Origin of the sequence: Avibacterium sp. 20-132 (assembly GCF_023611925.1) — a bacterium.
Taxonomy (GTDB): domain Bacteria; phylum Pseudomonadota; class Gammaproteobacteria; order Enterobacterales; family Pasteurellaceae; genus Avibacterium.
The window spans coordinates 2,395,072-2,510,414 of record NZ_CP091456.1 but is presented as its reverse complement, the minus strand read 5'-3'; the positions used below and the strand labels follow the sequence as shown (position 1 = coordinate 2,510,414).

Annotated in this window: 104 protein-coding genes, 2 tRNA genes, 3 rRNA genes, 6 pseudogenes and 2 riboswitches (2 of these 117 only partly in view); of the genes and pseudogenes, 66 read left to right on the top strand and 49 right to left on the bottom strand. The window is 41.0% G+C overall.

What is annotated here, in order from left to right; translation table 11 throughout:
- Window positions 1-1,684, top strand: the 3' portion of a protein-coding gene (uvrD, locus tag L4F93_RS12125) for a DNA helicase II (protein ID WP_250350473.1). 503 nt of this gene lie to the left of the window's left edge; 1,684 of the gene's 2,187 nt are visible here — the last part of the coding sequence; the start codon falls outside the window, past its left edge; it ends in the stop codon at window positions 1,682-1,684.
- Between the two features lie 65 nt (window positions 1,685-1,749).
- Here the strand turns inward: uvrD and L4F93_RS12120 are convergent.
- Window positions 1,750-2,409, bottom strand: a pseudogene (locus L4F93_RS12120) (IS1595 family transposase).
- Between the two features lie 133 nt (window positions 2,410-2,542).
- On the opposite strand from L4F93_RS12120, the gene L4F93_RS12115 reads away from it, so the two are divergent.
- Genes L4F93_RS12115 through L4F93_RS12105 form a run of 3 tightly spaced genes read left to right on the top strand, consistent with a single transcriptional unit; the run spans window position 2,543 to window position 4,531 of the window.
- The gene (locus tag L4F93_RS12115; protein WP_250350472.1) at window positions 2,543-3,472 is read left to right on the top strand and encodes a LysR family transcriptional regulator; all 930 of its coding nucleotides are present in this window, start codon (window positions 2,543-2,545) and stop codon (window positions 3,470-3,472) included.
- A gap of 10 nt (window positions 3,473-3,482) precedes the next feature.
- Window positions 3,483-4,205 (top strand): AzlC family ABC transporter permease, encoded by a 723-nt coding sequence (locus L4F93_RS12110; protein WP_250350471.1) that lies wholly within the window; start codon window positions 3,483-3,485, stop codon window positions 4,203-4,205.
- The gene (locus L4F93_RS12105; protein ID WP_250350470.1) at window positions 4,202-4,531 is read left to right on the top strand and encodes a branched-chain amino acid transporter permease; all 330 of its coding nucleotides are present in this window, start codon (window positions 4,202-4,204) and stop codon (window positions 4,529-4,531) included. The genes L4F93_RS12110 and L4F93_RS12105 overlap by 4 nt, the downstream gene beginning before the upstream one ends.
- Window positions 4,532-4,567: 36 nt before the next feature.
- Here L4F93_RS12105 and L4F93_RS12100 read toward each other — a convergent pair whose 3' ends face one another.
- Window positions 4,568-6,913: a TonB-dependent receptor gene (locus L4F93_RS12100; protein ID WP_250350469.1), complete on the bottom strand. Its 2,346-nt coding sequence runs from the start codon at window positions 6,911-6,913 to the stop codon at window positions 4,568-4,570.
- A gap of 165 nt (window positions 6,914-7,078) precedes the next feature.
- Between L4F93_RS12100 and L4F93_RS12095 the strand changes: the two genes are divergently transcribed.
- A complete protein-coding gene (locus tag L4F93_RS12095; protein WP_250350468.1) occupies window positions 7,079-7,501 on the top strand; it encodes a PPC domain-containing protein in 423 nt (140 codons plus the stop codon).
- 211 nt (window positions 7,502-7,712) lie between these two features.
- Here the strand turns inward: L4F93_RS12095 and L4F93_RS12090 are convergent, their stop codons facing one another.
- Entirely contained in the window at window positions 7,713-8,489 is a 777-nt protein-coding gene (locus tag L4F93_RS12090; protein ID WP_250350467.1) for a TOBE domain-containing protein, read from the bottom strand.
- A gap of 162 nt (window positions 8,490-8,651) precedes the next feature.
- Between L4F93_RS12090 and modA the strand changes: the two genes are divergently transcribed.
- The 3 genes and pseudogenes from modA to modC form a co-directional block, all read left to right on the top strand.
- On the top strand, window positions 8,652-9,416 hold the full coding sequence (modA, locus tag L4F93_RS12085; RefSeq protein WP_250350466.1) for a molybdate ABC transporter substrate-binding protein: 765 nt from the start codon (window positions 8,652-8,654) through the stop codon (window positions 9,414-9,416).
- A 15-nt stretch (window positions 9,417-9,431) separates the two neighbouring features.
- A complete protein-coding gene (gene modB / locus L4F93_RS12080; RefSeq protein ID WP_442778830.1) occupies window positions 9,432-10,154 on the top strand; it encodes a molybdate ABC transporter permease subunit in 723 nt (240 codons plus the stop codon).
- Window positions 10,141-10,818 (top strand): annotated as a pseudogene (gene modC, locus L4F93_RS12075) (molybdenum ABC transporter ATP-binding protein); the annotation flags it as partial. The gene modB and the pseudogene modC, both read left to right, overlap by 14 nt.
- Window positions 10,819-10,919: 101 nt before the next feature.
- Here modC and tehB read toward each other — a convergent pair.
- On the bottom strand, window positions 10,920-11,780 hold the full coding sequence (gene tehB, locus L4F93_RS12070) for an SAM-dependent methyltransferase TehB (protein ID WP_250350464.1): 861 nt from the start codon (window positions 11,778-11,780) through the stop codon (window positions 10,920-10,922).
- Between the two features lie 232 nt (window positions 11,781-12,012).
- Here tehB and nrdR point away from each other — a divergent pair, with 232 nt between their 5' ends.
- Genes nrdR through yfbR form a run of 4 tightly spaced genes read left to right on the top strand, consistent with a single transcriptional unit; the run spans window position 12,013 to window position 15,253 of the window.
- A complete protein-coding gene (nrdR, locus tag L4F93_RS12065) occupies window positions 12,013-12,462 on the top strand; it encodes a transcriptional regulator NrdR (RefSeq protein WP_250350463.1) in 450 nt (149 codons plus the stop codon).
- A gap of 1 nt (window position 12,463) precedes the next feature.
- Window positions 12,464-13,582, top strand: a complete 1,119-nt coding sequence (ribD, locus tag L4F93_RS12060) for a bifunctional diaminohydroxyphosphoribosylaminopyrimidine deaminase/5-amino-6-(5-phosphoribosylamino)uracil reductase RibD (protein WP_250350462.1) — start codon at window positions 12,464-12,466, stop codon at window positions 13,580-13,582.
- Window positions 13,583-13,633: 51 nt separating this feature from the next.
- The gene (gene degS, locus L4F93_RS12055; protein ID WP_250350461.1) at window positions 13,634-14,650 is read left to right on the top strand and encodes an outer membrane-stress sensor serine endopeptidase DegS; all 1,017 of its coding nucleotides are present in this window, start codon (window positions 13,634-13,636) and stop codon (window positions 14,648-14,650) included.
- Complete coding sequence (gene yfbR / locus L4F93_RS12050) at window positions 14,651-15,253, top strand: 5'-deoxynucleotidase (RefSeq protein ID WP_250350460.1); 603 nt, start codon at window positions 14,651-14,653, stop codon at window positions 15,251-15,253.
- Between the two features lie 61 nt (window positions 15,254-15,314).
- On the opposite strand, the gene L4F93_RS12045 is transcribed toward yfbR, so the two are convergent.
- The 5 genes from L4F93_RS12045 to L4F93_RS12025 form a co-directional block, all read right to left on the bottom strand.
- Entirely contained in the window at window positions 15,315-15,956 is a 642-nt protein-coding gene (locus tag L4F93_RS12045) for a DUF1919 domain-containing protein (protein ID WP_250350459.1), read from the bottom strand.
- A 9-nt stretch (window positions 15,957-15,965) separates the two neighbouring features.
- On the bottom strand, window positions 15,966-17,216 hold the full coding sequence (locus L4F93_RS12040) for a multifunctional CCA addition/repair protein (RefSeq protein ID WP_250350458.1): 1,251 nt from the start codon (window positions 17,214-17,216) through the stop codon (window positions 15,966-15,968).
- A gap of 18 nt (window positions 17,217-17,234) precedes the next feature.
- Window positions 17,235-17,837 (bottom strand): TIGR04211 family SH3 domain-containing protein, encoded by a 603-nt coding sequence (locus L4F93_RS12035; protein WP_250350457.1) that lies wholly within the window; start codon window positions 17,835-17,837, stop codon window positions 17,235-17,237.
- 113 nt (window positions 17,838-17,950) lie between these two features.
- The gene (locus L4F93_RS12030; protein WP_250350456.1) at window positions 17,951-19,213 is read right to left on the bottom strand and encodes an inorganic phosphate transporter; all 1,263 of its coding nucleotides are present in this window, start codon (window positions 19,211-19,213) and stop codon (window positions 17,951-17,953) included.
- A 27-nt stretch (window positions 19,214-19,240) separates the two neighbouring features.
- Window positions 19,241-19,921: a TIGR00153 family protein gene (locus L4F93_RS12025; RefSeq protein WP_250350455.1), complete on the bottom strand. Its 681-nt coding sequence runs from the start codon at window positions 19,919-19,921 to the stop codon at window positions 19,241-19,243.
- 158 nt (window positions 19,922-20,079) lie between these two features.
- On the opposite strand from L4F93_RS12025, the gene L4F93_RS12020 reads away from it, so the two are divergent.
- From L4F93_RS12020 to L4F93_RS12010, 3 genes are all read left to right on the top strand, one after another.
- Window positions 20,080-21,186 (top strand): CYTH domain-containing protein, encoded by a 1,107-nt coding sequence (locus tag L4F93_RS12020; RefSeq protein ID WP_250350454.1) that lies wholly within the window; start codon window positions 20,080-20,082, stop codon window positions 21,184-21,186.
- A complete protein-coding gene (gene radA / locus L4F93_RS12015; RefSeq protein ID WP_250350453.1) occupies window positions 21,179-22,555 on the top strand; it encodes a DNA repair protein RadA in 1,377 nt (458 codons plus the stop codon). The genes L4F93_RS12020 and radA overlap by 8 nt, the downstream gene beginning before the upstream one ends.
- A 150-nt stretch (window positions 22,556-22,705) precedes the next feature.
- A complete protein-coding gene (locus L4F93_RS12010; protein ID WP_250350452.1) occupies window positions 22,706-27,520 on the top strand; it encodes a S6 family peptidase in 4,815 nt (1,604 codons plus the stop codon).
- Between the two features lie 155 nt (window positions 27,521-27,675).
- Here the strand turns inward: L4F93_RS12010 and L4F93_RS12005 are convergent, their stop codons facing one another.
- The 4 genes from L4F93_RS12005 to thiM are packed head-to-tail and all read right to left on the bottom strand — an operon-like array spanning window position 27,676 to window position 31,196.
- Complete coding sequence (locus L4F93_RS12005; protein WP_250350451.1) at window positions 27,676-28,896, bottom strand: NRAMP family divalent metal transporter; 1,221 nt, start codon at window positions 28,894-28,896, stop codon at window positions 27,676-27,678.
- On the bottom strand, window positions 28,897-29,559 hold the full coding sequence (gene thiE / locus L4F93_RS12000) for a thiamine phosphate synthase (RefSeq protein WP_250350450.1): 663 nt from the start codon (window positions 29,557-29,559) through the stop codon (window positions 28,897-28,899). It abuts the gene before it with no gap.
- Complete coding sequence (gene thiD / locus L4F93_RS11995; RefSeq protein ID WP_250350449.1) at window positions 29,552-30,373, bottom strand: bifunctional hydroxymethylpyrimidine kinase/phosphomethylpyrimidine kinase; 822 nt, start codon at window positions 30,371-30,373, stop codon at window positions 29,552-29,554. Before thiD ends, thiE begins: the two co-directional genes overlap by 8 nt.
- Window positions 30,374-30,386: 13 nt before the next feature.
- Complete coding sequence (gene thiM, locus L4F93_RS11990) at window positions 30,387-31,196, bottom strand: hydroxyethylthiazole kinase (protein ID WP_442778821.1); 810 nt, start codon at window positions 31,194-31,196, stop codon at window positions 30,387-30,389.
- Window positions 31,197-31,331: 135 nt separating this feature from the next.
- A riboswitch (TPP riboswitch) is annotated at window positions 31,332-31,426 on the bottom strand.
- A gap of 183 nt (window positions 31,427-31,609) precedes the next feature.
- Between thiM and L4F93_RS11985 the strand changes: the two genes are divergently transcribed.
- From L4F93_RS11985 to L4F93_RS11940, 11 genes and pseudogenes are all read left to right on the top strand, one after another.
- A complete protein-coding gene (locus L4F93_RS11985) occupies window positions 31,610-34,063 on the top strand; it encodes a DNA internalization-related competence protein ComEC/Rec2 (RefSeq protein ID WP_250350448.1) in 2,454 nt (817 codons plus the stop codon).
- A 40-nt stretch (window positions 34,064-34,103) separates the two neighbouring features.
- On the top strand, window positions 34,104-35,852 hold the full coding sequence (gene msbA, locus L4F93_RS11980; protein WP_250350447.1) for a lipid A ABC transporter ATP-binding protein/permease MsbA: 1,749 nt from the start codon (window positions 34,104-34,106) through the stop codon (window positions 35,850-35,852).
- 60 nt (window positions 35,853-35,912) lie between these two features.
- Complete coding sequence (gene lpxK / locus L4F93_RS11975; protein ID WP_250350446.1) at window positions 35,913-36,923, top strand: tetraacyldisaccharide 4'-kinase; 1,011 nt, start codon at window positions 35,913-35,915, stop codon at window positions 36,921-36,923.
- 66 nt (window positions 36,924-36,989) lie between these two features.
- On the top strand, window positions 36,990-37,184 hold the full coding sequence (locus L4F93_RS11970; protein WP_250350445.1) for a Trm112 family protein: 195 nt from the start codon (window positions 36,990-36,992) through the stop codon (window positions 37,182-37,184).
- A complete protein-coding gene (gene kdsB, locus L4F93_RS11965) occupies window positions 37,184-37,957 on the top strand; it encodes a 3-deoxy-manno-octulosonate cytidylyltransferase (protein ID WP_250350444.1) in 774 nt (257 codons plus the stop codon). Before L4F93_RS11970 ends, kdsB begins: the two co-directional genes overlap by 1 nt.
- Window positions 37,958-37,994: 37 nt before the next feature.
- Window positions 37,995-38,603: a YidB family protein gene (locus L4F93_RS11960; protein ID WP_250350443.1), complete on the top strand. Its 609-nt coding sequence runs from the start codon at window positions 37,995-37,997 to the stop codon at window positions 38,601-38,603.
- A 47-nt stretch (window positions 38,604-38,650) separates the two neighbouring features.
- Window positions 38,651-40,483, top strand: a complete 1,833-nt coding sequence (uvrC, locus tag L4F93_RS11955; protein ID WP_250350442.1) for an excinuclease ABC subunit UvrC — start codon at window positions 38,651-38,653, stop codon at window positions 40,481-40,483.
- 244 nt (window positions 40,484-40,727) lie between these two features.
- A pseudogene (tnpA, locus tag L4F93_RS11950) lies at window positions 40,728-41,163 on the top strand (IS200/IS605 family transposase).
- 55 nt (window positions 41,164-41,218) lie between these two features.
- Window positions 41,219-41,422 carry a recombinase family protein gene (locus tag L4F93_RS11945; protein WP_250350441.1) on the top strand — a complete coding sequence of 68 codons (204 nt, stop codon included), beginning with the start codon at window positions 41,219-41,221 and terminating at the stop codon, window positions 41,420-41,422.
- A gap of 18 nt (window positions 41,423-41,440) precedes the next feature.
- On the top strand, window positions 41,441-41,569 hold the full coding sequence (locus L4F93_RS12485) for a DUF1492 domain-containing protein (protein ID WP_442780713.1): 129 nt from the start codon (window positions 41,441-41,443) through the stop codon (window positions 41,567-41,569).
- 90 nt (window positions 41,570-41,659) lie between these two features.
- Window positions 41,660-42,192: pseudogene (locus tag L4F93_RS11940) on the top strand (TraI domain-containing protein); the annotation flags it as partial.
- A gap of 19 nt (window positions 42,193-42,211) precedes the next feature.
- On the opposite strand, the gene L4F93_RS11935 reads toward L4F93_RS11940, so the two are convergent.
- The 3 genes from L4F93_RS11935 to L4F93_RS11925 all read right to left on the bottom strand — a co-directional run bounded on the left by L4F93_RS11935 (window position 42,212) and on the right by L4F93_RS11925 (window position 45,533).
- Window positions 42,212-42,850: an IS1595 family transposase gene (locus L4F93_RS11935; protein WP_250350440.1), complete on the bottom strand. Its 639-nt coding sequence runs from the start codon at window positions 42,848-42,850 to the stop codon at window positions 42,212-42,214.
- Between the two features lie 282 nt (window positions 42,851-43,132).
- Window positions 43,133-44,506 (bottom strand): Do family serine endopeptidase, encoded by a 1,374-nt coding sequence (locus tag L4F93_RS11930; protein ID WP_250350439.1) that lies wholly within the window; start codon window positions 44,504-44,506, stop codon window positions 43,133-43,135.
- 442 nt (window positions 44,507-44,948) lie between these two features.
- The gene (locus tag L4F93_RS11925; protein WP_250350438.1) at window positions 44,949-45,533 is read right to left on the bottom strand and encodes an FMN-dependent NADH-azoreductase; all 585 of its coding nucleotides are present in this window, start codon (window positions 45,531-45,533) and stop codon (window positions 44,949-44,951) included.
- A 181-nt stretch (window positions 45,534-45,714) separates the two neighbouring features.
- Here L4F93_RS11925 and sohB point away from each other — a divergent pair, with 181 nt between their 5' ends.
- A complete protein-coding gene (gene sohB / locus L4F93_RS11920; protein ID WP_250350437.1) occupies window positions 45,715-46,773 on the top strand; it encodes a protease SohB in 1,059 nt (352 codons plus the stop codon).
- A 187-nt stretch (window positions 46,774-46,960) separates the two neighbouring features.
- Window positions 46,961-47,779 carry an OmpA family protein gene (locus tag L4F93_RS11915; RefSeq protein WP_250350436.1) on the top strand — a complete coding sequence of 273 codons (819 nt, stop codon included), beginning with the start codon at window positions 46,961-46,963 and terminating at the stop codon, window positions 47,777-47,779.
- Window positions 47,780-47,856: 77 nt separating this feature from the next.
- Here L4F93_RS11915 and uspE read toward each other — a convergent pair whose 3' ends face one another.
- Together uspE and L4F93_RS11905 are read right to left on the bottom strand one after the other, a co-directional pair.
- Window positions 47,857-48,780, bottom strand: a complete 924-nt coding sequence (gene uspE, locus L4F93_RS11910; RefSeq protein WP_250350435.1) for a universal stress protein UspE — start codon at window positions 48,778-48,780, stop codon at window positions 47,857-47,859.
- Window positions 48,781-48,905: 125 nt separating this feature from the next.
- Entirely contained in the window at window positions 48,906-49,679 is a 774-nt protein-coding gene (locus L4F93_RS11905) for an FNR family transcription factor (protein ID WP_250350434.1), read from the bottom strand.
- 126 nt (window positions 49,680-49,805) lie between these two features.
- Here L4F93_RS11905 and L4F93_RS11900 point away from each other — a divergent pair, with 126 nt between their 5' ends.
- Entirely contained in the window at window positions 49,806-49,964 is a 159-nt protein-coding gene (locus L4F93_RS11900) for a hypothetical protein (RefSeq protein WP_250350433.1), read from the top strand.
- A gap of 18 nt (window positions 49,965-49,982) precedes the next feature.
- On the opposite strand, the gene ftnA (L4F93_RS11895) is transcribed toward L4F93_RS11900, so the two are convergent.
- The 3 genes from ftnA (L4F93_RS11895) to L4F93_RS11885 form a co-directional block, all read right to left on the bottom strand.
- Window positions 49,983-50,483, bottom strand: a complete 501-nt coding sequence (gene ftnA / locus L4F93_RS11895; protein ID WP_250350432.1) for a non-heme ferritin — start codon at window positions 50,481-50,483, stop codon at window positions 49,983-49,985.
- Between the two features lie 21 nt (window positions 50,484-50,504).
- A complete protein-coding gene (ftnA, locus tag L4F93_RS11890) occupies window positions 50,505-50,993 on the bottom strand; it encodes a non-heme ferritin (RefSeq protein WP_250350431.1) in 489 nt (162 codons plus the stop codon).
- 226 nt (window positions 50,994-51,219) lie between these two features.
- Window positions 51,220-52,131 carry a lysine exporter LysO family protein gene (locus L4F93_RS11885; protein ID WP_250350430.1) on the bottom strand — a complete coding sequence of 304 codons (912 nt, stop codon included), beginning with the start codon at window positions 52,129-52,131 and terminating at the stop codon, window positions 51,220-51,222.
- Between the two features lie 72 nt (window positions 52,132-52,203).
- Here L4F93_RS11885 and L4F93_RS11880 point away from each other — a divergent pair, with 72 nt between their 5' ends.
- Entirely contained in the window at window positions 52,204-53,757 is a 1,554-nt protein-coding gene (locus tag L4F93_RS11880) for a DUF2813 domain-containing protein (RefSeq protein ID WP_250351702.1), read from the top strand.
- 114 nt (window positions 53,758-53,871) lie between these two features.
- Here the strand turns inward: L4F93_RS11880 and moeB are convergent, their stop codons facing one another.
- Both moeB and moeA read right to left on the bottom strand, forming a co-directional pair.
- The gene (gene moeB / locus L4F93_RS11875; RefSeq protein ID WP_250350429.1) at window positions 53,872-54,603 is read right to left on the bottom strand and encodes a molybdopterin-synthase adenylyltransferase MoeB; all 732 of its coding nucleotides are present in this window, start codon (window positions 54,601-54,603) and stop codon (window positions 53,872-53,874) included.
- 2 nt (window positions 54,604-54,605) lie between these two features.
- Complete coding sequence (gene moeA / locus L4F93_RS11870; protein ID WP_250350428.1) at window positions 54,606-55,820, bottom strand: molybdopterin molybdotransferase MoeA; 1,215 nt, start codon at window positions 55,818-55,820, stop codon at window positions 54,606-54,608.
- A 133-nt stretch (window positions 55,821-55,953) separates the two neighbouring features.
- Here moeA and folE point away from each other — a divergent pair, with 133 nt between their 5' ends.
- On the top strand, window positions 55,954-56,610 hold the full coding sequence (folE, locus tag L4F93_RS11865) for a GTP cyclohydrolase I FolE (protein ID WP_250350427.1): 657 nt from the start codon (window positions 55,954-55,956) through the stop codon (window positions 56,608-56,610).
- Between the two features lie 53 nt (window positions 56,611-56,663).
- On the opposite strand, the gene L4F93_RS11860 is transcribed toward folE, so the two are convergent.
- On the bottom strand, window positions 56,664-57,596 hold the full coding sequence (locus L4F93_RS11860) for a gluconeogenesis factor YvcK family protein (protein WP_250350426.1): 933 nt from the start codon (window positions 57,594-57,596) through the stop codon (window positions 56,664-56,666).
- Between the two features lie 198 nt (window positions 57,597-57,794).
- Window positions 57,795-57,945, top strand: a riboswitch (molybdenum cofactor riboswitch).
- On the opposite strand from L4F93_RS11860, the gene moaA reads away from it, so the two are divergent.
- The 9 genes from moaA to rrf all read left to right on the top strand — a co-directional run bounded on the left by moaA (window position 57,934) and on the right by rrf (window position 65,690).
- The gene (gene moaA / locus L4F93_RS11855; protein WP_250350425.1) at window positions 57,934-58,947 is read left to right on the top strand and encodes a GTP 3',8-cyclase MoaA; all 1,014 of its coding nucleotides are present in this window, start codon (window positions 57,934-57,936) and stop codon (window positions 58,945-58,947) included. It overlaps the preceding riboswitch by 12 nt.
- Window positions 58,948-58,960: 13 nt before the next feature.
- A complete protein-coding gene (gene moaC, locus L4F93_RS11850; protein WP_250350424.1) occupies window positions 58,961-59,446 on the top strand; it encodes a cyclic pyranopterin monophosphate synthase MoaC in 486 nt (161 codons plus the stop codon).
- Entirely contained in the window at window positions 59,443-59,688 is a 246-nt protein-coding gene (gene moaD / locus L4F93_RS11845) for a molybdopterin synthase sulfur carrier subunit (protein WP_250350423.1), read from the top strand. The genes moaC and moaD overlap by 4 nt, the downstream gene beginning before the upstream one ends.
- 1 nt (window position 59,689) lies before the next feature.
- Window positions 59,690-60,142, top strand: a complete 453-nt coding sequence (moaE, locus tag L4F93_RS11840) for a molybdopterin synthase catalytic subunit MoaE (RefSeq protein WP_250350422.1) — start codon at window positions 59,690-59,692, stop codon at window positions 60,140-60,142.
- Window positions 60,143-60,453: 311 nt separating this feature from the next.
- Window positions 60,454-61,996 (top strand): 16S ribosomal RNA (locus L4F93_RS11835).
- An 80-nt stretch (window positions 61,997-62,076) separates the two neighbouring features.
- Window positions 62,077-62,153, top strand: a tRNA-Ile gene (locus tag L4F93_RS11830).
- A gap of 25 nt (window positions 62,154-62,178) precedes the next feature.
- Window positions 62,179-62,254: transfer RNA gene (locus L4F93_RS11825), tRNA-Ala, on the top strand.
- Between the two features lie 308 nt (window positions 62,255-62,562).
- A 23S ribosomal RNA gene (locus tag L4F93_RS11820) occupies window positions 62,563-65,461 on the top strand.
- A gap of 113 nt (window positions 65,462-65,574) precedes the next feature.
- Window positions 65,575-65,690: ribosomal RNA gene (gene rrf / locus L4F93_RS11815) — 5S ribosomal RNA — on the top strand.
- Together the 16S, 23S and 5S rRNA genes with 2 tRNA genes alongside form the textbook arrangement of a ribosomal RNA operon.
- Before the next feature lie 211 nt (window positions 65,691-65,901).
- Here the strand turns inward: rrf and L4F93_RS12480 are convergent.
- Both L4F93_RS12480 and L4F93_RS11810 read right to left on the bottom strand, forming a co-directional pair.
- A pseudogene (locus tag L4F93_RS12480) lies at window positions 65,902-66,157 on the bottom strand (lipopolysaccharide kinase InaA family protein).
- Between the two features lie 123 nt (window positions 66,158-66,280).
- A complete protein-coding gene (locus L4F93_RS11810) occupies window positions 66,281-66,469 on the bottom strand; it encodes a hypothetical protein (RefSeq protein WP_250349671.1) in 189 nt (62 codons plus the stop codon).
- Between the two features lie 101 nt (window positions 66,470-66,570).
- Here L4F93_RS11810 and L4F93_RS11805 point away from each other — a divergent pair, with 101 nt between their 5' ends.
- Window positions 66,571-67,449: a phage minor head protein gene (locus L4F93_RS11805; protein WP_250350421.1), complete on the top strand. Its 879-nt coding sequence runs from the start codon at window positions 66,571-66,573 to the stop codon at window positions 67,447-67,449.
- A 115-nt stretch (window positions 67,450-67,564) separates the two neighbouring features.
- Entirely contained in the window at window positions 67,565-68,050 is a 486-nt protein-coding gene (locus L4F93_RS11800) for a phage virion morphogenesis protein (RefSeq protein WP_250350420.1), read from the top strand.
- 397 nt (window positions 68,051-68,447) lie between these two features.
- Here L4F93_RS11800 and treC read toward each other — a convergent pair whose 3' ends face one another.
- The 6 genes from treC to dksA form a co-directional block, all read right to left on the bottom strand.
- On the bottom strand, window positions 68,448-70,127 hold the full coding sequence (treC, locus tag L4F93_RS11795) for an alpha,alpha-phosphotrehalase (protein ID WP_250350419.1): 1,680 nt from the start codon (window positions 70,125-70,127) through the stop codon (window positions 68,448-68,450).
- A gap of 13 nt (window positions 70,128-70,140) precedes the next feature.
- Window positions 70,141-71,559, bottom strand: coding sequence for a PTS trehalose transporter subunit IIBC (gene treB / locus L4F93_RS11790; protein WP_250350418.1), 1,419 nt, complete (start codon window positions 71,557-71,559; stop codon window positions 70,141-70,143).
- A 288-nt stretch (window positions 71,560-71,847) separates the two neighbouring features.
- Window positions 71,848-72,792: a trehalose operon repressor TreR gene (gene treR, locus L4F93_RS11785; RefSeq protein WP_250350417.1), complete on the bottom strand. Its 945-nt coding sequence runs from the start codon at window positions 72,790-72,792 to the stop codon at window positions 71,848-71,850.
- Window positions 72,793-72,824: 32 nt separating this feature from the next.
- Window positions 72,825-73,319, bottom strand: a complete 495-nt coding sequence (gene folK / locus L4F93_RS11780) for a 2-amino-4-hydroxy-6-hydroxymethyldihydropteridine diphosphokinase (protein WP_250350416.1) — start codon at window positions 73,317-73,319, stop codon at window positions 72,825-72,827.
- Window positions 73,319-74,815, bottom strand: coding sequence for a polynucleotide adenylyltransferase PcnB (pcnB, locus tag L4F93_RS11775; protein WP_268741079.1), 1,497 nt, complete (start codon window positions 74,813-74,815; stop codon window positions 73,319-73,321). Before pcnB ends, folK begins: the two co-directional genes overlap by 1 nt.
- 119 nt (window positions 74,816-74,934) lie before the next feature.
- Window positions 74,935-75,372 carry an RNA polymerase-binding protein DksA gene (gene dksA / locus L4F93_RS11770; RefSeq protein WP_250350415.1) on the bottom strand — a complete coding sequence of 146 codons (438 nt, stop codon included), beginning with the start codon at window positions 75,370-75,372 and terminating at the stop codon, window positions 74,935-74,937.
- Between the two features lie 377 nt (window positions 75,373-75,749).
- Here dksA and L4F93_RS11765 point away from each other — a divergent pair, with 377 nt between their 5' ends.
- A complete protein-coding gene (locus L4F93_RS11765; protein WP_250350414.1) occupies window positions 75,750-77,198 on the top strand; it encodes an NAD-dependent succinate-semialdehyde dehydrogenase in 1,449 nt (482 codons plus the stop codon).
- Window positions 77,199-77,240: 42 nt separating this feature from the next.
- Here L4F93_RS11765 and argA read toward each other — a convergent pair whose 3' ends face one another.
- On the bottom strand, window positions 77,241-78,554 hold the full coding sequence (gene argA, locus L4F93_RS11760; RefSeq protein ID WP_250350413.1) for an amino-acid N-acetyltransferase: 1,314 nt from the start codon (window positions 78,552-78,554) through the stop codon (window positions 77,241-77,243).
- A gap of 120 nt (window positions 78,555-78,674) precedes the next feature.
- Window positions 78,675-78,938 (bottom strand): GrxA family glutaredoxin, encoded by a 264-nt coding sequence (locus L4F93_RS11755; RefSeq protein WP_250350412.1) that lies wholly within the window; start codon window positions 78,936-78,938, stop codon window positions 78,675-78,677.
- Between the two features lie 199 nt (window positions 78,939-79,137).
- Here L4F93_RS11755 and L4F93_RS11750 point away from each other — a divergent pair, with 199 nt between their 5' ends.
- Together L4F93_RS11750 and ycfP are read left to right on the top strand one after the other, a co-directional pair.
- Window positions 79,138-80,055 carry an ATP-grasp domain-containing protein gene (locus L4F93_RS11750; RefSeq protein WP_250350411.1) on the top strand — a complete coding sequence of 306 codons (918 nt, stop codon included), beginning with the start codon at window positions 79,138-79,140 and terminating at the stop codon, window positions 80,053-80,055.
- A gap of 110 nt (window positions 80,056-80,165) precedes the next feature.
- Window positions 80,166-80,705: an alpha/beta hydrolase YcfP gene (gene ycfP / locus L4F93_RS11745; protein ID WP_250350410.1), complete on the top strand. Its 540-nt coding sequence runs from the start codon at window positions 80,166-80,168 to the stop codon at window positions 80,703-80,705.
- A 44-nt stretch (window positions 80,706-80,749) separates the two neighbouring features.
- On the opposite strand, the gene L4F93_RS11740 is transcribed toward ycfP, so the two are convergent.
- Genes L4F93_RS11740 through L4F93_RS11725 form a run of 4 tightly spaced genes read right to left on the bottom strand, consistent with a single transcriptional unit; the run spans window position 80,750 to window position 83,533 of the window.
- The gene (locus tag L4F93_RS11740; RefSeq protein WP_250350409.1) at window positions 80,750-81,358 is read right to left on the bottom strand and encodes a hypothetical protein; all 609 of its coding nucleotides are present in this window, start codon (window positions 81,356-81,358) and stop codon (window positions 80,750-80,752) included.
- A gap of 58 nt (window positions 81,359-81,416) precedes the next feature.
- Window positions 81,417-81,806 (bottom strand): SufE family protein, encoded by a 390-nt coding sequence (locus tag L4F93_RS11735; RefSeq protein WP_250350408.1) that lies wholly within the window; start codon window positions 81,804-81,806, stop codon window positions 81,417-81,419.
- Between the two features lie 4 nt (window positions 81,807-81,810).
- Entirely contained in the window at window positions 81,811-83,010 is a 1,200-nt protein-coding gene (locus tag L4F93_RS11730; protein ID WP_250350407.1) for an aminotransferase class V-fold PLP-dependent enzyme, read from the bottom strand.
- Entirely contained in the window at window positions 83,000-83,533 is a 534-nt protein-coding gene (locus L4F93_RS11725; protein WP_250350406.1) for a thermonuclease family protein, read from the bottom strand. Before L4F93_RS11725 ends, L4F93_RS11730 begins: the two co-directional genes overlap by 11 nt.
- Window positions 83,534-83,656: 123 nt before the next feature.
- Between L4F93_RS11725 and L4F93_RS11720 the strand changes: the two genes are divergently transcribed.
- The 3 genes from L4F93_RS11720 to L4F93_RS11710 are packed head-to-tail and all read left to right on the top strand — an operon-like array spanning window position 83,657 to window position 86,107.
- Complete coding sequence (locus L4F93_RS11720; RefSeq protein WP_250350405.1) at window positions 83,657-84,070, top strand: CidA/LrgA family protein; 414 nt, start codon at window positions 83,657-83,659, stop codon at window positions 84,068-84,070.
- Complete coding sequence (locus L4F93_RS11715; RefSeq protein WP_250350404.1) at window positions 84,067-84,753, top strand: CidB/LrgB family autolysis modulator; 687 nt, start codon at window positions 84,067-84,069, stop codon at window positions 84,751-84,753. Before L4F93_RS11720 ends, L4F93_RS11715 begins: the two co-directional genes overlap by 4 nt.
- Before the next feature lies 1 nt (window position 84,754).
- Window positions 84,755-86,107 (top strand): anti-phage deoxyguanosine triphosphatase, encoded by a 1,353-nt coding sequence (locus L4F93_RS11710; protein ID WP_250350403.1) that lies wholly within the window; start codon window positions 84,755-84,757, stop codon window positions 86,105-86,107.
- 14 nt (window positions 86,108-86,121) lie between these two features.
- On the opposite strand, the gene L4F93_RS11705 is transcribed toward L4F93_RS11710, so the two are convergent.
- Complete coding sequence (locus tag L4F93_RS11705) at window positions 86,122-86,457, bottom strand: hypothetical protein (RefSeq protein ID WP_250350402.1); 336 nt, start codon at window positions 86,455-86,457, stop codon at window positions 86,122-86,124.
- A gap of 236 nt (window positions 86,458-86,693) precedes the next feature.
- On the opposite strand from L4F93_RS11705, the gene lrp reads away from it, so the two are divergent.
- The 6 genes from lrp (at window position 86,694) to prfA (ending at window position 94,928) form a co-directional block, all read left to right on the top strand.
- A complete protein-coding gene (lrp, locus tag L4F93_RS11700; protein ID WP_103852795.1) occupies window positions 86,694-87,173 on the top strand; it encodes a leucine-responsive transcriptional regulator Lrp in 480 nt (159 codons plus the stop codon).
- A 1-nt stretch (window position 87,174) separates the two neighbouring features.
- On the top strand, window positions 87,175-90,069 hold the full coding sequence (locus L4F93_RS11695) for a DNA translocase FtsK (RefSeq protein WP_250350401.1): 2,895 nt from the start codon (window positions 87,175-87,177) through the stop codon (window positions 90,067-90,069).
- A 102-nt stretch (window positions 90,070-90,171) separates the two neighbouring features.
- A complete protein-coding gene (lolA, locus tag L4F93_RS11690) occupies window positions 90,172-90,792 on the top strand; it encodes an outer membrane lipoprotein chaperone LolA (protein WP_250350400.1) in 621 nt (206 codons plus the stop codon).
- A gap of 89 nt (window positions 90,793-90,881) precedes the next feature.
- A complete protein-coding gene (locus L4F93_RS11685; RefSeq protein WP_250350399.1) occupies window positions 90,882-92,231 on the top strand; it encodes a replication-associated recombination protein A in 1,350 nt (449 codons plus the stop codon).
- A 73-nt stretch (window positions 92,232-92,304) separates the two neighbouring features.
- The gene (serS, locus tag L4F93_RS11680) at window positions 92,305-93,594 is read left to right on the top strand and encodes a serine--tRNA ligase (RefSeq protein ID WP_250350398.1); all 1,290 of its coding nucleotides are present in this window, start codon (window positions 92,305-92,307) and stop codon (window positions 93,592-93,594) included.
- A 251-nt stretch (window positions 93,595-93,845) separates the two neighbouring features.
- Window positions 93,846-94,928, top strand: a complete 1,083-nt coding sequence (gene prfA, locus L4F93_RS11675; RefSeq protein ID WP_250350397.1) for a peptide chain release factor 1 — start codon at window positions 93,846-93,848, stop codon at window positions 94,926-94,928.
- Between the two features lie 75 nt (window positions 94,929-95,003).
- Here prfA and prmB read toward each other — a convergent pair whose 3' ends face one another.
- Window positions 95,004-95,942 (bottom strand): 50S ribosomal protein L3 N(5)-glutamine methyltransferase, encoded by a 939-nt coding sequence (gene prmB / locus L4F93_RS11670; protein WP_250350396.1) that lies wholly within the window; start codon window positions 95,940-95,942, stop codon window positions 95,004-95,006.
- A 179-nt stretch (window positions 95,943-96,121) separates the two neighbouring features.
- The gene (gene purE / locus L4F93_RS11665; protein WP_250350395.1) at window positions 96,122-96,619 is read right to left on the bottom strand and encodes a 5-(carboxyamino)imidazole ribonucleotide mutase; all 498 of its coding nucleotides are present in this window, start codon (window positions 96,617-96,619) and stop codon (window positions 96,122-96,124) included.
- Between the two features lie 252 nt (window positions 96,620-96,871).
- On the opposite strand from purE, the gene pepN reads away from it, so the two are divergent.
- From pepN to tyrA, 5 genes are all read left to right on the top strand, one after another.
- On the top strand, window positions 96,872-99,481 hold the full coding sequence (pepN, locus tag L4F93_RS11660) for an aminopeptidase N (RefSeq protein WP_250350394.1): 2,610 nt from the start codon (window positions 96,872-96,874) through the stop codon (window positions 99,479-99,481).
- 73 nt (window positions 99,482-99,554) lie between these two features.
- A complete protein-coding gene (gene pyrD / locus L4F93_RS11655; RefSeq protein ID WP_250351700.1) occupies window positions 99,555-100,571 on the top strand; it encodes a quinone-dependent dihydroorotate dehydrogenase in 1,017 nt (338 codons plus the stop codon).
- A 159-nt stretch (window positions 100,572-100,730) separates the two neighbouring features.
- Window positions 100,731-101,567, top strand: coding sequence for an RNase RNM (gene rnm, locus L4F93_RS11650; RefSeq protein WP_250350393.1), 837 nt, complete (start codon window positions 100,731-100,733; stop codon window positions 101,565-101,567).
- 104 nt (window positions 101,568-101,671) lie between these two features.
- Window positions 101,672-102,736: a 3-deoxy-7-phosphoheptulonate synthase gene (locus tag L4F93_RS11645; protein ID WP_250350392.1), complete on the top strand. Its 1,065-nt coding sequence runs from the start codon at window positions 101,672-101,674 to the stop codon at window positions 102,734-102,736.
- Window positions 102,737-102,765: 29 nt separating this feature from the next.
- Window positions 102,766-103,890, top strand: coding sequence for a bifunctional chorismate mutase/prephenate dehydrogenase (gene tyrA, locus L4F93_RS11640; RefSeq protein ID WP_250350391.1), 1,125 nt, complete (start codon window positions 102,766-102,768; stop codon window positions 103,888-103,890).
- Between the two features lie 217 nt (window positions 103,891-104,107).
- Here the strand turns inward: tyrA and rarD are convergent, their stop codons facing one another.
- The gene (gene rarD, locus L4F93_RS11635) at window positions 104,108-104,983 is read right to left on the bottom strand and encodes an EamA family transporter RarD (RefSeq protein WP_250350390.1); all 876 of its coding nucleotides are present in this window, start codon (window positions 104,981-104,983) and stop codon (window positions 104,108-104,110) included.
- A gap of 212 nt (window positions 104,984-105,195) precedes the next feature.
- Entirely contained in the window at window positions 105,196-106,737 is a 1,542-nt protein-coding gene (locus tag L4F93_RS11630) for a carboxylesterase/lipase family protein (protein ID WP_250350389.1), read from the bottom strand.
- Between the two features lie 139 nt (window positions 106,738-106,876).
- Here L4F93_RS11630 and L4F93_RS11625 point away from each other — a divergent pair, with 139 nt between their 5' ends.
- Window positions 106,877-107,743, top strand: coding sequence for a LysR family transcriptional regulator (locus tag L4F93_RS11625; RefSeq protein ID WP_250350388.1), 867 nt, complete (start codon window positions 106,877-106,879; stop codon window positions 107,741-107,743).
- Between the two features lie 97 nt (window positions 107,744-107,840).
- Here the strand turns inward: L4F93_RS11625 and L4F93_RS11620 are convergent, their stop codons facing one another.
- A complete protein-coding gene (locus L4F93_RS11620; RefSeq protein ID WP_250350387.1) occupies window positions 107,841-108,035 on the bottom strand; it encodes a hypothetical protein in 195 nt (64 codons plus the stop codon).
- A gap of 291 nt (window positions 108,036-108,326) precedes the next feature.
- Here L4F93_RS11620 and L4F93_RS11615 point away from each other — a divergent pair, with 291 nt between their 5' ends.
- The 5 genes from L4F93_RS11615 to L4F93_RS11590 all read left to right on the top strand — a co-directional run bounded on the left by L4F93_RS11615 (window position 108,327) and on the right by L4F93_RS11590 (window position 111,400).
- A complete protein-coding gene (locus tag L4F93_RS11615) occupies window positions 108,327-108,638 on the top strand; it encodes an ArsR/SmtB family transcription factor (protein WP_265762003.1) in 312 nt (103 codons plus the stop codon).
- Window positions 108,639-108,693: 55 nt separating this feature from the next.
- Window positions 108,694-109,152 (top strand): nuclear transport factor 2 family protein, encoded by a 459-nt coding sequence (locus L4F93_RS11610; protein ID WP_250350385.1) that lies wholly within the window; start codon window positions 108,694-108,696, stop codon window positions 109,150-109,152.
- Window positions 109,145-109,516 (top strand): nuclear transport factor 2 family protein, encoded by a 372-nt coding sequence (locus L4F93_RS11605; protein ID WP_250350384.1) that lies wholly within the window; start codon window positions 109,145-109,147, stop codon window positions 109,514-109,516. The genes L4F93_RS11610 and L4F93_RS11605 overlap by 8 nt, the downstream gene beginning before the upstream one ends.
- 109 nt (window positions 109,517-109,625) lie before the next feature.
- A complete protein-coding gene (locus L4F93_RS11600) occupies window positions 109,626-110,837 on the top strand; it encodes an NADH:flavin oxidoreductase/NADH oxidase family protein (RefSeq protein WP_250351699.1) in 1,212 nt (403 codons plus the stop codon).
- Window positions 110,838-111,238: 401 nt separating this feature from the next.
- Window positions 111,239-111,400 carry a hypothetical protein gene (locus L4F93_RS11590; protein ID WP_250351720.1) on the top strand — a complete coding sequence of 54 codons (162 nt, stop codon included), beginning with the start codon at window positions 111,239-111,241 and terminating at the stop codon, window positions 111,398-111,400.
- Window positions 111,401-111,449: 49 nt separating this feature from the next.
- Here the strand turns inward: L4F93_RS11590 and L4F93_RS11585 are convergent.
- The 3 genes and pseudogenes from L4F93_RS11585 to L4F93_RS11580 all read right to left on the bottom strand — a co-directional run.
- Window positions 111,450-111,731, bottom strand: a pseudogene (locus L4F93_RS11585) (carboxylesterase family protein); the annotation flags it as partial.
- 68 nt (window positions 111,732-111,799) lie between these two features.
- Entirely contained in the window at window positions 111,800-112,138 is a 339-nt protein-coding gene (locus tag L4F93_RS12475; RefSeq protein ID WP_442780718.1) for a transposase, read from the bottom strand.
- Between the two features lie 228 nt (window positions 112,139-112,366).
- Window positions 112,367-113,137, bottom strand: coding sequence for an AraC family transcriptional regulator (locus L4F93_RS11580; protein ID WP_250350383.1), 771 nt, complete (start codon window positions 113,135-113,137; stop codon window positions 112,367-112,369).
- A 168-nt stretch (window positions 113,138-113,305) separates the two neighbouring features.
- On the opposite strand from L4F93_RS11580, the gene L4F93_RS11575 reads away from it, so the two are divergent.
- Window positions 113,306-114,622 carry an MFS transporter gene (locus tag L4F93_RS11575; protein ID WP_250350382.1) on the top strand — a complete coding sequence of 439 codons (1,317 nt, stop codon included), beginning with the start codon at window positions 113,306-113,308 and terminating at the stop codon, window positions 114,620-114,622.
- A gap of 31 nt (window positions 114,623-114,653) precedes the next feature.
- Here the strand turns inward: L4F93_RS11575 and L4F93_RS11570 are convergent, their stop codons facing one another.
- Window positions 114,654-115,103, bottom strand: coding sequence for a hypothetical protein (locus L4F93_RS11570; protein ID WP_250350381.1), 450 nt, complete (start codon window positions 115,101-115,103; stop codon window positions 114,654-114,656).
- A 167-nt stretch (window positions 115,104-115,270) separates the two neighbouring features.
- A protein-coding gene (locus L4F93_RS11565) for an MBL fold metallo-hydrolase (protein WP_250350380.1) crosses the window boundary here: on the bottom strand, window positions 115,271-115,343 show its 3' end. It continues 785 nt past the right edge of the window; the window shows 73 of its 858 coding nt (coding positions 786-858); its start codon lies beyond the right edge, outside the window; the stop codon is at window positions 115,271-115,273.

Genomic DNA, 115,343 nt, shown 5'->3' with positions numbered 1-115,343 from the left:
TATTCAAGAACGCACTTGGATTAAAATTTATCAAATTTATCAAGATGCTTGTGATAGAGCGGGCTTGTTGGATTTTTCTGAATTATTGCTGCGAGCGTATGAATTGTGGCTGAAAAAACCATTAATTTTGCAACGTTATCAGCAGCGTTTTTCGCATATTTTGGTGGACGAGTTTCAAGATACCAATAAAATCCAATATGCGTGGATCAAATTATTGGTGGGAGAAACGGGTAAAATAATGATCGTAGGCGATGACGATCAGTCTATTTATGGCTGGCGTGGCGCACAAGTTGAAAATATTCACCGTTTCTTAGAAGATTTTCATAATGCACAAACCATTCGTCTTGAGCAAAATTATCGTTCTACGGGCAATATTCTCAACAGTGCCAACCATTTAATTGCGAATAATAGTAACCGTCTTGGTAAGGATTTATGGACGGAGGGGGAGCAAGGCGATCCTGTTGGGATTTATGCCGCCTTTAATGAAATTGACGAAGCTCAGTTTGTGGCAAGCCAAATCAAAATCTGGCTCGATGATGGCGGAAAATTAGATGATTGTGCTATTTTATATCGTAGTAATAGCCAATCTCGTGTTATTGAAGAAGCCTTAATTCGCGCCCAAATTCCTTATCGAATTTATGGCGGATTGCGTTTCTTTGAACGGCAAGAAATTAAAGATGCCTTAGCGTATTTACGTTTGATCGCCAATCGCTTTGATGATGCCGCCTTTGAGCGAGTGATCAACACACCAGCTCGAGGGATTGGCGATCGAACCTTAGATGTGTTACGTCAATTAACCCGTGAGCGACAAATTACCCTATGGCAAGCCATTCAAGTTGCCATTCAGGAAAATATGTTAGCAGGACGGGCAGCAACCGCTTTATTGCGTTTTACTGAATTAATTAATTCCTTACAACAAGATAGTGCAGAAATGCCACTATTTGCACAAACTGATTTTGTCATTAAACACTCAGGCTTGTATGAAATGTATAAGCAGGAGAAAGGTGAAAAAGGTGAAGTGCGGATCGAAAATTTAGAAGAACTGGTGAGTGCAACTCGAGAATTTATTAAACCAGATGAAGCGGAAGAAATGACAGATTTAATGGCATTTCTCACCCACGCCTCTTTAGAGGCTGGGGAAGAACAGGCCTCAGCCCATGAATCAAGTGTACAAATGATGACATTACATTCCGCCAAAGGGTTAGAATTTTCACGCGTCTTTATGGTTGGGGTGGAAGAAGGTTTATTTCCAAGCTTCCGTTCTTTTGAAGAACCAGGGCGTTTAGAAGAGGAACGCCGTCTGGCTTATGTTGGCATCACCCGAGCCAAGCAAAAACTCACCATTAGTTATGCGGAAAGCCGCCGATTATATGGCAAAGAAGAACGCCATATTCCCTCTCGTTTTATTGAAGAATTACCAAAGGATTGTATTCAAGAAGTGCGTTTACGAGGCACGGTGACGCGTGCGTATAATCGTGCTGCCGTCGGTTCGTTAAATAGTCATAAAGTTAGAAATGATAGGGAATGGCGAATGGGACAAAAAGTTAGACACGCTAAATTTGGTAATGGCACAATTATTAATGTGGAAGGTGAAGACAATAACACCCGACTACAAATCGCTTTCCAAGGAGAAGGAATTAAATGGCTGATTGCGGCATTGGCGAAGCTAGAGAAGTTATCCTAAACACAAATTAAAAATTCACTAAAAAGACACCGCATTTTTGTTTTTGAGGCTGTATTAGATTAGTCCTAAATTCCACACCAAAGTCGCGGTGTTTTTAGCTGTTCTTTTGGTGTCCCAAAGTTAAACTGAAATTCACATTCTTTCAAGAATAACGGAAAGGATTTCTTGTCAATTCCGTTATATTTTCTTAGTACTCGTTTAGCCTGATTCCAGAAATTTTCAATCTCATTAATGTGATTTTTTGCTTCTGCGAAATGAGTTGAATGATTAATTCTGACATGCTTAAATTCGCTTATATCTAGCACATCGTAGCGATGATAATAGTCGGTATAAACAACGCTATCAGGCATAATTTTCCTTTTAATTACATGGAGTAAGGTGTTAGTCTTAGTATTTTCAACAATAACCGTATAGACTTTTCCTTCTCGTTTCAGCATACCAAAAACCGCTGTTTTACCCTTAGCACCTCGTTCCCTTTTTCCTTTTCTTTTTCCACCAAAATAGCTTTCATCAAGCTCAATTTTACCAGCAAAAATCTCGTTGGTATCTTGGGCTAAATGGTCGCTAATCACCTCCCTGATTTTGCGATAAAAGAGGGCGGCTGAATTAGGGTTAATTTCCAGTAAATTTGCTGCTGAAACGGGCTGTTACTTCAAGTACAAAAAATTCTAGCAGTTTTTTCTGTATAGATTTCTGATTTTACAATGAGTTATCTTCGGTTTTATAGACTAACATAACTGCTAATCTAATACAGCTAATTCAAATAAAAACCACCGCACTTTATATTAATCATTAAAGTGCGGTGCTTTTTTGTTGTATAATTTTCATTATCTTGTTTTATATCTATGAATCCATTTAATGAAACCCACATTTTTAGAAATTCGACATCTTAAAACACTGATTGCATTAAAAGAAACGGGGAGTGTTTCTTTGGCGGCGAAGCGTATTTATTTAACGCAATCAGCCCTTTCTCATCAGATAAAGTTATTGGAAGATCAATATGGTCTTGCGCTATTTGAGCGAAAAAGTCAGCCTTTACGCTTTACGGCGGCTGGCGAGCGTTTGATTAAATTAGCAAATGAAGTGTTACCACAAATTATTGAGGCCGAGCGAGATCTTTCACGAGTGAAGCAAGGGGAAGCGGGGGAGCTGCGCATTGCGGTAGAATGTCATACTTGCTTTGACTGGTTAATGCCCGCAATGGATAGTTTTCGCCAACATTGGCCTTTAGTGGAGTTAGATATTGTTTCTGGCTTTCATACTGATCCTGTTGGGCTATTATTAACCCATCGTGCAGATTGGGCGGTGGTTTCGGAGGTTGAAGAGACTGTCGGTATTACCTATAAACCGTTATTTTCTTATGAGATGGTGGGATTATGTGCGAAGGATCATTCTCTTGCCAATAAAGCGGTTTGGCAGGCGGAGGATTTTCTTGATCAAACATTAATTACCTATCCTGTTCCTGATGATATGTTAGATTTGCTGAAAAAAGTGTTGCAGCCTGCGGGGATCAATCCTACTCGTAGAACAAGTGAATTGACCATTGCGATTATTCAGCTTGTAGCGAGTAAAAGAGGGGTGGCTGCATTACCTTTTTGGGCAGCAAAACCTTATTTAGATCGAGGCTATATTGTCGCGAGAAAGATCACTTCACAAGGGTTATATAGTAATCTTTATGGGGCATTTCGTGAAGCTGATACAGAGGTTGCCTTTGTTGAGGATTTTTATGAGACAGTGAAAGCCCAAAGTTTTTCAACCTTGCCCGGATTATCCATTTTAGAAGAGTAGCGAGATAAGTATGATTGCAACGCAAAATAAGATTTGGCAAAGCGCAAGAGCGGCATTCCCTTATTCTTTACCTATGTTGGTTGGTTTTTTATTTTTAGGGTTTGCATACGGGCTTTATATGAAAGGATTAGGTTTTAATGCTTGGTATCCTTTTTTAATGGCATTACTGATTTATGCAGGCTCTGTGGAGTTTATTGTTGCTGGGGCATTGATGGGGGTATTCACGCCCGTTTATGTTTTTTTATTAACCTTGATGGTGAGTTTACGTCAAATTTTTTATAGTATTTCTATGTTGGAGAAATATGGCAGTGGCGTAGGTAAAAAACGTTGGTATCTAATTAGTTCGCTGGTTGATGAGAGTTTTTCACTGAATTATGTTGCGACTATTCCTTCGCATTTAGATAAAGGATGGTATATGTTTTTTGTCAGCCTCTATCTTCATATTTATTGGGTGTTAGGCGCACTGTTAGGAAATGTTTTTGGCAATATTATTCCTTTTGATCTCAAAGGCATTGAGTTTGCAATGACCGCACTATTTTTAGTGATTTTTGCAGAAAATTGGCTTAAGGAAAAATCACATAAGAGTTCGTTATTAGGTATTGGTGTGGCATCATTGTGCTTGCTTGTTGTCGGTAAAAATTATTTTCTTCTTCCTACATTAGCGATTATTTGGTTAGTTTTAACTTTATGGCGAGCAAAATTGAATGTAACCTTAGAACAGGTGGAAAAATGACATTAACTCAACAAATTATTACGATTTCTCTTGCTGTGTTAGCCGTTCAATTAACAAGATGGTTACCTTTTTGGATCTTTCCTGCTGAGCGTCCTATTCCTGAATATATTCGTTATTTAGGTAAAGTATTACCGCCAGCAATGTTCGGTATGCTTGTCGTATATTGTTATAAAAATATTGATATGAATACTGCCTATGTTGGCGCACCTGATTTTATTGCAGGGGGAATTGTATTAGCGTTACATTTTTGGAAAAAGAATATGTTTCTTTCCATCATTGCAGGAACAGTGATTTATATGTTTTTAGTACAGATGGTATTTAAATAAAGAAACCACGCTGATTAGACGTGGTTTCTGTGAGTATTAAAATTTGATATTTAAACCTAAACTGGCATTTCTCCCTGCTAATGGAGCGAGAAATTTTAATGATGACGTATTAGAGCGCGCTTCTCTGTTCGTTATATTATTCACATTGAGGTAAAGCTCAATTTCTGTTTGTTTCCAAGGATAGGTATAGCTGATACCTAAATCAACAAGTGTGAAAGAAGGAACGGAAAGTTTTTCATCAATTTCATTGCTGACATTTTTTTGTGTTTTGTAATGAATAGCAGAAATAAATCCTTTCCATCGATCATATTCAATATTCAGATCAGCACCAAATCGAGATGATGGTAAATTAGGTAAATAGTTTCCTAGCCCAGTTAGACGATGAGGGAGCTTCTGTTTGACTTGATCATAAAAAGTATGCCAATACCAAGTACCGAAATGAGCAGTTTCCATCGTATAAGTTAAATCTAATTCCCATCCTGTTAAGGTAAATGGGGTTTGACGCCATTCTTTTACCATTAAACCATTTCGTGCGACACCGGTATAACCTAAATAAGTAAAATGATCGAATTTTGTTTGATACCAGTTTAGGCTAATATCGAAAGGATCAGGGCTATATCCGAGAGAAAATTCCCACGTTTTACTCTTTTCTTTCGCAAGCCGAGCATCACCATTTTCTTCGATTAATAACGCATAGTGGTTATTATTCGCATATAATTCATTCATTTCTAAGGCGCGTTCAGCAAAGGTGCGTTGGATTCTGAGGTAGCTATTGTCAGTTGGATTAAATTGCAGAGCAAGATGACTATTTTGCAAATAAAATTCACGATCTTTCGCATAATAGCCACCTATCCCTCTTGCCGTGCCAGCAACATTCTCACCTAATTTATACCGCACTTTTTCAATACGATGTCCTGCTTCTAGCATAAATGGAGAAAGATCAAGGGTTTCAATACCATATACACTATAAGATTTTCTTGTTAAATGAGGCAAATAAGCATCTTCTCCATTTGGTTGTACGTGTTGATGAGAAAAATCAGTACCAATTGTGCCGATCAGGCGTCCAAATAAAGGTTGGTGGCTTGCATAGAGGCGATAACTATAATTTTTTGACTGAAATCCATTAGAAAGTACATCACCAAGGTATTCATTATCTTTAGCTTGTTGATAATTTACTTGTAAATCAATGGCATCGATACCAGTAAATGGTGTTTTCCAATGTGTTCGCCAGTCTAAGCGATGAGTTTTATTTTTCACATTGACTGGCGCATAACCATCTATGGTTTGGGTATTTAAATAAGCAAACCCCGGTACGCCATAATCCGCATCATAATAATGCCAAGCGATACCCGAGTAACCAAAATCACTAATGTAACTCGTACCAAGCGTAAAGGTACGTGTTTGCGAGTGGCTATTCGGTATTTTTCCGTACGGATAAGAACGATATTCTTTCATTTCACCAAATTTCTCTGCATAGTAAGGGCTATTTGGTACATATAAAGGATTTGGTGGGTTTTGCACAAAAACATTACCACGGTTATTCGTATATTTATCTTCTTCAGTAAGACCTAAGCTCGTATCTTGATAATTATCTAAATAATATTGACTAATATATTTGAAATAGGCTGGATTAATTGTTGTTAATACAGGAATACTTACCTGACATTGACGCTGTAAATCTGTCCGAGATTGTAGATAGCTTTTATCATAGCAAACAGAAGATTTGGTTCGATGAGGTATTTTTACAGAAGAAATCTTACTGATACTTCCACTGATATGCCCTGCCCAATGTTCATCATTACTCAGATTGAGCTGAAATAGCCCTTGGTTTGGCGCATTAATTCCTTTATTTAGGGTTACTTGTCCGCTTATTTTTTGATGCGAAATTTTATTAGAGATTGAATTATCTAATACATTCACTGCACCACCAAGGCTACGTCCACCGTATAGAATACTGGCACTTCCTTTGTTGATTTCAATTTCTTTTGCATTCAATGGATCGACAGAAGTTGCAAGATTACCACTTACTATAGCTAAGTCATTGATCGGCATATTGTTTTGTAAAACAGTAACACGCTGACCTGATAATCCTCGAATAATAGGACGACTTGCATTTGGTCCAAAAGAACTGCTTTGTACACCTGAGGTTTTATCTACGACTGAACCAATGGTTGTCGAATAGTTCTGCTTTAATTGCTGTTCGGTGATTTTATGTTGCGTATGCAAATAATGATCGGGTACCGCGGTTGGAGAAATGGTGGTTTCAACTAAAATCGGCGCTAATTGTTGGCTATTTTCTCCATTTTGCTCCGCATTTGATGGCATTGTACTCGCTGCTGCGATTAAAAATAATGAAATTTTATGAAATTCAAAAGATTGCATTTATACACCTTATTTTTTAATGAAAAATAAGCGGAAATGCTAACATAAAATGGCTAAAAGTAAATGGAGATAAAGAAACTTTATTATTTTTACAAAATAAGTGATAACATAATAGACACACCATCCATTTTTATGGTGTGCTATTTTTATCTAACGAGAGAGGAAATGATGAAAACATTAAACAAAATTTACTGTGCATTTTTAGCTGTAGGTCTTGTCGGTTTATCAGGTTGCGAACAAGCCACAAAGACTGATACCGCTGCAACAAAAACAGATGTTGTTGAACAAGCTCAAGCTAAACAAGAGACTGAAAATACTCAGGCGTTTGTTCAACATTATGAAGGAAAAGTTACTGGCTATGATTTCCAAAGTTATCCTTTTGAAGGAAAAAAAGGGCAAACATTAATTGTTAAACTGGTTACCCAAGGGAATGTAGATGCTTTCTTATATGGATATGATGATTATTCTTATGGTGAAGCTTATACGCTACCAGAAACAGGGCAATATGAATTACGAGTAGGCCAGCCTCGAGCAGCCTCCTATAAAGATAAGACTTCTAGCTATGAGTTAACGATTGAATTGAAATAGTATCAGCGTTAAATTTTAACTTATTCTTTGATAAACCTATTTTATCGCCGTTTAAATTTGGAATGAAACGAGATGGCACGTTACAGGCAATGCAATAAAGCAAGCCTATAACGTGCCATCTTATTTCAAAATTTGAAAAAATATACCGAAAATCGCAAAATCAAAATGAGGCAGGGCAGTTAGCTAAATAGGCTATTTAGCTAACACAATGCTAGTAGAGGGTGAGTAAAACGATTTGTTCAGGATCAATATAGCAAAAGAGTTTATCACCTTGTTGGAAAGAGGAATGTTCGTCAAGGCTAGCACAGCATTCTAATTGCTCATTTAGGGTGAAAATTGCTTCATTAGTGTGATTTTGATGGTTGATATGGGATAAAAGTGCGGTGAAAATATTACAGGTTTTTTGCGGTTTTTTAGCGAATAATTTTACCCAAGGCGCTTTGATCATTAGCATTACTTCTTTACCTAAATGAAGCTGTAAACGTACCGCACTTTGTGCGGTGATAAAGGCAATAATAGGCTGATCGAAATGGGGAAGTTGGATTTCCACAGCGCAATGATTGTCTTCTTGTGTTAGGCTTTTCACTGTACCAAAAAACTGATTTCTGGCACTACTTTGCAAAGAAAAACGCGCCGTAGCAGTCAATAAACTATCAAGGGGAATTTGTTCATCTTGTAGAATTTGAAAGGCTTTTTGTTGTGTTTCTTGCAATAGATCGTAGAGTTTTAACAATCGCTTGGCATAATTTGTCAGTGTTGTACCGCCACCATTTTTTCCACCTGTATTACGTTCTAGTAAAGGCATCTGGCTGAGGCTATTCATTGCTTCAAGATGATCCCAAGCACTTTTATAACTCACGTTGGCGTTTTTTGCTGCTTGGCTGATAGAGCCAGATTCGGCAATTTCACGTAATAAACGCATTCGTTTTGGATCAACAAAAAGCTGTTGTTGTAATTTTATACTGAGCAATACTTCACTATTTAACATTATTCCCCTCAAATTCCCAATAGAGTTTGTGCTAGCGCTGTTTATTTTGATACCGTTGAAATCAAGTAAAACTATTTTACGAGAAGTTCTCTTTTTTATGTAGCTTTTATTTTTTAAATCGTTATATAATTTATTTTATATTGATAACTAAGGAGTATCCCAATGCTAAAACTTAAAACATTTCTTTGTTCAACTTTATTGGCTTGTTCATTATTTTCACTTTCTGCGCAAGCGAAGCTGACTATTTTTGCCGCTGCTTCTATGACAAATGTATTAGAAGAGGTGAAAACGCAGTATTTAGCAACTCACCCTAAAGAAGAAATTGATTTTTCTTTTGCCTCTTCTTCTGTATTGGCGAGACAAATTTCACAGGGTGCGCCAGCGGATATTTTTATTTCTGCCAACCAAAAATGGATGGATTTTTTAGCGGAAAAAAATGTGATTGAGCCAAAAAGTCGCGTGAATTTAGTGCAGAATAGTTTGGTTATGATTGCCCCGAAAAACAGCCGATTAGCGCAGATTGATGTACAAAATGCTCAGTGGCAAGGTGAATTAAAAGGTAGCTATTTGGCAGTGGGGGATCCATCACACGTTCCTGCTGGGAAATATGCACAAGAAGCCTTAACAAGCTTAAATCAATGGCAAGCGGTTGAAAATAAACTTGCCAGAGCCAATAATGTGCGTGCTGCATTAGCCTTAGTTGAACAAGGTGAAGCCCCTCTTGGGATTGTATATGGCACAGATGCAGCGGCAAGCCAAAAAGTGAAAGTGGTGGCGGTTTTCCCTGAAAATTCTCACGCGGCGATTGAATATCCTGCGGCAATTGTGGTTGGGCATAGCAATCAGGAAAGTGTTGATTTTCTTGCCTATTTGCAATCAGAAGAGGCGAAAAAGATCTTCCTGAAAGCTGGATTCGTAGTCAAATAAAAGGGTACGATGCAAATGGATTGGCAGGCCTTTTTTCATTTTTCCTCAGCTGAGTTGAATGCCATTGCATTAAGTGTCAAAGTGGCATTGGTGTCAGTGTTGGCTGGATTGCCTTGCGCAATTTTGGTGGCTTGGTTGCTAGCGCGCAAAGATTTCTGGGGAAAATCCTTGCTCAATGGCATTATTCATTTGCCTTTAGTTTTACCTCCTGTGGTGGTTGGTTATTTATTATTAATCGCAATGGGGCGAAATGGCATTATCGGGCGATATTTATTGCAATGGTTTGATTTTAGCTTTGGCTTTAGTTGGTATGGCGCCGCATTAGCTTCTGCCATTGTCTCTTTCCCACTAGTGGTACGCTCGATTCGTCTAGCTATTGAAAATGTGGATTTCAAACTTGAGCAAGCAGCACGCACTTTGGGATCATCAGCCTTGAAAACATTTTTTACGATCACCCTACCACTTGCTCTGCCGGGGATATTGGCAGGGATTGTGCTTGGTTTTGCTCGCTCATTAGGCGAATTTGGGGCAACCATCACCTTTGTTTCAAATATTCCAAAAGTAACCCAAACCATTCCTCTTGCAATGTTTTCTTTTATTGAAACACCGGGTGCAGAAAGTGCAGCAGCACGCTTATGTTTGATTGCTATTGCAATTGCCTTGATTTCTTTACTGATTTCGGAATGGTTAGCAAAATATACACAAAAACGCTTGGGGCAATCTGATGTTAGAAATTAATGTACGCACACAATTAGGCAAAATGACTTTTGCGGTAGATTTACAGTTGCCCACGCAAGGGGTTACCGCATTATTTGGCTTGTCTGGTTCAGGGAAAACCACACTGATTAATTTAGTGAGTGGTTTGTTGCAACCTGATGAAGGCTATATTCGTTTGAATGGGCGAGATTTAGTTAATACAGAAATGCAACTTAATCTTCCACCTAATCATCGTAATGTGGGCTATGTTTTTCAGGAAGGCAGATTATTTCCTCATTATTCGGTAACAGGCAATTTACGTTATGGAATGAAACAGAAAAATACCGCAGAGTTTGATCGTATTGTGCAACTTTTGGGCATTGAGCATTTACTCAAACGCTATCCGATCACCTTATCAGGCGGTGAAAAACAGCGTGTTGCGATTGGGCGCGCATTGCTCAGCCAACCTGAAATTTTGCTGATGGACGAACCCCTTTCCGCCCTTGATTTACCGCGCAAATTAGAGTTATTGGATTATCTAGATAAACTCGCACAAGAAATTGCGATTCCTATTTTATATGTTACTCATAGCCTTGAAGAATTAGCACGTTTAGCTCAACAAGTGGTGCTGTTAGATCAAGGTAAGGTAATCGCCTATGATCAATGGAAAAATTTGCGAGATAGTACATTACTAGCCCTTTGGCGAGAAAGAGAAAAATAAAATAGGGCAGAAAACAAGTGCGGTGAAAAAATTCAAAAATTTCCACCGCACTTCTGGTGTTATTGCTTTTTCTTTTTATGGTTGGTTTATTTTTTCTTTGCCAACATTGTGACAAATTTCATTTTAATGCGGTTGCCATTTTCATCTGTTTTGTGAAGTTCGCCCATTTCTTCTTGATATTTAATCAATTCCCAATTTTGATAATAATTTTTCAGTTCACCTTCTTTGAAAGTGAAAGAGAATGGCATTGGGCAAGGCACATCATCAGTACTCATTGCAGCAACAATGAGATTATAACCGCCAGCATTTGTGTGCTTTTGCATATTCTCAATAATCGCAGGAATGGCATTGCGATCAAGGAACATAAATACCACCGTAGACAGAATAAAATCGTAATTTTCCTGAATATTGGCGTCATTGATATTATAAAGTGCGGTTTGAATATTCAGATTTTCTTTTTCCGCCGTACTGGTTAGAAAAGCAAGGCTATTTTCGTTGTGATCCCAAGAAGTAACATCATAGCCAAGCAGACTTAAAAAGAGCGAGTTGCGTCCTTGTCCGCAACCAAGATCTAAGACTTTGCAAGGCGGAATGATTTCCACCGCACTTTTCACCTCAGAATGCGTTGGGGTCATATTATATTTTTTGCTGAAATAATCTTCTTTTTTACAATAAAATGCTAAATAACATTCCAGATCATCTGAAGCGGCTTCCACGCGGTGCCATAGTTGCGGTTCAACAAAAGGCGTGTCATCTTGCGCAGTGAAAATATGCTCACTCACTACGTCGCCTTGTTCGGTTAAAACATAAAATTTTAGTTTGCCTTGTAGCACGGTAATTTTGCCCCAAGTTCCAATTTTCGTGTTATGTTTTTCTTGGAACATTTTTGGCAGACTTTCTTTGTTCCACACAGGCATTTTTTTGTAGCAAATTAATTCATTTTTCATTGTCTTTCTCCAAAGATAAAATAGTTGAGTAATATAGTAGGGAATTAATATATATAAGGCAATAAGACAACAAAAAAAGTTATAAAATACCTGCGTAAGATCATTTTTTGCCGTATAAAGATCGTAAAAAAAGGTAAATTTTGCTACAATTCGAGCCTTTATAACAAAAATTTTATGCTGTTTTAGCCATTAAAATGGGAAATACCATTTAAAAAGGGGATTGAAAGAATTTATGCGTTGTCCTTTTTGTTCAACAGAAGAAACGAAAGTGATCGATAGTCGGTTGGTCTCCGATGGCTTTCAGGTTCGCCGCCGCCGTGAATGTGGGCATTGTCACGAACGTTTTACCACCTTTGAAATTACTGAACTCGTGATCCCAAAAATTATTAAAAGTGATCAATCGCGCGAACCTTTTGATGAAGAAAAACTCCGTCGTGGTATTCTGCACGCCTTAGAGAAACGTCCAGTAAGTTCTGATGATGTGGAAAAATCCATTAACCGCATTATTCATCAACTGCGTGCCACAGGAGAGCGTGAAGTGCCAAGCCATTTTGTCGGGCAACTGGCAATGAATGAGTTAAAAAAATTGGATAAAGTCGCCTATATCCGTTTTGCCTCCGTTTATTTAAGTTTTGATGACATCGATCAATTTACCAAAGAAATCGAAAGCCTGAAGGATTAATATGCAATCATTTTCTCAACAAGATCAGCAATTTATGCAAATGGCGTTGGATCTCGCCAAGCAAGGACGTTTTACTACCACGCCAAATCCTTCAGTGGGCTGTGTTTTGGTTAAAGAAGGGAAGGTGATCGGTAAAGGCTTCCACCTTAAAGCAGGGCAACCACACGCCGAAGTAATGGCATTGCGTGAAGCTGGAGAAAATGCACTTGGTGCAACGGCTTATGTTACCCTTGAGCCTTGTTCTCATTTTGGTCGTACGCCACCTTGCGCCAAAGGATTAATTGAAGCTGGGGTAATAAAAGTGATTGCCGCAATGACCGATCCCAATCCGCAAGTTGCTGGACGTGGCTTGAAAATGCTTGAACAAGCCGGCGTGCAAACGGAGGTCGGATTGTTGGCAGAGCAAGCAGCGTTGCTCAATCAAGGTTTTCTCACAAGAATGTGTCGCAATCGTCCTTTCGTACAACTGAAAATGGCGATGAGCATTGATGGACGGACCGCAATGGCAAGTGGCGAAAGTAAATGGATCACCGGTGAACTGGCACGCCAAGATGTGCAGCAATATCGGGCAGCAGCAAGTGCCATTCTTTCCACAAGTCAAACGGTATTAATGGATAATCCGATGTTAAATGTACGTTGGGAGCAACTTCCTTTAGCGGTTCAACAACAATATCCTGATAGCGAACTTCGCCAGCCTGTGCGGATTATTTTAGATAGCCAGCATCGAGTTACGCCAGAATATCAGTTATTTCAACAACCTACGCCTGTTTGGTTAGTCAGTTCAACGGCAAGAGATATGCAAGGTATGCCCGATTTCTGTCAGACAATACATATTGAAAAAAAGGCGGATTTTTTCACCGCACTTTTAACGCAGTTAGCAGACCAACAAATTAATACCTTATGGGTTGAAGCGGGCGCACAATTAGCCGGTGCTTTGATTGAAGCAAAATTGGTGGACGAGCTGATCATTTATCTTGCACCTAAATTATTGGGCGATAAAGGGAAAGGACTTTGTCAATTACCGCATCTCCAAAAATTAGCTGATGCACCACAATGGCAATTACAATCGGCAACACCGATTGGTGAAGATTTAAAATTAATTTATCATCCAAAAAATTAAGTGAAAGTAAAGAAACCAGCAAATCATACAACGAATACGAAGAGAATAAGAATGTTAAGAAAGCTTATCCAATCGATTATCATCGGTTTACTTGCCGCTGGCGCAATTTTGTTAATTAGCCCTTTCCTAAAGCAAGATCAGCCTTTGTTTCAAAAAGCGATCCTTTCTTTTAAAGATGCGGTTCGGGTTGCTTCGCCTGCGGTCGTGAATGTGTACAGTCAATCTTTTACTTCGATGAGTGGACAGCCACAGATTACCAATCTTGGCTCGGGCGTGATAATGGTGAAAGACGGGCATATTCTCACCAATAAACACGTTATTCAAAATGCCGATCAAATCGTGGTGGCAATGCAAAATGGGCGAATTTTTGAAGCCAGTTTGATCGGCTCAGACAACCTTACCGATTTAGCGGTACTAAAAATCCGCGCAGATAATTTACCCACAATTCCTAATACCAAGCGTAAATTGCACGTAGGTGATGTGGTGCTTGCCATTGGTAACCCTTATAACTTAGGGCAAAGCGTATCGCAAGGCATTATCAGTGCGTTGGGGCGCAATGCGGTAGGCGATTACATTGGGCGACAAAATTTTATCCAAACTGATGCGTCCATTAATCGCGGTAATTCAGGTGGTGCATTGATTAATTCCCTTGGTGAATTGGTGGGCATTAGCACATTAAGCATTGGTAAAAATGCCAATGAAATTGCGGAAGGGTTGAATTTTGCCATTCCCATTGATCTTGCCAATGATGTAATGAAAAAAATTATCCGTGATGGACGTGTGATTCGTGGCTTTCTTGGTATTCAAACTGACGTCTTGCTTAGTGATGAAACGAGCAGTAAAGGCATTGAAATTACGAATGTGAAAGAAAACAGCCCTGCTGCCAAAGCCGGCTTACAAGCGGGGGATATTATGCTGCAATTTGGCGATATAAAAGCAGAATCACCGGCACAAATGATGAATGTGATTAGTAATACCAGACCAAACACCACCGTGAATATGGTGATTTCTCGTCTTGGCAAAGTGATGACTTTGCCAGTTACCATTGAAGAATATACGGAGAACTAAATGTCCTTTGAACGCTTACAACCGAGCCACTTCTTTGCCTGTTTGGATCGCTTAAAGCTCATTCAGCGTTGGTCTTTAATGCGTAATATTGAAAAAGAGAATTTAGCGGAACATAGTCTACAAGTGGCGTTTGTGGCACATATGTTGGCTATCATCAAAAATAAATTTTATGCAGGTCAGCTAAATCCTGAACGCATTGCCGTATTGGCAATGTATCACGACAGTGCAGAAATTTTTACTGGCGATTTACCCACGCCAATTAAATATTTTAATGACAGCATTACCCAAGCCTATAAACAAATTGAAAGTGCCGCAGAATTTCATTTATTGAGTTTACTCCCTGAAGAATTGCAACCTGATTTTGCGCCTTATTTACATAGCGAACAATTTTCTGCTGAAGAAAAACACATTGTAAAACAAGCCGATTTACTTTGTGCTTACATCAAAGCGAAGTTTGAATTGGAACAAGGTAATCAAGAATTCTCTTCCGCGAAAGTACGGTTAGAAGCATTAATGGCGGAATGGCACAGTGAAGAAATGACATATTTTATTCAAGTGTTTATCCCAAGTTTTGGACGTAGCCTTGACGAAATTGCGTTGTAAGAGTTCAGTTAAAAAGTGCGGTAAAAAATTTAACAAAATTTTACCGCACTTTATTTTTATCCTAATGTGATGAACGTTTCTCGTTTTTGTGTTGGTTAAACCAAGCGAGATAATCAAACTGATCATAATAGCGTTTACCGCTCCAACCTGAATAAGCAAAAAGATCGCCCACACAATCTTGTTGTTCAAAGCCTTGAATGTAAAAAGCGGAAGGCATTGCTGGGTAAGGTTTATGTGTAAATACCACTTTGTTTGGATAAGGCAGGGCATCAAAGGCGTCGAGATCTTGTTCTGTACAGCCATCACGATCGGTCATAATAATAAAAAGATTTTCAAGATCAATCCGTTGTGAGCGCTGTTGCCATTTTTCTTGGGCTTGCTGTGCATTGGCATAATGCATAAAGTGAATTTTTACATCATCTAAATAAGCAATCGGGTAAGGTGATTGCGCTACAAATTGCAAGGTTTGTTGCTGATAATGTTCAATACGCTGTAAATAGCGAATAAAATCTTTGGGTTCAAGATATAAATTTACAAAAGGCGAATTAAACGGTTGTGCTAAATCGTGCAAAATAAATGCACCGTTACAATTACTGGCTATTACCGTCATTCCTTTATTTTTCAATCCATTACGCATTTTGGGATTAATAAACAGTTTGCGTAACAGGGCATTGTATTTGTTTTTGAGTAAAGAGAATCGCATCGTATTTTCCTATTCTTGCGAATATGCTTTTTTAGCTTGCTCAATGGCTTTTTGGCGGCGTTTGTTTAATTCTTCACGGATTTTTTCTTTTTCAAATCCATCTCTAATCACCTGTTGTACATCAACCTGAAGCGCTGCTTGATACAGTTTAAGTAGGAAATCCGCTTGTGGGTAATCCACCTGTTCAAAGCCCTTGCGACCTTTTGCATCTGCTTTACAAACAAGTAACAGTTGTTCAAAACGTTCTGCTTTACGCCATACGTCTAACTTATTGAATAATCTAACAATAGTGGCTGGGCGTAAGTCAAATGCGCGGTGAATATTGGTATGGGTTTCGCACACAAGACAAGCCAGTTCTTTGATGTAGCCGGGGACTTTTAAGCGATTACATAGGTTTCGGGTTGGTATTATTCCGTTGTGTTCGTGTCCAATATGACGAGGAAGCATATCTTTGGGGGTGAGGGCTTTGCCTAGATCGTGGCAAATTGCGGCAAAACGTACCGCACTTTTTTGTTGCTTGTTGCTCTTTGTCGTCAGTAAGCTTGCTTGGTGTAATACCATCATTGTATGGATAAAACTATCCACTTCGGGGTGATGTTGCACTGGGTTTGGCACACCGTAAAGGGCATTTAGCTCTGGGAAAAGCACCGATAATGCGTTGATTTTTCTCAAAATCTCAAAATAAATTTCAGGATTTGGGGTTTGTAAGGCTTTTTCTGTTTCTAGCCATACGCGCTCTGTGGTGAGATGAGAAAGTTCACCTGAGAGCGTGATTTCTTTCATTAATTGAATGGTTTCAGGCGCAATTTGAAAGCCTAAATAATGGTAACGTGCAGCAAAACGCGCCACTCTTAACACCCGTAAAGGGTCTTCTGCAAACGCTGGGGAAATATGACGGAGTAGGCGATGATTCAAATCATTGACACCACCATAAGGATCGTGCAAATTGCCTTGGCTGTCTTGGGCAATGGCATTAATCGTCAGATCTCGGCGGATTAAATCTTGCTCGAGAGTTATTTCTGGGCTGAAATCACAAATAAATCCCGTGTATCCTACACCTGTTTTTTTTTCCGTGCGTGCTAGTGCATATTCTTCTTTGTTTTTCGGATCAAGGAAGACGGGGAAATCTTTCCCGACTTGAATATAGCCTTGTTGCAGTAGCTCTTCGGGAGTTGCACCAATCACTACCCAATCTTTGTCTTTAACAGGGAGATTAAGTAGTTGATCGCGTACAGCACCGCCGACTAAATAAATTTCCATTTTGCTGAGAGGATTGGGTTATGCCCAGCCATCACGGCGGCGACGTTTCGGCATAATGAAAGGAAGAATTAAGCCAAGTAGCAAACCTACGCCTAGCACAGAACCGCCGTAGATAAACCATTGAATGGCGATTTCTCGCTTACCTGCATCAAGCATTGCTTCTAAATCACGGTTTTTATTTTTGGTGATTTCAAGTTCACGGTTGAGCTGGGAGTTTTGTTCCAAGAGTTGGCTACTTTGTTGCTCAGCTTGTTTGGTTCGGCGTTGCATTTCACTCGTGCGTTGTTGCCAGTCCCCATCTAATTGATTGAGTTTTAAAGTTAATTCTTCAATTTTGGCTTTTAATTTGGGGTTTTCATCTTTGCTACTTGGTGTGCTAGAAAGCTCAGATGTTAAGATCCACGCTTCACGATTTTTACTATCACGAATGAGCGTGTAGCGATCTTTTTGGTTTAGTACGGTAACAGGCTCGCCTGAGCGGATTGCCCCGGCAATTTTAAATTGATCGCCAGCCCCTTTGCGTAAAAAAGTTGAAAGGTTTTCCGTTACATAACGTGTTTCTGCCTGTGCAAATGGCACAGAAAGAAAGAATAAAAACAAGATTTTAGTCATTTTTTGCATTACAACACCTTGAAAACGAGACAATAAAAAAGTGCGGGAAATTGTACCGCACTTTGCTTTCATTCACAAAATCTTTGTCTTATTTTATGTGGTTTTACGCTGCTTTACGTCAATTAGATAAAAATGGCGTGCAACACATAGTAAATCAAAATGGCAAAGAATGCCCCCGCTGGCAAGGTGATCACCCAAGAGGCGATAATATTGCGAATTACTGTTAAATTCAACGCAGCGATACCTCGTGCAAAACCGATACCAAGAATGGCACCAACAAGGGTTTGCGTGGTAGAAATGGGTAACCCTGTTCCTGAGGCAAGCACTACCGTGGTTGCCGTGGCAAATTGGGCAGAGAAACCGCGGCTTGGTGTGAGATCGGTGATCCCTGTTCCAATGGTTGCCATTACTTTGTAGCCCATAATGATTAAACCTAGTGCGATCCCCGCCGCTCCTAAGGGAAGAATCCACCAAGCAAGCGGACTTTTCGCCATAATTTGACCGCCATTATCTACAATCGACACCACGGCAGACAAAGGTCCAATGGCATTTGCCACATCGTTTGAACCGTGCGCGAACGCCATTGCACAGGCGGTGAGTAGCATTAAAATGCTGAACACTTTTTCTACCGCACCAAAGGTGCCTGATTTTACGGTTTGATGGAACTTTTTGCTGCGGAAATAGAAATAGCTTGCCACCACAGAAATCGCACTAATAGCTAATGAAATAAAGAAGGTTTCGCCACCTGTTAAATGTAAACCAACGTGCTTTAAGCCTTTTATCATTGTGACGACGGACAAGATAAAGATAGTTAGCCCCATATAATATGGACCATATTTTTGTGCATTGCGTAACGGTTTTTCTGTATCAAAAATCAGTTTTTGAGTGCTGAAGAAAATACCATACGCCACCACACCAGCAATCACAGGGGTGATAAACCAACTGCCAACAATATTGCGGATAGCTGACCAGTCAATAGAATTTGGGCCAACAGTAATTAAACCGAAACCGATAATCGCACCAATAATGGTGTGCGTGGTGGAAACTGGCCAGCCCATTCGTGAGGCAATAAGTAGCCAGATTCCTGAAGAAAAGAGGGCGGCCATCATACCTAACGCTAAAATTTCTGGCGTTGCGGTATATTCCATTGCATTGAGTACCCCACTTTTAATGGTTTCAGTCACTTCGCCACCCGCTAAATAGGCACCAGCACATTCAAAAATCATTGCAATAATAATGGCTTGCTTGGCAGTAATTGTGCCTGAACCTACGGATGTTCCCATTGCATTAGAAACATCGTTTGCCCCCACACCAAATGCCATAAAAAAGCCGAAAGCTGCGGTGATGATCACTAATAAAGTGCCATAATGTTGAATAACTTCCATAGTATTATTCCTATGTTGCTTAAACAATTATGAACGAGCTAACATTAACTCAATTCGTGAACCTACGCGCTGGGCTTGATCAGCAAGCACGCCAATCCATTCCAGGATTTTGTATAAAAACATTGCGTCAATTGGGTTGAATTGATCTTCCATAGCACGCAAAATTAAGCGTAATTTAATTTGCATTTGATCCGTATCATCTTCAATCTCATCAAGAGTTTGGATCATTTTATTAACAAATTGCACTTCACGCCCTTTGAAACCCGTTTCAAGCAAGCCGTCCATTTCATCAATAACCAGATGAGCTTGCTCCGCCGCATCAATACTGCGTGCCACATATTTCATAAAATCTTCTTGCATTTCAGGTGGAAAAGCGCATTGACGCCCTACCATTCTGCCGGCAATATCTTTGGCATAATTAGCTAATTTATCTTGTTGTGTAACCAGTTCTAATAAATCAGTGCGTTCAATTGGCATAAACAAACCGCGTGGCAGCTTTAAGCGAATTTCGCGTTTCAAACTATCAGCTTGGCGTTCTGTCTCCGAAATTTTTTGGCGCAATTTCTCTGCATTTTCCCAATCACCTTGGAAAGTGTAGTCAAAAAAGGGAATGAGATATTTACAACAATCAGTTACCTTAGCAGAATGACGCGCTAAGGGCTTTAATGGGGAATGGGCAAATAATCCTAAAATATTATTTACAGCCATAAGATAACTCCTTCTAGGGGTTAGGTTGAAAAATTTTTATGCATTGCTCTCTTGTTTAAGCCTATGCGCGCGTAAAATACACTATATTTCATCGAAAAAACAAGGAATTTATTAGATAATATGAAAAAACTTGATTAAGATTGGAAGGAATAGACAAAATGAGTACAGAAATTGAATTAAAACTACTAATTCCGCCGTTTCGGTTAAATTCATTCAAGCAGAATTTGATAAAAAGTGAACCGTGCGCTCATCAGCACGCTTTTTTAGGGAATACCTATTACGACACCGCAGATAAATTTTTTGCTCAGAACCAAATGGGCTTGCGTGTTCGCAAAGAAAATCAACAGATTACCTTAACCTTGAAAACAAAAGGAAATACCATCGGTGGTTTACATATTCGCCCTGAATATAATTTTCCACAGCAAAATGAAAGCCCAAACCTCGCTCAATTAGTGGAAGATTATGATCTTGAACCAAGTTGGAAAAATCTTGCATTACAGCCGATTTTTGCGACAGATTTTGAGCGAGAAACTTTTTTAATTCGCACCGCACTTTCTGCAGGCATTGTCACAGAAATTGAAGTGGCAATCGATCAAGGCAGAATTATTGCAGGTGATAAGCAGGCAGAAATTTGCGAAGTAGAGTTTGAGTTAAAGCAAGGTAATATCGCGGATTTACTTAATTATGTGCGCGCCTTAGGATTAGAAAACGGTATGCGATTAAGTGCCATTAGCAAAGCACAACGGGGTTATGCATTGGCAGAAAATTATCAGCCTAAAGCACAAAATTGGCTAGACAAGTGGCGCGATTTTTTAAACTTCGCCCAAGGTGCGGGCAATTTTTCACAAAAATTAGCCGCACTTTTTCAACTTGAACAAAACTTAATTGAAGAAACTTTTTCCTTAGGGCAAGTTTATTTTGCGGAAGATTTTTTACGTACAGTGGAACGAATTGGTGCATTTTTTAACCTGTATTATTTTTATACAGAAAATGGTAAGTTATTGGAAAATGCCTTTAATCAACAAGGGTTAAACGACACCCTTAAAACTGACTGGCTAGCGTTGGTGGAAAGCAGTCAGCAATGTTTAGCAGAATGCAAACAGCTTATTACACAGCATAGTGAAAGGAAAAATAATGCTGAAGTCATCGCACAATTATTTGATTTCTTACAATCGGCATTTTATTTACAACGAATGTTAAATCTTATTTCGCTGACTTATCTTGAAACACATTTTGCGGAAAATTTGGAGGAAAAGAATGGCTAAAGCAAAAACGGCTTTTGTATGTAATGATTGCGGGGCGGAATATGCACGTTGGCAAGGACAATGTAATGCGTGCAAATCTTGGAATACCATTACGGAAATACGTCTTGCGCCTGCAAAATCGAGCAGAGCTGATCGCTTTAGTGGTTATGCGGGAGAAACACAAGCCAAAATTCAAACTTTATCGGAAATCAATTTACAAGAAGTCCCTCGTTTTCATAGTGGTTTTTATGAGCTTGATCGTGTATTAGGCGGAGGAATTGTGCCGGGAAGTGCGATCTTAATTGGCGGACACCCGGGGGCAGGGAAAAGTACACTCTTACTACAAGTGATGTGTGGTTTAGCACAAAATATGACCGCACTTTATGTGACAGGGGAAGAATCTTTACAACAAGTTGCAATGCGAGCCAATCGTCTTGGGCTACCGACAGATCGCTTAAAGATGTTATCCGAAACCTCGGTAGAACAAATTTGTCATCTTGCCGATCAACTTAAACCGCAAATCATTGTGGTGGATTCTATTCAAGTGATGCATCTAGCGGATATTCAATCCTCACCGGGAAGTGTTTCTCAAGTACGAGAATGTGCCGCTTTTCTTACGCGTTATGCCAAAACTCGCCAAGTTGCCATTATTATGGTGGGACACGTTACGAAAGACGGCACGCTTGCAGGGCCAAAAGTCTTGGAACACGCCATTGACTGTTCACTTTTATTAGAGGGGGAGGCTGATAGCCGTTTTCGTACCTTACGTAGCCATAAAAATCGTTTTGGCGCGGTGAATGAACTCGGGGTTTTTGCAATGACAGAACAAGGCTTACGTGAGGTGAAAAACCCCTCAGCCATTTTCTTAAGTCGTGGCGAAGAACAAACCGCAGGCAGTTCAGTGATGGTGCTATGGGAAGGAACTCGCCCTTTATTGGTTGAAATTCAAGCCTTGGTAGATCATTCAATGCTCGCTAATCCTCGCCGTGTTGCCGTGGGGTTAGAACAAAATCGCTTGGCATTATTACTGGCTGTATTGCATCGCCACGGCGGTTTGCAAATGTCTGATCAAGATGTTTTTGTTAATGTGGTTGGTGGAGTAAAAGTAACGGAAACCAGCGTCGATTTAGCCTTACTTCTTGCGCTTATTTCCAGCTTCCGCAATCAGCCATTACCACGTGATTTAGTGGTTTTCGGTGAAGTGGGATTAGCAGGAGAAATTCGCCCGGTACCAAGTGGTCAAGAACGGATTTCTGAGGCAGCTAAGCACGGATTTAGCCGTGCTATCGTTCCCTTTGCCAATAAACCTAAAAGTGCGGTGAAAAATATGCAAGTTTTTACCGTAAAAAAACTGAGTGACGCCTTGGCGATTCTAGATGACTTTGATTGAATGGTGATGAAATCAGTGGGAAGAGGCGATTGAGGGCATTTTTTACAGATTAAATGGCTAATAATGATGTTGTTTAATAAATAATCTTGCTATACTTCGCCACCCTGATTTTAGCTATTTATAAAACCTGTTATTGTTGAATAAACTATTATGATGAAATTAACTCCTACTTTCTGTTTTCCTATCCCTTTCCGTTATTCCCGAATTGCACTTTTAATTGCTTCTTGTGCAACACCTTTTGCACAAGCGTCTGTTGTCCGTAGCGATATTGATTACCAATATTTTCGTGATTTTGCTGAAAATAAAGGCAAATTTATTGTGGGGGCGAGTAATATTGCGATTTTCAATAAAGAAGGGCAGGAAATTGGGGTAATGATGAAAGATATCCCAATGCCTGATTTGCGTGCAGCAAATAGGGAAACGGGGATTGCAACGTTAATTTCACCACAATATATAACCAGCGTAACCCACAATGGGGAATATCCGAATGTTTCCTTTGGAGGTGAAGACTATAATCCTGATTCTCATCATTATTTTTATGAAATCGTTGATAGAAATAACTACCCTTATCCTGTTAATGAAAAAAAGGTAGATTACCATATTCCTCGTTTACATAAGTTAGTGACTGAAGTTGTCCCTGCTAATGTGAATGATGCGGAACAAACGCGTGCGGTTTATACGGATACTTCACGTTTTCCTATTTATGTTAGGGTGGGTTCTGGTACACAATTTATTCGTTACTCAGATAAGAAAGATGATCTCAAACAAATTGCAGGCCCATATGTTTATTTAACTGGCGGTGCAGCTATGATCATCAGTGATGTTACAGATGGGAGGAAAGTAGGCGATTTTATTGAAAGAAGAATGGCTTCTAATGGCTGGACTAGCCTGTTTAATGATAAATACGGACCTATGGCTACTTATGCAAGAGGAGGTGACAGTGGTTCAGGGATATATGCTTTTGATAAGCAGAAGAATCAATGGGTATTGAGTGGTGTACTAAATTTTGAGAGTGGGGATAATTTTAATACCAATATTTGGACATTACCAATTTTAGGATTCATTGCAGAAAAAGAAAATGAAGATCTCGCAGGGAGCATTTCTAATCAGAGAGCAGGAGACATTTGGCAATGGCGTGTATCAGAGAATAGTAGTTTTATTAGCCACTCAACGAATGCTTTACCCGTAGCATTAAAAGATCAGAAAGAATCAAACATCCAAGCTGCTAAGAATGCGGGGAAAAACGTTAAGTTTGGCGGTGTTGATGGAGGCGTTTTAATCTTAGAAAATGATATAAATCAAGGAGCTGGCGCTCTTTATTTTGATAGTGATTTTACCGTTAAACCTAAAGCGAACCAAACTTGGTTAGGGGCGGGGGTTTATATTGCGAAAGACAAAACTGTTACTTGGCAAGTTGCTAATCCAAAAGATGATCGTTTATCTAAGATTGGTGAGGGAACCTTACTTGTTAAAGGGAAAGGGGTAAATCTTGGAGATATTAGTATTGGGGATGGTACGGTTATTTTAGCTCAAGAGGCTGATGACGAAGGAAAGAAACAGGCGTTTAATCAAGTGGGAATTGTGAGTGGGCGTCCTACCGTAGTTTTGCAGAGTTCGGATCAAATTGATCCTAATAAATTGTATTTTGGTTTTCGTGGAGGTCGATTAGATCTTAATGGAAATGCATTAGTTTTTGATCGTATCCAGAATGTAGATGAAGGGGCAATGATTGTTAATCATCATTTATTGAATCCAGCTAATGTGACGTTGAAGGCCTCTCTTTCTGATTCATTCGTGATGGGGCATAAACCTACTGATGATGGCGATTTTTTTGAGTTTTATAATCTATTTGAGCGAGAGAACCAATATTTTCGTCCAAAAACGCCAGCACAAGAAAGAAGAAGAAATAAAGGCGCGGCCTCTTTCCCCTATTTTGAAGAGGAACGAGCAATTAGTTACTTTTGGGAATATTTAGGTACAGATAAAGAAAAAGCGATCGAGCAACTGCGTTTAAAACAAAAATATCTATTCAGTTATAGTGGTTTTTTTGGTGAAAAAGATAAAACGAAACACAATGGTAAGTTGAATATTCATTATTCTCCAGATGTTCCCAAAGCTATTTACCAATTTACTGGTGGAATGGCATTGAATGGGGAATTATCAATTAATAATGGTGAATTAATTTTATCCGGTAGGCAAACACCTCATGCCAGAGATTTTTTGAATAAAAAAGAGGTCATTTTTGATGATGATTGGATAAATAGAGATTTTTCAGCAAATACGATTTCTGTTACTAATCAGGGTATTTTCACCGTAGGACGTAATGTTTCTTCTCTTTCAGCTGATATTAACGCAACAAATAATGCTGTATTAAATCTAGGCTATCAGCCAACGCAAAAAGTGTGTCTGCGTTCTGATTATACTGGAGAGGTAAGCTGTGATACGCCAACCTATAATGAGAACGTATTAAATACTATTCCAAGAACTCAATTTACCGGTGATGTTACGCTGTCTGAGCAAAGTGCCTTAAATTTAGGAAAAACAGATTTCATTGGGGCGATTCAAAGCGAAAATACAAGCCAAACAGTATTATCAAAAGAGGCTCATTGGAAATTGACAAAAAATAGCACGCTAGGAAACTTGACGTTAGATGAAGGCGCTCAAGTTACATTGAGCCAAGAAAATAAACCATTTAATACCTTAACGATTAATGGTGATTTAAGTGGAAAAGGGAAATTTTATTACCGCACTAAGTTTTCAACGCGAGAAAGCGATCAGGTTGTTGTTAATGGACAAGCATCGGGAGAGCATACCTTAGTTGTCAATGATGCGGGCAGTGAACCAGAACGTAGCAAAGCCCGCCTTACATTGCTGACAGCGAATGGTTTATCAGATAATTTATCTGTCACCTTGCAAAATAACTATGCTGATATAGGTACTTATCGTTATAACTTAATTAAAGAAGGTAATGCTTTCCGCCTATATAACCCAATTGTAGAAAAACAAATTGAGCAAGAAGAACGTCAAGCCGCGGAAGAGCAAGCGCGTCGTGAAGCAGAAGTAAAACGTTTAGAAGAAGCGCGTAAAGCCGCGGAAGAACAAGGTCGCCGTGAAGCAGAAGCCAAACGTTTAGAAGAAGAGCGTAAAGCCGCAGCGGAAGAGCAAGCCCGCCGCGAAGCAGAAGCAAAACGTTTAGAGGAAGAACGTAAAGCCGCGGCAGAAGAACAAGCCCGTCGTGAAGCCGAAGCAAAACGTTTAGAAGAAGAACGTAAAGCTGCAGCGGAAGAGCAAGCGCGTCGTGAAGCAGAAGCCAAACGTTTAGAAGAAGAGCGTAAAGCCGCAGCGGAAGAGCAAGCCCGCCGCGAAGCAGAAGCAAAACGTTTAGAGGAAGAACGTAAAGCTGAAGCGGAAGAGCAAGCCCGTCGCGAAGCAGAAGCAAAACGTTTAGAAGAAGAACGTAAAGCCGAAGCGGAAGAGCAAGCCCGCCGTGAAGCCGAAGCAAAACGTTTGGAAGAAGAACGTAAAGCCGAAGCGGAAGAGCAAGCTCGCCGTGAAGCAGAAGCAAAACGTTTAGAAGAAGCACGTAAAGCCGCGGCAGAAGAACAGGCTCGCCGTGAAGCGGAAGCAAAACGTTTAGAAGAAGCACGTAAAGCCGCAGCGGAAGAGCAAGCTCGCCGTGAAGCAGAAGCAAAACGTTTAGAAGAAACACGTAAAGCCGCAGCGGAAGAGCAAGCCCGCCGCGAAGCAGAAGCAAAACGTTTAGAAGAAGAACGTAAAGCCGTAGCGGAAGAGCAAGCTCGCCGTGAAGCAGAAGCCAAACGTTTAGAAGAAGAACGTAAAGCTGAAGCGGAAGAGCAAGCGCGTCGTGAAGCAGAAGCAAAACGTTTAGAGGAAGAACGTAAAGCTGAAGCGGAAGAGCAAGCGCGTCGTGAAGCAGAAGCAAAACGTTTAGAGGAAGAACGTAAAGCTGAAGCGGAAGAGCAAGCGCGTCGTGAAGCAGAAGCAAAACGTTTAGAAGAAGAACGTAAAGTCGCAGCGGAAGAGCAAGCTCACCGTGAAGCCGAAGCAAAACGGTTAAAGCAAGCTGAGTTAGTGAGCCGTGTATCAAATACTGGATTATCAGAGCTTTCGGCTCAAGTGAATGTGGTGCTTGAAAAAGATCAGCATTTAAATCAGCGCCTTTTCCAAGCTGGCAGCCAGCAAGCTCAACTATGGACAAATGTTGGTGTTCAAAGAGGTGATTATCAGTCCGATAATTATCGTCATTACGAACAATATAGTTCCTATACTGAATTAGGTGCAGAAAGTCCGTTGAATGAACAAGGTATAAGTGTAGGCGCTATGGTATCCCATACACGAGCTAATATGAATTATGATCAAGCAAGCGGTAAGCTTAGATATTCTCAAGCAACGCTCTATGGCAAAATTCAAAATAGTAAAGGCTTATTCGCCGCTATTGATTTAGGGTATGGACGTTCTAATAACCAGATTACGCTAGATAGCCATTCAATTAAATTTAAGCGTAATATATTTGCTGCGGGGATGAGTTTAGGCAAAAAATGGGATTTAGGATATATGGATCTTAATACCTTGTTAGGCTTAAGGTATCACCATTTTACAAAAGCACATTACACATTAGAGGATGCAAGCATTGATTCGCCATCATTAGATTTAGTGAACTATTATGCTGGAGCGGAATTGTCAAAAACTTGGTCTTGGGAAAGTGTTTCGATTACGCCAAAATTGGCACTGTATTATTTTGATGCGAGCCGTAAAACATTCGATCACGCAATAATGGTGAACAATAATCGGTTGGTGCAACAATTTAATCGTGGTTGGCAATATCAAACAGGGCTTGATTTCGGTGTTGGGGTATTCTCAATGGGAATGACATTTACCTATGAAAAAAGCCAAGAGGCGGCAAATAATAGATTAGTTGATTTGAAGGTGACTTATAAATTCTAACTTGTCGCGATGATCGCTGTTTCAATTTAATCTAAGACGAAGCAATGCAGCAAACTGGCATTAATAACACGGTGATGTAGTGCAGGCGTAGTTTAAAATGGAATGACGATGGATTAAAAAATGCCCCTTTTGGGGCATTATTTTTAGCCTAATCTTTATAGTTGAATGAAATAGATAATAATCATAATGACTAAATAGCTCAATCCCAACCAAGCCAACCTTATTAGCATTGGATTAGGTGAGAGTTGTTTTGCTAGACTGAGGTTTAGCCACGCAAAAATAGGGGCTGATAGGAAAGAAGCCGTCATTGCAAAAGGGATCATTTTACCGATAGCGCCACTAAAAAATTGAATAATAATGAAACTCGCAAAACAAGCCGCTAACATAAAATAACGTAATCCTTTTTCATTATTAACATCTGTTTGTGCGCCAAATTTGAGTAGCTGAATTGTTTGTTGATTGCAACGAGAATAGCCATCAACAGCAACAATTGTGGTGCCATAAATACACACAAATGCGATAAGCGCAATAAACCAACGGCTCCATTCCCCAATGCTTAGTGCATACATTTCTACAAATAAATGAATAAATTTGCCACCGCTAAGGGGGGGAATGGTATTACCATATTGAATTAATGCGCCAAGTGCCATAAACATTAAAGCTAACACAATGGTTGTGAGATAGCCGATATTAAAATCTAATTGATGATGTTTTTGATAATTTGGCGTTAATCGTCTTTTTTGTACCACCCATAATGAACTGGCAATACTGAGTTCCATTGGGGCAGGCATCCAGCCCATTAATGCAATTAAGAACGGTACGGCAGCGAGACTCCACGCATCAGGTGGAACAAAATCAGCCACTGGTGGCGATGTTTGTTTAGTAAAAGCAAGCACCAACGCAATGAGGGTGATTACGGAGAGAAGTAGCATAATGCTTTTTGATACTTTATCTAATCGCTGATATTGGCGATAAAATAAGATCACTAAAAAACTCACTAATACAATAATGTTAAGACTATTGAGATCAATAGAAAAAGGAAGTAACATAGCCAATAGTACGGCAGAAAGTAAGGTTCCACCTGCAATATTCACCACTGTTGCAAAGAGATTAAATAATAGGAATAACCATAAGTACCCTTTACCTTTTTCTGCATAGCCTTGCAATACGCTTTTATTTTGCGTTGCACTATAATCAAATGCAAAACGGAAAAAGGGGTATTTAAGTAAATTTACTAAAATAATTAATCCAGCTAATTGATAGCCATAATATGCGCCAGCCTGTGTGGAGGCTATAATATGAGAGCCACCAACACAGGAGCAAGCCATAATCACACCCGGACCTAAATTACGTAATAGAGAAAGGTTTATTGTCATTTATTCACCTAGAATTGCTTTTACTGTTAATGCGACATCTTCCGCTTGCATAATGGTGGAGATCACGGCAACGCCATCTGCACCGTTTTGTAGAAGTGGTTTCACGTGAGGGGTTTTTATGCCACCAATGGCGACTAATGGCTTAGTAATTCCTTGCTCACGCAAATATTGAACAAAATTAATGCCGACATCTGGAGCCGCGTCAGATTTTGAAAAAGTTGGAAAAATAGGACCGCACCCATAATAATCAACGCCATTGAAATCATTATGTTGTTGTGCTTGTTGCAAGGTATTGACCGATAAACCGATCAGCATTTTGCCTTGAATTTGTTGAGCAAGCTTATCTACCGCAAAATCTTTTTGCCCAACGTGAATGCCGTCAGCCTTCAATTTTTCTGCGAGTGCGACATCATTATTCATAATAAAAGGCACATTATATTGTTGGCATAATGCCTGACATTGGCGAGCAAGCTGTTCAATTTCCGTTGGATCTTGCAATGAAAATTGCCCTTTTTCACGAAATTGATAACAAGTAATACCGGCTTTTAACGCCTGTTCTAAACGATCTAACAAGGTTTGTTGTGGATTGTTGGCATATTGTGGTAGATGACGGCAATCTTGTGTGCCGGCCACCAAATAACAGCGTAAAATGTGTTTATTCATAATTTTTTTGCTCCTGTGAATAGGCCCAGTGATTCGTTGGGCCGTGTCCGTGTCCGATATTTAAAGGGTGCGTTATGGCACTTGTGATAAACGCTTTGGCCGTTTTGCAGGCTTGCTCTAAAGATTGTCCTTTTGCGAGTTCAGCGGTTAAACAAGCGGAAAACGTGCAGCCTGTGCCGTGTGTGTGTGGCGTATTAAAACGCGGACTTTCCAAAATAAAAGATTGCGTTGGCGTGAAAATAAAATCTTGGCATACTGTGCTTTTTGAATCTTGTTGATGACCACCTTTTATAATCACTGTTTTTGCACCCATTTGTTGTAAATGTTCAGCAATTTTCTGGATACTATGCTGATCTTCCGCTTTCAATCCAGTTAATGCTTCTGCTTCGGGTAGGTTGGGGGTTAGCACATCGGCTAAGGGCAATAACTGCTCACGCATTGCATTGATTGCCGATTGTTCCAATAAACTAGCGCCTCCTTTAGCGATCATAACAGGATCTATCACAATATTAGGAATCGGGTGTACCTTTAAAAATGTGGCTACGGTGTGAATAATTTCCGCAGTGCCTAACATACCGAGTTTCACCGCATTGGGCGTGAAGTCTGCGATAATCGCATTCAGTTGCGCTTCAATGGTTTTAGGCGGAATTAAATGAATATCGGTTACCCCTAAGGTATTTTGTGCGGTAACCGCAGTAATCACACTCATACCAAATACATTCTGCATTTGAAAGGTTTTTAGATCTGCTTGAATACCCGCACCACCGCCACTGTCTGAGCCGGCAATTGTAAGGGCTTGTGCAATATGAGCCATTTTTTCTCCTTATTTATGCTGATTTCTCTATGCTAACTCGTGCAAATTGTGCCACTTGCTGGTCATTCAATTCGCCAAGTGAATCTAAAAGTGCGGTGTAAAATTGCCCATATTTTGTTGGCGCAAGATGTTGTGCCGCTAATTCTCCTGCTACGGCATAAGCTGTACAGGCTTGTACGACGGCCTCAAAAGGAGAATGCGGGTTAACCGCCAAAAATGCGCCTAACACTGCGCCGAGTAAACAGCCCGATCCTGTGATTTTAGGAAACATTGCCGTTCCATTATGAATAGTGGCTAATTGCGTTCCATCACTAATATAATCCACCTCACCACTTACTGCGACAATACATTGATAACGTTGCGCAGCAAGCATTGCAATTTCGCCAATATTGCCATCACCTTGTCCCGCATCTACGCCTTTCGCCGACCAATTTACGCCAGCTAATTGAGCAATTTCGCCAGCATTGCCACGAATAGCAGTGAATTTTACCTTGTTAAGTAATTCAGCGATTACGTCCTTGCGATATTGCGTTGCGCCGACCCCGACCGGATCAAGCACGACGGGAATACCAGCTTGATTTGTGGCTTGCCCTGCCGCCAACATCGCTTTCACTTTAAAGGGATCGAGTGTACCAATATTAATAGACAAGGCGGCACTGAATTGAGCAAGATCGGCCATTTCTTCTTCCGCATCCGCCATAATCGGCGATGCACCTAAAGCGAGTAGCCCATTAGCCACATAATTTGCCACCACAATATTCGTAATGCTATGAATTAACGGGTTTTTTTGACGGATTTGTTCTAACAAATTGAATTGCATCATATTCTCCTATTATGCATAAGAAGGGAGTAAAAAATAAAATACCAATGATAAAAGTAGATTTTTATTCATTGATAGGAAATAAAAAGTAAGAAATTAGGGAATAAAACAGAAATAGGGTGCGGTATAAAATTAGACAAGTTTTCATAATAAGTTTCCTACGTCAGTGCTAACTGGATCAGGTTCAACGGGTATCATCTCAGCTACTTAACGTAGCACCCCGACTATTAATGCTTTTCACTCTACAAAGAAATGAGGAGAAAGACAATATTAATCGTCATAATTTTTTTATTCTTTAATAAATATTTTTAATTTTGCGAGCAAGATCGCAAAAATGATTTAAGGGCATTGCGAAAGTGCGGTGCTTTTTTCATAGTATTTTTATTTGTCATCGTAAATGTGAACCTTATGTTGGAATGAAATTTTCGCTCAAATTAGATGTGATTTTATGGCTGATTATTGGGGCAGGCTTGAGTTTACTTTATGTCCCGAAAGCCCTATTAATGAACTTACATTTAATGTTTTGGCTTGTGGGAAGTGGAGCATTGGCAGTCTTGATTGCCTATGCTTTTACTTATTACAACACGGCAAAATGCCTCATTTATGGGGTGATTTTTGTGTTGAGTTTAGGGTATTTTCATTTCCAAGCGAATCAGCTTTTGAGCCAAGCAGAACAGCTTGCCCGTGTAAATAACCACATCAGCACGCCAATCAAGATCGAGAAAATTTTACATCAGCAAGATTATCAAACGATTATTGCCACAGCGAGATTAGCAGAAAAGTTGCCCGAACAGCGTATTTATTTGCAATGGCAAAGCAAGAATAACAGCGTTTCAGATAGGAAGATTGAAGCAGTTAAAGTAGGGCAAATTTGGCAGGCAGAATTATTGCTTAAACCTTTAGCAAGCCGTTTAAATCAAGGCGGTTTTGAACGGCAAAAATGGTATTTTTCACAAGGCATTAGCGCCTATGGCAGAGTAAAAAGTGCGGTAAAAATTACGGAGAATTTTTCTTGGCGCGAGCGATTATTGCAAGTCAGTTTTCAGCAGACCCAAGGTTTATCTATGCAAGGACTGTTACTGGCATTGGGTTTTGGCGAACGAGCGTGGCTTAACCCTGAACATTGGCAAATTTATCAGAAAACAAATACAGCACATCTCATCGCAATTTCTGGTTTGCATATTGGCTTGGCGATGTTGCTCGGTTTTGCTCTCGCAAGAGTAATGCAGTTCTTTTTACCCACTCACCGAATAGGGGCGATTTGGCCATTATTATGTGGGATTTTGATTGCGTTAATTTATGCTCAGCTAGCTGGATTCTCTATTCCCACCTTAAGAGCATTGCTTGCCTTATGCTTGGTTTGCGTGATCCGAATGCTACGCTGTTATTATACCGCTTGGCAGTATTTTCAATGGGTGGTGGCATTGCTTATGCTATGGGATCCAATGATGTTACTTTCCGTCAGCTTTTGGCTTTCTGCGGGCGCGGTAGCGAGCTTGATTTTATGGTATCAGCTTGTTCCTTTCGATTGTATTAAGTGGCAAATTTATCCGATTAAAAATGTGTGGGTGAAGAAACTAGTGCGCTGGATTTTTTCCTTATTTCATCTGCAATTGGGGTTGCTATGTTTATTTACCCCTATTCAGCTTTATTTTTTTCACGGAATGGCTTTATCGGGAATGATAGCAAATCTTTTCGCTGTGCCATTGTTCAGTTTCTGTCTTGTCCCAATGGTGCTGTTTGCAGCATTGAGTCAAGGGGCATTGGGTTCGTGGCAAGGGGCAAATTGGCTTGCAGAATACCTCACCGACTATCTGGCACAATGGCAAGGATATTGGTTGAATATATCTCATAAGCAAGGGCAATGGATTGTGATTCTATTACTTGGTTTAGGATTACTTTATGTTCACTTTTTGCAGTATTTTCAGCAAAATTCACAGCTAAAAGTAATGAAAAAACCGATCTTAGCGGTAAAAAAGAGCATTTCACTTAATGCAGAAAAATTGCCCAATCCGCGATTTCTGCAAAAAATGAAGTTTATTTTTATGGGCTTGCTTAGCATAATGCTGATCAATTTAGGGTGGCAAGGGATAAATACACCTAAATGGCGGTTAGAAACCCTTGATGTCGGGCAGGGCTTGGCTACCTTATTGGTGAAAAATCAGCGTGGTATTTTATATGACACTGGAGCAGCTTGGCGTAATGGCAGTATGGCTGAGTTAGAAATTTTGCCTTATTTGCAACGACAAGGCATTGTGCTAGACAAATTGGTTTTGAGCCACGATGATAATGATCATTCAGGGGGCGCAGAAGCGATTTTACAGGCATTTCCAGAGGTTGAATTAATGGCGTCTTCTCGAAAAAATGCGTCAAAAAAACACCGCACTTTTTGTCTTCAAGGAAAACAATGGCAATGGCAAGGATTAACTATTACTGCGCTTTCACCGCAACAGATCCGAGATCGTGCAGAAAATCCAGACTCTTGCGTACTGTTGATTGATGATGGGCAATATAAGGTGCTTTTAACAGGGGATGCGGACAGTCAAACAGAGCGCCAATTTGCTGATTTAGCTGGAAAAATAGAGATATTGCAAGTGGGACATCACGGCAGTAAAACCTCTAGCAGTGAATATTTTATCAAAACAGTACAACCGAAAATTGCGTTGATTTCTAGTAGCCGTGGCAATCCGTGGCATTTTCCTCACTCAGTGGTTTTAGAGCGTTTAAAGGCACAACAAAGTGCGGTGTATAATACCGCTGATTTTGGTCAGATTAGTCTATTGTTCTTCCCTGAGCAGATAAAAATTCATACCGTAAGATCGGAATTTTCCCCTTGGTATCGGGGATTAATTGGCTTGTTGGCAAAATAAAGGTAAAATGGCAAAGTTTTTTAACGGAAATGAATAAATTATGCAAGATAAAGACTTAACTACGCTGCAAACGTTCAAACGCTTATGGCCAATTATTGCGCCTTTTAAAGCAGGGTTAATTGCTGCAGCTATTACCTTAGTATTCAATGCGTTAGCAGATGCTTCTCTTATTCAAATGCTTAAGCCTTTATTAGATGATGGCTTTGGTAAAGCCGATGTTGGCTTTTTACGTTTAATGGCCGTAGTTGTTGTACTATTGATTATTGTGCGAGGTGTAACAAGTTTTGTTTCAACCTATTGTTTAGGCTGGGTTTCAGGAAAAGTGGTGATGACAATTCGCCGCCGTTTATTTAAGCATTTAATGTATATGCCCGTTCCCTTTTTTGATCAAAATTCAGCAGGAAAATTACTTTCTCGTATTACTTACGATAGCGAACAAGTCGCCAATTCATCATCAGGTTCTTTAGTAACTATTGTGCGTGAAGGAGCGTATATTATCTCTTTGCTTTGCGTAATGATTTATACCAGTTGGCAACTTTCCTTAGTGCTTTTTGTAATAGGACCGATTATTGCGGTGCTAATTCGTATGGTATCGAAAAAATTCCGCGAGTTAGGTAAAAATATGCAAAACTCAATGGGAGAGCTGACTTCTTCGGCAGAACAAATGCTAAAAGGACACCGAGTAGTGCTTTCTTTCGGTGGACAAAAAATTGAAGAAGAACGCTTTAATAAAGTGAGTAATGATATGCGCCGTAAGGGAATGAAAGTGATGGTGGCAGATGCCATTTCTGATCCTGTGGTGCAAATTATTGCCTCTTTTGCCTTGTCAGCGGTGCTTTATTTGGCAACTGTACCAGAAATTATGAGCCAAAACCTCACGGCGGGGTCTTTTACGGTGGTGTTTTCTTCAATGCTTGCAATGATGCGACCGTTGAAATCTTTAACTAATGTAAACGCCCAGTTCCAACGTGGTATGGCGGCTTGTCAAACCTTGTTTGCTATTTTGGATATGGCAACTGAGAAAGATAACGGTACTTACCAAGTAGAAAAAGCGAAAGGAAATATTGCATTTAAAGACGTTACGTTTAGCTATTCAGGCAAAGAGCATCCCGCATTAAATCATATTTCCTTTGACATTCCACAAGGTAAAACCGTGGCATTAGTTGGGCGTTCAGGCTCCGGGAAATCTACAATTGCTAATTTAGTTACCCGTTTTTATGAGATTGAACAAGGGGAAATCACCCTTGATGGCGTCAATATTCAAGATTACACCCTGAGTAATTTGCGTGAAAATTGTGCGGTGGTCTCACAACAAGTACATTTATTTAATGACACTATTGCCAATAACATTGCCTATGCCGCAGCAGATAAATACAGTCGTGAAGATATTATTAAAGCCGCCAAAGCAGCACACGCGATGGAATTTATTGAAAAGTTAGAAAATGGTTTAGATACCGTCATTGGCGAAAATGGGGCAAGTTTATCGGGCGGGCAACGTCAGCGTTTGGCGATTGCTCGTGCCTTGTTGCGCAATTCTCCCGTGTTAATTTTAGATGAAGCAACATCAGCCCTTGATACGGAATCTGAACGAGCGATTCAAGCAGCCCTTGAAGAATTACAAAAAGAGCGTACCGTTTTAGTTATTGCGCACCGTTTATCTACCATTGAAAAAGCCGATGAAATTTTGGTGATTGAACACGGTGAAATTAAAGAACGTGGCACGCATCAAGCGTTGCTTGCGTTGAATGGTGCTTATAAGCAGTTACATCAAATGCAGTTTAATCATTAATTTTGTATTGATGGACGAATTTTCAGCGTACATCAATTTCCCCATTTTAATGAGGTGATAATGAATTTTTGGTATCAATCGGATCTTTTCGCAAAAGCACTAAAGTGGTTATTATCACCTTTCGCCTTGTTATTTTTGTTCATCATTAGATTACGATCTTGGTTATACCAGCGTGGAATTTTGTCTTCTTACAAAGCCCCCGTTCCCGTAGTGATTGTGGGGAATTTATCTGTTGGAGGGAATGGCAAAACCCCTGTGGTGATTTGGCTCGTGCAACAATTACAGCAACAAGGCATTCAAGTGGGGGTGATTTCACGCGGTTATGGGAGCAAAGCAAAAGGTTATCCCCGTTTAGTAACCAGTCAAGATGATCCTGTGGAAACAGGTGATGAGCCATTATTGATTGCTAAACGCACTAATGCCCCTGTGTGTATTTCACCAAATCGTCAGCAGGCGATAGCGCATTTACTTGCGCATTTTCCTTGCCAAGTGATTATTAGCGATGACGGCTTACAGCATTACAAATTACAACGAGATAAAGAAATCGTGGTGCTAGATGCTCTGCGTCAATTTGGTAATGGTTTTGTTTTGCCAGCAGGTGCGTTACGAGAGCCAATCAGTCGTTTAAAAAATGTTGATTGGATTATCAATAACGGCGCGCCAACGTCTTTTAGTCAAACTGTAATGACTTTAATACCGCACTTTGCGATTCATTTGCAAACAGGGGAAAAGCGCCTATTGCGTGATTTTGCAGAACAAGGTATTACCGCCATTGCTGGCATCGGCAATCCACAGCGTTTTTTCACAATGTTGCAAACCCTGTCGATGAACGTGGTAACAAGCCAAGCCTTTCAAGATCATCAAGCTTATCATTTAGCCTTATTTGAAAAATTTGATCAAAACCAACCGCTCTTTATGACAGAAAAAGATGCGGTCAAATGTCAAAATTTCGCGCAGCCAAATTGGTGGTATGTGCCTGTTGAAGCGGAGATTACTTCACCACAAAGTAAGCAATTTATAAGCGAATTAATTCAAGAGATAAAAACAAGAGAAAAAAAGACCGCACTTTAGCTTTATTTACCTGCGTTTGATGACAGGGTTAAGCATAACCTTCTGAAAAGCAGTGGAGAAATTTTAATGAACGAAAAACTACTCGACATTCTCGCTTGCCCCCTTTGTCAAGGGCGCTTGAAATATCAAAAAGAAAACGAACAGCTCATTTGCTCTTTTGAGCAAGTTGCGTACCCGATAGAACAGGGTATTCCCGTGTTACTTGCGGAACGAGCAATACCGTTACAACAAGAAAAAGCCCAACAACAAGGGGAAGAATAATGACAACATTTACCGTAATTATTCCTGCACGTTTTGCCTCAAGTCGCTTACCCGGCAAGCCCTTAGCGGATATCGCTGGTAAACCAATGATTGCTCACGTTTGGCAGCAAGCACAACAATCAGGTGCAAGCCGAGTCGTGGTGGCAACGGATAATCAAAATGTTGCAACTGCGGTGCAAGCCTTTGGTGGCGAAGTGTGTATGACTTCAACGAATCATAATTCAGGTACGGAACGCTTGGCGGAAGTGGTGGAAAAATTAGCCCTAGCAGATGATGAAATTGTGGTCAATATTCAAGGTGATGAGCCGTTAATTCCCCCAGTGATCGTGCAACAAGTCGCGGCTAACTTAGCCAATAATGCCGTGAATATGGCAACCCTTGCTGTCCCATTGAATGATGCTGAAGAATTATTTAACCCAAATGTGGTGAAAGCTGTAGCAGATAAATCAGGCAATGTCTTGTATTTTTCCCGTGCGCCAATTCCTTGGAATCGCGATCAATTTGCTGGGTTATCCGATGAACAAAAAACACAGCTTGTGCTACAAACCCCATATTTACGCCACATTGGCATTTATGCTTACCGTGCAGGATTTATTAAGCAATATGTGCAATGGCAACCTTCTGCGTTAGAACATATTGAATCTTTAGAGCAGTTACGGGTATTGTGGTATGGCGAAAAAATTCATATTGATTTAGCCAAAGAAGCACCAGCAGTCGGTGTAGATACACCGGAAGATTTAGAAAAAGTGCGGGCGATTTTAGGACATTATTAATTCCTCTTTCACTATTTATTCAAACTAAGGAAACAAGATGTTAGACAAAATGTTAGGTTCAGTTTTAGGTTCAGTATTAGGGAACAATTCAGCGCCACAAGGGCAAGGTAATGTGGTGAGTGACGTGTTGCAACAGTTATTACGTTCACAAGGTGGTGTACAAGGCATTTTTGCTAAGTTACAACAAGATGGCTTAGGTGGATTGCTAGATAGCTGGATCGGCACGGGTTCAAACCAAACGATGACAAGAAATGAAGTCAGCCAAACTTTCGGGCAGAATACTATTGAAGATATTGCTCAACAAACAGGTATTAGTACTAATCAAACAGAAGATATTATTTCTCAAGTACTACCAAGTTTAATTGATATGCTAACACCGAATGGGCGTCAAGGCGGGGTGTCGGCAGATAATTTAACTCAATCAATGCAGGCTCACAACGATAATCCGCAAGATGTGCTAGGTTCTGTGTTAGGTAGCATTTTTGGTGGTTCATCAACCCAAGGTGAAACAAATGGCTCAGCTTTAGGTGATTTGTTTAAGCAAATTTTAAACACACCAACACAAACAAGCCAAACACAAGAAGAAAGCTCAAATGATGAGTTAGCGAAAGACATCAATGCGATCCTAAATAATTTCTTTAAATAATTTTTAGGGCGGATTCATTCTGCCGTGCTTAATCATTCATAACCAAAATGACCTTTGATGCCAAAAAGTTTCTCGCTAACGTAACCCACGATCCCGGTGTTTATCGTATGTATGACGATAAAGATCAGGTGATTTATGTGGGCAAAGCCAAAGATTTAAAAAAACGCTTATCTAGTTATTTTCGTACTAATTTATCGAGTAAAAAGACGGAAGCCCTCGTTGCAGCCATTCATCGTATTGAAACGACTATCACTTCAAGCGAAACGGAAGCATTGCTGTTAGAACATAACTATATTAAAACCTATCAGCCACGCTATAACGTGCTATTGCGTGATGACAAATCTTATCCTTATATTTTGCTCACCAAAGAACGCCACCCAAGGATCACGGCGTATCGGGGAAGTAAAAAAATTCAAGGTGAATATTTTGGGCCTTATCCTAATGCGGGCGCCGTGCGTGAAACCCTTTCCTTATTGCAAAAGTTGTTCCCTGTGCGGCAATGTGAAAATTCGGTTTATCGCAACCGTTCGCGCCCTTGCTTGCAATATCAAATTGGGCGTTGTTCTGCACCCTGTGTTGCAGGCTATATTTCTGATGAAGATTATAACCAACAAGTGGATTTTGCTCGTCTTTTCTTACAAGGCAAAGATCAACAAGTGTTGGATCATCTTGTCGGCAAAATGGAGCAGGCAAGCCAAGCCCTAAATTTTGAAGATGCAGCACGCATACGAGATCAAATTCAAGCTGTGCGTGCCGTTATTGAAAAACAATTTGTCAGTAATGATCGCCTTGATGATATTGATATTATCGCCATTGCTTACCAACTTGGTATTGCTTGCGTACAAGTGTTGTTTATTCGACAAGGCAAAATTTTGGGCAACCGCAGTTATTTCCCGAAAGTGCCAGCCAATACGGATTTATCTGAACTCACCGCCACTTTCGTGGGGCAATTTTATTTGCAAGCACATCAAGGACGAACCGTGCCAAACACCATTATTGTGGATCATAAATTGGCAGAAAAAGCTCAATTAGAAACCTTGCTCGCTGAACAAGCTGGGCGTAAAGTGCAAATTCAAGACAGCGCCAAAGGGGATAAAAGTAAATATTTACAGCTTGCGCAAATGAATGCGAAAGCTGCATTGGTTACGCAACTAAAGCAATCCACGCTTATTCAAGAACGCTACCAAGCCTTGCAAGATTTACTTGGCATAGAAAAAATTCAGCGAATGGAATGTTTTGATATTAGTCATACGATGGGAGAACAAACCATAGCGTCTTGTGTGGTGTTTAATCAAGATGGACCGCTGAAATCCGATTACCGCCGTTTTAATATCACGGGCATTACTGGCGGTGATGATTATGCCGCGATGGAACAAGCCTTATTAAAACGTTATGATAAAGATCTGGAAAGCGAAAAAATTCCTGATGTGATCTTTATTGATGGCGGAAAAGGGCAGCTGAACCGTGCCTTGCAAGTGTTTGCACAACTCAAGGTAAAATGGGATAAAAAACGACCGCACTTGATTGGCGTGGCAAAAGGTGTGGATCGCCGTGCTGGCTTGGAAACCCTCATCATCAGCAAGCAAGATCGCGAAATCAATTTACCCCCAGATAGTCTTGCCTTACATTTAATTCAACATATTCGTGATGAAAGCCATAATCACGCGATTAGCGGACACCGTAAAAAACGTCAAAAAATCTTTACTCAAAGTGGCTTAGAAACCATTGAAGGGGTTGGGGCAAAACGCCGCCAAGCCTTGCTTAAATACCTTGGAGGAATGCAAGGTGTGAAAAAAGCCACCCTTGACGAAATCGCCTCCGTACCGGGGATCTCAAAATCCTTAGCAGAGAAAATCTTTGAGGCGATGAGGGGGGAATAGAGGTGCTAATTAGACATTATTTGAGTAAAATTTGAGAAAAAATACCGCACTTATATTTTTTTCTTGTAGAAACAAAAATAAGCAGCCAATAAAGACTGCTTTTTATTATAGCCAGCCAAAGGCTGGCTATAAAAACCATACGCTATGCGTATGGTGTTAAAGAGCTTAAGCGATGAAAAGAAAAATCCTCACTATATAATGAACGAAGCTGATAACCAAAATTCAACATATAGGAGGATATGTCATGACAAATAAAGCGAATGACGATTTAAGTTTATCACATACAAGGTGGAACCTGTAAGTATCACCTAGTATTTATACCTAAATACAGACGGAAAGCTATTTTCGGTAAGCTAAGAGCAGATATAGGGAGTATTTTAAGGCGTTTATGTGACTATAAAGGCGTAGAAATTGTAGAAGCTCATGCAATGAAAGATCATATCCATATGCTTGTAAAAATACCACCGAGATTAGTAGTTTCAAGTTTTATGGGATATTTGAAAGGAAAATCATCATTGATGATTTTTGAAAAGCATGCAAAGCTAAAATATAAATATGGCAATAGACACTTTTGGGCAAAAGGCTATTATGTAAGTACGGTGGGTTTAAATGCCAAGGTGGTAGAGGAATACGTAATCAAGAAAAAGAAGATATGGTACATTCCTACTTACACAAATTAATACAGATTTGATCATACAGTGTATCAATACATATGCTCCTTGGAGGGTATGTGAAATGCAACAAAGAAATATCAATTTGAAAAGCATTAAAGATTCAATTGATACTGGTTCAGCAATTGGTAAATTATTTTTTCATTTCAGTTCTGCAATAGCAGAGTTTGAGGTTGATATTCTTAGAGAAAGAACCCAAGCCGGTTTAGCTGCTGCTCGTGCAAGCGGACGATTAGGAGGAAAGCCAAAGTCTCTTAATGAGAACTAAAAGCAACAAGCCCTTGACTTGTATTACAGTAAAAAACATACCGTAAACAGCATATGTGAAACACTCAATATTTCTAAAGGAACATTTTATAATTATCTGAAGCAAGAAAGAGGCTTAAATGGTAAAACGATAAAGGAAAGCCCCTAAGGTCTTTTAAGGGTAACCTTTCCAAGGGGAAAGGTCTTACCCAAAAAGGCGAAAAGGCCTATTCTTCCACTACATCATTGAGATTATGTTATGCTAAAAATGTTCACTAAACTTTTAAAAAAACAGCCTTCACCATTATCTACATCAGAACCGGATAATGTCCATCTAGTCCAAGGCAAAGATGGTTGGATTTATCCTGGAAATGCCAATGAATTACTTAGTACTGATTTACGAAAAAATACCTTGGGTTACTTTGGCAGCAAGTTTCTATGGATAGAAAAATGTTTAATACACTTTATCAAAAGCCAATAGAAAATTACGCTGAGATTGTACAGTTATTACCAGCTTCAGAAGCTCATCATCACTCACATATAGGCGGTATGCTTGATCACGGTTTAGAAGTGATTACCTTCTCTGCTAAATTGCGTCAAAGCTACGTTCTACCGCCGAATGCCGCTCCAGAGGATCAATCAAAACAACGTGATGCTTGGACTGCAGCAGCTATTTATATTGCCCTAGTTCATGATATTGGGAAAGTTATTACAGATATTGAAATCATTCTAAAAGATGGTACACGATGGTTTGCATGGAATGGGATATCATCTCAATCTTATAAATTCAAATAGGGGCTGTCCTAGATAACTAGACCAAACTCCCTTTAACTAGTTGTTTTAAAATGAAAATTTGAGTTTTTATGTCACTGTAATTAAAACGCCATTCGCATTCCTTTAAATAAAGCTCAAAATGGGCTTTAGGAATGCCATTAAATTTGCGTAAATGGCGTTTTGCTTGGCTCCAAAAATTCTCAATTCCATTAATGTGGTTATGATTTTCAGCAAAATGTGTGCCGTGATTGATACGAAAATGGCTAAATTCACTCACATCAAGCACATCATAACTACGATAAGTAATACTATCAGGCTTTACTTTCTCTCGAATAATAGGTAACAAGGTGGCTGATTGAGTATTCGGAACCGCAACGGTATAAACCTTGCCATTGCGTTTAAGGAGCCCGAATACCGCGATTTTCCCTGCCGCGCCACGACCACATTTACCTGTGCGGGCACTACCAAAATAACTTTCATCGGCTTCAATTTCACCTTCAAACATTTCTAAGTGTAGGCTATTTTGATAGATGAGCAGGCGTAAACGATGAAAGTAGTATGCTGCTGTCATTTTGTTTACATTGACCAACTCCGCAGCAGTCCTTGCTGTAATCCCTGCGACAAATAGCTCAATGAGTTTATTTTGTTTATGCTGACTTAGACGACTTTTTCTCATTGGTTCATTCTAACCTAAATAGAGTTTTTAGTCGTTATCTAGGACAGCCCCTAAAAGTTTAACGATATGCTAAATATTTTAATCGGTTAGAATATAGAAGGGATAATTCTATTACCCTAATGCAGATAATTTTGTTAAATGAAGAAATAGATTTATAAGATAAACTCAGTCAAGAGGAAAATGATATTCACATGCTCGTCAAAGAGCATGTGAAACTTGAAATTTATTTGATAATAAAAATGGTATTGTGCATATAGTCTTTATATGTTCTCCTCATTTTCTTTATTGCACCAGCAAATAGAAATTTGTTTTACCACGCAAAATATTTAATGCGATAGTAGAAGGTTTATCTTTAAGTAATTTACGTAGTTGATCCAAGTTTTCAACTGGTGTGCGGTTTATACCAATAATCACATCTCCGTCTTTTAAGCCTAAGCGTTGAGCAAGTGATTTATCTTTAATTTTGCTAATTTCAACGCCTTTTTGTCCTTTTGCATTGTAGTTACTTAACTCGGCACCTTCTAATGCAGGAAGAAGGTTTGTTGCACTGGCTTTTACTTCTTCATCTGGTTGTAAGGTAACGGAAGTTGTATGGGATTTGCCATCGCGTAAATAGGTTAATTCAACGCTTTTACCTGCCCCTGTCGTGGCGATTTTTGCACGTAATTCGGCGAAGCTAGACAGTTTTTGCCCGTTAATGGCGGTAATTACATCGCCAGCTTGTAAGCCTGCTTTTTCTGCAGCAGAATCAGGTAACACTTCACTTATAAATGCCCCTTGTTGTGCATTAATTTTGAGTGCTTTGGCTAGCTCAGCATTGAGTTCAGCGCCTTTTATGCCTAATAATCCACGGCGAACTTCACCAAATTCAAGGATTTGTTTCACAAGGCTGTTTGCCATATTACTTGGAATGGCGAAAGCGATTCCGGCATTTCCTCCACTTGGTGAGATAATTGCTGTATTGATACCAATTAATTCACCATTAAGATTGAGTAATGGCCCTCCTGAATTGCCTTGGTTTACTGCAGCATCAGTTTGAATGTAATTTTCATAGCTACCTTTTTCTGAACCTGTTGAACGCCCAAGAGCAGAGACAATGCCTGAAGTCACCGTCTGTCCTAGACCAAAGGGATTTCCAACAGCCACAGTGTAATCGCCAACACGTAGTTTATCAGAGTCAGCCATTTTGATCTCAGTAAGGTTTTTCGGATCTTCTAGTTGAATTAAAGCAATATCTGAAAGCTCATCAGCCCCCACTAATTTTGCGTTAAATTCACGTCCATCTTGTAATTTCACCGTGATTTTATCTGCTTGATCAATCACGTGATTGTTCGTGAGTACATAACCTTTTTCGGCATTGATAATCACACCAGAACCAAGACCTTTGAAACTGCGCGGTGAGTTATTATTAAAAATTTCTGGCCCGAAGAAAAACTTGAACTCTTCAGGAATATCGTCATTTTGGAAACGGGTTTTTTGTTTTCCTTCCACTGCAATGGAAACGACGCTAGGTAGCACTTGCTCTAACATTGGGGCTAAAGTAGGTGTGCTAGAAAGCGTGCTTGGAGGGGGCAATGTTGCCATTGAGTTTACAGAGGTACCAAGCACGGTTAAGCCAAGAGCGATACTGGTTAATAAAAAATGTTTTCTTTTCACTTTATTTCTCCATTTCGTTACTAAGTGTCATTTTAAAATAAGAACAGATCTCCATTTTTAAAGGAGTTCACGCTATTTTCTTTCATTGCTGAAAGTATCTTTATTGTGTTGCTTAAGACAAAGAAAATAAAAAATTGTTCGTAAAAATTGTATGATTTTTGAGAAATTACAAAAAAAGAGGTAAATGAGTAGATATTTTTAACTTAGCCCTCATTTATACTATTTTTATCTTTTTATAAAAGATAAAGTGCGGTGTAAATTTTTGGTGATTTCTATATCACAGCTGATTAATAATACGAGCTATTAGATGAGAGAGGTAATTCGAGAATGCATAATGCAGTTATCGCTTGTTATTAATGTATTCAATCAATATTAGCCTTGATTGGATTGGTGCTAAAAGAAAAAGAGCTAGGAAAGCCTGCTCTTTTTTCTTTAAAAGACATTAAATTAATGTATCCACTTTTGCTTTTGCTTGTTCTTGCGATTTAGCGGCGACTTCTGCCCCCGATCCTACGCCTTCTACATAAACAAATTCCACATCATTAATGCCGATAAAACCAAGGAATGTTTTCAAATAGGGGGTGATAACATCTGTGACCTGCCCTTGGTGTACGCCGCCGAAAGAGGCTAATACAATGGCTTTTTTCCCTTTTACTAAGCCTTCAGGGCCATTTTCGGTATATTGGAAAGTGACACGTGGGCGGGCAATGAAATCAATGTAACTTTTTAATTGGGTTGGAATATTAAAGTTGTACATTGGTGCATTGATAATAAGGGTATCAGCATCTTTTAATTCTGCGACCAATTCATCTGAAAGTGCCAGTAATGCTTTATCTTGGTCGGTTTTTGGTTCGCCACGCAAGGCATTGGCAGCAATACCATCAAAATGTGGCAATGGGTTCGCGCCTAAATCACGCTCAACCACTTCGGTGCCAGCAGGTAATTTTGAAACAAGGTAGTCAGCAAGCTGATTCGTTTGTGAGTAATCGCCAAGAATACTTGATTTTAAAACAAGAACTTTCGACATAAGAAATCCTTAAATTGTGCTTATTATAAAGTGCGGTCATTATAAAGGGAATTTTTGCTAGAACAATGGGATAAAAGGAAAAAGATTTTTTCTTAATCGTAAATAATCAGCGAGAAATTGCACTTTGTCAGAAATGCTTTATGATCGCATTTTGATTTTTATTTAACAACAAGGACAGATTATGTGGTCAGAATTAGCAATGGGCTATGGCTTATTTATTTTAGAAATTCTTACGGTGTTATTGGTTATTACTGGCATTGTCGCGATGATTATGGCGTTTAAACAGAAAAAATCTCATCAAGCAGGGGAGTTGGTCATCACCGATTTATCGCAAGAATATGAAGAAAATGCCAAGCGTTTGGCGGAGTTTCATCTTTCTGAAGAAGCGTTAAAACAAGTAGAAAAAGCACGTAAAAAAGAGGATAAACAAAAAGCAAAAGCAGAAAAAGAAAAGCGTAAAAAAGGTGAAAATCCAGAAAATGAACGCAAGCCCCATTTATTTGTGTTGAACTTTAAAGGGGATATTTCTGCTTCAGAAACCACCGCACTTCGCGAGGAAGTGAGTGCTATTATCGCCGTAGCAAAACCGGAAGATGAGGTATTATTGCGTTTGGAAAGCCCCGGTGGTGTGGTTCACGGTTATGGGCTTGCGGCTTCCCAGTTAGCACGCTTAAAACAGCACCAGATTAAATTAACCGTGGCAGTGGATAAAGTAGCAGCCAGTGGAGGCTATATGATGGCGTGCGTAGCGGATAAAATTATTGCCGCACCTTTCGCTATTATTGGTTCAGTAGGGGTGGTGGCACAGGTGCCGAATATTCATCGTTTACTGAAAAAACACGATGTGGATGTGGACGTGATGACTGCGGGAGAATATAAACGTACAGTCACTTTACTTGGCGAAAATACGGAAAAAGGGAAAGAAAAATTCCAGCAAGAATTAGAAGAAACTCATCAATTATTTAAACAATTTGTTGCACAGCATCGTCCACAGGTTGATATTGAGCAGGTAGCCACTGGAGAGCATTGGTTTGGGCAGCAAGCGTTAGGATTAAACTTAGTTGATGAAATTGCCACCAGCGATGATGTGATCCTACGAGCGATTAAAGATAAATTTGTCGTTTCGGTGAAATACGCAATGAAAAAATCCCTTGTACAGAAATTAGGGAAACAAGCGGAAGAAAGTGCAGATAATGTGCTATTGGGGTGGTTAAAACGTAATGAGCGTACCCTATACTAAGGAAGAAGCGCCAAAAAACTCGATCTTTACATTATTTGACAAAAAACTTGTTGGATTTCGTTTAGTAAAGCGTTTTGTTAATTTACTTTATTAGCAATTCGCTTTACTATATAACGCCGAACAAAAATGCCATTTGAGCATTCCGTTCATTTTAAGTAATGATTTTATTCAGTGTTAAGGTAAAAATATGAAATTATCACATCTTTTATTCTCAGCTGTTGCTGCAACGACATTAACAGCATGCGGAAACTTAAGCAAGGTTACTGATGAAGGTACATCAGATAACCTAGTTTGGCCGAAAATTGAGGATTCTAAATTTAACCACGATGGTAGTCAATACGGCTCTTGGCCTAATTGGGACAATGTTCGAATGATTGAGAGAGGTATGAATAAAGATCAAATTTATAACTTAATCGATCGTCCACATTTTGCAGAAGGTTTATTTGGTGTTCGTGAGTGGGATTATGTGTTTAATTACCGTGAAAATGGTGAGCATAAAATCTGTCAATATAAAATTTTATTCGATAAGGATATGAACGCACAAAGCTTCTTTTGGTATCCAAATGGATGTAATGGAAGTTTATCTTTTAGTCTAAAAGGCGACTTCTTATTTGACTTTAACAAGGATACACTTTCACCAAAAGGAATAGAGGTTGTTGATAATGTAGCTAAACAACTAAAAGAAGCACAAGCTAAAGATGTTAAAGTTTCTGGTCATACTGACCGCTTGGGTTCTGTAGCCTATAACTTAAAGCTTTCACAACGTCGGGCTGATAGAGTTAAAGCTAGGTTAATTCAGCAGGGAGTAACAGCGCATATTGAAGCAATTGGTTATGGAAAAGCATATCAAGTGAAAGCTTGTGATAACGTAACGGGTCAAGCATTAAAAGACTGCTTACGAGAAAATCGTCGTGTAGAAATTTCTTCGTCAGGAAAATTAGTAAAACAGCAAGAAAATTCAACGCAGGGTGGGCCTATTGGTCCAGCACCGCTTTATGCAAAATAATCCACTGTTTTAGCTGTTGAAATGAAAAAAAGCTGATCTCAATATTGAGGCCAGCTTTTTTATATGCTCATTTGGGGCTATTTGTCATTCGGTTTAATTGCCAATAAATTACAATTTAATTTGCTGATAACGTGTTCTGCGGTGTTTCCAAGAAAAGCCGCAGAAAGCCCGGTTCTACCGATTGTGCCTAGCACCACCATTTCCGCCCCTAATTCTTTCGCCACTTCAGGGATAATATCTTCTGGGAAACCTTCTCTAACGTGGGTGTGATCTTCATCAATATTGAAATGTTGGCGTAGGGCTTTCATATTGAGCAAGTATTGTCCGCGAATACTATTACTGTAATCAGCCGCGCTAAATTCAGGTAAATCGATTGCCATATTGATTGGTGTTGGTGGATAAGCGGTAACAAGGTGTACATTTCCGCGTTCTAAGCTATCGGCTAAATCAATACCTAGTGTTACTAATTCATTATTCAGTAAGCTATGATGCTCTTCGTCATCAGACACATTGACCGCAACTAAAATACGGCGTTGATGTTTCCAATCGCCGTCTTTTACGATCATTATTGGTGCGGGGCATTTACGTAATAACTGCCAATCCATCGGGGTAAAAATAAGTGATGTAATGCTTTCTTCTTCCTGTGTATATTTCACAACAAGATCGTAGTGATTTTTTTCCACTTCTTCCGCAATGGCTTCCGCTTCATTACTATGCCAAACAACCTTTGAATAAAACTCAATATTTGGATCGGCGTATTTTTCTAAATAAGGCTTAATGACTTTTTGGCGTTGTTCAATAACACCTTGGTGCATATTTTCACGTTCTTCTGAAGAAAGCAGCGCGGACATTTCGTAAGATAAATCATAAACCGTCATAAACGTGGTAATGTTTACTCTATTTTCACTTTTTTGTTCTTTGACTAAACGCACCGCGCGAGCAAGGGCATATTGCTTTTCATTTTCAGGATTTAACACAACCAAGATATTTTTAAATTTCATAACAACCTCCAAATGATGGTTAATTGGCTTATAGCATAGAAAAGATTGGCAAGAATAACAAGTTAGTGTGGAAAAAAACGTGATCTAGTGCAACATATTGTTGCACTAGTTGAGTGAAAAGCCAATTAGCTGACCATTTGAATACGCGTTTTGGTTACTCCTGCTAATTGTGATAACTCTGCCATATTATTTATGGTGATATATTTTCCTTGAACCGAGAGCATTCCTGACTTTTGGAAACGTCCTAGCAAACGGCTAATGGTTTCAACGGTTAAACCTAAATAATTGCCAATATCGCCACGCGTCATCGTTAAACGGAACTCTCGTGCAGAGAAACCACGAGCCGAGTAACGACGAGAAAGGTTATGAATAAACGCCGCCAAGCGTTCTTCGGCATTCATTTTAGACAGTAAGAGAATCATTTCTTGATCACTTTTAATTTCATTACTCATTAAACGCATAATTTGTTGGCGTAATTTGGGCATTTTGCCTGATAAGTCATCTAAAATATCAAAAGGGATCTCGCAGACCATTGCGGTTTCTAAAGCCTGTGCAAAACTTGGATGTTGCATATTCGTAATTGCATCAAAGCCGACGAGATCACCGGGCAAATGGAAAGAGGTAATTTGTTCCTCACCTGTTTCACTAATCGTATAAGATTTAATCGTGCCAGAACGAATTGCATAGAGAGAATGAAGGGAATCGCCTGCTTTAAATAAGACTTGAGATTTTTGGATCGGTTTTTTGCGTTCGATAATGTTATCAAGCTGGTCTAGTTCGTGTTCATTTAATGTGAAAGGAATACAGAGTTGGCTGATACTACAATCTTGGCAGTGAATGGCACAGCCGCCGGATTGAACACGACGCCCAATTTTACTGTCATTAGCTAAAATCTTCATTTAATCCTCAAATAACTCGGTAAAGCAGAAAAAATCATATAAAATTGATCTAACGCAAGAAATAATACCACTAAATGGTAAAATTAAGAAGTTTTAAATAGTTAAATAATTGTTAAGGAAATCCTAATGGCCACTGAAAAGCTGACAAAAAAACGTTTAATTCAAATTATTTTAATGCTTTGCATACTTCTTTCCGCCTTTTTCTACCGAACTTGCCATTATCAACAAATCCAAAGTGCGGTGGAAAATCAGCAAATTTTGGACAAAGAAAAAGCCAGCGAATAACTGGCTTTATGCTGATAACTAAGCGTGATTAACTGCAAGTTTAGCAAGGTCTTTATCCACAAGGAACAGGCCTTTGCCGTCATCGCCGAGAAGATTCAGTTTATCTAAAATACCACTGAATAATTTTTCTTCTTCGTGTTGTTCTGCCACATACCATTGTAAGAAATTGAATGCAGAGAAGTCTTTTTCTTCAAAGGTTTTTCCAACTAATTCATTGATTTTACTGGTAATTAATTTTTCATGTTGGTAAGTGGTTTCAATCACTTGTTTTAATGAACTAAATTCGTGCGGTGGTGCATCAATTTCACTGATGATTGGCAATGCCCCTGTTTCAGTTAAATAAGTGAATAACTTACGCATATGTTGCATTTCTTCCGCTGCGTGAGCAGACAAAAATTGCGCTGCACCGTCAAAACCTTGTTGTTCGCACCAAGCGCTCATTTGTAAATATAAGTTTGAGGAATAAAATTCCAAATTCATTTGATCGTTTAATAATTTAATCACGTTGTTTGATAACATTTTTTTCTCCTTTTATTCTGATTATTCTAATGTAGCTAAATCGCGGTCGATGTAGTAAAGCGAGCGTCCATCTTCACCAACCAAATTAAATTTATCAATAATGCTACTGAATAATTTTTCTTCTTCGTGTTGTTCTGCCACGTACCATTGTAAGAAATTGAAAGTAGAGTAGTCTTTATGCTCAAAGGTAACTTCTACCAGTTCATTGATTTTTGTGGTAACAAATTTTTCGTGTTCAAGCGTGATCTCAAAGACTTCTTTTAATGATTTGTAATCATTTTTTGGTGCTTCAATTTTGCCTAATAATGGCATACCGGTTGTTTCATTTACATAGGTGAATAATTTTTGCATATGCATCATTTCTTCATCTGCGTGGCGTAGTAAAAAGGCTGCTGCGCCTTCATAGCCATTTGCTGAGCACCAAGCGCTCATTTGTAAATACACATTGGAAGAATAAAATTCCAAATTAATTTGTTCGTTTAATTTCTTAATAATCGCGTCTTGTAACATAGCCACTCCTTTCCTTAATGATTAACTAGACTGGGCATAGTTTAACCAGTTTTTTCTTTTTTGCAACTAAAAATATTTATAAGTTATTCATTTTAAAAGGAAATTTTAATAATAATTATTCTATTTGAGAGAATCATTCTTATTGCTAAATATTAAAAAGAAAAGTGCGGTAGAAATTGAATGGATTTTTCAGCCTATATAGAAGATACAGGCTGAAAGTGAATAATTAAGCAAGTGGAATGCTGGAAAAAAATACTAATAAAATTGGCGGCACGATATTCGTTACAAAGCCGAAGCTAATCGCCAGTGGGACAACTTCAATGCCGCCAGAACGTTGAATAATGGGCAAGGTGCAATCTAATGCGGTTGCACCAGCCATTCCGACTGCGGTAGAGCGATACTTAAACATAAAGAAGGGAATAATAAATAAACTCAGAATTTCCCGTGAGAGATCATTAAAAAATGCGATACTGCCAAATACCGGCCCCCAAGCATCATTGATCACAACGCTAGAAAGGGAATACCAGCCAAACCCAGATGCAATGGCTAAACCTTGCGTCATCGGTAAATCAAGGACATAAGCGGAAATGATACCGCCTAGCAAGGAAGTGATAATAAAAACAATCCCCGTATAAATACCACGCTTATTGAAGATCACCTCACGTAACGCAATACCATTATTACGCAGTTGAATGCCGACAAAAAAGATCAACAGAACCAAAGCATAAGTACTTGTACTAAAAGGAAAGGCAAGCCATTCTTTGGTCAAAATCCCCACCATAAAACCAATTAATACCATTGAGCAAAGTTTGGCACTATCCAATAATAATCGCCCACGGGAAGGTAAATCTTTGCCCAAACGTTTAAGTGGCAATGGGTAAAGTTTGTCATAGAGCATTAAGCCAATAATATTGCAACTTTGAATGATTAAAGCAAAGCTGAAGGCAGAAATGCCAATTAACGGTAACGTGTTGGCAAGATCGTCTAAATGCCCTAAAGATACGCCCATAATGAACAAAATGACATAAAGCAGAAGCATTACTATTTGGTTTATACGTTGTAAAAGTGCGGTGTTTTTTGTCTTAAAAAAATAGCCTAAACACATTGGTGCGAGGACGATAAGTAATCCTTCAAACACAGTTTTTTCCTTAAAATGATGAAATTATTATGCTATTTTACGCAAGTGAGATAAAAATACAAAGGAGCAATGATGTATTTGCGTCAATTAGATTTGGTGGGATTTCGTGGCATAAACCGCCTTTCACTTACTTTACAACCGAATATGGTGTTGATTGGTGAAAATGCTTGGGGGAAATCCAGTTTATTGGCGGCGTTAAGTGTCATTTTTAATAACGAGCAACGCCTTTATCAATTCCAATCAACGGATTTTTATCAAGACGAAAAAAATGCCTCTACGGTGAAAGAAATCACCCTATTATTTACCTTTAGCCTTCACCGTGAAGCAAAATCCTTAGCGCATTTTCCTTATCCTCAACTTGCCGTTTTTGATGATGAACCTTATGCCAAAATTTATTTTCAGATTATGGGGGAAATGCGAGGCTCAGAGATTATCACCACCTACCATTTTTTAGATGGGGAAGGGAAAATACTTAGCGTAGAAAACCCAGAACAAATGGCAATGGCATTAATTGCACAGCATCCTGTTTATCGTTTTCGTGATGCAAGACGTAATTCCCCCTCTGATGCTCAATCTTTCTCGGCATCACCTTGGTTGGGTGACCCTAAGCTTAATCGCGAAATTCAATCCACGTTGTGCTTACTGCAACATTATTTTCTCAATCGCGTTATGTCAGCAGAATTAATGCAAGATACCACCGCACTTTGGAATGATGTGAAATCGCTTTGCCTGAAATTGCGCGAAAAACAGCACCATTCATTACGCCATATTTTATTTCAACAATTAAGCCAATTATTTGTTTCTGCTAATGAATTACGCGATCTTCACCGCTTACGGCCAATTATTTTATTTGAAGATCCAGACGCCCGTTTGCATCCTAGAATGGTGGCGATTATATGGGAATTAGTCAGTTATTTACCCATTCAACGTATTACCACTACAAATTCTGTGGAATTGCTCTCACAAATCCCTTTGCAGGCGATTTGCCGTTTAGTGAGAGGCAGTGAACGCACACAAGCTTTTCAGCTCTCACATCAATTAAATAAAGAGGAATTACGCCGTTTAAGCTTTCATATTCGCCATAACCGTAGTCTCGCATTATTTTCGCGAATGTGGCTGTTAGTGGAGGGAGAAACGGAAGTTTGGATTTTAACAGAATTGGCTGATCTACTTGGTATTGATCTTGCGATGGAAGGCATCAGGATCGTAGAATTTGCGCAGTGTGGATTGCGTGCTTTGATTCATTATGCCAAAGCGATGGGAATTGAATGGTATGTGCTAACCGATGGGGATGAGGCCGGTAAAAAATATTCAGCAACCACGAAAAGTCTCTTGAATGAGAATGAATCACCCGCAATGCGACTGACTTATTTACCGAAACAAGATATTGAACATTTTTTCTATTATGCAGGGTTTGAGCGAGTGTTTATTCGATTAGCGCATTGGCAGGAAAGTTCACAGAAATATTTGGTTCATCGTATCATTCAACGTGCCATACAACGCACATCAAAGCCCGATCTTGCCGTGGCGTTATCTGATGAGATTAAGCAACGCGGTGTGGAATCCATTCCTCGTTTGTTTAAACAGCTTTTCACGCGTGTATTAATTTTAGCACGTTCATCTTGAGGAATAGGTAAAAATGGCAAGCAAATAAGTTAAGTGGAGAAATAAAAGTAGAGAGAAAACGGGGAGAAAAAAGGAGAGAAAAAATACACGGCAATGAATGCCGCGATATTTCACTTATTTATGCAAAACGGGAAGCTTAATTTCCCTCACTTTCATCGTAAAGCCATCAATTAGCAATAATCGTCCACATAAATTCTCGCCAATTTTCAACCGCACTTTGATTGCTTCAAGAGCTTGCATTGAGCCAATAATCCCCACCATCGGAGCAAGCACGCCGGTTTCCACACAACTTAGCGGCGCATTGCCAAAAAGTTGGCTGAGTTGGCGATAAGTCGGCGTGTTTTCTTCATAGGTGAAAACGGAAATTTGTCCTTCCATACGGATTGCTGCCCCCGAAATAAGCGGCGTTTTGCTTTGCTCACAACAACGATCTAGCTGATTCCGTGTTTCTACGTTATCGGTACAATCTAGCACCACATCGACATTTTGTAATAACGCAAGGAGCGCCTCATCCGTTAATTGTTGATTGATTGCTTCAAGATGCACGTGTGGATTTAAGCGTTGTAAACTGAGCTTAGCGGATTCCACTTTGGGCATTGCAAGACGGCTATCATCGTGTAGCACTTGGCGTTGTAAGTTAGACAAAGAGACGCGATCAAAATCCACTAAAATTAATTTGCCAACGCCCGCTACAGTTAAATATTGGCTTGCAGCACAGCCCAAGCCTCCCAAGCCCATAACAAGCATTGTGCTATCTTTTAATGTTTCTTGACCATCAAAATCAATGGATTTCAGTACAATTTGGCGATTGTAACGCAGTTCTTCTTCCGCAGTGAGTTCGATCATAATTAGCCCAACAATTCATTAAAGGGTTCAATGGTAACCATTTCACCGGCTTGAACATTGCCTCGTTCTGCTTCTAATACAATAAAACAGTTGCTTTCAATAAACGCACTAAAGAGATGAGAACCTTGAAAACCAACGGCTTTGACTTCAAGTTGTCCTTGTTCATTGAGCCAATAAAAACCGCGTTGAAAGTCTTTGCGACCGATGCCCTTTTTCAGATTTTCACTGGCTATCGCCTTGAGTTGTTGTGGCGCTTGCCATTGGCTATATCCACTGAGTTTTGCGATAGCAGGCTGTACTAACTGATAAAACGTAACTAATGCCGAAACGGGATTTCCTGGTAAGCCACAAAACCACGCTTTTTCGAGTTTACCGAATGCAAAAGGTTTGCCGGGTTTCATTGCGATTTTCCAGAAATTAACCTTGCCAAGTTTTTCTAAAATATTTTTTGTGAAATCTGCTTCACCGACAGAAACCCCACCGCTGGTAATGACTAAATCTGCTTGCTCTTGTGCTTGTAAAAAGGCTTTTTCAAATAATGCTTCATCATCAGGCAAAATGCCGAAATCTAAAATTTCACAAGGCAATTTTTCGAGCAATAATTTCACCGTAAAGCGGTTGGTATCGTAAATTTTACCTTCACTTAATGGTTCACCTACTGGCACTAATTCATCACCCGTAGAAAGAATAGCGACTTTTAAACGCGCAAATACAGGCACTTCAGCAATACCTAAAGACGCAAGTAAGGGTAAGGAAAGTGCGGTGAGTTTTTCGCCTGTTTTTAGTACCACATCGCCTTTTTTCACATCTTCACCAGCACGGCGAATATTTTGCCCTAATTTGGGGATTTCATTGAAGGTTACCGTGCCGTCTTCATTAAGTTGCACATTTTCTTGCATGACCACGGCATCGGTACCCGCTGGGATCATTGCGCCTGTCATAATTCGTATTGCACTTTGTGGCAACCACTCACCATTAAAAGGGTTACCCGCAAAGGCTTTGCCTGCAACGTTTAACGTATGTGATTGTGCAAGATCCGCAAGACGTACCGCATAACCATCCATTGCAGAGTTATCAAAAGAAGGCACGTTAATTGGAGAGATAATATTGTCCGCACAAATACGTTGGCTCGCTTGCGATAAGGGGAGCGTTTCACATTGTTGTGGTAAAGGAAGTTGCTCTAACATCTGTGTTAGCGCTTGTTCAAGGCTAAGCATAAATTGTCCTTTTGTCTGCTTAAATATTTTCTCATTCTACTCATTTTTTTCATATAAATTAACTATTATTCTCATTTTATTATTGTTTTAGACTTTGATAGAATAGCCCAATTTAAAATTTGGAGAGTAGTCAATGAATAAAATTTCACCTGAGGCAGAAAAAGTTCGTCAGGCATTAGTGAGCAAAGGGATAGAAACCCCGATGATTACCACACAACTTACAAAATCTCAACGTCGAGAAGGCATTGAGCAACATATGCGTGAGGTAATGAAATTGATTGGTCTGGATTTGCGTGATGATAGCCTTGAGGAAACCCCCATTCGTTTAGCCAAAATGTTCATTGATGAAATTTTTAGTGGCTTGGATTACGCCAATTTCCCGAAAATCACTAATATTGAAAATCGAATGAAAGTGAGCGAAATGGTGTTGGTGAATGACGTTACGCTAACTAGCACTTGTGAACATCATTTTGTCACCATTGATGGAATGGTGTCCGTTGCGTACTATCCGAAAAAATGGGTAATTGGGTTATCAAAAATTAATCGTGTTGTGGCGTTTTTTGCCCAGCGCCCACAAGTACAAGAACGTTTAACTGAACAAATCTTACTGGCTTTCCAAACCATTTTAGAAACAGAAGATGTGGCAGTGTATGTTAAAGCCACTCATTTTTGCGTGAAATGTCGAGGTATTAAAGATACCAATAGTTATACCGTTACCTCTGCATTTGGTGGCGTATTCCTTGATGACCGAGAAACAAGGAAAGAATTTTTGAGTTTAATTAATAAATAATTTTAGGAAAAAATAGGGCGAAAGAATTTCGTCCTATTTTTAAGTACGAGGACTTATCTTATTAGTTCTTCAATTAAATCATCAATGGCTTTGCATAATAATGTGCGATCGTGGCGGTAGGTTATATCATCTGCGCGTAATCGTCTCGCAATAAGGGTTAAACCTTCATTTTTCTGTACTGGTTCTAAGCCATTTTGAACAATTGCGCCATCAATAATATTTTTTCCTACCGTTTCGTTAATCCAATTTATCCGATCTTGTAACGACAATGCCGCAGAAGGACTATGCTCAACTCCAAGATTATCAATGAAAATTTTCTTAGCTTGACTGTTTCTCAATGCATCGATGATTTCAGGTAATAAAATCGGTGGCATTATGCTAGTGAGAAAACTCCCCGGTCCAAATAAAATAATTTCAGCCTGTTGAATGGCTTGTATCGCTTCGGGCGTCGCACTGACAAGGGGAACAAGAAAAATAGAATTGGGGATTTCAGTTAAATCATCAATTTCGACTTCACCAACTACGCTTGAGCCAGAGGGAAGCGAAGCAGCGAGGTGTACAGGGGTTTCAGACATTGGGATAATGAATGATTTTACATGTAAGAGATCGCGGATTAAATTCACCCCTTCAGTTGGGCGAATATGCATATTTTCTAACGCTTTAAGCATTAAGTTGCCGAGATTATGACCTGCTAATTCCCCACTTCCTGAAAAGCGATATTCAAATAATGCCGAAGCAGTGCTAGGTTCTGTGATAATTTGATTTAAACAATTACGCAGATCACCCCAAGCAATCCCGCCTTGCTGTCGCCGAATTCTTCCTGTCGAACTGCCATTATCTGTAGTGGTAACGATACCAGTAAGACGTTCTTTCATAAAACTCAAGGCAGACATTACGCGTCCAAGTCCGTGTCCTCCGCCAATAGCCACAATTTTATTTATTTTATCTAAGTTTTCATGACGGCTATGTGGTGTTAAATCACTCATTATTTTTCCTTAAGTAGGTGAGGGTGAGACGGATGTTAAGTATAAACAAATTTAAACAAAAGTGCGGTGTAAATTTTATAAATTTTCGTTATATAAAATATTATATAATTGATTTATAAGTAAAAAATATCCCCTTTTTTGATATAGATCTCATTCTAGGTATAGCTTAAATTCGCTTAAACCTTTAGAATAAAGAAAATTTTCGCATAACTCCGAGCTTGTTTGCCTACGTTTTATTTAACGATGAAATAAGGTAGCAATGCCAGTAATACAATGTTGTATTACTCAGGGATACGTTGGAAACGGCTTATCCTCTCTCATTTTAGAAAGGTGTCTAATGCAAACAATTCCCATAAAGCAGGTGGGAGAAACGCGTCTTATAGATGGGTTTGCTCGCCAATATTATTATCTGCGCTTATCTATTACAGATATGTGCAATTTTCGTTGTAACTATTGTTTACCCAATGGTTATCAGCCAGAGCCAAATAAACCGAGCTTTCTTACTCAAAGTGAAATTGTTCGCTTGGTGCGTGCTTTTGCTCATCTTGGTACGGAAAAAATTCGTATCACGGGCGGTGAGCCGACCTTACGCAGAGATTTCCTCTCAATCGTGGAACACATTCAGCAAGTTGAACATATTAAGCAAATTGCGCTCACAACCAATGGTTATCGTATGGCAAAAGAGGTAGCCGCTTGGAAACAAGCAGGAATTACCTCCATAAATGTGAGTGTCGATAGCCTTGATGCTAAAATGTTTCAACGTATTACAGGGGTAGATAAATTTGCTGAAATTATGCAAGGCATTGATCGTGCTTTTGAGGTGGGATACCGTAAGGTAAAGGTAAATGCTGTATTAATGAAAAATCTGAATACCCAAGAATTTGGGGCGTTTCTCAATTGGATTAAAGATCGCCCCATTCAAATGCGATTTATTGAATTAATGCAGACGGGCGAAATGGATCAATTTTTTCAACGCTATCATCTATCTGGGCAAATTTTAGCTGATCAATTACTTGAGTCCGGTTGGCAATTACAACCGCGTGGTTATTTAGATGGCCCTGCTAAAGTGTTCAAACACCCCGACTATCAAGGGGAAATCGGTTTAATTATGCCTTATGAAAAGAATTTCTGTACAAGTTGCAATCGATTACGAGTCTCCGCAAAAGGTAAATTGCATTTATGTTTATTTGGTGAGGAGGGCATTGAATTACGTGATTTATTACAGTATGACGAGCAACAGCCACAATTAGAAGCACGTATATTTTCAGCCTTACAAGGAAAACGGGAACATCATTTTTTACATAATGGTGATAGCGGAGTGCGTAATCATCTTGCCAGCATTGGCGGTTAATAAAGGAATAACGATGACCACATTTACTCATATTAATAACAATGGCGAAGCCAATATGGTGGACGTTTCGGGCAAACAAGAAACGGTTCGTGAAGCAAGAGCAGAAGCTTTAGTGACAATGTCACCCTCTACCTTGCAAATGATTTTATCAGGCCAACACCACAAAGGTGATGTTTTTGCCACCGCGCGTATTGCAGGGATACAAGCGGCAAAACGGACTTGGGATTTAATTCCATTATGTCATCCTTTATTACTTTCAAAAGTGGAAGTCTCTTTAACTGCCTTACCTGAGCGTAACCAAGTGCGTATTGAAAGCCTATGCAAATTAACGGGCAAAACAGGCGTGGAAATGGAAGCACTTACCGCAGCAAGCGTGGCTGCCTTAACCATTTATGATATGTGTAAAGCGGTGCAAAAAGATATCGTGATTGAACATATTCGCCTTTTAGAAAAGTGCGGTGGAAAATCTGGCCATTTTTTAGCAGGAAAAACAGAATGATTAAAGTATTATTTTTCGCCCAAACACGAGAGTTAATTGGTGTTGATGAGATCGAAGTAACAGGACAATTTGCCAATGCAGAAGCATTACGCCAACATTTAAGTGCCAAAGGGGATAAATGGGCATTAGCATTAGATAAAGAAAAACTTTTGGTTGCGATTAACCAAACATTGTCTAATCTTGAAAGTGCAGTACAAAATGGTGATGAAATTGCTTTTTTCCCACCTGTTACAGGAGGATAAGATGGCAGAAATCCAAATAGCTGTACAAACTGCACATTTTGATCAAAATGCGGTTTATCGTTGGGTGTCTGCGCCGAATAATGTTGGGGCTGCCGTGATTTTCGTAGGAAAAGTGCGAGAAATGAATTTAGGAGATAATGTATCCAGTTTGTTTCTAGAGCATTATCCTGCAATGACCGAAAAAGCGTTACGTGAAATCGTGGAAGAAGCCTGTTCCCGTTGGCAGTTATTACGCGTGGCTGTCATTCATCGTGTTGGTTTATTGCATACGGGGGATGAAATCGTGCTTGTTGCGGTCAGTTCCCCTCACCGTGGTGAAGCCTATCAAGCAAATGAATTTATTATGGATTTTCTGAAAAGCAAAGCGCCTTTTTGGAAAAAAGAGCAGACAGATAAGGGCGAACGGTGGATTGAACATCGAGAGAGTGATCAGCAGGCGTTAGATAAGTGGTAAAAGCCGCATTTTTGATAAGTTTTTTATTTACTTAAGGTGTTCTAGTAAAAATTTGTATTTTTTTACTATTTTTTACAAAAAAACACTTGCAAAGATTTTCGAGATGTCTATAATACGCCGCACACAACGACGCGACGTTGTAGAAATAAAGATGATACAAATCGCGTCGTTATTTTTTGCTCTTTAACAATCAATCAGACAATCTGTGTGGGCATTCGTTGATTTTCAAAAAGATTTAAAATTTAGAAATCAATGATGCTTAACTTGAAATTCGAAAAGAATATAACGTTATGTATTCATTGAGCGAGATTAAACTGAAGAGTTTGATCATGGCTCAGATTGAACGCTGGCGGCAGGCTTAACACATGCAAGTCGAACGGTAACGGGTTGAAAGCTTGCTTTCGATGCTGACGAGTGGCGGACGGGTGAGTAATGCTTGGGAATCTGTTTTATGGAGGGGGATAACCATTGGAAACGATGGCTAACACCGCGTAATATCTGAGGATTAAAGTAGTGGGACCGCAAGGCCACTAGCCATAAGGTGAGCCCAAGTGGGATTAGGTAGTTGGTGGGGTAAAGGCCTACCAAGCCTGCGATCTCTAGCTGGTCTGAGAGGATGACCAGCCACACTGGGACTGAGACACGGCCCAGACTCCTACGGGAGGCAGCAGTGGGGAATATTGCGCAATGGGGGGAACCCTGACGCAGCCATGCCGCGTGAATGAAGAAGGCCTTCGGGTTGTAAAGTTCTTTCGGTGATGAGGAAGGTGGACGTGTTAATAGCACGTTGATTTGACGTTAGTCACAGAAGAAGCACCGGCTAACTCCGTGCCAGCAGCCGCGGTAATACGGAGGGTGCGAGCGTTAATCGGAATAACTGGGCGTAAAGGGCACGCAGGCGGTAAATTAAGTGAGATGTGAAATCCCCGAGCTTAACTTGGGAATTGCATTTCAGACTGGTTTACTAGAGTACTCTAGGGAGGGGTAGAATTCCACGTGTAGCGGTGAAATGCGTAGAGATGTGGAGGAATACCGAAGGCGAAGGCAGCCCCTTGGGGAGATACTGACGCTCATGTGCGAAAGCGTGGGGAGCAAACAGGATTAGATACCCTGGTAGTCCACGCTGTAAACGCTGTCGATTTGGGGGTTGGGCTTTGAGCTTGGCGCCCGTAGCTAACGTGATAAATCGACCGCCTGGGGAGTACGGCCGCAAGGTTAAAACTCAAATGAATTGACGGGGGCCCGCACAAGCGGTGGAGCATGTGGTTTAATTCGATGCAACGCGAAGAACCTTACCTACTCTTGACATCCAAAGAAGAACTCAGAGATGAGTTTGTGCCTTCGGGAACTTTGAGACAGGTGCTGCATGGCTGTCGTCAGCTCGTGTTGTGAAATGTTGGGTTAAGTCCCGCAACGAGCGCAACCCTTATCCTTTGTTGCCAGCACTATGGGTGGGAACTCAAAGGAGACTGCCAGTGATAAACTGGAGGAAGGTGGGGATGACGTCAAGTCATCATGGCCCTTACGAGTAGGGCTACACACGTGCTACAATGGTGCATACAGAGGGAAGCGAGCCTGCGAGGGTGAGCGAATCTCAGAAAGTGCATCTAAGTCCGGATTGGAGTCTGCAACTCGACTCCATGAAGTCGGAATCGCTAGTAATCGCGAATCAGAATGTCGCGGTGAATACGTTCCCGGGCCTTGTACACACCGCCCGTCACACCATGGGAGTGGGTTGTACCAGAAGTAGATAGCTTAACCGAGAGGGGGGCGTTTACCACGGTATGATTCATGACTGGGGTGAAGTCGTAACAAGGTAACCGTAGGGGAACCTGCGGTTGGATCACCTCCTTACCGAAGAGAAGACGAATGTTCACACAGATTGGTTGATTGATGTTAGACAATGAGAAGCAAAGGAATACCCGAATCCTTGAGGGTCTGTAGCTCAGGTGGTTAGAGCGCACCCCTGATAAGGGTGAGGTCGGTGGTTCAAGTCCACTCAGACCCACCACTCAAGTGATGAAGAAGAAATGATTGGGGATATAGCTCAGCTGGGAGAGCGCCTGCCTTGCACGCAGGAGGTCAGCGGTTCGATCCCGCTTATCTCCACCAAATCATTTAATGAGATGTAAATCATTAGTAAGTTCTTTTAGATTGTCTTAAGTAAGTGTACTTAAGATAGATTTTAGTCAGAGAATTTAGTAATGATAGTACACAAAATCAGTATTATCCTATTTGCTCTTTAACAATGTAAAAACAAGCTGAAAACTGAAGAGACTTTCAAGCCGGTGATAAAGGATAAAGTTTATCACTGAATTGAAGAAGTCTGAGTAGAAGAAGACTTACTTGAACAAAAGCAAGTAAGCGATTCTCAACGAATGACGATGATAGCTTTAAGGAAAAAATCCTTGAGGTTGTATAGTTAAGTGAGAAAGCGTACAGGGCGGATGCCTTGGCAATCAGAGGCGAAGAAGGACGTGCTAATCTGCGAAAAGCGTGGGTGAGTTGATAAGAAGCGTTTAACCCACGATGTCCGAATGGGGAAACCCGATAGGTGAAGAACCTATCATTGTTTACTGAATAAACTAGGTAAACAAGGCGAACCGGGAGAACTGAAACATCTAAGTACCCCGAGGAAAAGAAATCAACCGAGATTCTGTGAGTAGCGGCGAGCGAAAGCGGAGTAGCCAGTAAGTGATAGCAAGTGATTTAGGAGAATTGACTGGGAAGTCAAGCGAAACAGGGTGATAGCCCCGTATCTAAAAAATCGCGTGTGGTACTAAGCTTACGAGAAGTAGGGCGGGACACGAGGAATCCTGTTTGAAGATGGGGGGACCATCCTCCAAGGCTAAATACTCCTGATTGACCGATAGTGAACCAGTACTGTGAAGGAAAGGCGAAAAGAACCCCGGTGAGGGGAGTGAAATAGAACCTGAAACCCTGTACGTACAAGCAGTGGGAGCCCTTTGGGGTGACTGCGTACCTTTTGTATAATGGGTCAGCGACTTATATTTTGTAGCGAGGTTAACTGAATAAGGGAGCCGAAGGGAAACCGAGTCTTAACTGGGCGATGAGTTGCAAGGTATAGACCCGAAACCCGGTGATCTAGCCATGGGCAGGTTGAAGGTTGGGTAACACTAACTGGAGGACCGAACCGACTAATGTTGAAAAATTAGCGGATGACCTGTGGCTGGGGGTGAAAGGCCAATCAAACCGGGAGATAGCTGGTTCTCCCCGAAATCTATTTAGGTAGAGCCTTGTGTGAATACCTTTGGGGGTAGAGCACTGTTTCGGCTAGGGGCCCATCCCGGGTTACCAAACCGATGCAAACTCCGAATACCAAAGAGTACTGCACAGGAGACACACGGCGGGTGCTAACGTCCGTCGTGGAGAGGGAAACAACCCAGACCGCCAGCTAAGGTCCCAAAATCTATATTAAGTGGGAAACGAAGTGGGAAGGCTTAGACAGCTAGGATGTTGGCTTAGAAGCAGCCACCATTTAAAGAAAGCGTAATAGCTCACTAGTCGAGTCGGCCTGCGCGGAAGATGTAACGGGGCTAAAATATAGTACCGAAGCTGCGGCATCAATCGAAAGATTGTTGGGTAGGGGAGCGTTGTGTAAGCGGAAGAAGGTGAATTGAGAGGTTTGCTGGACGTATCACAAGTGCGAATGCTGACATAAGTAACGATAAAACGGGTGAAAAACCCGTTCGCCGGAAGACCAAGGGTTCCTGTCCAACGTTAATCGGGGCAGGGTGAGTCGGCCCCTAAGGCGAGGCTGAAAAGCGTAGTCGATGGGAAACGGGTTAATATTCCCGTACTTGGTAAAGCTGCGATGTGGGGACGGAGAAGGTTAGGTTAGCGTACTGTTGGAAATGTACGTTTAAGTTGGTAGGTGGGTAGACTAGGCAAATCCGGTCTACTGTCAACACAGAGAGATGATGACGAGGCTCTACGGAGCTGAAGTAACTGATACCACACTTCCAGGAAAAGCCACTAAGCTTCAGGCTTTACTAAACCGTACTGAAAACCGACACAGGTGGTCAGGTAGAGAATACTCAGGCGCTTGAGAGAACTCGGGTGAAGGAACTAGGCAAAATAGCACCGTAACTTCGGGAGAAGGTGCGCTGGCGTAGTGTGAAGTTCTTTGCGAATGGAGCATGAACCAGTCGAAGATACCAGCTGGCTGCAACTGTTTATTAAAAACACAGCACTCTGCAAACACGAAAGTGGACGTATAGGGTGTGATGCCTGCCCGGTGCTGGAAGGTTAATTGATGGTGTAATCGAAAGAGAAGCTCCTGATCGAAGCCCCAGTAAACGGCGGCCGTAACTATAACGGTCCTAAGGTAGCGAAATTCCTTGTCGGGTAAGTTCCGACCTGCACGAATGGCATAATGATGGCCAGGCTGTCTCCACCCGAGACTCAGTGAAATTGAAATCGCCGTGAAGATGCGGTGTACCCGCGGCTAGACGGAAAGACCCCGTGAACCTTTACTATAGCTTGACACTGAACCTTGAATTTTGATGTGTAGGATAGGTGGGAGACTATGAAGCGGTAACGCCAGTTATCGTGGAGTCGTTGTTGAAATACCACCCTTTAACGTTTGATGTTCTAACGAAGCGCCTGAAACGGGTGTTCGGACAGTGTCTGGTGGGTAGTTTGACTGGGGCGGTCTCCTCCCAAAGGGTAACGGAGGAGCACGAAGGTTTGCTAATGACGGTCGGACATCGTCAGGTTAGTGCAATGGTATAAGCAAGCTTAACTGCGAGACAGACAAGTCGAGCAGGTGCGAAAGCAGGTCATAGTGATCCGGTGGTTCTGAATGGAAGGGCCATCGCTCAACGGATAAAAGGTACTCCGGGGATAACAGGCTGATACCGCCCAAGAGTTCATATCGACGGCGGTGTTTGGCACCTCGATGTCGGCTCATCACATCCTGGGGCTGAAGTAGGTCCCAAGGGTATGGCTGTTCGCCATTTAAAGTGGTACGCGAGCTGGGTTTAGAACGTCGTGAGACAGTTCGGTCCCTATCTGCCGTGGGCGTTGGAGAATTGAGAGGGGCTGCTCCTAGTACGAGAGGACCGGAGTGGACGCATCACTGGTGTACCAGTTGTCTCGCCAGAGGCACTGCTGGGTAGCTAAATGCGGAAGAGATAAGTGCTGAAAGCATCTAAGCACGAAACTTGCCTTAAGATGAGTTCTCCCCGACTTTAAGTTGGTAAGGGTTGTTTGAGACTAAGACGTAGATAGGCTGGGTGTGTAAGCGATGTGAGTCGTTGAGCTAACCAGTACTAATTGCCCGAGAGGCTTAACTATACAACACTCAAGGGTTTTTGCTTGTTTTTGATTGAGAGAGTAGGGATTTTAGAGCGAAAGGCTTTGAAGTCTGTAGATAAGAGAGATAAGCTTTAGATAAGCGAAAGAATTATCTTGGCGGCGTTAGTGCAGTGGACCCACCTAAATCCATGCCGAACTTAGAAGTGAAACGCTGTAACGCCGATGGTAGTGTGGGAGTTTCCCATGTGAGAGTAGGGCACCGCCAGGTTTTGAATGAAAGAAGAACGCCATTGAGGGAACTCAGTGGCGTTTTTCCATTTTTGGAGGGAGGAGGATATTTTCACTCTATTACTCAAAAGATAAAAGAGGATTGAAATCTAAGTAGGTTATTAAATTTTTAAAATTCACTTTTTGCAAAGTCAAATAAAAATTTCTATTTTTATTCAAAATAAGAGAAAAGGATTTATATAGCTGCTAAATTATTTACAATATCCAACTAAAATTTCATTCCAATCTGGCTGAGTAAATTGAATTGCCAGTTTATTTCCCTCTTTATTAAAAGAGCGGTGTAATTTAGTTAGATTTTGGGCTTTCCAACTATTACCCGATTTTTCTGTGCATTTCTAAGAGCCAATATTTTTGTTCTGGCGTGACGAAATGTTGTACTAAAATAGTATGGGGGTTGAGGTTGGTGTGGCAAATTTGTCGATCATGTAATTGACAGATTAGTCGCAATACTCATTCAAACTCTGCTTCAAATAAACGCCTATCCATCGTGGCTGAATAAATCATGAGTGTAATTATAGGCTATTTTGGTCTTTGATTTGAGCTGCAACAGATGATGTGCGCAAGTATCGTTTAGCAATTATTAGGCATAAGGGCGGTAATAAAAGGTATCCAATCCTGTTTCATCAATAAAACGGCTTGATATTCATCGTATTGTTCCAATGTATGTTGATAAGCGGCTACTTGCTCTGGTTTTTGCTCTCCTTTATAGCGGGCTGTCTTTTTTACGCGTAATACCCAAAATTCACTCAAATAAGTCATATTTGAGCGATTTTGTAAGTGCGGTGCTTTTTTGTTAATTATTTATTCGACAAAATCATTGCTCTTTTGAGGATGGTGATTTTGCTCAGTGGTATCAACAAATGCGAGATAATGTAGATAACCGCCCTTATTGGCAATATAGCGCCGTCAATGATGATCGCACCCGCCCAAGTCATAGCGCAATGAATGGTTTAGTATATGCCTACGATGATCCATTCTGGCACACCTTTTACCCGCCTAATGGCTTTAATTGCCGTTGTACGGTGATTGCCCTTGCCGAGCGGGATATTAAGCGGCGTAACCTCGAAGTTAGCCAAGGCGAAGGGCGATTGGTGGAATATGAGCGTAAAATTAACCAACGAGAAACCGAGAAAACCACGGCGTTTAAGGTCAATGAAGATCGTTGGGTGATTACTGACCGTGGCTTTGATTACAACGTGGGGCGCACAAGTTATAAACCCAATTTAGACCTGCACCCCGAAAAACTCGCTCACCAATTTGCCAAACGGGAAATGAGTGGTACTGGCTTTAAATGGGATTTTAAGCAATTTGAAAAAGAGTTTAATACCGCGAAACAGGCATTAAAATTAGGTGATAAACCGAATAGCACGCAACTGACTGCCATCCGTAACCAGCTACGCCGTGAATATAAATTTACTGCGGGGGTGCTAAATGCAGAAGATAAAGCCAAACTCGCTAGCCAAACCGCAACCGTGTGGCTGTCTGATGATACTTTGATTAAGCAGTTTAGTAGTCGCAAGAATGATGATTTTGATGTATCAGATTATGCACAATTACCTGATTTGATTTATCAACCTGAATTTATCGTAGAAACAAGGGATAAGCACTTTCAGTTTTTTAAAGAGATTGATGCACAAAAGTATACAGTAATTTTAAAATTTTTAGAAAATGAAGTTTTTGTACAATCGTTTAGGAAAGTGAGTTTGCGGGAATGGAATAAAGCGTTTACTAACCGCTAGGGGGTACTGCGAAGCCCCACACGCTCTCGGACATTCAAGCAGGTTAAACCATCTTAAATAGGCTGCGATCAGCAGAATTCATCGCTTTTCTAGCGGTCAGTAGGACAATATAACTATGATTGAAATAAAAATCAACAACGAAAAAGAAGTGTTTGAACTATTGGAACGCTTAAGCCAAGGTGTGCGTTATAACGCCCCTTTAATGCGTACCCTTGCAGGCACGATGCAATCAGCAGTCGATCAAAACTTTCAGGCAGGTGGTCGCCCTAAATGGCTGGGGGTAAAATCTCGCCCGAATGGTTCGCCTTTAATTGATAGTGGGGCGTTGCGCAATAGCATTCGCGCCAGTTGGGATAATGATGAGGCTATTGTTGGCACGAATTTAGCCTATGCCGCTATTCATCAATTTGGCGGCAAAACCAAGCCCCATAAGATTAAGCCTGTAACCAAAAAAGCCTTGAGCTTTGGGGGCATTGTGCGAAAATCCGTTAATCATCCGGGGAGCAATATCCCAGCTCGTCCATTTCTGGTTTTAACCCCACAAGACGAGGCGGATATTTTAGAGGACGTACAAGCCTATTTTCAGCGTTTGATAAAATAATGCTATTTAGCCCCTAAATCGCACACTGTGCGATTTAAAACGGTTTTAAAATGGGTTTGCTACTCTCTTTACCTTTTTATTTATTCTTTGCACTTAAATCTGTGCTGAACGTCAACACTTCTTTTCTCCTTTCTCTTTCTCGTTATGTTTGTCTTCATTGGATGAATGAGGACTTTTTAGGAAATTAGACTTATAACTGAGTGATAACGAAGAAAGTTTGAATATCTGCGCATACCATTTGTAATGAATATCTCAGTTAAGTAGCAAAAAATGAAGTAAGTGACGAAGAAACGACAATGCGAGAAAGTGGATTTAAATACAAAATAAATGTTCTAAAAATGCTCTGCACTTGAGGTATCAAGCACAGAGCAAAGAGCGGTAGTTTTTCTACAAATTTTTATTTTTGATAGAAATACAGTCCTTGGAACGGTTCAAGTGTGAACTGGCTTGTTACTTGAGGTTCAGTTACCTGAATATGGCTATTTTCAAGTAATATCCATTGCTGGTTTGCCAAGTTTTCCGGCAGTTTAATGTGTTGTGGCTCGTTACTTAAATTGGCTAAAACTAACAATTTTTCATCCGCACTTTCACGCAAATAAGTCCATAGGTTTGGTGAAGTTGGATTGAGATCTTGGTAGTTCCCCTCAATGAAAATTGGATATTGTTTGCGTAAGGCGATTAAGCGTTGATAAGTATAAAATACCGATTGTTCATCAGCCAAAGCCTGTTCTACGTTAATCTCTGTTTGTCCAACACCAATCCAAGGCTCAACTTGGCTGAACCCGCAGTAAGTGCCATTATTCCATTGCATTGGTGTGCGGCTATTATCGCGAGATTTTTGTGCCAGAATTTTTATTAATAGGTTTTCATCCATTCCTTGTTCACGCAGTTCAGCGAACATATTCAGGCTTTCTACATCACGATATTGCTCAATTTTCGAGAAGTTTGGATTAATCATTCCAATTTCTTCACCTTGATAAATATAAGGCGTGCCTTCCATTCCGTGTAATACCATTGCTAGCATTTTGGCTGATTGTTGATGCCATTTGCCTTCATCACCAAAACGCGAAACAATGCGCGGTTGATCGTGGTTACACCAAAATAGTGCATTCCACGCTTTGCCGTGCATTCCTTGTTGCCAATAATTAAAAATTTGTTTTAATTCCACAAAATCAGGTTTGGCGAGTGTCCATTTTTCACCATTTGGATAATCCACTTTCAAATGATGGAAATTAAAGGTCATTGATAATTCTGAACCTTGCTGATTGGCATATTGCTGACAATGCTCAAGGCGGGTGGAGGACATTTCACCCACTGTCATTAAGTTACGAGGTTGGAACACTTCGCGGCTTAATTCTTGCATAAATTCGTGGATGCGTGGGCCATCGGTATAGAAACGACGTCCATCACCTTGATTATCATTAGGAAAATCTTGTTGCTTGGAAACCAGATTAATGACATCTAAACGTAACCCATCTACGCCTTTGTCTGCCCAAAAATGACAAATTTTTTGTAATTCTGACCGCACTTGTGGATTTTCCCAATTCAGATCCGCCTGCTCTGTGGCGAAAAGGTGTAAATAATGTTTGCCCACGCGTTCATTCCATTTCCACGCGTTGCCACCAAATTTAGAACGCCAGTTATTTGGTGGGGTAGTGACATCATCCCCTCGCCAAATATAAAATTGGTGATAAGGGCTTTGTGGATCTTGTGCCGCTTTGAACCATTGATGTTCCGTTGAAGTGTGATTAAACACCATATCCATAATAATACGGATATGACGTTGATGCGCTTGAAAAACCAGTTGCTCAAAATCTTGCATTGTGCCGTAAATGGGATCGATGGCACAATAATCTGCCACATCATAGCCATTATCTACTTGAGGCGACACATAAATTGGCGTGATCCAAATGGCATCTATACCCAGTTTTTGTAAATAATCTAAGCGCTGAATAATGCCTTGTAAATCACCAATGCCATTGCCGGTGGTATCTTGGAAACTTTTTGGATAAATTTGATAAATTACGCCGTTTTTCCACCATTGAGGGTGAGAAAGTGCGGTATTTTTTTCTATCATTTTTGCCTCGCTGTTATTGTGGAAGTGTGCCATTGGCAGCACGACGTTTATACACGATCATTGTTAAAATGAGTGGCACAACCACGGCAACCACCATCGCAAAGGCAAACACACCCCAGAATGGTAATTGAATGGAAAGAATGCCGGGTAAACCACCCACACCAATACTGTTTGCCAGCACGCCATTTAAGCCACAAATTAGACCTGCACAAGCTGAGCCGATCATTGCACAAAGCATAGGGAAACGGTATTTCAAGTTGATCCCATACATTGCAGGCTCGGTAACACCTAGGTAAGCAGAAATGGTTGCTGGCACAGAAATTTCACGTTCATTGGCTTTTTTGCTTACAATTACAATGGCTAACACCGCAGACGCTTGTGCGATATTTGAAAGGGCAATCATTGGCCATACGGGCGTGCCTCCAATATTTTGAATCATTTGCATATCAATGGCGAGGGTAGTTTGATGAACCCCCGTGATAACTAATGGAGCATAAAGAAAGCCAAATAACGTTGCACCGATTGGCGCGAAACTGCCTGTTAATCCTGCGCGGACGACATAAGCCACGCCATTACCGATTTCACGACCAATAGGGCCGATAATAGAATGCGCAAGGAATACGGTGATAATTAACGAGGTAACAGGCACAATCACTAAATTCAATGAAGCTGGCACAATGCGACGTAAGCGCGTTTCGATCCAGCCTAAGGCTAACCCCGCCATAATTGATGGAATAACTTGAGCTTGGTAACCCACTTTATCAATAGCGAACCAACCGAAATCCCACATTTCAGGAATTTTTGAGCCAAGTTCGTAAGAATTCATTAATTGTGGTGAAACCAAGGTTACCCCAAGCACGATTCCCAAAATGGGTGAGCCTCCCATTTTTTTCACGGTGGACCAGCAAATTCCTACTGGTAAATAGAAGAAAATTGCTTCACCAATTAGCCATAGGAAAGAATGGATAGTTGCCCACATTGGGTGTGTTTGCACTAAGGTTTTGCCGTCAAACATTGGAATATCCCCAATTACATTGCGGAAACCTAAAATCAACCCTCCGCTAATTAAGGCAGGTAAAAGAGGAATAAAGATCTCCGCAAAATGTGAGATAAGTTGTTCATACCATTTCATATTTTGGCGTGCAGCGATTTTCGCTTGCTCTTTATTTGCCTCAGAAATTTGCGTTTGTTTAAGCAATTCTTGGTAATAAAGATCCACTTCAGGCCCAATCACCACTTGAAATTGCCCGGCATTGGTAAAGCAGCCTTTCACCATAGGCAACGCTTCAATGCCTTTCACATCAGCAATTTCAGGTTGATTTAACACGAAACGTAAACGCGTGATGCAATGGCTCGCTGTGGCAATATTCTCTTTCCCACCAATTAACTGGATTAATTGGGTAATATATTGAGGATGAATTTTCTTTGCCATAATTTTTCCTTTCGTCTAAAAAATGTTCGTGCGTATCTTACGCATTTTTATTTTTCTCTCAATGGGAACGTTCCCAATCTGTGATCTAAATCACAGATTTAGATGCAACGAAGGGGAATTAATGAATGAAACGGAGATTGAATACGCCAAATAGCGTGAAAATGCACTGTTTTAACCTTTTCTTTCGTATCAATTTGGCTATTGTTCATCTTGATCGTCTGTATTTCATTGTAATAAAAAGACATTATTTTACGGAAAAATGAGATATGGCAAATAGCGTAAAAAGATCTAAACCAACCCACAATCAATGCAATTCGCCTTAATTTCTTTGTGTTCCAGTAAATGAAAGAGTTGTTTGACTGCTTGTTTACCGGCAGTAGTAAAGCCGAGATCGACACTCAAAGTTTGAGGGAAGAGAAATCGTAATAGCGGATTGTTACCGATGCCAGCTACGCGAATGTGAGTAATTTGGTGTTCTTGCAACCATTTGACTATCCCGATTGCCAAGGTGTCGGTGGCACAGACAATGGCAGAAATTTGCGAAAAATCCACCGCACTTGCTAATTGATAAGCACTGTCATAGCTTAGCTCACCTAGCACGGCATAAGGTGAAAGCTGATGAGCTTGACAAAAGTGAAGATAGGCTTGATGGCGCAAGTAACCTGTCGTCATATCGCTTTCTTGTACACCAAGATAAGCGATTTTTTGATGACCTTGTTGATGCAAGGTTTCAAGTAACAGGGTTACGGCACGTTGTTCATCATAGTACACACAAGAAAATTGCACATAATGGCGTGCAATAACCACTAATTTTTTTTCCCAACCTTGCAGATCTTGTTCTTCTAAGCCTGAAAACGCAAATAAAATGACACCATCAACACGGCGTTGTTGAAAGAAGTTGAGATGTTCCTGCAAACGGTGCATTTCCATTTGGCTTTCTACAATAATGGGTTCACAGTTCGCCGCGTAGAGTAGAGGGAGCATTGCGGAAAGGGCTTGGTTTTCCGCATTAGACGTTAAACGCGTAACAATAATGCCGATCATTGGGTTGCCTTGTCCACGCATCGCCCGTGCAGATTGCGAAGGGGTAAAGTTATGTGCTTGAATAATCGCTTGAATTTTCTCGCGTGTTTCCGTACTCACGTTGCTATCTTGGTTTAATACGCGAGAAACGGTTGATTTTCCTACGCCAGCTAAGGCAGCAATATCTTTAATCGTGAGTTTTTTTGCCATTATTCAATCCTATGCAGAGAAGGCAGCTCTTTTTAAAGTGCGGTGCTTTTTTGCCGTATTTTCATTTCGTGATTACTGAAACCTTGTACGAGATCTACGATTTTTTTACCATCAGGCAAGATTAAATTAGGGGCAATATCATACAATGGCACGATAACAAATTCGCGATTCTGCATATCATAATGTGGGATCGTTAAGCGTTCAGATTGAATGATGTCGTCTCCGTAAAGCAGAATATCTAAATCTAAGGTGCGTTCACCCCAACGTCGTAAACGGACACGCCCTTGTTCTTGCTCAATACGTTGCAGCTCATCAAGTAATGCTAATGGGGATAATGCAGTGGCTAGGCAGGCTACCGCATTGACATAATCAGGTTGATCTTGTGGACCTAAAGGCTTGCTTTGATAAAAATGGCTGACGCGCATTAATTGTGAGTGAGGCAGTTGCCCTAACGCGTGCAGTGCGTTTTCTAATTGTTTCACTGGGGTAGCTAAATTACTGCCTAAAGCGATATAAACCTGTTTCATTATACAACTTGCTCTTTCTGGGTTTTACGTCTTCTTGGACGATAACGTTTTTTCTTTGCGATTGGATGACGTTTTTGATGCGCTTTCAGCAACTCATTACGTTGTGCGTCGTTACTAAATTGATATTCGTGCCACCAAGTTGCCAATTCAATGGATTCCCCCCCTTCCACTTGTGCGCGCATTGCGAGCAAATCAAAGGCTGCACGGAATTTAGGGTGTGCCATTACACGTATTGGGGCGTTACCATTACGTTTGAGCAATTGTAATTGTAAGAACCAAATATCACGAATCACCCCAGTATGGCGGCGCGGTGCAGCAAGGCTTGTGCAAAGCTGATCAAGAATGTCGTTGCTGGCTAAGGCGTAGGCATCGTGGTTATTTAAGCCACCTTCATTTTTCAGCATTTCCACTTTTTCTCTTAATGGATACCAGAAAAAGCAGGCAAATAAAAAGGCGGGGTTAATGCGTAATTTATCGGCAATGCGTTCATCGGTAGAGGTGAGCGCAGTCAAAATCATTCGCTCTGCAAAGCTATCTTGCTTTTCGGTGAAATAAGGTATTAGCGTTGGGAAAAGCTGATCAAACAAGGTGTATTGGCGCAGTAGATGATAGGTTTTTACGCCATTACCTGTTTGTAAGAGTTTTTGTGCCTCATCGTATAAGCGAGCTGGCGGAATATTGCGTAATAGGTGTGCCATTTGTTTGATTGGCGCTTCTGTCGGCTTTTCTAAAAACATATCCAATTTTGCCATAAAGCGAATGGCACGCAACATACGCACAGGATCTTCTTGATAGCGAATGACGGGATCACCAATTAAACGTAATTTGCCCGCTTTAATATCTTCAATGCCGTTGTAGAAATCACGCAGCGTGTTATCTTGCGGATTATAATAAAGGGCATTTACGCTGAAATCACGGCGTTCCGCATCTTGTTCTAGCGTGCCGTACACATTATCACGCAGTAACATTCCTTCATCACTTTGCTTAGATTGGCGTTCGTTATTATGTTCAGAATGGCTAGCGCGGAAAGTGGCGACTTCGATAATATCACGTCCAAACATCACGTGTGCCAAGCGAAAACGGCGACCAATCAAACGGCATTGGCGTTGAAAAATGGCTTGAATTTGTTCTGGACGGGCATTGGTTGCCACATCAAAATCTTTGGGTTTTTTATCCAGTAACAAATCTCGCAAACAGCCGCCTACCACATAGGCTTCATAACCGTTACGTTGTAATTTTTGCACCACCGTAAGCGCATTTTTACTGATCATTCTCGGTTGAATACCATATTGTGACGCATTAATAATATGTTTCTGAGTGCGATGAGCTGTTTTGCCTTGCGGTTTTTTTTCTCGCGACGTGGCATTTTCTACTAAAGCCACAGCAGGTCTAGCTTTGCTAGGGCTGGCTTTAATCTGTTTTTTATTTGCTCGTTTATGAGAAATTTTTTTCGAGCTCGTTTCTTGTGTTGCGTTATCTGTTTTCTTTTTAAACAGATTTTTAATTAAGGTTAAAATAGCGAACCCCTTGCTTAAAAAGCGAAATGATATTAATCAAAAGTGCGGTGAAAAATTACCGCACTTTGTAACTTAATAAACCTCTTTATGTCGGCGCATTAGCCGATCATCTGTTTCTCACGAATTTCAGATAAGGTTTTACAATCAATGCAAAGATCGGCGGTTGGGCGAGCCTCTAAGCGGCGAATACCAATTTCAATACCGCAGGAATCACAATAGCCGAAATCGCCACTGTCGATTTTTTTCAGTGTATGTTCAATTTTTTTCATTAATTTACGTTCACGATCGCGATTGCGTAATTCTAAGCTAAATTCCTCTTCCTGCGTGGCGCGATCTGCGGGATCAGGGAAGTTTGATGCTTCATCTTGCATATAAGCCACAGTGCGTGAGGTTTCTTCTTGAATTTGTGCGTGCCACGCTTCAAGGATTTTTCTAAAGTGAAGAATTTGATCATCATTCATATATTCTTCACCTTCTTTTGGTTGATAAGGCTCCACTCCGGCTAACGCTAATAAACTTAAAGAGGATTGAGTCATTGGTATCTCCTAATAGTAATTCATCCATTTTAACTTAGTATAACTGACCTCATTATCACCATAGGAATAGCAAAATTCAGCTATATTTTTGACCGCACTTTCGCGTTAAGTTAAGACTTTTTGAGGAGAGCCTATTTCCATCTCAAAATTAGGCTCTTTTTAAAGAGCGGTATAAATATCAGAACTTTGAGCAATTGGCAAATAAATTTACATAAGAAAAAATATTTTTACAAAATAAATCTCAATTTTGCGATCTAGCTAACAAAATGCCTGCATTCAAAATGGCTAATTGCGAGGAAAACATAAAAAAAGACTAGACAAGCTTTTAATTGCGCGAGTATCTTTTAAGCATCGTTTTTCAAAAAGAGAGAGACAAAATGCAAACATTTTCATTAATCAAAACAAAAGGCTATATTAATGGTGAATATGTCGAAAGTGCAAATGGGCAAACTTTTGCGGTGCTAAACCCTGCAACACAACAAGAAATTTGCCAAGTGGCCGATTTAGGTGTAGTAGAAACAGAACGTGCCATTTTAGCCGCGGAACAGGCACAGAAACAGTGGAAACAGACATTGCCGAAAGAGCGAGCGAATATTTTAACCCATTGGTATGATTTGGTGTTGCAACATCAAGAAGCGCTTGCACAACTCATTAGTTTAGAACAAGGAAAACCGATTGCTGAAAGTCGTGGTGAAGTGCTTTATGGGGCAAGTTTTATCCAATGGTTTGCCGAAGAAGCAAAGCGAATTCAAGGGGATATGTTGCCGTCAGATAAAGGTCATCATCGTTTAATGGCAATAAAACAGCCTATTGGTGTGGTGGCTGCTATTACCCCTTGGAATTTTCCTAATGCTATGATTACCAGAAAAGCTGCGCCTGCTTTGGCGGCTGGCTGTGCTGTGGTGCTAAAACCTGCTCCTGAAACCCCATTATCTGCCTTAGCCCTCGCGGAATTAGCCAGCCAAGCGGGGTTGCCAAAAGGTTTGTTGAATGTCATTCCTACCACCCAAGCCGTAGAAGTTGGAAAAGTGCTTACAGCAAGCCCAATTATTCGCAAATTAACGTTCACCGGTTCAACCAAGGTGGGCAAACTATTAATGGCACAATCGGCGAGTACGGTGAAAAAATTATCCTTAGAACTGGGAGGTAATGCACCCGCTTTGGTATTTGATGATGCGGATTTAGACACTGCCGTGGAAGGTGTGTTTGCGTCTAAATTCCGTAATGCAGGGCAAACTTGTATCTGTACGAATCGCATTTATGTACAATCGGGAATTTATACGGCATTTTTGCAAAAATTCAGCGAAAAAGTACAACAAATTACCTTGGGTAAAGCCAATGAACCTAATGTGACAATGGGGCCATTAATCCGCCAAAGTGCTGTGGATAAAGTACAAAGTCACATTGATGATGCGTTACAAAAAGGGGCGAAACTTGTACTTGGCGGTAAACCTGCCAATCTTGGTGGCACATTTTTTCAACCCACGGTTTTAAAAGACGTTGACCAGACAATGTTAGTTGCCAAAGAAGAAACCTTTGCTCCTTTAGCACCAATTTTTAAGTTTGACACGGAAGAAGAGGGCATCGCAATGGCAAATGATACCGAATTTGGGCTAGCAGCTTACTTTTTCACACAAAATATTCATCGTATTTGGCGAGTATCAGAAGCCTTAGAATATGGTATCGTGGGCATTAATGAAGGATTGGTTACGAATGAATTTGCCCCATTTGGTGGAGTGAAAGAATCGGGTATTGGGCGAGAAGGTTCTCGTTATGGTATAGAAGAATTTTTAGAGCTAAAATACCTTTGTTTAGGCATAAAATAAAGTGCAAAAATAAGGGGCAAATGTTGCCCCTTTGTTGTGATGTTATGCCTCTAAATGTTGAATCAAAATCTTGGAACGACGCTGATAATTGTATTTTTCTCTTTTTTCTACGGGCAGATCTTCTACCTGAGCTAAGTAAAATCCTCGTTCTTGAAACCAATGTACTGTACGCGTGGTGAGGACAAATAATTTCTCAATTTGCTGTTCTTTTGCTCGTTTTTGAATGGCTTCTAATAAAATATCGCCGCGAGAAGAATTACGATAATCAGGGTGAACGGCAACGCACGCCATTTCTGCCATTTTTTCCTGTGGATAAATATTAAGTGCTGCGCAAGCAATGACTACGCCATCACGATCAATAATGGTGTAATTTGCAATCTCCATTTCAAGTTGCTCACGAGAACGTTTAACCAAGATGCCTTGCTGTTCCAATGGGTGGATAAGCTCTAATAATGCGGGAATATCCGCCACGTTGGCAAGGCGAATATGTTCTGAATTTTCCATTGAAAGCTGCGTTCCCACACCATCTCGAGTAAACAGTTCTTGTAGCAATGAACCATCTTCTTCATAACTTAATAAATGAGAACGTTTTACCCCCGCACGACAAACCTCAATCGCCGCCTGCAAGAAGCGGGCTTGCGAGCTGTGATATTGATTTTGGGAAATCAATTGAGTTAAATATTTTTCTGCCTCTTGAGGTAACAAATCGGCAATGGTTTCTTGCTGCTCATTTAAAATACCTTGTGTATTAGAAAACGCGATCAGTTTTTCTGCTTTAAGTTTGATTGCCACTTGTGTTGCGATTTCTTCAAAAGGTAAATTAAAGGTTTCCCCTGTTACAGAAGGGGCGATAGGACCGAGTAGCACAATGGATCCCTGATCCAGTTGTTGCTGAATTTTTTCACTATCAATACGACGAATTTTTCCACTGAGTTGATAATCAACCCCCTCATCTACGCCAATCGGTTGTGCCAAAATAACATTACTACTCACGACATTGATCACCGCTGAATGAGGTAAGCGTAAGGAAAGACGGGCGGCAATATCATAATTTAATTTACCTACTGCCTGTTTTACTATGTCAAGACTATGGGGATCGGTAATGCGAATATTTTTATGGTACGTTGGTGTAATGCCTTGTTGTTCAAGGAGATGATTAATTTGCAACCTTGCGCCAAACACAATAGCTAATTTAATGCCAAGGCTGTGGAGTAGGCTAATGTCATTGATAATATTGATGAAATTTGGGCTGGCAATGGTGTCGCCATCAAGCATAATCACAAAGGTTTTGCCTCTGTGCATATTTACATAGGGCGTGGATTGTCGAAACCACTGTACAAGTTCGGTGCTACGCATAACTTCCTTTTATAATTATTCATTTGTTTTGAATTTATATTCATTTTTGAAAATATGCAAGGGAAATTTTGCTGAGATAAAAAATGCGGTGAAATTTCACCGCACTTTGTTTTTTAGCAATTAGTTTACTATGTTGAATTGTTCTTTCATTAATGCCGCAAAATCGGTGTAACCTCCTATTGGTTTTTCATCAATGAAAATTTGTGGTACGGTTTCAACCGGTTTACCCACGGAAGCAGATAAATCAGCTTTGCTGATACCTTCTGCGATAATATCCACATAACGATAGTCAAAATCGCTTAAGGTTTCTTTTAATTTGTCAGCAAGCTCTTTTGCACGTACGCAATAAGGGCAACCGGGGCGACCAAAAATAACAACGAACATAATGATTTCCTTCTGTTGAGGCTAAGCACATTGGCTAGATAAAAATTCAATAGAGACAAAATGCTTAGCAAGATAAAAAATTGTGCAAATTGTACTGATTATGGCAAAAAGAATAAAGGAGTTTTTTGGCATTGTTGTAATTGGTGTAATATATCAACATTGCAATCTGATAACGTCTATCTTGTAAAAGTAGGGAAAAATGAACTTATTAATGTTATGCCGTGAGCCTCGTCTTTATAGCTGTCAGCGTTTGAAAGAGGCGGCTGAAAGTTGTGGACATCAAATAGATATTCTTGATCCAAACCGTTTTGTGCTAAAACTTAGCGAAAATACACCGCACTTTGAATTGTATTATCAGCCAAATCGCGACACAGAACCTTATTTATTACCCGATTATGATGGGGTGTTGCCGCGATTTGGGGCGACTAGTACGCAAATGGGCTGTGCGGTGTTGCAACATTTTCAGGCAAAAGGTGTCGCCTGTTTAAATGATGTTGAGCCTTTTTTAAACGCGAGAGAAAAGTGGCGGAGCTTGCAAATTTTAGTCCAGCGAGGTATTGCTGTTCCGCCTTCTTTGCTGGCGGGTAATGAAACGCAGGCTAAACAAAGCCTTGAACTTATCGGCTCACCAACGATTTTGAAAACCTTAAGTGGATCACAAGGCATTGGTGTGATTTTAGCGGAAAGCCAAAGTAGTGCCAGCAGTATTGTAGAAACGCTTAATCACTCTGGCGTTCCCGTCTTAATGCAGCAATTTATTCGCGAGGCACAAGGTGGTGATGTACGTTGTTTTGTGGTTGGGGGGAAGGTGATTGCGACAATGGAGCGTAAAGGGCAAGCAGGCGAGTTTCGCGCGAATATCCACCGTGGAGGAACAGGTGAACAAGTGTGGCTAAGTGAGCAAGAAAAACAAATTGCCCTGTCAGCTACCCAAGCTTTAGGCTTAGATGTGGCTGGAGTGGATTTAATTCGCTCACAGCAAGGTTTGTTAGTGTTAGAGGTTAATGCTAGCCCGGGCTTAGAAATGATCGAAAAAACCAGCGGTTTGGATATTGCATTGCAAATGATTTTGCATTTGGAGCGAAAAAGCCAAGACAGATCAAAAAATAATGAATAAATAGCAAGTGCGGTAGAAAAATCGCGTATTTTTTGTTTTAATAAAGTCGTTTTCTCGTAATTCTTGCGGTTTCTAACGGCATCCGCCCAATTTAACTAGGTGAGGTTTTTATGATTATTTATTTGCACGGTTTTGACTCTAATAGCCCGGGTAATCACGAAAAAATAATGCAGTTAAAATTTATTGATGACGATGTTCGATTCATCAATTACAGCACCTTACATCCGCGTTATGATATGCAATTTTTGCTCAATGAAGTGCATAAATTCGTGTCAGAAAGCAATGATAAAACCCCGCTCATTTGCGGTGTTGGGCTTGGTGGCTATTGGGCGGAACGCATAGGCTTTTTATGTGGTATTAAGCAGGCGATTTTTAATCCGAATTTGTTTCCCTATGAAAATATGCAAGGCAGAATTGATCGCCCCGAAGAATATCAAGATATTGCAACAAAATGCGTTGAAAATTTCCGTTTAAAAAATAAAGGAAAATGCTTAGTATTTCTTGCTACGCAAGATGATGTGCTAGATGCGCAGCGTAGCGCGGAAACCCTTTCCCCTTTTTATGAGATCGTTTGGGATAAAAACGAAGGGCATAAATTCAAAAAAATTTCGCAACATTTACAACAAATTAAAGCCTTTAAAGTAGGATAAAAAATCGGGCGGGTTGGAATTATCCGCCCGATTTTATTTGTTATTTAACTGTCTTCCTGTGTTTGTTGTTGAAATTCAAATTGTGGAGGAAGTTGGGGTTTTAATTCATCTTCATCAATTTTTTCGACATCTGGGGTATTAAGTAAAGGTTCTTCTTTACTGTGAGTACTTTTTTCCTTGCCGACTAGCTGTGGTAAAATTTTGCTGTAACTGCCTTTTGGTGATAAAGCACTGGTGATAAAAGCGCGGTTAAAGGCATCACTAAATTCTTTGTCTAGCACGGTGTCGTTTAAAATAAAATAGCCCTTGTTTGGCAAGGCAATGTAGCTTAATACATCATTAGGGGAGAAATCGGGAAAGATTTTTTGCAATTCTGCGAGCCAATTATCCGTATCCCCTTCTATCTTGAGGGCGTTGATTTCTTTGATTAAACTAATGGCGAAACTTTTGCCTTCCACGGGTTTATCAAAATTGAACGAGAGCATTAACGGGCGTTGATTTTCTTGATAATGGCCTGTTTCAGAATAGAGGCTTAAGGTGTAAATTTGAAACGGCCCCCAGTTATAATCAGCATTGCCCACCATTTTCCAATCAGCCCAAAGGGCGCTGGAAAATACGGTAGAAATTAAAAATGCGACAAGTTTCTTTTTCATTCTTTTTCCTGATAAATTGCTTGTGGCGATTATAGCAAGTTTTTTATTTTCGACAGATTTAATTTGTACAAGTTGCTAAATTTCGCACAATTTGTTCAATTTGTTTTAAACCATTTAAGCGAGAGTGGCTCAATCGTTGTGCGATCCCAAGTTCATCAAAATAAGCGGTTAAATCAAAAGATTGTAATTGTGCCGCTGTTTTGCCGTTAATTTCTTGCAAAATCAGCCAAAGCAAGCCGTTAATAATGCGTGCTTCGCTGAAGGCATTAAATAGAAAAGTGTGGTCGTTTTTTTCTTCAAATTTGAACCAAACCTTGGCTTCACAGCCAGAAATAGGTTGCATTTGAGCAAGGGTTTCTTCATCTGGGCGAGAGAGCATTTTTCCGCTTTGAATGATGAAACGATAGCGATCTTCCCAGTTTTTGGCGTTTTTTATTTTTGTTCTCATTGCATTAATCTAACAGTGCTAAAGCTTTATCCAAGGCGTTAAAAAAGTGTTCAATATCTTGCTCATTATTATAAGGGGCAAGAGAAAGGCGTAATGTACCACGTTGTCCAAGGCTTGCCAAATAAGGTTGTGCGCAGTGTTCGCCTGCACGCAAGGCAATATTTTGTTCGGCTAAAAGGGTAGCGAGATCAGAAAGATCAATATGTTTAAATAAAAAGCTAATAATTGGGCTGTGATCGTGATACGCAAAAAGCTGACAAGTGGGATATTGTTGCAAGCGCGCGATGATTTTTTCACTTAATTGAGCCACATACTGATGCACGGCATTTTTATCCCATTTTTCTAGCCATTCTAGCACCGCATTAAAGCCGATTACCCCAGCAATATTGGGCGTGCCAGCCTCTAGTTTATAAGGTAATTCAGCAAATTCAGTATGCTGTGGGCTGACGTTCTGAACCATTTTTCCACCGAATAGCAAAGGCTGAAGTCGGTTAAGTGCGGTCAATTTTCCGGCTAAAACGCCAAGCCCTGTGGGGCCATAGATTTTATGTGCCGAAAAGGTGAGAAAATCCACATCAAGCTGTTGTAAATCAATCGGGAGATGATGAATGGCTTGTGCTGCATCAGCTAAGATTAACGCGTTACTTTGGCGGCGAATAATGGGGATGAGATCGGCTAAAGGCTGTACCACACCTGTTACATTTGACATCATATTTAATGCCACAATTTTGCAGGTTTTTTGCACCGCACTTTTTAATGCACGATCATCAATAACGCCGTTAGTCTGCAATGGGAGGACGATTAGTTTCGCGCCTGTTTTTTGGCTTAACTGTTGCCAGCTAACAAAATTGGCGTGGTGTTCCGCTTCGCTGATGATGATTTCATTTTGTGGCGTAAGCTGTGGTAATAAGCCGTTAGCCACCAAATTAATGGAGTGCGTGGTGCCTGATGTCCAAATAATGCTTTGTTCACTTTCTGCATTGAGCAGTTTTTTCACTCTAGAACGAGCCTGTTCATAGCGCGTGGTTTGTTGTTCATCATATTGGCTGCGATGTACCGATCCGGCGGATTGATAGAAAGCAACCGTCGCATCAATCAAGGCTTGCGGTTTTAAGCTAGTGGCTGCGCTGTCGAAATAAACGGCTGCGTTAGGTTGTTGAAAATAAGGGAAATTTTTCCTAAATTCTGCGGGGTTAAAAGCCATAGAATAATCCTTTCTCTTTTTGTTGGCGTTTTTGTTTACGCTGTTCACTTTGTATTTTTCGCCATTGTTCAGGTGGAATGGGTTGCGGATCTTGCCATAAGCCGATGCGTTGTGAGCGTGCCAGCTGTTGGGCGGTAAAATAGTGTTGATCTTTTGCATAACGAGCATACACCCACGCCATTCCTTGCTTTATCATCATAAGATTTACATTTTGACCTTGTTGGTTGTACACCGTCGCGAGTGTACGTTGATAGCGGTCATAGCCTGTAATTTGAAGCTGAACAAATTGTTTATAAATCAGGTTTGCTAACGCTTGACGCGATTTATTACCAAAAGGTTGTTTCTTTTCTGGGGCATCAATGCTGTCTAAACGGACTTTGATTTGTTTGTTATTTTCAAGCAAGCAACGGAACGTATCGCCATCAGAAATCGCAACCACACGGCAAGGGATGATGCGTGTCGCATTGGCTTGGGGAAGCCAAAATAGTATCATAATAAAGAACAAGAAACGCTTTTTTAACATTCTGATCACATTGATTTTAAAAACTTTTGAAATTTTCCTTATTGTAACGAAAAGCCATAACAAAACGAATAAAATAAGAGTAGAATTATTGTGATTTTAATCAATTAACAAATTTGTAGCGGTATGACCCAGAAGATTTTTCAGTTATTACGTTCTTTTACGATTCTTTTTTTAATGCTTTTTCTCGGTGAGCAAATCGCTCGTTTTATTCCTATTGGCATACCGGGGAGTATTTGGGGATTGCTTTTATTATTCACCTGCTTAATGTTACAAGTGATTAAAGTGCATTGGATTTTTGCAGGTGCAAGCCTATTAATGCGTTATATGGCGGTGCTGTTTGTACCAGTAAGCGTCGGGATTATTCAATATTCTGATCTTTTACTCCGTCAAGCCAAGGTGCTATTAATTCCTAATGTGGTTGCGACAATGCTGACATTAGTGCTAAGTGGCATTTTGGCGGATTATCTTTTTTCCCAACAGTCTTTTGCTGGATTACGCAAAAAAGTCTTGAAAAAACGGGCTAAGGAGAGTAGATGATTTACGCCTATACTTTGCTCACCCTTGTGGTGTTTAGTGTTGCATTACAAATTAGTAAGCGTTTGAAATCAATTATTTTTAATAGTTTTATTCTTACCGTGGCAATGTTGATCAGTATTGTAGTAATGTTTGATGTACCTTATACCGATTATATGGCAGGTAATGCGCCGCTAAATCATTTATTAGGCGTGAGTGTGGTTGCCTTAGCCTTGCCCTTATATGAACAATTTCGCCAAATTAAAGAATATTGGAAAACGATCTTATTTATCACCGCACTTTCTTCGCTATTCTCTATGCTAGTGGGCGCGCTACTCGCCTTGTTATTAGGGGCAGAACCGGAAATTGTCGCGACCATTTTACCGAAATCAGTTACCACGCCCATTGCGATGGAGATTGCACAAAATATTGGTGGTATTCCTGCCGTTGCCGCGGCAGCCGTATTGATTGCAGGACTACAAGGCTCAATGTTTGGTTATTTAATTTTGAAAGTAATGAAAATAAAATATGCGGAATCCATTGGGCTTTCCATTGGTGCTGTTTCGCACGTTTTAGGTACGGTGAGTTGTATGGAAGTCGATCCTAAAGCGGGGAATTATAGCTCAATCGCCTTAGTGCTTTGTGGTATTCTAAGTTCCATTTTTGCCCCTTTTGTATTCAAATTCATTTATTTTTGGGTTGTGTAGAATGAAAAATGTAGTGAATAGCCTTTGGCACGAACGTTATATCCCAGATAACCCGCGAGAAAAAGATCATCGTCCACCATTTCGTCGAGATCGTGGACGTATTTTACACAGTGCAGCCTTTCGTTGCTTACAAGCCAAAACGCAAATTCACGCAGTGGGTGAAAATGATTTTTACCGCACACGTTTAACCCATTCTTTGGAAGTGGCGCAAATTGGTAGCAGCTTGGTCGCACAGCTTAAATTTACCGAAGCATTCGCCCATTTGTCCGAGCAATTAAAGATAGACAAAAGCGTTTTACAAAAACAGTTAAAGCCTTTATTACCTTCTAATGATCTGATTGAAAGCCTATGCTTTGCTCACGATATAGGGCATCCGCCTTTTGGACACGGTGGTGAAGTGGCATTAAATTATATGATGCGAGATCACGGTGGGTTTGAAGGCAATGCACAAACTTTCCGCTTATTAACCAAGTTAGAGCCTTATACTGCAAATGCAGGAATGAATTTAACCCGCCGAACCTTACTTGGTGTGGTGAAATATCCCGCCATTTTAGATTGTTCTTCACCACAGTATGGCGAAATTTTGCCGCAAGGGAATGAAAATCCCTTGTATGCCAAAATTGCGGATTGGAAGCCGGGAAAAGGGATATTTCGCGATGATGTTGAAATGTTTCACTGGCTATTAGCACCATTAAGTGAAGAAGATCGCCAGCTTTTTCAGCAATTTAGCAAACCAAGAACAATGCCGCAGCAAACATTAAAAACCTGCTATAAATCTTTAGATTGTAGCATTATGGAATTAGCGGACGATATTGCTTATGGCGTCCACGATTTGGAAGATGCCATTGTGGTTGGGGTGATTCATTTACATCAATGGCAAGACGCATTGTTGCAGCTTAAAAATAGCCCTTCTCAATGGATTAAGGCGAATATTGAAAGCCTGAGTGCAAAACTGTTTTCAGCCCACCATTATGAACGTAAAAATGCCATTGGGGCATTGGTAAATTATTTTATTACCAATGTGCGGTGGAAAATTCATCCTGAGTTTGATGACCCGTTATTACGTTATAATGCGGAATTGCCAGAAGATGTAATTAGCGTGTTGAAAGTGTTTACTGATTTTGTGTGGCGATATGTGATTCGTGATGTTAATACGCAACGCATTGAATATAAAGGGCAGCGGATGCTAACAGAAATGTTTCAAATTTTTGAGAGCGATCCTGAACGCCTGTTACCCCGTAATACGGCAGCGCGTTGGAAAAATGCAGCGCTAAATCAGAAAAAACGGATTATTTGTGATTATATCGCGGGAATGTCAGATGCTTATGCCATCAAAGTGTATCAACAGCTTTAATTCAACAAGGGAGGCTAAATACAGCCTCCACAACTTCCGCAACGCCAATCGTCTTTATTTACCGCTTGATAAAACCAGCGCATATAGTTTTCTTCTAACGGAATATCTGCAGCAATAAACACATCACTTAACCATTCAATATTAGCAAGAATCCAATCATCTTCATCAAGTCCCTCTAAGTAAAGTTCGTCGGTAGGATCAATGAAATTATAAATTCCCCTTGTTCCCATATCGTGTTCGCGTTTTTGTTCTGGGATTTCAAGTGGCTTGTCTTGATAAAAAATTTCCCAATGCCCTAAACAAAGGGTATTGCCTTGCGTACTCCAACGCGCAATGAATGGATTTTCCATAGTAAGTATGAGTTGTTATCAATCAGTGATTGAATTATTGATCCAATTAAAACAAAGCCGAATACCCAATTCACCTTATTTTTATAAGGGCATTATGTGAAAGTGCGGTGTGATTTTGAACGATTTTTCGTTTTTAAAGTCTGAAGTTTCCCTATAAAATTTTACAGAATAGTGTAAAATTAGTCGTTATTTCTATTTTAAGCGGTATTTTACCGTCGTTTACGGTGGAAAATTTTATGGAAAAAAAATTACCTAAAGCCCTTGATGCCATTGATATAAAAATTCTTAACGAATTACAACGTAATGGCAAAATTTCTAATATTGACCTTTCTAAGAAAGTCGGATTATCGCCAACCCCTTGTTTAGAGCGTGTAAAACGCTTAGAAAAACAAGGCGTGATTATGGGGTACCGTGCGTTGCTTAACCCTGAATTATTGGACTCGCCCTTGTTGGTGATTGTAGAAATTACCCTCGTACGCGGAAAACCCGATGTGTTTGAAGAGTTTAATGAAGCGGTGCAACAGCTTGATGAAATTCAAGAATGCCATTTGGTATCGGGGGACTTTGACTATTTACTCAAAACGCGTGTAGCGGATATGGCAGCATACCGCAAATTGCTTGGCACAACCTTATTGCGTTTGCCCGGTGTGAATGATACCCGTACCTATGTGGTAATGGAAGAAGTGAAACAGACCAATTTTTTACAATTAAAATAAGATGATTAAACGAATTACAGCAAAACTCACACCAAAACAATATATTGCAGAATTGTGTTTAGGTGTCATTTCTTTATTTGGTTTGTATTTGATTATTGCTTGGTCAAGTTACAGCCCTTTTGATAACACGTGGGCGGTGTCTTCCTCGCAGCCTGAAACCCTCAATAAAGCAGGGGCGTTGGGTGCTTGGCTCATCGGCTTATTTTTCACCTTGTTTGGACATATCGGCAATTTAATTCCTTTTATTTTATGCTTTGTGCCTATTTATTTATTCAAAACGAAAAAATTCACTCAGATCACTTGGATTAAAGCCATTCTTCGCACTTTCGGGGGCGTTTTACTCTTTAGTGGCTTAACTGCATTAGCGACGTTATTGCTCTCTAATACCAGCGCTTATCTGGCTGGTGGGGTGTTGGGTGGAAGCTTAGTGGTTGCGCTTTATCCTCTTTTGGGTAAAGCGGGGGTGATTTTATGTGCCTTATTGTCTGCAATCGCCGGGTTTATTTTATGTTCTGGTAAGGCGCTGATACAGCTTTTCATCAGATTTTACTATTGGCTTACAATGAATGAAGATAAAACCCCTGCGATGGCAATGCCAACTGAGCCGCAAGCAAACAGCGAATCTGAGCCTTTAGAAGAAATTATTATCCAAAAGCCAGCGCCAATTTCGTCATTACAAAATGAAAATGCAGAGCAAAGCGAAGCAAGCGAAGAGCAAAATAAAGATAACCAAACCTTTATTCAAATTAGTGGCTTACAAGAATTTGTTCAGCCAGAAGTGCCACTTGCACATAATCAAAGCCAAGCCGTTTCCAATAACCAAGAGTTTTTTGATCCGCGCCAAATGGAATCCCTTTCCAATTATGATGTAGGGCAAGAAGAGCCATTGCCGAATGTGCGTCTTCCTCAAGCAAGTACAGTAACAAGCCCAGCTACACAAATTGGCGTAAGCACAGAACAGACAATGGTTGAGCCTGTTCAACCTGTTGTAGCACAGAAGAATTCAGCGGTGCAGACAAATTTACCAAATGTGGCTGATTTACCAAGTGCGGTGGATTTTTCCAGCGAATTTTCTGCAATAACGCAGGAACCTGAATTAAAGGTATCCATTCCTGATTATTCCTCAGAAAACCATTCAGAAACAGAAAATTGGGCAGAGCAAGAGAATGAAATGGATGAATTGGCACGTCAATTTGCAGAACAAGAACAACAACGTTTAGCGGAGATGGAACAGCGCGCAAAGGAAATCAATGCAGAGGAAGCCCTAACGCATATTCTTACCGAAAAATTACCAACAACGTATACTCAGCCGACAGAGAGTAAATCAGAGATCAGCCAGCCAGCTTACAAACCTTATGGGGATTCATTAATTCACCCTGCCTTTCAACAACAAGTGAAAAAAGCGGAAAAACCGACCACACCACTGCCAAGTTTAGATTTATTAGATAAGCGTGAAGTGGAAGAGCAAAATATCACCCGTGAGGAAATTTTGGAAACCTCACAACGAATTGAACAACAATTACGCAATTTTAATGTGAAAGCAAGCGTAAAAGATGTGTTGGTAGGCCCCGTGGTAACGCGCTATGAATTGGAATTGCAGCCCGGAGTAAAGGCCTCAAAAGTGACCAATATTGATACGGATTTAGCTCGTGCGTTAATGTTCCGCTCAATTCGTGTTGCTGAAGTGATCCCGGGTAAGCCTTATATTGGCATTGAAACCCCAAATTTACACCGCCAAATGGTGCCACTGCGTGATGTGCTAGATAGCCCGGCTTTCCGTGAATCAAAATCCTTGCTTTCAATGGCATTAGGAAAAGACATCAGTGGCAATCCAGTGATTGTCGATTTAGCAAAAATGCCTCATTTATTGGTTGCCGGTTCAACAGGGTCAGGGAAATCCGTTGGGGTGAATACGATGATTTTAAGTTTACTCTTTAGAGTGAAACCTGAAGAAGTAAAATTTATTATGATTGACCCCAAAGTAGTGGAGCTTTCTATTTATAATGACATTCCTCACTTGCTTACCGAAGTCGTTACCGATATGAAAAAAGCAGCGAATGCATTGCGTTGGTGCGTGGATGAAATGGAACGTCGCTATCAATTATTATCTGCTTTGCGAGTGCGTAATATTGAAGGCTATAATGAAAAAATTGACGAATATAACGCAATGGGAATGCCTATTCCAAATCCAATTTGGCGTCCGGGTGATACGATGGATACAATGCCGCCAGCCTTAGAAAAACTCAGCTATATTGTGGTGATTGTGGATGAGTTTGCCGATCTTATGATGGTAGCAGGAAAACAAATTGAGGAGCTTATTGCTCGCCTTGCACAAAAAGCCCGTGCCATTGGAATTCATTTAATTTTGGCTACGCAACGTCCTTCAGTGGATGTCATTACGGGCTTAATTAAAGCCAATATTCCAAGTCGTATTGCCTTTACCGTGGCAAGTAAAATTGACTCTCGTACCATTCTTGATCAAGGCGGAGCAGAAACGCTGTTAGGTCGAGGAGATATGCTTTATTCAGGGCAAGGGTCATCTGATTTAGTTCGTGTACACGGTGCCTTTATGAGTGATGATGAAGTGGCTCGAGTGGCTGATGATTGGCGAGCAAGGGGAAAACCTAATTATATTGATGGCATTTTAGACAGTGCTGATGAGGAAGAAGGGGAAGTCGCCCGCAGTGGTGATGAGGGCGATCTTGATGATCTTTTTGATGAAGTGATGAATTTTGTGATCGAAACAGGCACAACCTCTGCGTCATCAATTCAACGTCGTTTCCGTGTCGGCTTTAACCGTGCCGCACGCATTATGGATCAGCTTGAAGAACAGGGTATCGTATCACCATTGCAAAATGGAAAACGTGAAATTTTAGCTCGTCGCTCAGATTATTAGTTTAATCTTTCAGAAAATGACGTAAAAAATGCAACAAATGGGACATTTGATTGTCTGATTAACACAATGATTTCCCATTATTTTAGAATGTAAGGAACATTTATGAAAAAAATGGCAGCAAAAATGACCGCACTTATGTGTTTAGGATTAAGCCAATTGGCTTGGGCAGATGCGGTGAGTGAATTACAAATGCGTCTTAACAAAGTGGATGTATTAAGTGCCGATTATGTACAGAAAGTGAGTGATGCGAAAGGCAAAGAAATTCAACAAGGGCAAGGCAAACTTCGTATTAAACGGCCAAATTTATTTAGAATGGATAATCAATCTCCGCAAGAAAGCCAGATTGTATCAGACGGCAAAACCCTGTGGTTCTACGACCCTTTTGTGCAACAGGTTACTGCAAATTGGGTGTCTGATGCAGTGAATAATACGCCATTTGTGTTGCTTACTAGCAATGATCAGGGGCAATGGAAAAAATATACGGTGGTGCAATCTGCAGATACCTTTACCCTTAAACCGAAATCAGCGAAAAGCAATATTAAGCAATTCACTATTCGCATTGATACTGATGGCGTGCTGAAAAATTTCAGTACGACAGAGCGTGATGGGCAAACCAATTTATACTTATTGCGTAATATCACCAATCAACCGTTAGCGGATAATTTATTTAAATTTACTGTGCCGAAAGGGGCAGAATTAGACGATCAACGTAAGAAAAAATAACCGCACTTTATTCAAGGCTAAATTTCGATTTAGCCTTATTCTTTTTTAACTCATTGAAAAACCAATATTATTTAGCTGAGAATATACCAATGTCGAATCTTGCTTTTGATTTTGCTGAAAATGATTTTCGTCCTCTTGCTGCGAGAATGCGCCCCACTCACTTAGACGAGTATTACGGACAAAGCCACTTAGTTGGTGCGGGTAAGCCATTACGTAAAGCCATTGAAGCAGGGCATATTCACTCAATGATTTTATGGGGGCCTCCCGGCACAGGCAAAACCACCTTAGCAGAAATTATCGCACAGCGAATTAATGCGGAAGTGGAGCGTATTTCGGCGGTAACGGGTGGGGTGAAGGAAATTCGTGAAGCGATTGAACGGGCGAAACAAAATCGCCTAGCTGGGCAACGCACGATTTTATTTGTAGACGAAGTACACCGTTTCAATAAAAGCCAGCAAGATGCTTTTCTGCCTTACATTGAAGATGGTACGGTAATTTTTATTGGTGCAACCACAGAAAATCCCTCTTTTGAACTCAATAATGCCTTGCTTTCAAGGGCGCGCGTGTATGTGCTGAAATCATTAACCTCACAAGAAATTGTAGCGGTTTTACAGCGTGCCATTGAGGATAAAGAAAAAGGGCTGGGCAATTTGCATTTAACCTTAGAAGAAAATTTGTTGTCAATGTTGGCAGATTATGTCAATGGTGATGCTCGCCTTGCACTCAATAGTCTTGAATTAATGGTGGATATGGCGGAAGAAGAAAAAAATAGCAAATTTTTACACCGCACTTTATTAACGGAAGTGTTGGGCGAACGCCAAGCCCGTTTTGATAAACAAGGCGATCGTTTCTATGATCTGATTTCGGCATTGCATAAATCTGTGCGAGGTTCCGCACCTGATGCGGCGTTGTATTGGTTCGCACGGATTTTAACCGCAGGCGGTGATCCGCTATATGTTGCAAGACGTTTACTTGCCATTGCTTCTGAAGATATCGGCAATGCTGATCCTCGAGCAATGCAAGTGGCAATTGCTGCGTGGGATTGCTTCACGCGTGTTGGCGCGGCGGAAGGTGAAAGAGCCATTGCTCAAGCGATTGTCTATTTAGCCGTAGCACCGAAAAGTAATGCCGTGTATCAAGCCTTCAAGACAGCCAAAAAGCACGCCTTAGAAAGCCCTGATTATGATGTGCCAGAACATCTACGCAACGCGCCTACGCATTTGATGAAAACGTTAGGCTATGGGGCAGAATATCGCTATGCGCATAATGAAGAAAATGCTTATGCGGCAGGTGAAAACTATTTCCCTGAACCGTTGAAAGATACTCAGTATTATTTCCCAGTGGCAAGAGGAATGGAAATTCAAATTGGAGAAAAATTGGCACGATTACGTCAATTAGATCAACAAAGTACAAATATCCGTTATAAATCGAGTAAGTAGCCTAGTTTATTTTTCTTATCCGATCTAAAATAGAACCGTTTTTTGAGCATATTTATTTTCTAAAGGTAACAAAATGATCGATGCAAATTTATTACGCAATAATCTTGCCGAAGTGGCTGAAAAATTAAAACTAAGACGTGGCTTTGAGTTAGATGTTGCACGTATTACAGAATTAGAAGAGCAACGCAAAGCCTTACAGGTTAAAACCGAAACCTTACAAGCAGAGCGTAATGCCCGTTCAAAAGCCATTGGAGCAGCCAAAGCTCGTGGTGAAGACATTGAGCCATTGTTGGCGGAAGTGGACAATATGGGCATTGAATTAAGTATGGCAAAAAGCCAACTTGATGACGTGCAAGCGGATCTACAAGAAATTGCCCTCAGCATTCCCAATATTCCAGCCGATGAAGTACCACTTGGTCAGGATGAAAATGATAATGTGGAAATTGCTCGCTGGGGTGAGCCAAGAACCTTTGATTTTGAAGTGAAAGATCACGTTACCTTAGGTGAACATTTACAAGGGCTAGATTTTGCAGCGGGAGTAAAATTAAGCGGGGCGCGCTTTGTGGTGATGAAAGGACAAATCGCCAAAATGCACCGTGCGTTAGCGCAATTTATGCTGGATTTACACACGGAACAACACGGTTATAGCGAAACCTATGTGCCTTATTTAGTGAATCACACCACCCTCTATGGCACCGGGCAGTTGCCAAAATTTGGTGAAGATTTATTCCACACCAACCCACTAGAAGGGGAGCAACCTTACGCCTTAATTCCAACCGCCGAAGTACCAGTAACCAATCTAGTACGTGATGAGATTTTAGAACAAGCCCAATTACCCATTAAAATGACGGCTCATACCCCTTGCTTCCGTTCTGAAGCGGGATCTTACGGGCGTGATACACGCGGTTTGATCCGTATGCATCAATTCGACAAAGTAGAAATGGTGCAAATTGTTGAGCCTGAAAAATCAATGGAAGCCTTAGAAGAACTCACCAGCCACGCTGAAAAAGTGTTGCAGTTGTTAAATTTACCTTATCGTAAAGTCTTATTATGTACTGGTGATATGGGCTTTGGCTCAGCAAAAACCTATGATTTAGAAGTTTGGGTACCAGCCCAAAATACCTACCGCGAAATTTCTTCTTGCTCAAATATGTGGGATTTCCAAGCACGCCGTATGCAAGCACGTTATCGTGTGAAAGGGGAGAAAAAGCCACGTCTTGTTCACACCCTAAATGGTTCAGGCTTAGCTGTTGGTCGTACACTTGTTGCTGTGCTAGAAAACTACCAAAATGCTGATGGCAGCATCACTGTGCCAGAGGTGTTACGTCCATATATGGGCGGATTGGATGTGATTGGCAAATAATCTCACCCTAAAAAGACGACTTTACTAATCTGTATCTCAAACGCTGAGTTAAGCTCAAGAACTTGAGGTACAGATTTTTTATATTTAAACAAAGCCAATACTTAAATGCTCAAATTATTAAGTGCGGTGCAAAATGGGCAAATTTTTCTTTAGATATAAATACGCCGATCTTTGTTTATTGCTATAAATTTTAACCGAAATCGTGCTAGAATAGTCGCCGTTTTTTGTCAGTGGATTTTATAGGTTAACAAATGAAACCCTCTATTATCAGTAAATTAGATAGTTTAAATGAACGCCACGAAGAGTTAGAAGCCTTGCTTGGCGATGCCTCAGTAATTAGTGATCAAGAAAAATTTCGTGCTTATTCTAAAGAATATGCACAACTCGAAGATGTGGTGAAATGCTTTGCACGTTGGAAACAGTTAAACAGCAATATAGAAGAAGCAGAATTATTGCTTGATGATCCAAGTATGCGTGAAATGGCACAAGAAGAAATTGAAGAATGCCAAGCTGAAATCGAGCAAGTAGAAGCGCAATTGCAAATTTTATTACTACCAAAAGATCCGAACGATGAATACAACTGCTATTTAGAAATTCGCGCAGGAACAGGGGGCGATGAAGCTGGGATCTTTGCGGGTGATTTATTCCGTATGTATAGCCGCTATGCAGAAAGTAAACGTTGGCGTGTGGAAATGCTCAGTGCAAATGAAAGCGAACAGGGCGGTTATAAAGAAGTGATCGTAAAAATCAGTGGCGAAAACGTGTATGGTCAGCTTAAATTTGAATCTGGTGGGCATCGTGTACAACGTGTACCGAAAACCGAATCACAAGGTCGAATTCATACCTCTGCTTGTACAGTGGCAGTAATGCCAGAATTGCCAGAAAGTGAATTGCCAGAAATTAACCCAGCGGATTTACGTATTGATACTTATCGTTCATCAGGGGCTGGAGGACAGCACGTCAATACGACTGATTCAGCAGTACGAATCACCCATATTCCAACAGGTATCGTGGTGGAGTGCCAAGACGAGCGTTCACAGCATAAAAACAAAGCCAAAGCAATGTCGGTGCTTGCTTCTCGTATTGTTCAAGTGGAACAAGAAAAATTAGCTGCAGAACAAGCAGATACAAGGCGTAATTTATTAGGTTCAGGAGATCGTTCCGATAAAATTCGTACCTATAACTACCCGCAAGGTCGTGTTACGGATCACCGTATTAACCTGACGATTTATCGTTTAGATGAAGTGATGAATGGCAAAATTGATGAATTAATTCAACCAATTATTACCGAATATCAAGCCGATCAGCTTGCGGCATTGTCAGATCAAGGCTAACTAGCGAAGCAAGAAAATACAAGTGCGGTGGGAAATGGCTATTTTTTCCACCGCACTTATTTTTTTAGGAAATAATTAAGCGCGATTTAATTCAACCAGTTGTTTTTTTGTTAATGCAAAAACGCCTAATCCGCCATTTTTTAGCGCTAACCACTGGAATGGTGCGTGAGGGAATTGCTCAATTAAATGGATCATACTATTTCCCACCTCACACACTAATACCCCGTCATCTGCCAGATAATCAGCGGCAGATTTTAAAATTTGTTTCGTAATCTCTAATCCATCAACGCCAGAGCCTAGTGCCATTTCTGGTTCGTGACGATATTCTTCAGGCATTTCATCAAGATCTTCTTTATCCACATAAGGTGGGTTGGTCACGATAAGATCGTATTTATCTTGAGGAAGATGAGTAAACAGATCGGATTGAATTGGGAAGACGCGATCACTGAGATTGTGGTGCATAATATTGATTTCCGCCACATCTAAAGCATCAGTGGAAAGATCAATCGCATCGACTTCCGCCTCTGGGAATTGGCTTGCGCAGGCAATCGCAATACAGCCACTGCCTGTACACATATCTAAAATTCGTTGTGGGGCTTTGGTGAGCAACCCTGCAAAGCGTTCTTCAATTAAAGCGCTAATAGGGGAGCGAGGTACGATCACGCGTTCATCCACATAAAATTCTAATCCACAAAACCACGCGCGGTTGGTTAAATAGGCAACCGGAATACGTTGCTCAATGCGTGCCAAAATCAGTTCTAACAAATTTGCTTTTTCGCCTTGTGTTAAACGGCTGTCATAAAGCTCCGTAGGTAAATCAGGCGGAAGCTGTAATGTGGTTAATACGAGTTGCTGCGCTTCGTCCCAAGCGTTGTCATAACCGTGTCCATAATATAAATCAGAGCGATTAAAGGTACTGTATGTCCAACGTAGGAAATCTTTTAGAGTGTGAAGTGAATGTGTCACGTTATCTGCAAGAATTTGTTGAATGAGTTCTTGGTTAAAGGCTGTCATCAATGTTTTCCAATTCAAAAAGAATAAATTTAAAGTGGTTAATGATACATTAATCAATGAGCTAAGTCAGCTGAAGAGAGCAAAGAAAATAGATGGCGTGACAGTAATAAAGTGCGGTAGTATTTCAGTTTGTTTTTTATTAAAAACGCGCAAAATTTTGACCGCACTTTTTTTGCCTCTTAATCGCGCGGATCGGGGTTATCCAACACGGTTTGTGTTTGATTTTGACGGAATTGCTGTAAGCGTGTGGCAAGTTCAGGGTTAAAACGAGCTAAGATTTGTGCTGCTAATAACCCAGCATTCGCTGCCCCCGCCGCACCAATGGCTAATGTCCCAACAGGAATGCCTTTTGGCATTTGTACGATAGAGTAAAGACTATCCACGCCATTTAAGGTTGCACTTTTTACTGGAACGCCCAACACGGGAACAAGGGTTTTGGCGGCGATCATTCCGGGCAAATGAGCCGCACCGCCAGCCCCCGCAATAATCACTTTGTAACCATTCTTTTCGGCGTTTTCAGCAAATTGAAATAATTTATCTGGGGTACGGTGAGCTGAAACAATTTCAATATGATGAGGCACGTTAAGCTCTGTGAGAATTTGAGCGGCTTCTTGCATTGTCGCCCAATCACTTTTTGATCCCATTACAATTGCAATTTCAGCGATTTGGTTTGGCATAGTTTTTCCTATTCATAAAAAATTAACTGAACTAGAATAGCATAGCTTACGCTTTATAGGCAAACGATTGCTTTGTTTGCTTGATTGACCAAAAATTAGCAAGATAACCTAATTAAGTGAACATAGCGTGGCTTGTTTTCCTTGCAACTTTGGGCTAAAAATCTTATCCTAGCAACAATTTTTCTACCCTAATCTTAATAAAGATTTCATATTGGATAACCTTCTTAAAAACAAGCATACTAGGTGTCATATATGCAGACAAAAGCTAAATACAGAAAAGATTATCGCTCGCCAGATTTTACCGTAACGGATATTTTCTTGGATTTTCAATTAGATCCAGAAAAAACTGTGGTAACAGCGAAAAGCCAATATCAGCGACTAAATTCGGCGGCAACACAATTACGTTTAGACGGGCATAGTTTTCAATTTGCAGAAATTCGTTTAAATGGTGAAGATTTTAAGAAATATCAACAAGATAGTGAAGGGTTAAGCTTAGATCTGACGCATCTTAACGTTGAGCAATTTGAATTAGAAATTATTACCTATCTTAATCCAGCGGAAAACACCTCTTTGCAGGGCTTATATCAATCAGGAAATGCCCTTTGTACGCAATGCGAGGCTGAAGGATTTCGTCAAATTACCTATATGCTCGATCGTCCTGATGTGCTAGCGCGTTATACTACCAAAATCACTGCCGAGAAAGCAAAATACCCTTATTTATTATCTAATGGCAATCGTATTGCCAGCGGTGAGCTAGATAATGGTTTCCATTGGGTGGAATGGCAAGATCCTTTCCCTAAACCGAGCTATTTGTTTGCCTTAGTGGCAGGGGATTTTGATGTTTTGCAAGATACCTTTACCACACAAAGCGGACGCGAAGTGAAACTTGAGCTTTATGTGGATCGGGGCAATTTAAACCGTGCCGATTGGGCAATGCAAAGCCTGAAAAAATCAATGAAATGGGATGAAGAGCGTTTCGGGCTAGAGTACGATTTAGATATTTATATGATCGTTGCGGTAGATTTCTTCAATATGGGGGCAATGGAAAACAAAGGCTTAAATATTTTCAATGATAAATTTGTATTGGCCAATCCACAAACCGCGACCGATGAAGATTATTTAGCCATTGAAAGCGTGATTGCTCACGAATATTTCCATAACTGGACGGGCAACCGTGTTACTTGTCGTGATTGGTTTCAGCTTAGCTTAAAAGAAGGTTTAACGGTGTTTCGTGATCAAGAGTTTTCCTCTGATACCGGCTCTCGGGCGGTAAATCGGATTAATAATGTGAAATTCTTGCGTACCGTGCAATTTGCTGAAGATGCAAGCCCAATGTCGCATCCAATTCGCCCAGAAAAAGTGATTGAAATGAATAATTTCTATACGGTAACCGTCTATGAAAAAGGGGCAGAAGTGATTCGTATGTTGCATACCTTGCTAGGGGAACAAGGTTTCCAAGCGGGAATGCGAGAATATATTTCACAAAATGATGGCAAAGCGGCGACTTGTGAAGATTTTGTGCTGGCAATGGAAAAAGCGAACGGCATCGATCTCAGTCAGTTCCGCCGTTGGTATAGTCAATCAGGCACGCCAGAACTCACTATTAGTGATAGCTATGATGAACGTTCTCATACCTATCGTTTGCAAGTATCACAACACACGCCAGCAACCACCGATCAAATGGATAAAGTGAATTTACATATTCCATTGAAAATCGCCCTTTATGATGAGCAAGGAATTGCACAATCTTTGCAATATTATGGCGAAGTCGTGAGTGATGTGTTAGATGTCACAGAACAGACGCAAACCTTTGAATTTCATAATATTTATTCACGCCCTGTGCCTGCCTTATTATGTGATTTTTCTGCGCCAGTGCGTTTAGATTATGATTACAGCACCAAACAGTTGATTACCTTATTGAAGTTTGCGAAAAATGATTTTATCCGTTGGGATGCAGCGCAAATGTTGTTTAGTAACGAGTTACGTCGTAACTTATCACAATACCAGCAAGGGCAACCACTTGAATTTTCAGAAGAAATTCTTACCGCACTAGGTCAAGTATTAGAAAATCATCAGAAAGATCCAGAATTAACCACGTTAATTCTTACCTTACCGAAAGAAACCGAATTTGCCGAGCTGTTTAAAACCATTGATCCTGAAGGCATTGCCGTAGTGCGTGAGTTTATGCTGCGTACCTTAGCAGAATATTTGAAGTCAGAGTTATTCCGCATTTATCAGCATATTCATTTGGAAGATTATCGCGTGGTTCAGCAAGACATTGCCTTGCGTGCTTTGCGTAATCTCTGCCTAAATTATTTGGCATATACCCATTTAGGCAATAATTTGGTGTATAAGCACTATGTGAATGCAAATAATATGACAGATTGTTTGGCGGCGTTATCAGTAGCAACGAAAGCACAGCTACCTTGCCGTGATGAGTTATTGGCTGATTTTGAACAAAAATGGCAGCACGATGGCTTAGTGATGGATAAATGGTTTGCCTTGCAAGCAACACGACCTGATACTGATGTGCTACAAATTGTGGTGCAACTGATGGATCACCCAAGTTTTAATTTTAATAATCCAAATCGTGTGCGTGCTTTAGTGGGCAGTTTTGCAGGACAAAATCCACGCGCTTTCCACGCCACAGATGGGGCAGGTTATCGTTTCTTAACGGATATTTTAATTCGTTTAAACGACACCAATCCGCAAGTTGCCTCAAGATTAATTGAGCCATTGATTCGCTTTAAACGTTATGATGCACAGCGTCAAACCTTGATGAAACGTGCCTTAGAACGCTTGAGTGAAGTGGAAAATCTCTCTAAGGATTTATTTGAAAAAATCGAAAAAGCCTTACAATAATCCAACCAAAGTGCGGTTAAAAATGACCGCACTTTTTTACAGTTTAACTATCCAGTGAGATAAACGAGTGAATATATATCCTTTAATCCGAAAAGCACTTTTCAGCCTTGATGCTGAAAATGCCCACAATTTAACGATCCAGCTATTAAAACTTGCTGGTAAACCTGCCTTATATCCGCTGGTTAAAGCGTTGTTCGCTTACCCACAAGGTAATGAAAAAACGGTTATGGGGATTAAATTTAAAAATCCTATTGGGCTAGCCGCTGGCGCAGATAAAAATGCTGAAGCCATTGATGGCTTTGGTGCAATGGGATTTGGTTTTATTGAAGTCGGCACTGTTACCCCTTTAGGGCAAGAGGGCAATCCTAAACCTCGTCAATTTCGCTTAATTGAGGAAGAGGGTATTATTAATCGTAACGGCTTTAATAATCAGGGCATTGATGCGGTGATTGAAAATGTCAAGAAAGCACGCTTTGATGGCGTGATCGGGATTAATATTGGCAAAAATAAACGCACTCCCATTGAACGCGGTAAAGAAGATTATCTTTATTGTTTGAACAAAGCCTATAATTATGCCGACTATATTACAGTGAATATTTCCTCGCCCAACACGCCAGATTTACGCCAGTTACAATATGGTGAAGCGTTAGACGATTTATTGCAAAGTATTAAAGCCCGTCAGCATATTTTGGCGAACCAATATAATAAATATGTACCAATTGCGGTAAAAATTGCACCAGATTTAACCGAATCTGAATTGGTACAAATTGCAGATGCGTTACGACGTCACAAGGTTGATGGGGTTATTGCAACGAACACCACCATTGCTCGCGACAGTGTGCAAGGTTCAAAAAATGCCAATGAAATCGGTGGGTTAAGTGGAAAACCATTACAGCAAAAAAGTACGCAAATCATCGCTCGTTTATATCAAGAATTAAAAGATGATATTCCGATTATCGGCAGTGGTGGCATAAACAGTGTTGCTAGCGCACAAGAAAAAATGGCGGCAGGTGCGCAATTATTGCAAGTGTACTCAGGCTTGATTTATCAGGGTCCTAGATTAATCAAAGAACTAGTAACCCATTTTTAATGGATATATAACCTGAAAAGGCTTGAGAAGCAGCCTTGAAATAGCAATAAATGAAACAGAGATAAGGGCGGGCGAATGTCCGTCTTTATTTTTATCTTTTTAACTTAAAGCGGAAAAATCACAAAAAAAAGTACCGCACTTTTTTATTTAGGAACAACAATGCAAAAGATTTACGATTTACATTGTCATAGCACGGCATCCGATGGGGTATTAAGCCCTAAAGAGGTCGTGCAACGCGCTTATGACAATCAGGTTTCCGTGTTGGCGTTAACTGATCACGATAGCGTTGCAGGTTTAACGGAGGCACAAGAACAGGCCGATTTATTAGGTATTACGCTGATTAATGGGGTGGAAATTTCGACGCAATGGGAAAATCGCGCTATTCATATTGTGGGATTGGATTTTGATAAAAATCACGAAAAAATGACCGCACTTTTGCAACAGCAAGCAGAAAAACGCTTAGCAAGAGCAATGGAAATTGGCGAGAAATTAGCAAAATTAGGAATAGAAAATGCTTTTGACGGGGCAAAGCGCTTCACTCAAGGCGAAGTAACCCGCGCGCATTATGCCCGCTATTTAGTGGAAATAGGTAAGGTTTCTCATATTAATCAGGCTTTCAAACGTTATCTTGGGCAAGGCAAATCTGCTTATGTCAAAGCGGAATGGGTGGATATTCCTAGTGCGATTGAAATTATTCACCAAGCGGGCGGAATGGCGGTGTTAGCGCATCCTCTGCGTTATACTTTAACCACCAAATGGCTCAAAAAACTGATTACAGATTTTGCCCAAAGCGGTGGTGATGCAATTGAGGTTTCGGGTTGTGGGCAAACGAAAGATCAACGATTATTGCTGGCACGTTGGGCGCTTGAACAAGGTTTACTTGGGTCTGTTGGGTCAGATTTCCATTTTCCTTGTGGCTGGATTGAATTAGGACGATCTCTTGAATTGCCGGAAAACGTGCCACCTATTTGGCAAAAATTTCGCACCATTTTGTAAATTCCGTGTAAAACAAGTTGAATTTCTCTTAGTTTAAGTGTAATTTATGTGTTACGTATGTTGTATATAAAAATTTACACCCTGAGGGTGGGTAGGAAAGAAAAATGAACCACGTAAATCACAAAGATAGCATTCATAATGTGAATATTGTTAATGAAAAAGTGCTAATTACACCACACGAACTGAAAGAAAAATTGCCATTACCGCAACATTTATCTCATCAAATTGAGCAATCGCGGGCGGATATTGCGAATATTATTCATAAAAAAGATAATCGTTTATTAGTGGTGATCGGACCCTGTTCCATTCACGATCCCCTTTCTGCCTTGGATTACGCAAAACGATTGAAAGCCTTGTCAGATGAATTAAAAGATCAGCTTTACATTGTGATGCGTGTGTATTTTGAAAAACCACGTACGACTGTCGGCTGGAAAGGATTAATCAATGATCCGAAAATTGACGGTAGTTTTGATGTGGAACACGGATTGCATATTGCACGCCAATTATTGTTAGAGCTGGCAGAAATGGGCTTACCGCTTGCTACTGAAGCCCTTGATCCTATCACACCACAATATATGGCGGATTTATTTAGCTGGTCGGCTATTGGGGCAAGAACCACAGAATCACAAACACACCGTGAATTGGCATCAGGCTTGTCAATGGCGGTAGGTTTCAAAAATGGCACAGATGGTAGCATTGCAACAGCTATTAATGCAATGAAGGCTTCGGCAATGGGGCATAGTTTCATTGGAATCAACCAACAAGGGCAGGTAAATTTACTCAACACGGCAGGTAATCCAAACGGACATATTATTCTGCGTGGCGGTAAAGTGCCAAATTATCAAGCCGAATTTATTCAACAAGCCGAACAAGAATTGCAAAAAGCTGGCTTAGCACCGGCAATTATGGTGGATTGTAGTCACGGTAATTCCAATAAAGATTATCGTCGTCAGCCAATTGTGGCGCAAGACGTTACGCAGCAAATTGTCAATGGCAACCAATCAATTATAGGCGTGATGCTAGAAAGCCATATCAACGCAGGTAATCAAAGTGCGGAACAGCCGATAAGTGAAATGCAATACGGCGTATCCATTACCGATGCTTGTATTGATTGGGGAACGAGTGAAAAATTATTACGCCAAATGGCACAAGCCTTGAGCGAGAAATAACTAAACTGTAAAGAAATAAGGACAACAATGTGGACGCCCTAAAAGCACTGCGTACAGAAATTGATACACTAGATCAAGAATTATTGCAATTATTCGCAAAACGGTTGGCATTGGTAAAAAAAGTGGGAGAAATAAAACATCAACAAGGTTTACCTATTTATGTACCAAATCGTGAAGCTGAAATGTTGCAAGCAAGACGACAAGAAGCAGAAAAACTTGGTGTACCGCCTGATTTAATCGAAGATGTACTACGCCGTTTAATGCGAGAATCTTACACCAGAGAAAATCAATTTGGTTTTAAAACCGTTAATCCAAACATTAAAAAAATTGTTATTGTTGGCGGAAACGGAAAGCTAGGCGGATTATTCGGGCGTTATCTACAACTTTCTGGCTATCAAGTTGAAAATTTAGGGCGAAATGATTGGGACCAAGCAGATGAGATTCTATCGGGCGCAGATGTAGTTATTGTCTCTGTACCCATCGTAAACACAGTAGAAACCATCGAACACCTTGCCCCTTATTTAACCGAAAATATGCTACTCACCGATCTCACATCGGTGAAAAAAGCCCCGCTAGCTAAAATGCTAGAAGTGCATAAGGGGGCAGTAGTGGGCTTGCACCCAATGTTCGGACCAGATATTGCAAGTATGGCAAAACAAGTTGTTGTGCGTTGTGATGGGCGTTATCCTGAGCGCTATCAATGGCTGTTAGATCAAATCAGCATTTGGGGCGCGAAGATTTATCAAGTGGATGCGGCAGAACACGATCAAAGTATGACTTATATTCAAGCTTTACGCCATTTTGCTACCTTCGCCAATGGGCTACATTTATCCAAACAACCCGTGGAATTAGCCAAATTATTAGCATTATCTTCCCCAATTTACCGCTTAGAATTAGCTATGATCGGGCGTCTATTCGCTCAAGATGGGGCATTATATGCCGATATTATTATGGATAAACCCGAAAACCTTGAAGTGATCGAAAGCCTAAAACAAAGTTATGAAGAAAGTCTCACTTTTTTTGAAAACGGCGATAAACAAGGTTTTATCAACGCATTTGAAAAAGTGCGTGATTGGTTTGGCGATTATTCAGAACAATTTCTTAAAGAAAGTCGTCAATTATTACAACAAGCGAATGACTATCGACATCAGTAAATTACAGATTTACATCGCATTATCGACTTTCAACATTGGCTTCGAATGAGCAGACGTTCTCTGCTCATTCTCATATTTAATCATCTTGCCAAATATTGTGGAATTTTCGGAACACGTGAGATCATAAGTGCGGTGTAAAATAAGGCCATTTTTTATTTTTAACCTGAGTGGTTAAGAAAAAACCAACTCCAACACTCAGGTCAAAAAGTTTTATCTTTTAACCATTTTTCTCCGATTCTTCCTTACCCCCTTCCGCACTCACCAAGAAAATCGCAAGCCATATCAGGGCAAAAGCGGCAAGTTTTGCACCGCCGACAGGTTCGTGATAGACAAAGACGGCAAGCATCAGCACAAGCGAGGGCGTGAGGTATTGCAGCATGGCAAGGGTGTTGAGCGGCAGACGTAAGGCGGCAAGGTTAAAGGTGATGAGCGGTACAAAGGTCAGCACACCGCACAAAAAGAGCAAAAAGCCCGTTAAATCAAAAGCAAAATGGGTCGGATAATAGGCAAGATAGCCCAAGGCAAAGGGCAGCATCAGCGTGGTTTCCACCAGTAATCCTGCCATCGCCCCGACAGCGGCTTTTTTACGCAAAGTGGCGTAAAGTGCGGTAAAAACCGCCAAACAAACGGCAATCCACGGCAAGTTGCCTGCCAAAAAGATTTCTAGGGCAACGGCGAGAATAGCCAGCACAAAGGCGGTTTTGCCCACAGGGCTTAAGCGTTCGCCAAACAGCCAAAAGCCCAGCACCATCTGCACAATGGGGGCGATGAAGTTGCCAAGGGCGGCATCGGCCATTCTGTCCGTTATGATGGCATAAATATAAATGCCCCAAGCAAGGGCAATGGTGCTGCCGCTCATCAAAAGCAGCAGCAAGCTGCGTTTGCTGCCGATAACGGTTTTGACGCTCTGCCACTGCCTGTTTAGGCTGATAAAAACAAGCAGCAGCAATAAAGAAAAGAGAATGCGAAAGACGATGATTTCTGCCGCCCCAACGCCTTGCAGCAGTTTAAAAACAAGCGGGGTTAAGCCCCAAATCAGCATGGTGATGAGGGCGTAGACCACTCCTGCTTTTTGTTCGTTTAAAGGGGTCATTTTTTATCCTTGTATTTTTATGAATGATTTTAGCGTGTCCGTGCCTTACTGATTAGCCCCTGATTTTGGATAGGGTTTATCGAAATTTTGCGGTAATGGATTTGTTTTTATGGTAAAAGTCAAAGAATCAGGCTGCCTGAAAACTCACCGTTTTTTGTTTTTCAGGCAGCTTTTGATTTGCTAAAGCACGATGCTTAAAAAAGCTAGCGGCATCAATAAATGCCTGTTTTGTCCCAAAAATCGCAATGATGCTGCGATAAGGCTTGCTCACGCATTTCGGCAGCAGGCAGTTTTAGCAGCAGATAGTTTTCTTTTTGGGCATCAAATTTCTGCCATTTGCTGTTTTCTGGGTTGGCTAAGGCTGTCCATAATTGCATCATCTCTTCTGAGAGTTTGTCTTGCAGCGGATTGAGCGTGGTTTTTAGGCCGCTGCCGCCGTGAAAGCCACGAAAGAGATAGGGCAGTTCATAGGTATGGCCAGCACCGATGGGAAAGGTAGCAGGCATCAGATAGCTGGGGGCTGTGCGGTCGGCAAAAACGTAGCCATAAGTGGGGGTGTAGCGTGAAGCCCAATGGTTCGCCTGATTGGCGACGCAGGCAAAAAAGGCAGAGGTGAATACATCGGCATAGGCTTCGGCAATGCTGTCATACTTTTCTGGCGGAAATTGTTGCATGACTTTTTGGGTGAGTGCTTTGCCTAGGGTTTGTTCAAGTGCGGCTTGATAGTTGGCTTTTGTCATGGGGTTGCCCGTTAGGTTTTCCATGAGACCTGCAAAAAATCTTCCTTCATTGCGTGTGATGCCATTGACCAGTGTTACACGGTTAAAGCGTCCATTTTTGATGGCATCGGCTGGGTGCTCTTGAAGAAAACTGCCGTCAATCATGCCTTGCTGCAACGCATTGCCCATATTTTGCTCGCTAAGAATCTTATGTAGTGGCAATTGACGCAGGCAATTTGCGGTGTCTTTTTGACAGCCGACTGCATCAACGAATTTTTGATTCATCGCTCTGGCTCTTTGCAGGGAAAAGGGGGCGAAAAAGACGGGTTCACGCAGCATACTGATACCGCCGCTCATAGAAATGGCGTGCTGAAATTTATTTTTGCTCCAAGGCGAAACAACCTGTGCCAATACGGCATTGCCGCCTGATGATTCACCAAAAATGGTGATATTTTTTGGGTTGCCGCCGAACTGGGCAATATTTTTTTGCACCCAATCTAAGGCAAGGCTTTGATCCATATAGCCGTAATTGCCAAAAGCGTGTCCCTCATTGTCTAAAGATGAATGGCTGAAAAATCCCAAGACGCCCAAGCGGTAGTTTAGGGTAACAACCACGGCATGGGCTTTTTTGGCAAGCTCGGACGGATTGTAGTCATCGCTGGCACCGACCAGCCACGCACCGCCATGAATCCAAAACAGCACGGGCAAATGATCATGAGCTTTCGCATCTTTTGGAGCAAAAACATTGATAAACAAACAATCTTCGCTACCGCCAGCTTTGCCGAAAGAGCCTAAATCGGTATTTTGCGGGCATTGTGCACCATATTTTGTGGCATCTTTGATGCCCTGCCAGTTTTTGGCTTTTTGCGGCGGCTGCCAACGCAGAGAACCGACAGGCGGCTCGGCATAAGGGATACCTTTATAAAACTGTACGCCATCTGCCAATCCGCCGTGTAATTTCCCATTTTCAATCTGTACCGTTTGTGCCATAGCCGCAGAAGTCATCACAAGACTGAGCATGGCGAATTTTTTCATGATTTTTTCATTACTGGGTTTCCTTAACCGTTTACGTATTGGCGTTATTATCGTTTTTTCTTCTTTGGCGGTACATTGGTATTTAATTATGCTAGTATTTGTTTAAGTTATACTAAAGTGATGAGGATAAGGTGAAGATATGGAGCTGACGCAGTTAAAACAATTTATCAAAGTGGCAGAATATGAGAGCCTAAGCGAGGCGGCAGCTGTTCTGCATATTTCACAGCCGGCACTTAGTGCCATGGTAAAGCGGCTTGAAGCAGAACTTGGCGTTATGCTCTTTGAGCGTAAAAAGAATGCCATCAAGCTTAATGAAATGGGCAGGAATGCCTTGGTGTATGCACAGGCGGTTGTGGCAAAAGCCGAGGAGATGAAGGCGTATTTTTTAGAACAGGCAGACGGTTTTTGCCATATCAAATTTGGCTTTTGCGATGCTGGCATTATGTGGTTTTTGTTACCAAAATTTTCTTTATTGCCAGAGCAGTATTCTGTAAAAACCAGCCGATTTGAATTTCTTAAAAAAGGTCAGGCAGAGCTGTGTTCAGGTCAGTATGATGTGGTTATCAGCAGTCAGAAGTTTGACGATGAATGCGATGGCAAAGCCATAGCCAGCCATTTTTTGCTGACCGATCGGGCATTATTGTCCGTCCCCAAAAATCATCCGCTTGCCAAACATACCAGCCTATCTTTAGAAGATATCCTTCCTTATAAAGTCTTGCAGTTAAATGTACAGGGGCATTTTTGGGGAAAAATCAGCCAGTATCTTGCCAAGCATCTGCCAAGTTTATTCATTGATTATGAAGATGATTTTATGACTTTTCAGCAACGGCTAATTGAGAGCGATTTTCTGTCTTTTTCCAGCCAATTGGCTCAGACTTACCGTGATGACGGAGATGGCCGTTTATTGATTCCGCTAAAAGATGAGGCATGCCAGATTGATTATTTTTTAAACTTTTTGACGGTCAAAGAAAAAAGACTAAAAAAACTGCTTGATTTGATTTTATAGCCGTCTTTAAGTTCAAAAAAGAGCAAAAGGCTGCCTGAAAGCAAAACTCAAGTTTTCAGGTAGCCTTTTTATTGGGAAAAGGGGATTAAAAGAGCGGTCAAAAATCTTCAAGGTTTTTATCCTGATTTGATGGGTTTTCGTTTTGATTTTTAAATGATTTTTCTAATAACTCGGGTGAAAATTCATAGTGAATAATACCGCTATTTAAAAGCGTATTTTTTTCAGGCTGCCTGAAAGCGTCAAAATAGCATTTTAAACCGCTCGATGCTTTGGCAAGTCTTAAAATCAGCATAAGAGAGCATTGGGGGAATGATTGCCAAAATGGCAGCTGTGCTGATTTTACCCAAAATTTTTATCGTGATGATGGTGCCGATTATCCAAAAAGGCTTGACCGTGCTGATGAATTAAGACATAATGCGTCCAAGTTTTTAAACCTATAAACAGAATATTATAGTCGCTTAAATTCAAACGAAGACAAGGCAAAGGCGACCGAAGTGTACAGATAGTACATGAGGGAGTCTTTAACGCTGTATTCGTTTGAATGTAAATGACTATACAAACAAAAAAGTTGCCCATCTGCCCTATGTCAGCCCAAACCAAAGCCATCTTAAAACAATGTATCCCCACTTTTTCCATTTTGGCGGACGAAAACCGCCACGAGATTTTGGATTTATTGATTATTCACGGCAAATTAAATGTCAATGAGCTTACCGAAAAAATCCATTTATCCCGTCCTGCGGTGTCGCACCATTTAAAGCTTATGCTTCAGGCGGGGCTGGTGCAGGTTACGCAAGTGGGCAAGGAGCGTTATTATTTTGCGACTTTGGAGGATTCTGCTCTTTTGTTAAAAGCACTGGTTGAGTCATTGCAAGCGCATTGTGGTTGGAGCGGATAGCTTACGGATAGGACGAATTTTTAGACTTCCCAAAGACTTTTTATAAGGAAAAATCATGAACCCTTTATTACAGCAATTATTAGACCGCCAAGCACTGCGTGATGTCGTTGATACCTTCTCTAATTTAGCGGACGAATGGCGGATTCACGAACAGGTTGTACAACTCTTTACCCCTGATGCGGTGGTCAATACGCACATCAATGGGCAATTGGTGTATGAAATGCAGGGACACGAAGAGATTGAGCGGGTTTTTACCGATTTTACCAAGCAGTTTGACACCATGTATCACGCAAACGGTCAGCATACGGTAACTTTTCACAGCGAAACTCATGCAAGTGCCGTCTTGTATTGCATGGTGAAATTGGCAAATGCTACCGAAATTCAAACCCATTCGGTGCGTTATCTTGATGATTTTATTAAACAAGATGATAAGTGGCTGATTAAAAAACGTGTGGCTCATTTTATGATAAGCGAAACACAAAGCAAATTAGCTTCAAAAAGCCCAAATGAATAACATGGCAATGACAGAACAAAGCCTGATTGAGCAAGTTTTTGATGACTATATGCAGGCGGTTATTAAGGTCGATATTGACACCCTTTATCGATTAACCGAAAGCGATTTTACGCTGACGCACGTTACAGGCACTGTGCAATCATTGGCGGATTATGTGCAATTCATTCAAGAAGGCACTTTTCATTATTACTCCTATCATAAGCAATTGAGTGAAATTACGGTTGATGGACAACATGCCAAGATGTATGTGCGTGGTAAAACAGATGCCAGCATTTATGGCATCAGAAAAGTGTGGAAAATCGGTCAAACGCTATCCTTAATCCATAATGGACAAGCGTGGAAAATCAGCAAAATTGTGGTGTAGCACTTTTCAGGCAGCCTGAAATGGCGTTAAGTCTTCAGGCTGTTTTATTTTTAACCTTATGGGTTTATATTCTTAAACCTATAAACTCTCTTACAAGGAAATCCAAGTGATGTTATTTGAATCTTTCACTTTTAAAAACGGCAAAACCGCCAAAAACCGCTTTTTTAAATCCGCAATGGAAGAGCAGCTTGCTGCCAACAACCATGTCAGCGGTCAATTGGTCAAACTCTACGACACTTGGGCAAAAGGCGGTGCAGGCATACTGGTTACGGGCAATGTGATGATTTGCCAGCAAGGCAAAGGTTCGCCAGATGATGTCGTGCAATCTGATGACGGCGATTTGCCAATGCTTAAAAAATGGGCAACAGCAGGCACGCAAGACAACACCCTGCTCATCATGCAAATCAACCACGCAGGCAAGCAATCGCCCAAAGCCCTAAACGCCGAACCTGTCGCCCCAAGTGCCGTGCCACTTAGCGGCATGGAGAGCTTTTTTAATCCACCCAGAGCTTTGACGATACCCGAAATTCATACCTTGATTGCCCAATTTGCCAAAACCGCCCAACTTGCCGAACAAGCAGGCTTTTCAGGCGTGCAGATTCATGCGGCACACGGCTATCTGATTAGCCAATTTTTATCGCCCCACCACAACCGCCGTGATGATGAATATGGCGGCAGTTTGGACAATCGTATGCGGTTTTTGGTCGCCATTTATCAAGCCATTCGGGCAGCGGTGCAGCCTGAATTTTTGGTGGGCGTGAAACTCAATTCCGCCGATTTTCAAAAAGGCGGCTTTGATGAGAGCGAATCTGTGCAGGTGATTGCCAAATTAAGTGAGCTTGGGATTGATTTTATTGAAGTTTCTGGCGGTAATTATGAAAGCCCTGTGATGCTGTCAAGCAAACCCAGTTCACAAAAACGCGAGGCCTATTTTTTGGATTACGCCCAAAAAGCACGCACGGTCAGCCAAGTGCCGCTGATTATTACAGGCGGATTTCGTTCGCAAAGTGCGATGAATGATGCACTAACAAGCGGTGAGCTCGATTTTGTCGGCGTGGCACGCCCGTTTGCGTTGGTGCCTGATTTACCCAATCAAATCCAAGCTGGAACATACCAAACCGTTGAACTTAAGCCCGTTGCCACAGGGGTTGCCAAAATTGATGAAAAAATGGGGTCGGTGCTGGAAATGGGCTGGTATATGTATCAAATGGCACGCATGGGCGTTGGGAAAAAGCCAGATCCAAACACATCGGCGTGGCGGATTTTGTGGCGGACGCTTTGGCAAAATGGCAAGGCGGGTTTAAAAAGCAGTCGGGTTTGATACTGCGGTTACTTTTTTTTAAATTTAAGCGGTTGAAAGGCTGCCTGAAAACTTAAAACCAGTATTTTCAGGTAGCCCTTTTTATGGAAAAGAGAATGAAAAGAGCGGTCAAAAATCTTTAAATTTTTATCGCCATTTTGTTTATTTTTGACTTTAATTTTTAAATGATTTTTCTACCCACTCGGGTGAAAATAAGTATCCCAAAAACCACCAGTTAAAAGCGTAGTTTTTCAATCAGGCTGCCTGAACATTTAAAACTTTCAGGCAGCCTTTTTATACCTTAGTTATTGTGTGGGCATTTTTTGTATCAGGGCTTGCAGTTTGCGGTCGTGGTGGTAGCGGACGCTTGGGTGGTCGCTAAAAATCATCACGGCACCGTTTTGTCTGGTGTAGGCAGACCAGTGTGGCAGCCCTTGGCTGTTTGGTTTGCCTGTTTTGGCGAAGTTTATCCACGCTTAGCTCATGAGGTCGGCGAGTTTTTGGGCGTTTTGGCCGTTGCCGTTGGCACTTGCGGTGCGGTCGGTGTTGTGCATCACAAAGGGAATTTCTGCGGTGTGGTGTGAGGGCGGCAACTCGTCGGGTGGCGGTTTGCGGCAGCAGGGTCATGCCCATTTTTTCTATGGCTCCGCTTTGGACGATGGCTTCGTGAAAGCGTCCTTGGGCGGCTTCTGTGCCCATGAGGGTGAGGACTGTGGCTCCGCCGCCTGATACGCCAAAGAGGGTGATGTTGTTTTCATCGCCACCAAAGTTTTTGATGTTTTTTTGTATGAAGTTGAGGGCAGCGATGAGGTCTTGTATGACTAGGTTGGCTGAGCCCGCGTAGGCTTTGCCGTAGGCGGAGAGGTCAAGGTAGCCAAGTATACCAACCAAACCTAAAAACCACCACAAATCCACATAAAATAAAAGAACAACCTATCAATACACTCCAATCGCCAATCTTGTCTTAATCTCTTAATCCAACTCTAAATTTGCTCAATGGGATTTAAATCAGGTGAGTAAGGTGGTAACCAAAGAATGTCATGTCTTTTGTTCGTGATTGTGTCTTGTATGTCTTGTCTTTTATGAAAGGTGGCATTGTCCATGACAATCACACTGTTTTTAGGTAACTTTGGTAGCAATACTTTTTCTACCCAAGATAAAAATACCTTGCTGTTAATACTGCATTCATAAAGACCTACAGCAAACAATTTGTTGTTATGGATCGCACCAATGGCATGGGTTTGGTTCTTGGCTTGCCAATGATAAATATCATAACATCTTTGGCTTTTATGGGTGTAAGCATAAGGTCTATAATCGCTTATTTTAAACCCACGTTCATCAAGATAGATAATGGGGCGATTGTTTTCTTGAAACTGTGTCAGTTGCTGGGTAAATGCTTGTCTTACTCCATTAAATGAATATGCTAGATGAGGCCATAATCCAAAGATAAGAGATATTATATATAAGTATATTTAACGGTTATTGATTATGTCTGATGTGTTTGGGGTATAAAAGACATAGGTAATGAGAAAGTGCGGCAATTTTTTCACTCAATTTTCATTACCTTTCGGATAAAAATACGCACTTGCGGTTTGTCCTGTGCATTGGCTCACCATAAAGGAAAACGCGCTTTGGCTGCGGTAGCCCAGCTCAAGGGCGATATGGGCGAGGGGCAGCTGTTGGGCGGCGAGTTCGGTGGCACGGGCGAGCAAGGCTTGTTGCCGCCACGCGTTGAAATGGCAGCCCAGCTCACGCTTAAACAAACGCTGCACCGTTGCTACGCTTGCCCCACAATCGTGCGCCCATTGTGCCAGCGGAATATCTAATCTCGGCGTTTGCAACACGGCTTCACACAGCTGACGCAAACGCTTGTCTTGTGGCAATCGCACGCCCAACGGCAAGGCGGGTGCGTTTTTTAACTCTTCACAAAATAAAGCAGACAACAAGTCGAAACGCCGTTTTTCAGACGGCTTTGACAGGGCAATCAAGACCTCACGCAACAAGGGCGGCACGCTCAGAGCGGTGCTGGGTACATCACGGTACAAATGGGCGGTAAACACCTGCGTGGCAGACAACACGTCCACCCGATGAGGCTCATTGGCGGCAATCCACACCGCCCGTTCAGGCGGCACGGTGAAACTCGCCTGCGGCGTAAACACACGAATCACGCCTTGTCGGGAATACACCAACTGCCCCCAAGCGTGTTGATGGCTCGCCACCGCCGTGCGGGGTTGATGATGGCGCTGTACCACACGAATGGGCATTTCTTCACTGGGTGCGTAAGGGGTATCGGGTAGCGGTTGAGCGAGTGTTTTTGCCATTTATTCGATAATTATTGCTATTTTGTCGAAAGTATAACAATTAAAAAAGGATTATGCTGATTTTGTTTGAAAAATCAATCAGTCAGCATTGTTGGCATTGACTGGTTGAGCCGATAAAACAGTTAAAAACATTGTGCCAAACAATATCCAAACAGACGAGGAAGAGTTATGCCATCTGAAACGATTATTTTTTCATTGCCCGAAAAACGTTTTTTAAATGCGTTGTTATTGGGCATTGTGTTGCCCTTAGCCGATGCAACAGCATTGAATACGGCATTGCCTGCGTTGGGCGTGAGTTTTCCTGCTGCCCCTTTGGCATGGTTGGTGGTGGCGTATTTGTTGGCAGCGGTGGCGGCTGTGCCGTTGTCGGCGGCGTTGGGGCAAGGCTTGGGCGAGGTGCGTTTGTGGCGTGCGTGTTTGCTATTGTTTGCCTTGAGTTCTGCAGTGGCGGCGGTGGCGAATAGTTTTGCGGTGTTGCTGGCGGCACGTGTGGGGCAAGGGGTGGCGGCGGGTTTGATGCAGCCGCTGTTGCAAACCTTGTGCGCTCGGGTGATGCCGTCTGAAAAATTACGCCCCGCACTCACCGCCTTAGCCGTGCCTGCGGTGATCGCCCCGATTGCCGCACCGCTGTTGGCTTCTGCCTTGTTGAAAGTGGGCAGTTGGCATTGGATTTTTGCCGTAAATGTGCCGCTGTGTGCGTGGGCGTTGGTGTGGAGCAGATGTATTCCCGCCTTGTCTGCCAACCCTGCTTGGGACTTTGATGGCTGGGGGTATGTGTGCCTCGCCCCAGCCTTAGTGTTGTTGGTGTATGCCGTGCAACAAGCGGCGTGGCAGCCTGAACCATTGATAGCTGGAGCGGTGGGATTGATGTTGGGCGGCTTGTTTGTGATACACGCCAAGCGTCAAGGTGAACGGGCATTGGTACGCCTCGATTTGCTTCGCCTCTCCGCCTTTCGCCGTGAACTGAGTTTGCTGTTTTGGGCAGCGTTCAATTACTACGGCGGTATTTTGCTGCTGCCAATCCTGTGGACGAACGCCCATCACGATGTGGCTTGGATTGGCATCTTGCTGGCAGCACACGGCATTGGTACGTTGATCGCACGCCGTTATTTGGAACGCCTCGCCCAGCGTTGGGGCGAACGCCGTCTATTAAGCCTTGCCGCTAGTGCAGTGTTGCTGTCGAGTTTGGCATTATTGTTCCCGCTGAATACCGCTTCAGCCTTGGCTTTAATGAGCTTGCGTGGCAGTGGCGTAGGGCTGTTGAGCATTATGCCAATGGCAGCCCTGTACCGCACCATCAACGCCGAACACCGCGCCCAAGCGAGCTTACTCAGCCGCCTCGCTACCCAATTCGCCGCCGCATTCGGCAGCGCCCTCGCCGCCCTTGCGGTGTCGCAGCCGATGGTTTCAATCGGATTATTTGCAGTGAGCGGCGTGCTGATGTGGGTGCAAATTTGGCAAGGTGAGAAAACGAAGGCTGCCTGAAAGCTAAACTCAAGTTTTCAGGTAGCTTTCTTTATGCTTGGGCAGTAAAGAGCAGTTCACGTGGCAATGGCTGATAACCGCTTGGGGTCTTTTGTATCAGCTGCGGTACGCCCTGCAAAGACATGGCTTGCATCAGGTTTTGGGCTTGCTGAATGTCTTGGTTGGCAAGGGCTGTGGCATTGTTGAGGTCGTCAGGCTGGCAGCTGATGCCCTCTTGGCTTGCGATGTTGCAGACGGTTTTAAGGTCGGCGGTGTCGCGTCCTTCCACATAGCGGGCTTGCCCAAAGGCGTGCAGCAGGGCAAAAAACCGTTCGGGGGCTTGGCGTTTGGCTAGGGCTAGGGCGTTGGTCATTAGCCGTGAATCAAAAACGCTCGGCTTTTCTAAAATATGCTCGTGGTATTTGGGGCTAAATTCTGCCCCTGTGAGCTGATGAATACGCAGGTCATTTTGCCAAGCGTAGTTTGCAAAGTCTTGATTCATTATGCGTCCTGTGTCGGCAAAAAGGCCTGTCGGCAGGGCATCAATGGGGTTATGTTCGGCAAGCTTTGCCAGGGCTTTTGCCGCACCGTAGCACCAGCCGCACAAGGGATCAAAAAGGTAAATGAGGTTTTGGTTTTTCATGGTGTTCTCTTTTAGATGGCTTGGGCTTACCACTTCATTTCGCCTGTGGCAACTTGGGCACCAAGTTCAAGGTTGCTTGTCGCAGGCAGGTTGGGGTAG

What these genes read in the sequence shown, in the direction of transcription:
- L4F93_RS11715 (WP_250350404.1), top strand. Translation starts at nt 84,067, where the DNA reads ATGATTTACGCCTATACTTTGCTCACCCTTGTGGTGTTTAGTGTTGCA.
- moeA (WP_250350428.1), bottom strand. Translation starts at nt 55,820, where the DNA reads ATGCTTAGCCTTGAACAAGCGCTAACACAGATGTTAGAGCAACTTCCT.
- L4F93_RS11710 (WP_250350403.1), top strand. Translation starts at nt 84,755, where the DNA reads ATGAAAAATGTAGTGAATAGCCTTTGGCACGAACGTTATATCCCAGAT.
- L4F93_RS11645 (WP_250350392.1), top strand. Translation starts at nt 101,672, where the DNA reads ATGAACCACGTAAATCACAAAGATAGCATTCATAATGTGAATATTGTT.
- moaE (WP_250350422.1), top strand. Translation starts at nt 59,690, where the DNA reads ATGGCAGAAATCCAAATAGCTGTACAAACTGCACATTTTGATCAAAAT.
- L4F93_RS11685 (WP_250350399.1), top strand. Translation starts at nt 90,882, where the DNA reads ATGTCGAATCTTGCTTTTGATTTTGCTGAAAATGATTTTCGTCCTCTT.
- L4F93_RS12020 (WP_250350454.1), top strand. Translation starts at nt 20,080, where the DNA reads ATGAGTACAGAAATTGAATTAAAACTACTAATTCCGCCGTTTCGGTTA.
- ycfP (WP_250350410.1), top strand. Translation starts at nt 80,166, where the DNA reads ATGATTATTTATTTGCACGGTTTTGACTCTAATAGCCCGGGTAATCAC.
- L4F93_RS11750 (WP_250350411.1), top strand. Translation starts at nt 79,138, where the DNA reads ATGAACTTATTAATGTTATGCCGTGAGCCTCGTCTTTATAGCTGTCAG.
- moaA (WP_250350425.1), top strand. Translation starts at nt 57,934, where the DNA reads ATGCAAACAATTCCCATAAAGCAGGTGGGAGAAACGCGTCTTATAGAT.
- lpxK (WP_250350446.1), top strand. Translation starts at nt 35,913, where the DNA reads ATGAATTTTTGGTATCAATCGGATCTTTTCGCAAAAGCACTAAAGTGG.
- L4F93_RS11720 (WP_250350405.1), top strand. Translation starts at nt 83,657, where the DNA reads ATGACCCAGAAGATTTTTCAGTTATTACGTTCTTTTACGATTCTTTTT.
- argA (WP_250350413.1), bottom strand. Translation starts at nt 78,554, where the DNA reads ATGCGTAGCACCGAACTTGTACAGTGGTTTCGACAATCCACGCCCTAT.
- thiM (WP_442778821.1), bottom strand. Translation starts at nt 31,196, where the DNA reads ATGATGCAATTCAATTTGTTAGAACAAATCCGTCAAAAAAACCCGTTA.
- ftnA (WP_250350431.1), bottom strand. Translation starts at nt 50,993, where the DNA reads ATGTTACAAGACGCGATTATTAAGAAATTAAACGAACAAATTAATTTG.
- treB (WP_250350418.1), bottom strand. Translation starts at nt 71,559, where the DNA reads ATGGCAAAGAAAATTCATCCTCAATATATTACCCAATTAATCCAGTTA.
- L4F93_RS11985 (WP_250350448.1), top strand. Translation starts at nt 31,610, where the DNA reads ATGAAATTTTCGCTCAAATTAGATGTGATTTTATGGCTGATTATTGGG.
- thiD (WP_250350449.1), bottom strand. Translation starts at nt 30,373, where the DNA reads ATGGCTCATATTGCACAAGCCCTTACAATTGCCGGCTCAGACAGTGGC.
- pepN (WP_250350394.1), top strand. Translation starts at nt 96,872, where the DNA reads ATGCAGACAAAAGCTAAATACAGAAAAGATTATCGCTCGCCAGATTTT.
- L4F93_RS11615 (WP_265762003.1), top strand. Translation starts at nt 108,327, where the DNA reads ATGTCAGCCCAAACCAAAGCCATCTTAAAACAATGTATCCCCACTTTT.
- prmB (WP_250350396.1), bottom strand. Translation starts at nt 95,942, where the DNA reads ATGACAGCCTTTAACCAAGAACTCATTCAACAAATTCTTGCAGATAAC.
- uvrC (WP_250350442.1), top strand. Translation starts at nt 38,651, where the DNA reads ATGACCTTTGATGCCAAAAAGTTTCTCGCTAACGTAACCCACGATCCC.
- L4F93_RS12010 (WP_250350452.1), top strand. Translation starts at nt 22,706, where the DNA reads ATGATGAAATTAACTCCTACTTTCTGTTTTCCTATCCCTTTCCGTTAT.
- L4F93_RS11620 (WP_250350387.1), bottom strand. Translation starts at nt 108,035, where the DNA reads ATGCTGATTTTAAGACTTGCCAAAGCATCGAGCGGTTTAAAATGCTAT.
- L4F93_RS12035 (WP_250350457.1), bottom strand. Translation starts at nt 17,837, where the DNA reads ATGCAAAAAATGACTAAAATCTTGTTTTTATTCTTTCTTTCTGTGCCA.
- L4F93_RS11605 (WP_250350384.1), top strand. Translation starts at nt 109,145, where the DNA reads ATGAATAACATGGCAATGACAGAACAAAGCCTGATTGAGCAAGTTTTT.
- rarD (WP_250350390.1), bottom strand. Translation starts at nt 104,983, where the DNA reads ATGACCCCTTTAAACGAACAAAAAGCAGGAGTGGTCTACGCCCTCATC.
- L4F93_RS11915 (WP_250350436.1), top strand. Translation starts at nt 46,961, where the DNA reads ATGAAATTATCACATCTTTTATTCTCAGCTGTTGCTGCAACGACATTA.
- L4F93_RS11610 (WP_250350385.1), top strand. Translation starts at nt 108,694, where the DNA reads ATGAACCCTTTATTACAGCAATTATTAGACCGCCAAGCACTGCGTGAT.
- dksA (WP_250350415.1), bottom strand. Translation starts at nt 75,372, where the DNA reads ATGACTCAATCCTCTTTAAGTTTATTAGCGTTAGCCGGAGTGGAGCCT.
- radA (WP_250350453.1), top strand. Translation starts at nt 21,179, where the DNA reads ATGGCTAAAGCAAAAACGGCTTTTGTATGTAATGATTGCGGGGCGGAA.
- L4F93_RS11625 (WP_250350388.1), top strand. Translation starts at nt 106,877, where the DNA reads ATGGAGCTGACGCAGTTAAAACAATTTATCAAAGTGGCAGAATATGAG.
- L4F93_RS11925 (WP_250350438.1), bottom strand. Translation starts at nt 45,533, where the DNA reads ATGTCGAAAGTTCTTGTTTTAAAATCAAGTATTCTTGGCGATTACTCA.
- tehB (WP_250350464.1), bottom strand. Translation starts at nt 11,780, where the DNA reads ATGAAAAATGAATTAATTTGCTACAAAAAAATGCCTGTGTGGAACAAA.
- L4F93_RS11580 (WP_250350383.1), bottom strand. Translation starts at nt 113,137, where the DNA reads ATGGCAAAAACACTCGCTCAACCGCTACCCGATACCCCTTACGCACCC.
- modA (WP_250350466.1), top strand. Translation starts at nt 8,652, where the DNA reads ATGCTAAAACTTAAAACATTTCTTTGTTCAACTTTATTGGCTTGTTCA.
- ribD (WP_250350462.1), top strand. Translation starts at nt 12,464, where the DNA reads ATGCAATCATTTTCTCAACAAGATCAGCAATTTATGCAAATGGCGTTG.
- L4F93_RS11860 (WP_250350426.1), bottom strand. Translation starts at nt 57,596, where the DNA reads ATGAGTGATTTAACACCACATAGCCGTCATGAAAACTTAGATAAAATA.
- L4F93_RS11805 (WP_250350421.1), top strand. Translation starts at nt 66,571, where the DNA reads ATGCGAGATAATGTAGATAACCGCCCTTATTGGCAATATAGCGCCGTC.
- L4F93_RS11765 (WP_250350414.1), top strand. Translation starts at nt 75,750, where the DNA reads ATGCAAACATTTTCATTAATCAAAACAAAAGGCTATATTAATGGTGAA.
- msbA (WP_250350447.1), top strand. Translation starts at nt 34,104, where the DNA reads ATGCAAGATAAAGACTTAACTACGCTGCAAACGTTCAAACGCTTATGG.
- purE (WP_250350395.1), bottom strand. Translation starts at nt 96,619, where the DNA reads ATGCCAAACCAAATCGCTGAAATTGCAATTGTAATGGGATCAAAAAGT.
- kdsB (WP_250350444.1), top strand. Translation starts at nt 37,184, where the DNA reads ATGACAACATTTACCGTAATTATTCCTGCACGTTTTGCCTCAAGTCGC.
- L4F93_RS12100 (WP_250350469.1), bottom strand. Translation starts at nt 6,913, where the DNA reads ATGCAATCTTTTGAATTTCATAAAATTTCATTATTTTTAATCGCAGCA.
- uspE (WP_250350435.1), bottom strand. Translation starts at nt 48,780, where the DNA reads ATGAAATTTAAAAATATCTTGGTTGTGTTAAATCCTGAAAATGAAAAG.
- L4F93_RS11755 (WP_250350412.1), bottom strand. Translation starts at nt 78,938, where the DNA reads ATGTTCGTTGTTATTTTTGGTCGCCCCGGTTGCCCTTATTGCGTACGT.
- nrdR (WP_250350463.1), top strand. Translation starts at nt 12,013, where the DNA reads ATGCGTTGTCCTTTTTGTTCAACAGAAGAAACGAAAGTGATCGATAGT.
- folE (WP_250350427.1), top strand. Translation starts at nt 55,954, where the DNA reads ATGAATAAAATTTCACCTGAGGCAGAAAAAGTTCGTCAGGCATTAGTG.
- serS (WP_250350398.1), top strand. Translation starts at nt 92,305, where the DNA reads ATGATCGATGCAAATTTATTACGCAATAATCTTGCCGAAGTGGCTGAA.
- L4F93_RS11945 (WP_250350441.1), top strand. Translation starts at nt 41,219, where the DNA reads ATGCAACAAAGAAATATCAATTTGAAAAGCATTAAAGATTCAATTGAT.
- L4F93_RS11935 (WP_250350440.1), bottom strand. Translation starts at nt 42,850, where the DNA reads ATGAGAAAAAGTCGTCTAAGTCAGCATAAACAAAATAAACTCATTGAG.
- L4F93_RS11880 (WP_250351702.1), top strand. Translation starts at nt 52,204, where the DNA reads ATGTATTTGCGTCAATTAGATTTGGTGGGATTTCGTGGCATAAACCGC.
- modB (WP_442778830.1), top strand. Translation starts at nt 9,432, where the DNA reads ATGGATTGGCAGGCCTTTTTTCATTTTTCCTCAGCTGAGTTGAATGCC.
- L4F93_RS11630 (WP_250350389.1), bottom strand. Translation starts at nt 106,737, where the DNA reads ATGAAAAAATTCGCCATGCTCAGTCTTGTGATGACTTCTGCGGCTATG.
- L4F93_RS11810 (WP_250349671.1), bottom strand. Translation starts at nt 66,469, where the DNA reads ATGACTTATTTGAGTGAATTTTGGGTATTACGCGTAAAAAAGACAGCC.
- moeB (WP_250350429.1), bottom strand. Translation starts at nt 54,603, where the DNA reads ATGATCGAACTCACTGCGGAAGAAGAACTGCGTTACAATCGCCAAATT.
- L4F93_RS12030 (WP_250350456.1), bottom strand. Translation starts at nt 19,213, where the DNA reads ATGGAAGTTATTCAACATTATGGCACTTTATTAGTGATCATCACCGCA.
- lolA (WP_250350400.1), top strand. Translation starts at nt 90,172, where the DNA reads ATGAAAAAAATGGCAGCAAAAATGACCGCACTTATGTGTTTAGGATTA.
- sohB (WP_250350437.1), top strand. Translation starts at nt 45,715, where the DNA reads ATGTGGTCAGAATTAGCAATGGGCTATGGCTTATTTATTTTAGAAATT.
- L4F93_RS11705 (WP_250350402.1), bottom strand. Translation starts at nt 86,457, where the DNA reads ATGGAAAATCCATTCATTGCGCGTTGGAGTACGCAAGGCAATACCCTT.
- L4F93_RS12090 (WP_250350467.1), bottom strand. Translation starts at nt 8,489, where the DNA reads ATGTTAAATAGTGAAGTATTGCTCAGTATAAAATTACAACAACAGCTT.
- L4F93_RS11735 (WP_250350408.1), bottom strand. Translation starts at nt 81,806, where the DNA reads ATGAGAACAAAAATAAAAAACGCCAAAAACTGGGAAGATCGCTATCGT.
- degS (WP_250350461.1), top strand. Translation starts at nt 13,634, where the DNA reads ATGTTAAGAAAGCTTATCCAATCGATTATCATCGGTTTACTTGCCGCT.
- L4F93_RS12045 (WP_250350459.1), bottom strand. Translation starts at nt 15,956, where the DNA reads ATGCGATTCTCTTTACTCAAAAACAAATACAATGCCCTGTTACGCAAA.
- L4F93_RS11900 (WP_250350433.1), top strand. Translation starts at nt 49,806, where the DNA reads ATGGCCACTGAAAAGCTGACAAAAAAACGTTTAATTCAAATTATTTTA.
- moaD (WP_250350423.1), top strand. Translation starts at nt 59,443, where the DNA reads ATGATTAAAGTATTATTTTTCGCCCAAACACGAGAGTTAATTGGTGTT.
- yfbR (WP_250350460.1), top strand. Translation starts at nt 14,651, where the DNA reads ATGTCCTTTGAACGCTTACAACCGAGCCACTTCTTTGCCTGTTTGGAT.
- L4F93_RS11970 (WP_250350445.1), top strand. Translation starts at nt 36,990, where the DNA reads ATGAACGAAAAACTACTCGACATTCTCGCTTGCCCCCTTTGTCAAGGG.
- prfA (WP_250350397.1), top strand. Translation starts at nt 93,846, where the DNA reads ATGAAACCCTCTATTATCAGTAAATTAGATAGTTTAAATGAACGCCAC.
- L4F93_RS11960 (WP_250350443.1), top strand. Translation starts at nt 37,995, where the DNA reads ATGTTAGACAAAATGTTAGGTTCAGTTTTAGGTTCAGTATTAGGGAAC.
- folK (WP_250350416.1), bottom strand. Translation starts at nt 73,319, where the DNA reads ATGAAACAGGTTTATATCGCTTTAGGCAGTAATTTAGCTACCCCAGTG.
- L4F93_RS12095 (WP_250350468.1), top strand. Translation starts at nt 7,079, where the DNA reads ATGATGAAAACATTAAACAAAATTTACTGTGCATTTTTAGCTGTAGGT.
- L4F93_RS12025 (WP_250350455.1), bottom strand. Translation starts at nt 19,921, where the DNA reads ATGGCTGTAAATAATATTTTAGGATTATTTGCCCATTCCCCATTAAAG.
- L4F93_RS12110 (WP_250350471.1), top strand. Translation starts at nt 3,483, where the DNA reads ATGATTGCAACGCAAAATAAGATTTGGCAAAGCGCAAGAGCGGCATTC.
- L4F93_RS11695 (WP_250350401.1), top strand. Translation starts at nt 87,175, where the DNA reads ATGATTAAACGAATTACAGCAAAACTCACACCAAAACAATATATTGCA.
- L4F93_RS11800 (WP_250350420.1), top strand. Translation starts at nt 67,565, where the DNA reads ATGATTGAAATAAAAATCAACAACGAAAAAGAAGTGTTTGAACTATTG.
- L4F93_RS11740 (WP_250350409.1), bottom strand. Translation starts at nt 81,358, where the DNA reads ATGAAAAAGAAACTTGTCGCATTTTTAATTTCTACCGTATTTTCCAGC.
- moaC (WP_250350424.1), top strand. Translation starts at nt 58,961, where the DNA reads ATGACCACATTTACTCATATTAATAACAATGGCGAAGCCAATATGGTG.
- ftnA (WP_250350432.1), bottom strand. Translation starts at nt 50,483, where the DNA reads ATGTTATCAAACAACGTGATTAAATTATTAAACGATCAAATGAATTTG.
- L4F93_RS12115 (WP_250350472.1), top strand. Translation starts at nt 2,543, where the DNA reads ATGAAACCCACATTTTTAGAAATTCGACATCTTAAAACACTGATTGCA.
- L4F93_RS12105 (WP_250350470.1), top strand. Translation starts at nt 4,202, where the DNA reads ATGACATTAACTCAACAAATTATTACGATTTCTCTTGCTGTGTTAGCC.
- rnm (WP_250350393.1), top strand. Translation starts at nt 100,731, where the DNA reads ATGCAAAAGATTTACGATTTACATTGTCATAGCACGGCATCCGATGGG.
- treR (WP_250350417.1), bottom strand. Translation starts at nt 72,792, where the DNA reads ATGGCAAAAAAACTCACGATTAAAGATATTGCTGCCTTAGCTGGCGTA.
- L4F93_RS11570 (WP_250350381.1), bottom strand. Translation starts at nt 115,103, where the DNA reads ATGAATCAAGACTTTGCAAACTACGCTTGGCAAAATGACCTGCGTATT.
- L4F93_RS11725 (WP_250350406.1), bottom strand. Translation starts at nt 83,533, where the DNA reads ATGTTAAAAAAGCGTTTCTTGTTCTTTATTATGATACTATTTTGGCTT.
- L4F93_RS12040 (WP_250350458.1), bottom strand. Translation starts at nt 17,216, where the DNA reads ATGGAAATTTATTTAGTCGGCGGTGCTGTACGCGATCAACTACTTAAT.
- thiE (WP_250350450.1), bottom strand. Translation starts at nt 29,559, where the DNA reads ATGAATAAACACATTTTACGCTGTTATTTGGTGGCCGGCACACAAGAT.
- L4F93_RS11575 (WP_250350382.1), top strand. Translation starts at nt 113,306, where the DNA reads ATGCCATCTGAAACGATTATTTTTTCATTGCCCGAAAAACGTTTTTTA.
- L4F93_RS11730 (WP_250350407.1), bottom strand. Translation starts at nt 83,010, where the DNA reads ATGGCTTTTAACCCCGCAGAATTTAGGAAAAATTTCCCTTATTTTCAA.
- lrp (WP_103852795.1), top strand. Translation starts at nt 86,694, where the DNA reads ATGGAAAAAAAATTACCTAAAGCCCTTGATGCCATTGATATAAAAATT.
- treC (WP_250350419.1), bottom strand. Translation starts at nt 70,127, where the DNA reads ATGATAGAAAAAAATACCGCACTTTCTCACCCTCAATGGTGGAAAAAC.
- L4F93_RS11905 (WP_250350434.1), bottom strand. Translation starts at nt 49,679, where the DNA reads ATGAAGATTTTAGCTAATGACAGTAAAATTGGGCGTCGTGTTCAATCC.
- L4F93_RS12005 (WP_250350451.1), bottom strand. Translation starts at nt 28,896, where the DNA reads ATGACAATAAACCTTTCTCTATTACGTAATTTAGGTCCGGGTGTGATT.
- L4F93_RS11600 (WP_250351699.1), top strand. Translation starts at nt 109,626, where the DNA reads ATGTTATTTGAATCTTTCACTTTTAAAAACGGCAAAACCGCCAAAAAC.